A 114,040-nucleotide genomic window follows, 5' to 3' on the forward strand; every position below is an offset into this window, starting at 1 on the left:
TTCGCACTCAATCTGTATCGTAGCTATGGTTTCCAAAACATGGCTCAAGCACAACGTCTCGCTGGCTTTAGTCTTAACATACTTAAAGACCTATTTAGAATGAAATAACCCTGTAGACAATCACATCGTTAAAGTGAACTACGCATCGGGCAAGCTTTATCGCCCAATCTTTACGCTGCCTGGAGGTTTTAAGATGAACTCTACCTAGTCGTTCTCGTGCTTTATGGTAGTTGTTTGATTGCGGTTTTGCACCTTTTACAAATTTTTTACTTAACCGTCTTTGAGCTTTTTTTAGTCGGCGCTCAGACTTTCTCAAAAACTGGGGATAGATAACAGCATTATCGTTCTGGTCTTTGGTGAAGTATTTTAACCCCAGATCCAAGCCGACAACATTGCCTGTGTATTCCCCTGATTCTTTCCGGTCAGCATCAAAGCAGAATTGAGCATAATATCCATCTGCCCTACGCACAACTCGCACGCGGTTAATTTTAAGGGTGTGAAGGTCAATCCTTGTTGCTTTATTGCAGTATAGAGATAAAGTCCCAATGTCGAAGCCATCCGTGAAGTTAATACTTTCACAATCTTGGGCTAGCTTCCATCCGGAGACTTTGTATTCTACAGAACGACCATGTTTTTTAAATTGGGGATAACCTTTCTTTTTATCGCCCTTTTTACATCGGGAGTAGAAGTTAGAAATAGAAGCCCAAGCACGTTCCGCACTGGCTTGTCTGGCGGCTGAGTTTAACTTTTTGGCGAAAGGAAACTTGGCGGCTAAATTTTTGCACAGTGAGTACAAATCGGCTTTACTTACACCTCGGTTATCCATCCAGTACCGGATTGCCTTGTTTCTAATGAATTGGGCGGTACGAACAGCATCATCAAGAGCTAAGTATTGCTCTTTTGTTCCGTTTTTAAACTTGGCTTCTCTAACTAACATGATGTGATTTTACGGCACAATATTGCAGATAAAACATTAAGATAAATAAAAGCCGCCTTGAAAGTGCGGGGCTTTAAACCCATTATTTTGGTAAAACAAAAAGAGTATTTGAAGGTTGAGAAATATTACAGCCTGCTGTAATCCAATGGATCTAAACCAGAGGTCGCGTGGTATGTTGGCTTTTGACCAAAATCGGTCAGACTGTTTTTATGGCTCTTAACGCCAAATATTTTTAGCTGAAACTTCTATGACATCTGAGGAAAAAGATTTTGCTACATCGAGTGCGGCGGAAGTGGAGCTTCCGGTTGCAGCTAAGGGGGATGCTGCTGAGGATGGAGTCAATCAGAAGCTAAGCGAATCGAACCTCGTTAAAGCAGTGGACTCGAAGGGTGTAATGCCCGGTGGAAATACGGGTAAGACTTCGCTAAAGTTGCGGATATGGCAGCAAGTGGCGGAAAATTTGCAAATTTTGCTGATTGCCCTTTGTTTGGCGCTGTTGATTCGGACGTTTGTCGCAGAACCTCGCTATATTCCTTCTGATTCTATGCTGCCGACGTTGCAAGTGGGCGATCGCTTGGTGGTAGAAAAAATCTCTTACCGTTTTCACGCACCTAACCAAGGTGATATTGTCGTCTTTGACCCTCCCCAAAAATTACAAATTCAAGGCTACGCCAAAGACCAAGCCTTCATTAAACGAGTGATTGGCACGCCCGGTCACGTTGTTAAAGTTAAAAATGGCAAGGTCTACCTGGATAACTCTCCGCTACAGGAAGACTACATCGCAGAACCTCCAGAATATAACTGGGGGCCAGGGGTGGTGCCTGAAGGCCATCTGTTTGTCATGGGAGATAATCGTAATAACAGCAATGACTCCCATGTTTGGGGATTTTTGCCTCAGAAAAATGTCATTGGTCGCGCCTTTTTCCGCTTTTGGCCTCCCAGTCGCATTAGTCGTGCTTAATGGTCAGCCAAAATACCTGACGACTGTTGGCGGAGCCTGCGCGTTAGCGCTTAGTGGCGGCTATACAAACAAAGCCTAACGAGAGCAGACTTTGTTTGTATAGCGCCATTTAGTCCGAGCCCACTTTTGCTATTGACTAAAACCTCATATAGTGCATTAACTGCGCTGTCATCTGTCCAGGGAGTGATAGCCTAGTTTGAAAATCAGCCAGGTTGCGGTACGCTCCGGCGGCGCGACGATTTGAAAAGATTGCTCTGGCAAGAATCAAGTCAACACCTGGAAGAAGCATTAGCTGCTCGATAGATGCTGTGTTAGGGTTCACCAGTTGCGGTGTGGAGGGAGAATCGTCGTAGTAACAAAACCTCAAGAGTGGCTCCAGAGGTTTTAATCGCAATATCGGCATACTTAGTGCCGCAGCAATATCTTCTATACAGAGAAATTGTACTCCAGACTGGGCTAGGGAAACGAGCGATCGCGCTTGATGAATTGATAGCCCAGGTAGTCTCAGCCAGTCATCCACACTTGCCTGATTCACATCAATTTTGATACCAAGACTAACTGCGATCGCAATTTCTTCAGTGGATTGCAGCCGATAGTAAGGATCTCCCAAAATCCGCGCCCGGATTGACTGTCGATTTGAGTTTATCTCTGGGCGCAGTCGAGTCGCCAATGGTAGCCAATCAAAAAGTGCCATTTTTTGGTAAATTTAGCGATCGCACCCAATATTTTAAAATTTTTCTCGCCTACTGACTCCTTTCTACCGCATTCGATCCAGACATTGGCGGCGCTTTTGCTCAAATTCATACTCTGAGATTAGCCCTTCTTGGCGTAGACTATCCAGTTGACGCAAAGCATCAGCGATCGCACTCACTGAGTTAGTCGCCACGCCAACTGACTCAGTGAGTGATTCTACACCTAAATTAAAATTCCGGTCAAATTCATCCCCATCTTGGAATAAATACCAGATTCCTTCAATAGCGCTGGCAATTCGAGCGATAGGTGTTCCCCACGACAACAGCAAATAAACTGCTCCCCAAAGCGGCTGTCCCAGATAAAACTTGTGAAAGCCAGCAAACGGGATTATCGCTCCGGTAAATGCCAGAAGTGCGGCAACTTTTCGATTTTTTTGTGTCAACATTTTGAGGTTAACTCCTCTTTCCTCAAAAGACATAGCGATACGCCTATAGCGCTACCGCAACGCTTCTCCATCCAATTCCATGATAGGGATTTTCTTACTTGGAGCATGAGCGATCGCGATCGCTACTGAGTATGCTTTACTAAAAAATTATTCATCGTAACCAGGTGATGGCGATGCCACATTGGGCAATCGGTGTTATCGTCTTTCTTATCTTCATTTTGCTGGTGACAATACTTTTGGGAAGGTTTCGCCACTCACCATCGTCCCAAAAGCAAGCCAGCCGAAGTCAAAGCAGACAATCCAACATACAGCTAGAGAACAAGTTACTAAGGCTGTTGAGCGGAGATAGAGCGGCAGCAGAACGGTTATTAGCTTACGCAAAGCGGAGACATCCCGGTAAATCCGACAAATGGTATTGGGAAAAAGTGATTTCCGATTTGGAGAGCGATCGCCGATAATACGGAAAACCGAATATATCGTAAAGTTTGCACTGCATTAAAATGATACTCAAAGCAGTAAAACTTCCCCTGACTGGGGAAGCCCATTGACGGGAAGATAAAAAGGCTATGGGATTTTTTGACTCCGAAATTGTTCAACAAGAAGCCAAGCAGCTGTTTGAAGATTATCAATCCCTAATACAATTGGGAAGCCACTACGGTAAATTTGACCGCGAAGGTAAAAAGATTTTTATTGAGAAAATGGAAGCCATGATGGATCGCTATCGCATCTTTATGAAGCGATTCGAGCTATCTGATGACTTCATGGCTCAAATGACAGTCGAACAGCTTAACACTCAGCTTGGTCAATTTGGCATTACCCCAACTCAAATGTTCGACCAAATGAACCTCACCTTAGAGCGGATGAAATCCGAATTAGAAAAGCAAACATAACGATTTTGGATGCAAGAATTTTACTTTTTTCTGCCTCCTAAATTTCTCATTTTGTAGGTTGGGTTGTAGCTTGCTTCCGCCTAGCGGTAAGAAAGTGGAACCCAACACTAACAATCTTAGATGCAACAATACAAGAATTTTAAGACTTTGGATTAAATCCAAAATTATCGGAGGCTGGGAAACTCCTTCGCCCCCGCAAAATCTAAAATTCTTATCTAGGGCGCGGAAACTTGTTAGGCGAGGGGAAATACTTCACCGGAACACCACTCATAGCACTTGACATAAAATCGCGCCAGATGGGAGCCGCATATTCGCCACCCGTTACACCACCGCCTAAACTCCGGTTATTATCCTTCCCAATCCAAACAGCCGTAGACAGTTGCGGGACATAGCCTACAAACCAAACATCTTTCTCAGAGGAAGTCGTACCAGTCTTACCAGCTGCGGGTCGTCCTATTTGTGCGTTTTTCCCAGTACCTCCAGTAACTACCCCTTGCAGCACGCTTGTCAGCGAAGCACTAGCCCACGGGTCTAAAACCAATCGGCGTTTAGGAGTATTATCGAGCAACACATTGCCACTACTATCCGTGACCCGGACAATAACGGTTGGGGGAGAGTACCAACCATTACTAGCAAAAGTGGCATAACCACCCGCCATTTCCAAAGGCGTAACACCAATCGCTCCCAAAGGCAAAGAAATTACAGGTTCAATCGGACTCTTAAAGCCTATAGTCCGGCAAATTTCAATCACCTTATCCAGCCCCACAGCCCGCCCAAGCTTCACAGCCGGAACGTTAGCGGAAACCATGAGCGCTTGGCGAATGCTCATCGCCCCAGAGTAACCACCACCGTAGTTTCGGGGAGAGTAGTAGCCGCCACCATCCCGATAACTAACTGGCGTATCGTAGACGGTGGAGTAGGGCGAATACTTACCCGTAGCAAAAGCCGCGTAGTAAACAAATGGCTTAAAGGCAGATCCCGGCTGTCGGCGGGATTGGATAGCACGGTTGAACTGGCTTTTATCGTAACTAACCCCGCCCACCATCGCTTTTACAAAGTGCGTCCGAGGATCGACTGATACCAGAGCAATTTGGTTGTTATAAAGCCCGTAACCCTGAAGTCTTCTATGCCAACGACTCACCTTTTGTTCCGCCATACGTTGGAACTTGTAGTCGATGGTCGTCTGGATTCGCATACCGCCTTTTAGCACCGCATCCCGACCGAAGCGCTCATTTAACTCCGCAACAACCGCTTCTGTGATATAAGGCAGTTCGCTGGTTTGCCACGAGGTCAGCTGACCCCGTTTAATTTCTTGCTTAACAGCGGCTGCTCTCTCTTGCTCAGTAATCCATCCCAACTCGCGCATCCGACCCAAAACCTGTGTTTGGCGCTGCTTTGCCTGCTTGTAGTTCCCGAAAATACTGTAGTCTTCCGGAGCCTGAATCATTCCTGCCAACATTGCCGCCTCAGCTAAGTCTAGATCGGCGGCTTTCTTGTTAAAGTAGCTTTCAGATGCTGTTTGAACACCATAGTTGTTGTGACCCCAATACACCTGATTGAGGTACATTTCTAAAATTTGGTCTTTCTTAAAGATTTGTTCTAACCGAATTGCTAGCACCGCTTCGGCAATTTTGCGGCTCATTGTCCGCTTGCGAGACAAGAAAAGGTTTTTCACCAACTGCATGGTGATTGTCGAGCCACCCTCGACAACGTTGCCTTTTTCCCAGTTAGCTTTTAAGGCGCGACCAACGCTATTGGGGTTAATGCCTTGGTGCAAATAGAAGTGGCTATCTTCAATCGCTAGAACCGCCCGCTTGAGTTCAGGGGAAATTTTATCAAGGGGTACGACTTCGCGATTGGCTTCTCCGTGGAGCGAAGCTAGGTGCTTGCCTTGAATGTCGTAAATGTAAGAAGTTTCTGTGGGGATGTAGCTGCGAAGAACCCGCACATCGGGTAGGTTACGGAAGCTGATAGCTAAACCAACCAGTCCCCCAGCGACAACCGAACTGGTCAGCATGGTGATGCCCAGGAGGGTTCCGCCTGTTGCTTTACCGACTCCCTGCATGAACTGAACTATCGGGGCTGATGGCTCTCTTCTCGGTTGTTTGTCTTGAATAGTGCTAGACGACACGGTGATTTCACTTCCTCACTAAAAAAATGTGGGATCTTGGATGATTGGGCGACTGGGATGGCTTTGCTTATCTAGATTACAGAACTTTCCACTCGCGGCAGGATGGTGGGGACAATTTTAGCAGTGACTGGGAAGGTGGTAAGCATTTGCGGTGGTCGCAAAACAACATCGCTTTTGTAAGTGTGACAAAAAAATCCTACGTTTACGTTTTAGCATCATAAGTGCAGCCCATTACTAAATTTTGTCCAATTGGCATGGAGACTTTATACAATTTTTGCAAATTATAATAAACTTGTTTACCCTTGGATTTGCATAAAATACAAATATAGGGGTCGATTTCCACATCCGATTTAGTTTGGCGCATCATGACCGCTAGTGTATCCTCAAAAATGCCCCAAAACCTCACTTGGTTATATCGTGGGGTTAGTGAAATTTTCCCCGACCAGCCTGATTCTGATGACGCTGCTCTTTCTTTGGCTCAAAGATTAGCGCAAACTGACCGACCTTTGCGGGTGAAGTTGGGAATCGATCCGACTGGATCGGATATCCACTTGGGTCATAGTATCCCAGTACGGAAGCTGCGTGCTTTTCAGGATGCCGGACATACAGCTGTTTTAATTATTGGGGATTTTACGGCCCGGATTGGCGACCCTACCGGAAAATCTGAGGTACGCCGTCAGTTAACATCTGAGGAAGTGGCGCAAAATGCTCAAACTTATCTGGAGCAGGTGCGTCCAATTCTGGATTTTGACACGCCGGGACGGTTGGAAGTTCGCTACAACGCCGAATGGCTTTCAAAGCTTGATTTGTCAAAAATTTCAGAGTTGCTCTCGACGATGACGGTAGGGCAAATGCTGGCGAAGGAGGGGTTTGCCGAACGTTATGAGAAGGAAAATCCGATTTTTCTGCACGAGTTCCTTTACCCGTTGATGCAAGGCTACGATTCTGTGGCAGTGCAAGCTGATGTGGAGTTGGGTGGGACGGATCAGAAGTTTAATATTGCTGTTGGGCGCGATTTACAACGCCATTTCGGTCAGATGCCTCAGTTTGGTTTGCTGATGCCGATTTTAATCGGGACGGATGGTGAAAAGAAAATGTCGAAGTCCCTGGGCAATTATGTGGGATTATCGGAAGATCCGCTCTGGATGTATCAGAAATTGGAAAAAACGCCGGATCATCTGTTAGAGCAGTATTTTGAGTTGTTGACAAATTTACCTTTACCGCTGGATGGTTTGCTGGAACAACCACGCTTATACCAACAAGTTTTGGCTGTCAATATTGTCTCTCAATACCACGGGCAAGATGCAGCAAGACTTGCTGTGCGCGACGCAAAGGCAATTACAGCAGGAAACACAAATTCCGCTAAAGCTGTACCAGAATTTTCGCTAAAAGAGGTGAATTTTCCGGCTAAATTGTTCTTTATTCTGGGAAAAAGCGGTTTGTGCAGCAGTGGGACGGAAGCGCGGCGACAAATTCAGGGAGGAGGGGTAAAGTTAGATGGCGAGCGCGTGTCTGACGTGAATCTCACTTTTGATTCTCCCTCTGAGTTGGACGGACGGGTTTTGCAGGTGGGGAAAAATAAGTCTGTGCGGTTAATTGGGTAATGGGAATTGGGGATTGGGAATTGGGGATTGGGGATTGGGAAAAAGTCTTACCTAGTCCCTACGCCTCAGCCCCTAGTTTCTAGTCCCCAGTTTCTAGTCCCCAGTTCCTAGTCCCCAATTCCCAGCCCCCAGCCCCCACAAAATCATGTCAAACAGCGAGAAAATTATTGTTGCTTTGGATGTTCCGAGTCTAGCGGAAGCGATCGCTTTAATTGACAAGTTGCCGGAAGTAACTTTCTTTAAAGTTGGTCTAGAACTATTTGTCAGCACTGGTGCTGAAGTTCTCACCCTGCTCAAAAACAGACAAAAGCGAATTTTTCTGGATCTGAAATTTCACGATATCCCTAACACCGTTGCCGGGGCTTGTCGCGCTGCGGGGAGTTATGGCGTAGATTTGCTCACTATCCATGCTACGTGTGGTAAAAGTGCGCTACAGGCAGCAGCAGCAGCCCTACAGGAAGGCGCAGAAGCCGCAGGGTGTCCGCCACCCAAGTTAATTGCCATAACGCTGCTGACAAGTATCACATCGCGGCAATTAGCATTTGAGCTTAAAATTCCCCTGGAATTGCCAGAATATGCTTTACATATGGCTTTGTTAGCAAAAGAGGCGGGACTGGATGGGGCAGTTTGTTCGCCGCAGGAGGTGGAACAACTGCGGCAGACTTGCGGCGATAATTTTCTGTTTGTTTGTCCGGGAGTGCGCCCTAGTTGGGCAGAAGCGGGAGATCAGAAGCGAAGTCTTACCCCAGCCCAAGCTTTCTCTTCTGGAGCTGATTATCTCGTGATTGGGCGACCGATTACTGCCGCCGCCGATCCTGCTGCTGCTTGGGCGAGAATTTGCGATGAGTTATAGAAGTCACAATAAGTTATGTAGAGACGCGAAATTTCGCATCGCTACATTTTGCCTTTGCATGATTGCCTTTTGCTCTGAAAAAGCGATCGCGCAAACGCCGCCTCCACAGAAATCGAGTTGTCCAACCGATGTAGAAAACTTAACAAGTTTACTAATTCGGGATTTACCCAGTTATGCCAATCGCGTCAGTCAACGCTCTCGACGACTAAACAGAAAACCAAATCTCTCCAGTTCTGTAATCATCGCCGGACGACCAGAATTTGCGCCCCTTACCCTAGGCCCTGGCCCCTATACCTCAGACCCTGGCGCAGACATAACCACAACAGCTCCTAAACAGGTATTCATCACAACTTTAGAACGAGGATATACAGCCCGAAAGCCAATTCAATTACAGCAATATCACTGGCTGTTTCTAACTCAAACTGAGGACGGATGGAGGTTGGTAACGATGTTTTCCCGTATTGGCTCCTATCCCGAAGGAGATCCGCCCTCGCCGCCGCGAGATAGCAGTAATGGCATCATTGGCCAAGCTGTTCGCAATTGGCTGCAAGACTGCCGCGTTGGGAAAATTAATTAATTGTTGTTGCGGATTTCATCTAATTTGGCACGAACAGCTTGAATATCCTGCCACATTAACCATTTAGGACTGCCTTGTTCTCGCGAAGCATTGCGAAGTAAGTATGCTGGGTGGAAAATCGGCATACATAAACGTCCCTCCCACTCGATCCAAGTGCCGCGAATTTTGGTAATGCCTCGTTTATCGCCAGTTAAACCTTTTAAAGCTGTAGCACCCGTCAAAAGAATGATTTTCGGGTCTACCATACGAATTTGTTCTAACAAATAAGGTCTACAAGCTGCCATTTCTTCAGTTGTTGGCGGGCGATTGTTTGGTGGACGGCACTTGTTCACATTACAGATGTATACATCCTGTTCGGTGTTCAGCTTCACAGCAGCTAAAATTTTCTCCAGCAGTTGCCCAGATTTCCCGACAAATGGCAACCCGGTTTCATCTTCATTTTGTCCTGGTGCTTCGCCGACAATCATGATTGGTGCTTGAAGATTGCCGCGTTCAACCACAGCGTGAGTGCGGTTTTCTCCCAGTCCGCAGCGGTGGCATTGGTTACAATGCTCTGCCATTTGCGCCATTGTTTGATAGGTGCCGGGAGGAATGGGGATTTTGGCACTTGTGGGAATTAATGCTTGATTTTGCGGTGTGGCAGATGCACCGACGTCTGAGGAGTCAAAAAGGCTAAGTTGCTCGTCGCTGGACATGAATCTGTGGCTATATCGTGCTTTCACGAAATTATCGTAGCAATACTCGCTCAAGGCTGAAACTTGTTTCACGCTTAAGGATTGATAGTTCTTACTTTTGATGGAGTAGGGAGTAGCTGCGCCAAAAGCCAAAATCAGCCATTATAGGAGGCGAGCGCAGTACCGAATTCTGGAGGGTGCCATGTCATCTGCCCCCATGTTTCGCGATCGCATCCACGCCGGAGAGCAGCTAGCTCAGTCCGTTATAGCTGAGTTTACCCAGTTCAAGGCGCAGGGAGTTAATAGCCAACCTATCATTTACGCGCTGCCTCGCGGCGGTATCCCTGTGGCTGTACCAGTGGCACGCAGTCTGGGTTGTCCTGTGGATATTCTTGTCGCCAAAAAAATTACTTTTCCGGAAAACCCGGAACTTGCCATCGGTGCTGTCACGTCAGATGGACACGTGCTATGGTGTCAGCCAAAGCGTCGCAAAAACCAGCAGACTGTGCTGGAAGCGGCGTTGCGGCAAGCCCAAGATAAAGCTATTGCCCTACAGAGTAAGCTTTCTTCCAGTCGCTTACCTGTTAGCGCTCAGGGTGCGATCGCTATTTTGGTTGATGATGGTATTGCCACTGGCATGACAATAGCAGCTGCCGCCTCTGCCGTGAAAGCCCAAAATCCTGCCGAAATTTGGGTTTGTTCGCCAGTAGCACCACAGGGTTTGAGCGAGTGGCTGCTGCAATGGTGCGATCGCGCTATTATCCTAGAAACGCCCGAACCTTTCCTCAGTGTCAGTCGCTTCTATGAAGAGTTTCCCCAAGTGGAGACTCAAGAAGCCTTATTCTACTTGCAGCAGCACAACCAGCAAATATTACCTAATAACCAACCGCCAGATGCACCTATGAGTAGATAACAAACGTTAAAACTTTAGACTATGGTAATGACTAATTGCTAATTAGGATTAACCCTGGCCAATAACTAATAAGTAATAATTAGAATATGAGAATTTGGCAATCTTGGTGGCGAGCTTTAGTTTTTTCTAGCCAGTACAGTCCTCCGCGATTTATTGAGCTAATCATGTTAACAGTTGCCACTGTTTTAATAATGGCTTGGGAGATAAATCAGCAGTGGCCTTACTTGGTGCTGGGTTTGAGCTATATGGTGGGAGCGGCAGGATCAATTTTAGTAAGAGAAGCACTCACGCCATCTCATCATCCGCGAGTTTCTCAGGTAATGGCAGTGCTAATGTTAATTGTGAGTTTTTACTGCTTTGCTGACTTAACTCAGCACCTATAATTTATTAGTGGGATTGGTGCAAAATCAAGCGATTGCCATCTGGATCGTAAGCGTAGATTTCTCTACCGTGTGATGCAGATAAAATATCGCCTGGTGGCGGGAAACCCAGAGCAGTAATGTGAGCGATCGCGCCTTCCAAGTCAGTTACTTCTAAACACAAACTCATTCCACTTTTTACCGCTCCAAATTCCTCAGAGTGGGTGAGTTTCGGTTTAAAAATTCCCAAACGTAAGCCAGGAAACTGAAACTCTGCATAAACATTTGGGATATATGGATGCGGCTGTTTATCCAGTAAATTTGTATAAAAACTTACTAATTTCTCAAGATTAACAGTTGCCACAGTGACAAAGGCGGCGGTGCATAGGAAAACCATATTTGCGTGTAGGGGCGATTTCGCCCTTAGAAAAATAAAATAACCTGTCTAAAGATAGGTGAAATTAAAGTAACAAAAAAACTAACACTGAAGCAAAACTGGGTGAACTTAAGCAGGATAACTCAATGGCAGATCGACGTGACGATCAATCAGGGGAAAATCGCCACCGAGAGGCACAAAGCTGGAAACGCAGACAGTTTCTGCAACGCCTCGGAGTTCTCGGCGCAGGAGTAGCGATCGCAGATCGGATCTTGCTACACCCAGATGCACAAGTCAATGCTGCCGAACCCGATCAGACAATTTCACTCCAAGCTGGGGAAATTCCGCGCCGCAAACTCGGACGCACAGGTGTCGAAGTTTCGGCGCTGACACTAGGCGGCTTTCACATCGGCGTTCCCAAAGACGAACAAGAAGCCATCCGCATTATTCAAGAAGCACTCGATGCTGGCGTGACCTTTCTAGACAACGCCTGGGAGTATAACGAAGGCGTGAGTGAAGAACGGATGGGTAAGGCGCTGCAAGGTAGGCGAGACAAAGCATTTCTGATGACAAAAGTTTGCACGCACGGACGCGATCGCAAAGTCGCTATGCAACAACTTGAGCAATCTTTGCGGCGACTCAAGACAGATTATATCGACTTGTGGCAAGTTCACGAAGTTGTTTATGACAACGACCCGGAAAGACATTTCGCCAAAGGTGGTGTCATGGAGGCTTTAGACGAAGCCAAGCGTCAGGGGAAAGTTCGTTTTGTCGGTTTCACAGGTCACAAAGATCCGGCAATTCATCTGAAAATGCTTTCTTATAATTATCCGTTCGATGCCGTTCAACTACCACTGAATTGTTTTGACTCCTCTTTTCGCAGCTTTGAGAAGCAAGTGCTACCCGAACTCAATAAACGCGGTATTGCTGCAATTGGGATGAAAAGTTTGGGTGGTAGTGGCGAACCAGTTAAAGCAGGCGTTGTCACCGTGCAAGAAGCGCTACGCTATGCAATGAGCCTTCCGGTTGCTACTACCGTCAGCGGTATTGACTCTCTACAAGTGCTGCGCCAGAACTTGAATATTGCGCGGAGTTTCACGCCAATGAAAGAAGCGGAAATGCAAGCTATGCGATCGCGTTATGCTAGTTATGCTGCTGATGGACGCTTTGAACTCTACAAAACGTCAAAAAAATACGACGGACCTCCGGGCAGAGAACAGCACGGATTTCCCTCGCAAGAGGAGTTAGAAGCTTGAAGTGTTACCCTAATTTGTAAGCTATTCGACGTTTAACTTGCAGATGGTTATTAGTCAAAATTCCTACCAAAACAGAGTTTCATTCTTTTAACTTTTGACTTGCTTAATAGGTAGGTAGGTATGCACCGCCCAGCAAAACAAATTTTTGAGGAAAACTGCTATGACCGCTACACTATCTGTACCTAATTCCCTAGAGTCTGTACTAGGCAAAGAAGCAGAAGACCTTCTCAGTTTTAAGGCAAAAGTTTCCAAAGATATGCTGCACCTGCCGGGGCCGGACTTTGTAGACCGGATTTTTGCAGCCAGCGATCGCAACCCCCAAGTGCTGCGTAGTCTTCAGCAACTGTATTCTGCCGGACGTTTAGCTAATACTGGATATCTCTCCATTCTCCCAGTAGACCAAGGAATTGAACACTCCGCAGGGGCATCATTTGCACCCAACCCGATCTATTTCGATCCCGAAAATATCATTAAACTGGCGATTGAATCTGGTTGTAATGCTGTTGCCACCACCCTTGGCGTTTTGGGCATTGTTTCTCGCAAATATGCCCACAAAATACCCTTCATTTTGAAATTCAATCATAATGAATTGCTGACTTTCCCCAATCAATTCGACCAGATAATGTTCGCCTCTGTCGAACAAGCCTGGAATTTAGGGGCGGTCGCTGTCGGGGCAACTATTTACTTTGGTTCAGAACAATCAACTCGCCAAATTCAAGAAGTCAGCGCAGCCTTTGAACGCGCCCACGAATTGGGTATGGCAACTATCCTGTGGTGCTATCTCCGCAACAATGCTTTCAAACAAGACAAAGACTATCACTTAGCAGGCGACCTCACAGCTCAAGCAAACCATCTGGGCGTGACAATTAAAGCCGACATCATCAAACAAAAGCTTCCCGAATACAATCACGGATATGCTGCTGTTGCTAAAGCTACTGGTGAAAGTTACGGCAAAACTAACGACCGAGTATACACCGACCTGTTGACCGATCACCCAATTGACCTTACCCGCTACCAGGTACTAAATTGCTACTGCGGTCGCGCTGGGTTAATTAACTCTGGTGGTGCATCGGGTAAAAATGACTTTGCCGAAGCCGTCCGCACCGCCGTAATTAACAAACGCGCTGGTGGCTGTGGTTTAATCTCCGGTCGCAAAACTTTCCAGCGTCCTTTTGAGGAAGGGGTGAAGTTATTTAACGCCATTCAGGATGTCTATCTCTCACCTGATGTAACTATTGCTTGATAAAGCCATAGGCGCTTCTGCTCGGCTTCTTGGGTAGCAGGGGCGTAGTCCCCTACTACTCCAGAAAAAGATTACCAAATGCGGCTATAAGGCAAAAAGCCAGAGTATCACCCCTTACCCGTAGAGGCAAAAGAAAAGTAAAATTTATGATTCGGCACGTATTGGATTTTTATATAGCTATAAAAAATGTCATATATCTCATTTTTAAAATTAAAAAGTAAAAAAAATGCCAATCTGAAGCCTGATTGAGAGATACTCTGAAAGACTATAGAGTTGCTGGGGTAGCGATCGCTTTCTGGCGTATTGCCCAACAGCAACGTATCGCTAAGTTAGTCTGGAAAGTGGGGTAAGCATGAAGCTGGCAGCACGAGTTGGTCAGGTAACGCCTTCTATAACGTTGGCGATCGCAGCCAAAGCCAAGGCGATGAAGGCAGAGGGGATAGATGTTTGTAGTTTCAGCGCTGGGGAACCAGATTTTGACACCCCAGAACATATCAAAGCTGCTGCCAAAAAAGCTTTGGACGAGGGTAAAACCAAATACGGGCCAGCTGCTGGAGAACCAAAATTAAGGGAAGCGATCGCCCGCAAGCTACAAAAGGACAATAACCTGGGTTTCGCACCTGAAAACGTTATTGTCACCAACGGCGGCAAGCATTCCTTGTATAACCTGATGATGGCGCTGCTGAATGGTGGGGATGAGGTGATTATCCCATCTCCCTACTGGCTCTCGTATCCGGAAATGGTGATTTTGGCAGGCGGTACCCCGATAATTGTGCCGACAGACGCTTCCACTGGTTATAAAATTACGCCAGAGCAACTTCGCTCATCAATCACACCAAGAACCAAGCTTTTTGTCCTCAATTCGCCTTGTAATCCCACTGGTGTTGTTTATACGCCAGCTGAGATTAAAGCTTTAGGAGAAGTGGTGGTGGAAAAAGATATTCTCGTTGTCTCCGATGAGATTTACGAAAAGATTATCTACGACGACGCGCAGCACTTGAGTATCGGTGCAGTCAGTCCCGAAGTCTTTGACAGGACAATTATCAGCAGTGGTTTTGCTAAAGGTTACTCAATGACGGGTTGGCGCATTGGTTATTTAGCCGCACCAGTTGAGTTGGTTAAAGCTGTGTCCACCATTCAAGGTCACAGTACCTCGAATGTGTGTACTTTTGCACAGTTCGGCGCGATCGCAGCTTTAGAAGGTTCTCAAGATTGTGTGGAACAAATGCGCCTCGCCTTTGCCGAACGTCGGCAGGTGATGTTGCAAAGACTTAACGCTATTCCCGGTTTATCCTGTGCCAAACCAGACGGCGCTTTTTATCTGTTCGTCAACATCAGCAAATCTGGTTTAAATTCTCTAGAATTCTGCGACAAACTGTTAGAAAATCAGAAAGTTGCGGCGATTCCTGCGATTGCTTTTGGTGCAGATGATCACGTCCGGCTATCTTATGCAACAGATATGACTTCGATTGAAAAGGGGATGGATAGGTTAGATAAATTTGTGCGATCGCTTGTTTAGTTTAAGACAGTCGCTCTAATAATTCACCAACTGACAAAATTGGGAAAATAGCACCCGCGAAACCTTCCGTATCGCGGGTGATAATTGCATCAAGATTGTTAGCGATCGCGCAAGCTAACTGTACCGCATCTTCAAAATCTGTTAATGGAGATGCGATCGCGCTCTCCAATATGTCACCATCAACACTACAAACTTCCATCAGTGCTAACGTGTCAATAACAGCTTGTCTAGCGCGTTCTATGCTCCGCGCCTGTCTTCTAACAATGTAAAAGATATCAGTAATGGTAGTTGCGGTAACATACCCAGCGATGCGCCGAGAGCGGGTAATCTCGAATAAAGTTCTAGCGTCGTCTGCAAATGGTTCTCGTTCTAGAAAGCCATCCAGAAGAATGTTAGTGTCTACCAATACCCTCATTTCAAGTATTTCTCCACCAATCGTTCTTCTAACATTGCCTCAACTTCGGCATCCGTTGGGGGTGGCTGATCTGTTTTCGCTACTCCCATCATCCGCTCGACTACTCCTTCTAAATTTGGGCGAGGTCTGAGTTCGCGCCTAAGCGACTCGACGATCGCGTTCACCAAATCTAAGCGATCGCTTACCGATAACTTGTATGCCTGATTTTTTAATTCTTGCAAAGACATATTTTATACTTCCTCAAAAACTATTGCCTGAGTTTATTTTAGGCGATCGCTTTCTTAGGGATAGTGGGAGCGATCGCTAATTTTTAACCTTCTGCAAGATAATTTTATTGTGACTGCTGTCACTCACTGAGTTGTTAAATATCACATTTACTAGCTGATTGTCAGCACTCAATATGCTGATACTTGTCACATTTTTTTTAATTAGTCATCACTTATCCCGATAGGATTCCTGAGTGATAGTAGTAGGAAACATACAGAATCTAATAAAGCGGGAGTCATAATGTTAACTACTTCTAATTTTTTATATCCTCAACCTCGCTACTACGGTGATGTAAACCCAGAAAATTTAGTATTTAATGCTAATTTACAGGAATTTGCTCAGCGGGTGACTTTGATTAGTGGTTTGGCAACCAATGGAAAAATTTCTATTGAACAGGCTTTTCAAAACATCGAGACGCTTTGGCAACAGTTGGAAGCGACGAAAAAGCAGCTAGGTGTGGGTGAAAATCCTTTCCAATCGGATGAAAATCGATAATTTGAGGTTAAGCGATCGCGTTCGTACCAGCAGCAGAGACGCGATCGCGCTGAATAAAATATTCTAAACTAGGGTAAGGTCGGCAAGATTCAATCGGTGTTACTTAAAAAATGTCTCAAATTTTCACTATTTAGAAAAATTCGCCCTTGCTGTGATGAATCTTTAGCGGTTCAGGCAATGGGAGCACCTGTTGAACCACCCCGCATATCTAAAGAAAAACATGGCATTTAAGAAAATACGTCACTCCAGCATATCCGCCGAGACCCCTGAAGCACTTTTCCGAGATTTGAGAAATCGAGAAGTAGAAGGGCTACTTTCCCACCAAGCTGACATACTTAGAGAATATTGCAAGCAGCAAGTTCTCGATGCCTCAGACGTTGCCCTACAGCTTCCAACTGGTAGTGGCAAAACTCTTGTGGCGCTTCTGATTGGAGAATGGCGTCGTCGCCGCTTTAACGAGAGAGTAGTATATTTATGCCCTACTCGTCAGCTTGTCAATCAAGTAGTTGAGCAATCACTAAGCAAATATGGAATCAAGGCAAATGCCTTTGTTGGTAAACAATCTGAGTACTCTCCTGCTATCAAGGCTGAGTATACAAATGCAGAAACACTTGCCGTTACAACATATAGCGGTTTATTTAACACAAATCCATTTTTAAATAACGCAGACCTAATAATTCTTGATGATGCCCATGCTGCTGAAAACTATATAGCAAAATATTGGTCTCTTTTGATAGAACGAGATAAGCAAGAGCATAGCGCTCTTTTTCAAGCTCTAGTTTCGGCTATACATGGAATTGTATCGGATGAACACTATCGTCGATTATCTGGCCAATGTGATGATATTGGAGATACCCAATGGGTTGAAAAGATTCCAACCCCTCATCTATACGATAGGCTTGGAGAAATTACTGCAATACTTGATGTGCATATTAAGGATCAAACTGGCTTACAGTATTCTTGGTCAGTTTTGAAAAATCATTTATTTTCATGTCATATATACAGTAGCTTTAGCTCTATATTGATACGTCCTATTTTGCCACCTACTCGTAGTCATAAGCCATTTTCTAATGCTAAACAACGCCTTTATATGTCCGCAACATTAGGAGAAGGGGGAGAGCTTGAACGGGTTTCAGGTGTAGAAAAAATAGTCCGTCTGTCAGTTCCAGAGGGATGGGATAAGCAGGCTATTGGTCGTCGATTGTTCTTGTTCCCAGAAAGATGCCTGGATGAAAAACCTGCGCTCAACCTTGCCATCGAGATGATGAGAAAAACACCAAGGTCTCTTGTGCTAGTTCCAAATGAACATACCGCTACTGAATTCAAAGATAAAATACCTAAAGAAACTGGTTACGAAATATTTGACGCGGTTCAGATTGAACAATCGAAGCAGCCTTTTGTATTAGCAGCAAAAGCTGTTGCAGTAGTTGCAAACCGTTATGATGGTATTGATTTGGCTGGCGATGAATGCCGCCTTCTAATTGTGAAGGGATTGCAACGGGCAACGAATCTTCAAGAAAAATTTCTTGTAACCCGAATGCCTGCCTCCATTCTCTTCAATGACCGAATTTTAACTCGAATTGTCCAAGCAGTCGGACGTTGTACGAGAGCGGCTAACGACTATGCCGCAGTAATAGTCCTTGGAGACGAATTGAATAAATTCTTACTTGATAAGGACAAAAGACCATTTTTGCATCCAGAAGTTCAAGCTGAAGTTGAGTTTGGAAATGAACAATCTAAAGATGTTGAAGCAAAAAACTTTCTTGAGAATCTGCGTATCTTTCTAGAACATAAGGAAGAATGGAATGAGGCAGAAGAAGAAATAATCTCTCTTAGAGACACACTTCAACAATCTCAACTCCCAGGCATAGACAAATTAAAAAGTGCTGTTCTTCACGAATTGAGATATCAATATGCACTTTGGAATGGTGATTATGAGAAAGCAGTTGAAGAGTGTCGTTCTGTCTTAAATTCGCTTAGTGGAGATGAGGTTAAAGGCTATAGAGCCTTTTGGTACTATTTAGCTGGAAGTGCAGCTTGGATCGCTACAAAAAATGGAATTACTTCTATGGAGAGCGTTGCACGTGATTTCTTCCAGCGAGCTGCTAAGACAACTGAAATCCGATGGCTCTATGAACTCTCTCGTATAAATATTGGAGTTACTCAAGAGAATCATACTGATGCTTCGAGACTAACTGCTGTAATTGAAAGATTAGAAGCACAACTGTCAGAACTCGGTACTGCCAATAATACTAAATTTGAAGCTGAGGTTAAAACAATTCTTGAGAATTTGGATAGAATTAAAGACTCTCAGGAAGATTCTAAAGCTTTTGAAGACGGCCATGAAAGATTAGGTCGTCTGTTGGGGTATCAAGCAGCGAATTCTGAATCAAACGCGGCTCCCGATCCCTACTGGATGGCTGATGATGGCTTTTGTATTGTATTTGAAGACCATTCAGTTAATAGCCAAAAATCACCACTAGGAGCAACCAAAGTTAGACAAGTAGCTTCACATCCTAACTGGATTAAAGCTAATGTTCAGCTTCGTAGTGATGCAGAAATTATCCCGGTAATTATCACACCTTGCGAAAGCATAGAGGATGGTGCTAAGCCTCATACTTCAGATGTTTGTTACTGGAATCAAAAAGAATTTAGAGCGTGGGCAGAAAGTGCAATCTCTGTTATCCGTGACCTAAGACGTAGTTTTCCAGGTGAGGCTAATTTGGAATGGCGAGAGCGTGCAATACAGGCTTATCGGGATTCTGGTCTTGACCCAGCATCCCTAGCAGAAAGTTTACGTAAGCGAAGATTATCCAGTCTTCCGAACAAGTAATTAAGGTTTTTGCCTAAAATCTAGCAGCATTGTCGTCTGAGGGATAGGCTTTCCAAGTTTAATTTACTTGATGTAGAGTGCTAGATATATCTACCACCTAGCTTCTATTCACTCTGGCTCTTGGTATTCAACATCTATGTCTAAAAAAACTCACGGTGTGATTGCTGCTGGACATGAGCAAACTGCCGAAGCAGGGATTGAAATGCTTCGCTTAGGTGGGAACGCCTTTGATGCGGCGGCGGCGGCAATGTTAGCTTCTTTTGTTACTGAGGCTGCGCTTACCTCGGCAGCTGGTAGTGGGTTTCTTTTAGCCCATACTAAAGATAATCAAAATACTTTATTTGACTTTTTCTCGCAAACGCCACGCCAGAAAAAGAATAAGGATAATCTTGATTTTTATCCGGTTAAAATTAACTTTGGCGGTGCCTTACAAGAGTTTCACATTGGTCTTGGATCAATGGCTGTACCAGGAAATATCGCTGGAGTTTTCCACGTTCACCAGAAACTAGGTAGATTGCCTTTTAAGGTCGTTGCTGAACCAGCAATTCGCTATGCAAATACTGGAGTAAAAATCAATGATTATTCATATTACTGCTTGACAATTCTCAAGCCCATAATGCTTTTCTCTACAGAAATGCAACAAGTTTTTACTCCTGGCGGGGAACTTGTTCAGTCTGGAGAAACAGTATATATGAGAAACTTGGCTAATACTTTAACTTATCTAGCTGAAAATGGGATTAGAGAATTTTATGAGGGTGAAATTGCACAAAGATTAGTTAAAGATTGTCAAGATTATGGCGGTTATTTAACCTTAGAAGACCTTAAAAATTATCGGGTTATCGAGAGACAACCTTTGGTTATCAATTACCGCGATAATACATTTTTGACTAATCCTCCTCCTAGTTCTGGCGGAATACTCATTGCTTTTGCTTTAGAACTACTTTCAAAAGTTAATTTAGCTGGCATTGATTTTGGCAGTTGTGGCCATTTAGAAATACTGGCTAATGTGATGCGTTTAACTAATGATGCGAGAAAAGATAGATACAATGCTAATACTCATCAAGAAGATGTTGTCCAAAGTTTTTTATCTGATGAGCATATTGCTATCTACGAACCTCAATTAACCGAAATTGTCAATAAATGGGGAAGCACTACTCATATCAGCGTTGTTGACAGCGAAGGAAATGCGGCTAGTGTTACTACTACCCACGGTGAAGGATCTTCTTATGTAATTCCGGGAACTGGCATCATGGTTAATAATATGCTGGGAGAAGCAGATTTAAATCCGCATGGTTTCCATGAATGGGCAGAAAATACCCGGATTTCATCCATGATGGCACCAACTATGGTACTTAAGAATAATCAGCCAGAAATTGTTCTAGGTTCTGGTGGTTCTAATAGGATTAGAACGGCAATATTACAAGTTATTTCCAATATTATTGATTTTCAAATGGATGTTAATGCGGCGGTGAATAGTCCCCGCGTTCATTGGGAAAACAATATTTTCAATATTGAACCAGGACTCAGCCAGCCGGAAATAAAAAAACTGGCGCTTCCCTCTAGCAATGAATTAGTTTTATGGGAAAAGAAAAATATGTTTTTTGGTGGCGTTCATACAGTTATGGAAAATTCAGAAGGATTGATTGAAGGCGCAGGCGATCGCCGTCGCAGTGGAGCGATCGCTACCTGTTAGAATCTTACCTATCCTCTCATTTCAAACCCGCGCAATCTTTCCGGTGTCTGATATTCAACCGCCACATCTTTAACTACAGCAGCGGCTGGCCCTTGGTGACACCAGCGAATCATTTCCTCGACAATATCCTGCGTTCCTTCAAAAACGGCTTCTACCCGCCCGTCGGGAAGATTTCGCACCCAACCGCTGACCCCCAAATACTTAGCCTGTTGTGCTGTTGAGTATCGATAACCAACTCCCTGAACGATTCCAGAAACGAAAACATGGGCGCGGATCTGTTCCGGTGGCGCTGATGGGTTCTGCATCAATTTGTCCCTGTCTATGACAGCTTTCCAAATTAAAAGTTTTGTCTTGGTTCATTTTAAGCAGAAATGGCGTCAGCTATTGAGCTAACGCCATTCAATTCATTTCCACAGTTATTAATCCAAGCCAAAAGATTTAATCGTCGTCGTCATCGTCATCGTGTTTGCGATGATGTCCATGCTTACGATCGTCATCATCGTCATCATCATCGCGATCGCGATATTCACCGCGATGTCTGGACTCGCGATCGCCATCGTCATCATCATCATTATCGCGATCGCGATATCTGTACTTGTGATCGCCATTGTCATCATCATCATCGCGATCCCGATATTCCCTGTCATCATTACGATAGCGATCGCGTTCTCTATCTTCCCTGTCGCGATCGCCTTCCCGATATTCCCTGTCATCATTACGATAGCGATCGCGTTCTCTATCTTCCCTGTCGCGATCGCCTCCTTCTCGGTTCACACCAGGTATATTTTTAAATAGATCGCCTATTCCCATAATCTCCCTCCTAAAATCGCTTTCTTGAATTTTTCCTACTCAAACGATTTCAAATCTACTTAGTAGTTTGTCATAGCATTTTTACCGATATCTCTTCCAACAGATATAGATTCCCATCCAGAGGAATCTTTGCAACTTTGCTTAATAATATAAATAATTAAAGTTTGTATACTAATTCTCAATTGGTGAGATACATCTTTACGATCATGGCATTGTCATTCCTCTACCAAACGTTAGAAACGCAATATATTCCACCTAACGGAGAAACGCTATACTCTCTCAATTTTATAATTGTCTATTTTCAATTCAATAATTGCTTTATGGGAATACTAATTCCCACTTTAACCTAAAAATTGTTAATTTATTTACATCCACCTTAAAGCATATTCTTGATGTCATTTGAACTCTTCGATCGTCTCATTGCTGCTTTCTCTAAGTTACCCAACGCCTCAGATTGGCTATATTCAGCTGCACTGGTAGTAATATATGCCTTAATTTCTTTACCCATTGGATTGAAGTTGGGATTTCTAAAAATTGAGGTACAAACCTCGTGGGAGATTGTTATCGGTGTCATAGCAAAATGTCTGCTGTTTCCTGCGATAACAGAAGAGGTATTTTTTCGCGTTTTACTCCTCCCTCATCCCACAGAAAATGCTTTAAGAGTTACTCTGTGGTTTTGGGGATGTATCAGCTTGGTAGCTTTTATTGTTTATCATCCCCTTAATGCTTTAACCTTTTATCCAGAGGGACTCAAAACGTTTTTTGATCCGGTTTTTCTACTCTTAGCTGCACTTCTGGGAATTATCTGTACTCTTGCCTATTTCCAGAGTGGTTCTCTGTGGACTCCGGTAATAATTCACTGGCTGGTTGTAGTTGTATGGATACTTCTATTAGGCGGGTTTAGTAGGTTGCAGTCATTAGTCAGTTAGAAGGTTTGGTGACTAAGGGCTAATAACTAATAATTAACAAATTTTTTGTTTTAACCCCTAGACTTCAAGCATTTTTTTCTGATATACTGATTTCGATGAGGAAGAACTAGTCCGTAATATTTTTTTGAAGCAGATTTCCATTATCTAAATATACATCAAAGAGCGCCACGGAAGAGTAATTTAGAATACATAAATTTAAAAAAATCATAAATTACTCTTACCTAGATTCTTGGCGAATTTGTAGTATTGCTTGGCGGAAACCCAGGACAATCAAAATATTAGAAAGCGTCAAGAAAACTTCTGCACCACCGTGCAACCAATCGACATTTGCTAAGGACTCTGCATAGGCAACTTTGGCGTAAATTCCAGCCGGAATGGTGACACCAACAAAAACCAATGTCATGTAGAAGCCAATTAAGGCTAATCGTGGCATTTGTCTGCTGCGGGTGAGAAACCAGAGAAAGCCTAGGTAGGGAAATAAAGAAAGTGCAAAAAGGGTTTCTTTAGAAATCATTATCTTGACTTTTTAGGGGCGATGGTGAATTGTTTTGATTAACGGGTAGGGCGGAATTAGCAACTCGTGATGTGCGCCAAATCCACCAGCCAGCTGCTAAGAGGGTGAAGTTACCAACTAGCGTCATCGCCGCTTGGAGGGTGACTATCCAATCCAGGGATTCGGGGTTGTCGAAAAAGTGCCAGGTGCAGGCACACATGGCGCTGACTAAAGCTGGTAGCATGGCAAAGGACAACGCCCACCACGCCCGGTTGCGAGTAATTTCGCCGTAAGTCCAGATTAGCCAAATGGCGGCGATCCACTCAATGACGCTGGAGACGTGAATAATCCAAGTGGGAATTGAGAGTGCGTGCATGGAAGATGTGGGATTGGGGATTGGGGATTGGGGATTGGGGAAGAACAATTAATCTTAGATTGGGGATTGGGGATTGGGGATTGGGGAAGAAAAATTAATCCTTGTAAAATTTTTCGCTTCTAGCTACTAGCTTTTACTATCCTACAGCTCAGGTTTGCTGGTAAAGTTTCAGCATGAAAAAGATTCGAGCAGTATGTTGCGGATATTATGGGCAGGGGAATGCAGGCGATGAGGCGTTGCTGGCTTCGCTGTTGCAAATGTTACCAGATAATGTGTTGCCTTTGGTATTGTCAGGCGACCCAAAAAAGACACGCGATCGCTACAATGTTGAAACCTTCTCGCGCAAGGCTTTCTTTCCAGTTCTAAAAGCTTTGCGCCAGTCAGATGTGTTTATCTGGGGTGGAGGTAGTTTAATCCAAGATGCTACCAGCGCCGTCAGCCCCCTATATTATGCGGGATTGATGGGATTGGCGCAGCAACAAGGTTTGAAAACTATTGCTTGGGCGCAGGGAATTGGCCCTTTAAATCGCCAGCTGACTCGCTGGGTGGCGCGAAACGCTTTTGCTGGTTGTAGTGCTGTAAGTGTACGCGATCGCGCTTCTGCTACCCTACTGAGAAATTGGAAAATATCCTCGATTATCGCCCCCGATCCAGTTTGGGCGTTAGATTCGCTACCAGTAAAAGGACTTTGGGACTTACCCGCGCCCAGAGTCGCCGTAACATTGCGATCGCATCCCCAACTTACTCCAACTCGGCTTAATAATCTCACCCGCGCCCTGATAGACTTTCAGAAAGCAACCGAAACCTGCATTTTACTGGTGCCATTTCAACTCAATCGAGATTATGCGATCGCGCAGTCAATTGCATCGCAACTACCCGGCCCCAATCATATTTTCTCTCTAGAAGACCCCAGAGAATTAAAAGGATTATTTCAAGGCGTAGAAATGGCAATTGGGATGAGATTCCACAGCCTAATTATGGCCGCATCCCAAGAATGTCGCTGCTTTGCCCTTAGCTATGACCCCAAAGTTAACCTGTTGATGGAAGAATTAGCAATGCCGGGGTGGGACTTAGACCGATTGCCAGATGACCCTAACACAATTAGTAAAGCTTGGCTAGAACACTACGTAAATGGCGATGCCCTCACACCCCATCAAATACAATCTTTGGTAGATAGATCCTTGATGCACCGGGATTTGTTGGCTGAAGCTTTAGCCGTGGGATAGCAAAAACCTTGCTTATATTCCACCAGTGTTAAATCGAGGCAGTTGCTATGAACGAAGTACACCATCACCAATGAAAAATACGCGCCCCCAGCCCCCTCCCTACAAAGAAAGGGAAGCCAGAAGCAATACGGTTTAACTAAACATTATTGCCTAGACTTCAACCTGCGGTTGTATTATTTAATACTTAAATTTGCCAATCTCTAGCAAGCATCCCATAAACAACCAGATCGACAAAATGATCGTACAGCCATTGGCTTTCGCGGAGAGTCCCTTCGTTGGTAAATCCTAGTCTTTCCGGAACTGCGCGACTCTTGAAGTTCCCTACACCACAGCGAATTTCTACGCGGTTAAGGTTCAATTCATCCAGCGCATAATGTACCATAGCGCCACAGGCTTTAGTCATCAGCCCCCGTTTTTGGAAATTTTCACCCAGCCAATAACCGATGCTTGTTGAACGGTTATCCCAATCAATCGTGTGATAGGCAATACATCCGGCTATGCGACCCTTATACCAAATTCCCACAGGAAATCCGTCATTGGCTGAGAATTTTAAGGAACTTTCGATGAAAGATTTTGTATCTTCCACAGTTTTTGTCCCATCAACCCACGGTAGCCATTCCCGAAGATAGTTGCGGCAAGAGTCGGTGAGGGCAAATAATTCCTCTGCGTGTTCAACCTCAAGTAATTTGAGTTCAGTTTCCTCGTCGATGCAAAATTTGAATATGGTATCATTCCCCCGCAAGAACTCTGTTGTGAAATAATCTAATAGAATTGGCTCAACACTGATTTTAAAAAAGCCGTTATTGATAACGCTATATCAAATCCCTTCTAAACACCCCCTGACCCTCTCTTAAAATTAGAGCAATGAGTGAAGCTGACACCCCGCAAGAAGAAGCTAACAAGTACCAGCCCCCGTCGGAATTATTCAAGGATGAAGCCGTAAGGATGGAGGATGAACAAAGAAATGATGAAGGTTCAGGGATGAACGCCGAAACAGATTCTCCGATTCCGCCTTCATCCGTAGACCTCGAACCTTCCGAATTTCCTGCACAGGAGGAACCTCGCGTGCAAAAAGTTGTTAGCTTGGTGCATACTCCCCCAACCTCGGAGGAGGATACCACAGCACCGAGTATGAAGTCCCAGCCGCCGATAGATACGCCTAATTTATTTTTGCTGGCGGCGGAACTGCGTCAGCGAAATCGGGATTTGCTCGTGCGAGTGAATCATCTAGAAAAAGCTTATGCTGAGTGTCAGGAGGCATTGCAGGCGCAAAAAGTGCGATCGCAATCTCAAGAAACCTTACTCGCCCAAGCTTCCGAACAACTCAAGGCTTCCCAAGAGCAAGTAACTCGCCTGTTTCGGGAACTAGAATCATCTCATCAAGCCGCCCAACGTCAGCAAATATTGATAGAAACGCTGACACAGCAGCTAGAAAACTCTCAGGAACGAATAGCCCAGCTAGAGAGAGAATGCGCCTTTACTCAACAACGCTACAACGAGCAATCTCACCAACTGTTTCAAAGTGAAAATCATGCCCGCGAGTTAAGCGCCCGCCTGCACCGCCAGCAGCGCCAAACCTTGCAATTCAAAGCGGCGTTAGAAAAGTGTCTGGAAATGCCCGCCTCGAAAGCCGCTGACCCCGAACCAAATCTACCAGGTGCCAACTGGGCACAGCGCCAACCCAAAAACGCTCCCGATCCCTCATCACTGGTTCCCAAAGCCCAGCCGATCCAACCTTGGTCAGTGCGATCGCATTTCCTCGACCACCAAGTTGATGAGGAACAGAGTAACCCCACATTATCTTCTTACTCGCCAATTACAGACACAACATCGTTTGTCTCCGCAGACTGGGAACCTATAGAAGAGGAGATGTCTAACTCCGAAGAAGAATTAAGAGTTGTAGAACAAGATTTTGCCTCTGTACTGGATGATTATCCACTACCAACTGAAGTTGACTATATCTATTCCATCTCTGACCCAGAAACAGCTTCTCCTCAAGAAATTTCAGCGATTGAGGAGGAAATCGAAGACTTGCTGCTGGCTGTGACTTCAGTACCAGATGAGAATGATGAACCGGAAACCATCGACACCCCAGCGTCAGATTACAGATTTCCTTTTTCATCATTTCTCGAAGATACTTCAGAAGATGATGCTGATGTGAACGCCACACAGGAGGAAGCCACCCCAAGGGAAGAAGAATTTGCCGCCTCTTCGCCAGCCCAGCGTTCTGATGCTATTCTCTCCCAACCCAACTGGCCTTCACCAATTGTTTATCCCCAGCGCCCCCCTAAAGGTAGAAAAACGTTGGCAGCAATAGAATTGCCAACGTTTCCGAAAAGAAAGTAGAAATTAACTTGATGTGCTTTCTTTACAGATTCAGTTCCTCCCTTGGAAAGGGGCGCGGAGGTATCTAACGCCTGTTGTCTTAACGTTTTGATCCCCCCAACCCCCCTTCAAAAAGGGGGGCTTAAGAAAAAGTTGTCTTAACGTTTTCATTCCCCCAACCCCCCTTTCCAAGAGCAGCTTAAGAAAAAGTTGCATATTGGGTTAATTCTTAATTAACAGCCTCTCGCCTCTCCAGGGCGATCGCTCTTGGCTTTTGAGACGACGGCCCTGTTCAGCACTCAAAGCATAACTCTGGGTCAGCAACCACAGCCACAGAGCCGGATATCGGTCTTCCAGCCAAGGTTGTAGGCGCTGGATGAAGCCGGGGAACCAACCCCCCAGCAACCAGAGATATACAGCATTCAGAGTAAAGCTGAAGTAACTGCCCAGCCAACGCAGGATATCCTTTGGCCCCCCAAGTTCCCAAATCCAGGGCAGCAAAGAGGGGTTTTGCCAAGCAGCTATTAGCGCTAGGCGATTAAAGGTCAGCCAATCCACTCGGTCTTTAATAAAAGTATCTGCCACCTCTGGTGGTTCCGTTGCCAAAAGTCCAAAAAAGGTATTCAGCATCGAGTTAATCCGTTGGGGTGGCAAGTAACGCCCCGTGGGAACCATCATCCCTTTGGAAAAGAGCCAGGTGACTGAGACGTTGCTTTGATAAGCGCGAATCTGGTTTAATTGACGCGCCTTCAACAAATCATGCTTTAGCGCAGTATCCAAAAGCGCCGTCAAACGTCCCAAATTGCGGACTAAAGAGCCAAAACCAGTAAATACGAGAGGAGATTGCAGAGAAGCCGCATCGCCAATGCCAATCAGTCGGTCATAGGCGACAGTGCGATCGCTACCTCCCACACTAAAATGGCCCGGAATATACCCAAACGTCGGCTTTTTCCAAACCAACTTCTCCATATCGCACCGACGATACTCCGGCAAAATTGTAAAGAAGTCTTCATACATCTCTAACAAAGAGCCGGGATTATCGGGATGCACCTGATGGTAATGGAACAGATAAATAGTAATTTCCTCACCTTCCGCCGGGAATAGCTCCCAAATCAGCTGTCTTCCCCGCGAGATATCCCCGTGACTGTTCAACACATCGCCATACTGGGAATCCCAAACCCCAGGCTCAAAACCGCTGGCAATGACAGCCCCCACCGTAGGACAGACACTATCAAAAGCGCGATCGCCATTCAGCTGCCACGCAATCGGTGACGCAGTACCCATCGCATCCACCAGCAACCGTCCAGCCGCTTGTCGCGGCGATTGGCTAGGTAGATGTTTCGCCGAAACTACAACTTCCTTTTTCCCAACATCAGCCCGGATAAACTCCGTCTCATCCCAGATTTCGCCCCCAGAAGCCAACAGCTTTTCCCCGCACAGTCGCAGCAGTTTCTCCGAATCCAAACCCACATTCAGCACCGTTGGCGTATGCAAAATCTGTGCTTTCAGCTTAGGCGGATTGTTACCATCGAAAAATTTGTTAAACCCGTCTACATACTCTGCTGCGATAATGCTTTCAAACTCCGCAGGGGTAAACAAACCCAAATTAATTAAACTTTGGAACTCATCGCGAGAAATATTCCATTCCCGGTTCATCCGTCCGAAAGGCAGCCTTTCCAGCAGCAGCACCCGATGACCGAGTTTAGCCATAACAGCCGCGTGGATGACACCCAAAGCACCACCGACATAAATTAAGTCGTAGCTGGGGATTGGGGATTGGGGATTGGGGATTGGGGATTGGGGATTGGGGATTGGGGATTGGGGATTGGGGATTGGGGATTGGGGATTGGGGATTCTCCCAGTCTCCCCTGAATCTGAAAACACTACCTGACGGGGTTGCTGCGGATTGCGGACACTTTCTCGCCAACGCTGCTCCCACCAGTAGACGCGGTTAAGGTCAGACTCGCCATTGGGCATTTTCTGAAAGAATCTGACTGTTTCTGGGTAATAGGGAGCCAAAGCCTCGAAGATAGATTGTTGCGACAAATCAATCTTTGGTGGTTCTGGGTACTGGTGGGGAAACTTGCGTCTCAGACCTGAGTTGAGTTGTTGCAGTATTTGTTTTTCACTGGGGACGCGATCGCCCCAACGAAAGACCTTCAGGTAAGTCGTGCGCTGTACTGACCAAACAAATATCGAGAGTTCCGTTTGCGGAATCTTCGCCGTTTCGCTTGTATCGGTGTTGTTAGTGTTGCCACCACCCCTAAATTGCAGCTTAATACCGTCGGATGTGATAATTCTCTTACCCAAAGACAGATGCTCAAATTCCTGCTGTAACCAGACACGGACGGCGGCTGTATCCGGGGTAGGAACTTCTAAGTAACAAATTTCTCTCATATTGGTGATCTCCATTAGGGAACCTCTTACTGAGGAAGACAGAGTAAACAGGTGTCAAAGTGCGCTAAACTTCCGGATACGAATTGCTTAGAATTGATTAAAAAAGTTTACACAAAGCTCATTTTCTTAATGTAAAGGGTGCAACTGTTGTACGGGCGGGAAACCGCTCTTGACGAAAGCCCTGAGCGCATGGTAAAGGAGCCAGTTTCTAGGAAGGCAAAAGACAAAAAAAAGAATTTTTTTGTTTTTTGCCACCTCCTCCCCAGTCCCTAATCCATAATTTCCCGTCCCTACGCCATGAATTATCCCATCCCAGCTAGTCCCCAAGAAATTGTCGATTTACGTCAAAAGCCTGTTGATGAAGAGTTAGTCGCAGCCGCGATCGCAGGCGTGATTAATATTGCCCGCCAAGAAGGGCAGTCTTTAGACGAGTTAACTGCCCAAGTGCTAGCAGAAGATGGTCTGCTAGATCCGGCGCAAAGAAGCTGGCTTAGTGACATTGTTGCCCAAGCCTGGGCTAGTCTATAAAAGACTGGAACGTTAAAAAATCGTGAAGGACATCATCAAGCATATCTTCTCAGCTTTGCCGCAGTGGATGAGTTCTCGGCTGTTTGGTTTGATATTTACAATTCGAGCAGCAGGGCTATTGCTTGCAGCCCTAGCGCTGTGGGGATTTGCCCAGATCGCTGACGAAGTTTTAGACAAAGAAAGCCAATTTATTGACACGGCAATTTTACTGGCTCTCCAGCGTCTGCATACGCCGCTACTAGATCGAGTAATGACAGGTATCACCTTTTTCGGCGAACCGGAGTTGCTGCTAATCATCTGTCTCGGCTTCGCGGCTTGGTTGTTAGTGCGAGGTAATCGGTCACAAGCGACAACCCTCGGAATCGCCTCTTTGGGTGCCGTTGGCTTAAATTATTTACTCAAAGACCTATTTGCCCGCGATCGCCCGGCGCTGTGGGATCGGATCGTTGATGTCCGCTACTACAGCTTTCCCAGTGGTCATGCAATGATTTCAATGGTCGTCTACGGCGCGATCGCTTACTTGCTGATTAAAAACTTCGGCAAGTGGAGCAATTTAATTATCATCACCACAGTTGCATTAATTTTCAGCATTGGTCTGAGTCGGCTTTATCTGGGTGTCCACTGGCCCACTGATGTCTTAGCTGGGTATGCAGCAGGCATAGTGTGGTTAATGACCTGTATCTTCAGCCTGGAATTCTGGCAATATCGCCAGGTAAGCAACTCAAAGACAGTAGCGCCGAGTGAATAGGGATTGGGAATTGGGGATTGGGAACTGGGAATTGGGAATTGGGAATTGGGAATTGGGAATTGGGAAAAAGTCTTACCTAGTCCCTAGTCCCCAGCCCCTAGCCCCTAGCCCGTTCAGTTAGAGAGGTGATCGCATTCACCAACATATCAGGATCAATTGGTTTGGGCAGGTACATCTGGAAGCCTGCGGATAGCGCCTGTATTTTGTCTTCTTGCCTGCCATAAGCCGTCAGCGCGATCGCTTTTAAACTCTCACCTTGTCCCTTCTCTTTGAGCCTAATTTGGCGAATCAAATCGTAACCATTGGCCTTTGGCATTCCAATGTCACTCACAAGTACATCAGGCTGGAATTCTTCCAAAGCTTGCAAAGCTTCATCCACACAGGAAACTGCTGTCACTTTCGCACCTTCCCCTTCCAGAATCATTACCAGCAAATCCAATGTGTCAGGGTCATCATCAACACTCAGCACTTGCAGCCCATCAAGTAATTTTGAATTTTGGATTTTGGGTTTTGGATTGTCTGTTCCCGATTCGCTGGTTTTCCTGGCCTCTATGATGGGGAGATTGACGATAAAGGTTGCTCCCTGTCCTTCTCCTTTACTTTCTGCAAAGATAGTCCCGCCGTGCAGTTCCACCAGTTGTCGAGCGATCGCTAATCCCAAACCTAATCCATTGCGCGAACGTGTAGTGCTACTATCTGCTTGGCGAAAACGGTCAAAAACATACGGGAGAAAGTCGGCGCTAATGCCTTCACCTGTATCGCTAACCGTGATCCTGGCGTAGGAGATTGGGGATTGGGGATTGGAGATTGGGGAAGATAATAATTCTTGTTTTTGGCTTTTACCTTCCTCTTTTTGAACCTCTGTTGAGGGAATCGCCTTTTGCCTTTCTATCTCCCCATGTTCTAAAGAGAGGTGGACTTCTACTTGTCCGCCTGGAGGTGTAAACTTGATGGCATTAGAAAATAGATTCCAGACAACTTGCTGTAAGCGATTCAGATCGCCCATAACCACGAATTGTGGATTTTCGACAAGGGGCGGATCGGATTTTGGATTGATGGCAATTGGGGATTGACTCTTGACTGGGAAATCTCCCACTCTCCCATCCCCTGAACCCAAGGGAGAATCCAAAATCAAAAATCGAAAATTGATTGATTTGGCTTCGGCTGATAACCGGATAGTATTGAGAGTATTTTCAATTACTCTCACCAGATTCACAGGTGATATCTGTAGTTGCATTTGTCCCCGCATCAAGCGAGAAGTATCCAGAATATCTTCAATTAACTGATTCTGTTGGAGGGCGTTGCGTTCAATAACTTCCAGACTGCGCTTTCTGGTTGCTTCATCGAAGTTGCGACTGCGTAGCAATTGCGTCCAACCTAAAATTGCGTTCAAAGGGGTGCGGAGTTCGTGAGAAACGATCGCTAGGAACTCATCTTTTAAGCGATTTGCCACCTCTAATTCTTCTGCGTATTGCCGCAGTTCTACCTCCCGCTGCTTGCGATCGCTTATGTCCACATCAACCCCGATCATCCGCCTAGCTTTACCCTTTTCGTCGGATAAAACTTGACCTCTGCCTACCAGCCAGCGAACGCTACCGTCACGCCTGACAACGCGAAATTCTTGGTTAAAGTTCGTTCTAGTTTCCAAAGCATTGCTTATGCCTTTATCAACTACTTCTCGGTCTTCTGGGTGAACGCAGGCGAGAAATGCCTCATAAGTTCCCTGGAAGCTGCCTGGAGCCAAACCAAATAACCGTTCGCAATCCTCAGACCAAATCACCTCACCTGTTAAAATATTCCAGTCCCAGCTACCCATTTGGGCAGCAAAGAGCGCCAATCTCAGCCGCTCCTCACTCAGTTGCAATTCCTCAACAGCGGCAGCATATTCCCGACGCATCTTTCGCTTTTCCAAGGTGTCCCGCACAGCGATCGCTAAACGATGCAGAGGTTTTCGTTTTAGGACATAATCGCTCAACCCAGACTTCATCCCCTCCACCGCAACTTCCTCGCTGCCGCTATCAGTACACATAATTACTGGGCAGTCTGGATACAAAGCTTTAATAGCATTTAGAAGTGTCAAGCCATCACTCCAGCCCAGCTCGTAGTCTACGATTGCTAAATCGAAATTGCCCACTTGTAGCACTTTGTCAAGACTTTTGGCATCAATAGGCGAAGTCAATTCAAGCTGGGGAAACTCTTGCTGAAGCTGCCGCGTAACCAGGATGCGATCGTCTGGATTGTCGTCAATTAGTAGTATGCGTAGCATGGGGACTGGGGGCTAGGGACTGGGGGCTGGGAATAACGAATCTTGAATGCGGAAATTTTTTTATTCATCCTTTATAATTGATCATTTTACTGAGTCGTTAATTGCCCCTGTAAATCCCTAGTAGTCATTTCCTCTTCGTTCCCGGTATTAGTGAACATGATTACAGGGCAGTCGGGATAGCGGGATTTAATGTTATTGAGAATTGTTAAACCATTGTTTCAGCGTAACTGATAGTCTGTAACCACCAGGTCAATGCGATCGCCAACCATTGCTTGTGCCAAATCCTCTGCTGTGGCAACTTCTGTGATGCGGAGGTCTGAAAATTCTCGGTTTAGCTCGCGAGCAGTTAAAACTCGATCGTTCTGGTCATCATCGATTAAAAGGAAATGTAGCATTAGAAACTGGAAACTGGGGACAAAAAAGGCAAAAGGCAATCATGTCAAAAAAAGAATCTTCGCTTTTTCCTTTTTCCTTACTCGACTCCACTCAGTCGAATTTCTGGCTGTTCGTTCAACAGCAGCCAATACAACTTGAGGGTTTGCATCACTTCTATTAAGGCGGTAAGACCAATAGGTTTAACCAAATAAGAATTAGCCCCTAAGTCGTAAGCATGATTAATATCAATATTTTCTTGAGAGGAAGTTAAGATAATCGCGGGCAGACGCTTGAGTTCGGGTTGCTGCCGTAGCCATGCCAGAACTTCATGACCTGAGCGACGGGGCAATTTCAGGTCTAATAAAACTAGCGAGGGTATGGGATAACGCTCTCGGTCGGCGTATTCACCGCTACCGCTGAGATAGAAAACGGCAGCATCTCCGTCGCTGACGACTTGCATTGAGGCATTGGCTAAATTCGCCTTGCGGAAGGCACGCTGGGTGAGAAGAATGTCGTTAGGGTCATCTTCTACTAGCAAAATGGTGTGTGCTGTGGTCATTGGGGGCTGGGGACTAGGGATTAGGGATTGGGGACTAGGGATTAGGGATTGGGGACTAGGGTCTGGAGACTAGGGTCTGGGGACTAGGGGCTAGGTACTGGGGGCTGGGGGCTAGGTACTAGGTACTGGGTACTGGGTACTGGGTACTCGGTGAGATTCTTTCTCTTCCTCTTCCCCAATCCCCAATCGCCAATCCCCAATCCCTAATCCCCAGTCCCTCTTTGTAATTCAATCCAAAAGCGGCTTCCCTGTCCAAGTTTGGATTCTACTCCTACTTGTCCGCCCATGCGATCAATGCCTTTACGGACAATCGCTAAACCAATTCCCGTACCGGGATAAGTTTCGATTCCATGCAGGCGCTCGAAAACGCGAAAGATGCGTTGCTGGTGTTCAGGAGCAATACCAATACCATTATCTACCACCCAGAGGCGCACCCAGTCACCGCGCATTTCAGCCCAGACTTGCACTTCTGGTTGTACGCCCACATCGACAAATTTAATTCCATTCGTCAGGAGATTGGCGATCGCTTGAACTAAAGTGGGGCGATGAGCAATTACTTCTGGTAGCGGCGAAGTAATTGTAACTTGAGCTTGCTGTTGCTTTAAGTCACCTTCTAGTTGAGCGATCGCTTCTTTCATTACATCTGTTAAATTTATCGCCTTCAGTTGCAAGTCAGCGCGGCTGAGTCGGCTGTAAGTAAGTAAGTCTTGAATCAGATTTTCCAACCGCTGGGCAGAAGAAACAATGCGCTGGGCATACTCTTCACCGAGGTTGTCTAGAACATCGCCATAGTCTTCCAGCAAAGCTTCTGCAAAGCCTTGCATCGCCCGTAAAGGGGCGCGGAGGTCATGGGAAACTGAATAAGCAAAGGCTTGTAGTTCGTCGTTTGCCTCTTGCAGTTGCAGAGTGCGCTGAATTACCCGCTCTTCCAAAGTTTCGTTAAGCTGTCTAATTTCGGCTTCTGCTTGTTTGCGAGCCGTAATATCATTGAGCATCCCGACCATCCGGTTAGGATGGTACTCGGCATCATACTGGAACCGCCCGAAAGAATTTACCCAGCGTATGCTGCCATCTGGCAAAAGGACACGATACTCAGTTTGAAAGTCCTGCTGATCTTTTCGTGATGTTTGTATGCCCGCCTCAACTCGTGGCAGGTCTTCAGGATGAACGCGGTCTGCCCATTCTTTGTAGCTTCGGTTCGGCTTGCCTGGTTCATAGCCAAAGATGATTTCGTGATAGGTTGTCCAAAATATCTCATTAGTGGTTATATTCCAATCCCACGATCCCATTTTGGCTGCGTCTAGTGCTAAGGCTAGGCGTTCACTCTTCTGGCGCAGCTTTTGGGCTTCCTGTTGGCGTAGGGCGCGATCGCGTCGCATCAGATAGTACACTAAACCCAGCAGTACCAAGCTGACAAAGGTGGCAAGGGTAAATGTAAGTATGGTTCGTTGGAGACTCGCTTTTGATTCTTTAATCCGAGAAACCAAAAGTTGATTTTCTATATCTTTCATGTCAGCGATTTGCTGACGAATGCCATCCATAATTTGCTTACCCCGGTTGTTTCGGACAACCTGCTGGGAAGCTTCAAAGCCTTGTTCTCGCCGTAATTTGATTTTTTGTTCGAGATCGCTGAGTTTAAGAGCGATCGCACCCTCCAAGGGCAGGATGCGCTGCTGCTGTTGTGGATTATCTGCGGTTAATTGCTTGAGAGATTTGATATGAGTATTAATTTCGGCGATCCCACTCTGATATGGTTGCAGATACTGTTCTTCTCCCGTAATTAAATAGCCGCGTTGTCCGGTTTCGGCATCTTTTAAGGTGGAAAGTGTCGCCTCTAGTTCATTTAAAACCTGATAGGTATGACTCACCCACCGCTCATTTTCAAACACCTTTAGAATGTTGCGATAGGATACTACAGCATTGGCGAGGATAAGCACCAGTGTTACCCCAAGCCCGACTGTAATTTGTTGTGCAGATCGTTTCATGGCGGTAGACGGTGTTGCTTGACGCTCATACCATAAGGTTATCAATTTGCACGAAGGCGATGTCGGCAGCATTCAATTTTTTTAATGTTGCCGACATATAGCGGTAATCCGAAATTGATCTCATTTATAGGTTCAGATAATACTCGAACCGCTCCCGAAGTTGTTCAACAGTTAGATTCTGGCTCCAATATTCCGTTAAGGCGTGACCAAATGCCCAAGCGTTGCGGTCGGGTGAGGCAGAGTTTTCCAGCAGCAAGGGCCAAAGTGATAATAGGTCAAAGTTGAGAAGGTTTTCCCCCGGCTTCAACAACGAAAACAGATCATACGCCATCTGGAGTTTGCCAAGAACGACGGGCAACTGTTCCACGGGAATTTGCTCAGCCAACAGATATGCTAGGGTTGGTCGTCCGGTTGTCAGCGTAGCGATGAACTGGAGAACGGGACTTTTGAGCAGTGCAGCCAGTCCCTGAGTTGTCGTCATCTGAAAGGTGTAGCGGTCGATGATTTTGGCAGCTGCGACGGTGCGGGCTTCTAGGTTACGCAAAAAGCGGGCAAGGCGGAGTTGCTTCGTAGGTGCGATCGCATCCACCAGTGCCAAGGATAGCGCCTCTATGCCCCAAGCGACTCGACCTGTTTTGATGTCACCCGTCACAACAGGCACAACTAAATTGCAGAAATCATTTAGACGTTCAGCGCGATACTTGGTGGCTTCCCGGATAGAAATTTCCTTCGGGCGATCGCCTGATTCCCAGTTGTAGGGAGGATTCCATTCGCGGATGGGACGCAGCCGATCTACCTGGGTGACAATTGCGATCGCGCTCAAGTCTGCAATGTCTGCTTTCATATCTTTGAGAAAGTCCACATCCATTTGCAGTGCCGGATCGAGGGCTGGAGTTACCAACAACAGCAGATCCGCGTTTGTGGCATAATCAAGCACCAGTTCCCGCAGATCCGCATGGTTCACTTGTTCGTAACCGGGCGTATCCCAAAGGGTTAGCGTTTCTCCGTTTTCGAGCTGCCACTGGTAATTCTGAATTTTATCAGTGCTGGGCAACACATCCACGGCGGCTCGATCTGCCTGAAACAGTGTATTAATCAAGCTACTTTTTCCAGACCCAGTTCGCCCCGCCAGTAGAATATTGACAGGTTTTTGCTCAACCGCCTCCGCAGGTTCTGCTTGAGCTAAGATTTCTCTCAGGGTTTGGGTCTTTGCCTTGGGTAGCGTCGGTGCAGCAGTAGAGGATTCTGACGCTGGTAGGGTAGTGCCGCCGTAGAGAGCGATCGCTTGCCGACATAAGTTCCTGAGAGCCGCTTCCCGCAACATCTGGCTCAAATTCCCCAGCAATTCCTGAGTTGCCTGGTTGCTGGAACGTTGGCTGGCTACTTTTGCCACCGCCACCGCTGGGTTCAAAAGCCACTGCGCCCAATTCCAGACTTGCCACAGTTTCCGGGCAGATGGCTCCAGCTTGCGGTAAACTCCGTATGCTTCGTATGCTTGCCCAATCGTGACTTGAGCGAGGGCAGGGGATAACTGCTGTATCCACCGATCCAAATCATCCACCGTTCCCCTAATCAGTCCAAAAGCTTGCGGAACGTGAATGTTGAGCAGGGGATACTTTACTTCAGGATTGTAGACATGAGCGATCGCACTGACAAGATCCTGGCATCGCTGCCAAAAAGTTTGCCAATCTTCCCAAATTGGGCGATCGCTTTGTGCGGCTTTCAATATCTCTTGGAACCCGGCTTCTACTCGACTAGCGGTGTCATTTCCCTCTACTAGCCGTACTGTGTCTTCTCTACCAGATTCCAGTTCTGCACTAACTTCCGCCATTACAGATTCTATCTGCGCGATCGCGGGTCGAGTCCACTTCACCAACAGCCAACGCCAACCCACGAATACCAGAGTAAATACAGCCCAAATCCAATTAATACCCCACTGGTGAATCTGCAACCCTGCCGATACCAGCAAGAAACCGACGATAGTTGCAATCGGCGTTGCCAACACTACCCACTGCCACACCTTTAATCGCATCATTACCCCACCCCTCGATTAGACTTCTTATACCGTTATTGTCCCTAACATTCCTCTGATGCTAGACCCCATAATGGGGGATAACATGACGAATCAGCGTGTGCGATCGCTGTTGGTGGTTTAACAAGCGATTTATCACAGTTGGTATAGATGCCTTCGGTCGAATCCTAGTTGTTGTTTATACATGGCGTGACAATGAGATTCGATTGATTTCTGCCCGCAAAGCTACACGCCATCAGCGAAAGCAATATTATGAGGAGGAATAACTGATGGAAGCTGAGTATAATTTTAGTCAGGGGAAGCGGAGAGCAATCGAGCCAACACCGCCTGGGAAAACCCGTATTACCATCCGATTAGATGATGATGTTTTGGCATGGTTTCGCGAGCAAGTTCATCTAGCAGGTGGAGGAAACTATCAGACATTAATCAACGATGTACTTCGCCAGCACATCCAACAGCATTGCGAACCATTAGAGGAAACGCTACGGCGAGTTTTACGAGAGGAACTTGAACGAATTGGGAAATGAGGTGCGAGACTGAAGTGTGATTGGGGAACGCTATCTGCGCCAGTTCATCATCTATGCACAACTTTGCGGATAAAGAAGATAATGATAAACGCGATCGCTCCTTTTGTAGGGCTATGCTACTGTCGAGGATTTGGTAATTTCTAGTTAGCCCTTGGGTCAGTGAAGATAGAGTTCCAGCATTTTGTTAGAGAGATCAACTGTATTATGGACGCTAATTCCATTGATTCATAAGAACGTAAGCAGGAGCCTATAAGGAGCTGAAACTCTGATCAAGGAGCGTTTGCGCGAAGATGCTGCTCAAATTCGAGCAACATATATTAACAAACCATTCCCTAAAGGTAATATTGCAGTTGCTGAGGTACATATCCAGGGTGATGTAATTTTTTGTGTAGGAGGAACATCTAGAAGTAAGAGTCCAACGCCTAAACCCAAGCCAAAGTGCGAAGGAGGGCAATTTGAGCCTACAATCGACCCTTATAGCGGACACCTTATGGATACTGATGCTGAATACAAAGTCTTATCCGCAATTGCAGATATTCTTGAGATGTTCTACGATATCCAGGTAAGAGGGGATCTCTATCTTTACACTGAACGAAACCCTTGTACAAGTTGTAACGATGTTCTGAGGCAGTTTAAGGAGAAGTTTCCAAATATAAGATTAGAAGTATTCTGGGATCACCCCTATCCCCCTATTTAAAGATAAAGGTAAAAGTATTCTGGGGCTCCCCATCCCTATCTAAAGAATTGTCAGGGAAGAACTTATAATGGTATTAACATCAAGCCAATCGATAAACCTAAAATTATCTTCGCAACATAATATACCTAACCATCTCAAACTTCTCTTTAACAAAATAAGGCTAGAACATTACGAAGAACTCTATGAGCCAGAGGCAGATGGAACAACTCCACTTCAAAATACTTTAAATGAAGTTCTAAATTCACTTCGCAGCAGTAACCAAAGACTCAATCACCTGCGCTATCTTTGGATGACGCTTATTTTAACTCTAGTAGTAGAACCTACATTAGAATACTATCAGCCAAGTAATTCCCTGCCAAAATATATCATTGATTTGATAACTTTATGGCTTCGGATTACTACTAGGAATACATTAAATAACTCCAAAATTAATATTACTGAATTTAGGATTTATGAATTAATTAGAGAAATATCAGAAGAACGTGATTTATCTTCTGATAGAAAGTTGACAAGCTTTCAAACAATTGATGAAGCGCTAGATGTTTTTAAGAATGCGGTTCGGGTTATTGATTATGATCAAGCAGTAGAAGCAATTCTAGAAATTTTGGATGATTGCTTAGAAGGGTATGCTATTTTCCCTGGTTCTTATGGCAGACGCGAGTTATTTGATTGGTGGCTATTAGATGTTGTGCCAGCAAGTTTTTACTTACTACCTCCTAAATGTTTTTATGTAGTAGAAGGCCTGGAAAATCAAGAAGACATTAAATTACGACAGACTAAGGCTTTGGACAAAGTTAGCTTTGAAATATATAGCCTGCTAGGTGAATCAAATAGCAAAGAAGAAGCAAATTCACATATCTTATACTGCGATGAAAGATATACATCAACTAAGATAAATAAGGTGAGATTGGATAGAAAAGTTAGACTTGATAATTTGAACTTAAAATTGAGCATAAGTAACAGTTCAAAAAACACTCAATCAGAAGCAGTTTGTTTTGTGTAGGGAATTACATAATAACGTAGATGAGCGAAAAACAAGATATTAGAAAAGAACTACTAGAAACTTTACGACAGTCTCTTCAAGGTGAAGACTCACTTGGTGAAGAAAAAGAAAGTAGTAGAGAACAGGAAAGCTATGGAGAGGAATACATTGCTCAACTTAAAGATGCTTGCAATAACTTTCTCAAGAAAGAATCTTTTCAAGTTGGACAACTTGTGAAATGGAAAGAAAATCTCAAGAATAGAAAATTACCTTCCAAAAATCAACCAGCTATTGTTGTTGCTGTTCTAGATGAGCCTATTACTAGCAGTGAAGAAGAATCTGGTAGTCCTTATTTCCTAGAGACACTAGACATTGTATTAGGAGTATTGGTTGATAACAATACGTTTCTAACTTTTTACTACGATAGTAGAAGATTCGAGGCTTATTAAAGGGTACACGGTAAATACCCTGCTATCAAACAGCCTATCACCGTAGGTTGAGTTGACTTCGATTAACATCCCGTCCTCGCCTGTGTCAGGAAGCAAAGAGCAATCGCCAGCAAGACCGACGAACAGAGCGATGGCTGGCTTGATTTGGGGTTTACCTGTAGCCGTTGAACTTTGCCGTTAGACTGCTGCACGCGATCGCTTATTCCAGTAGCCAACCAAACAAATTTCCCAAAGTAAGACGGAAATTATTGGCAAATTCTGGTACTGGCAAACACGCTTCTGGTTCATCGAAAACTTCTGTTGGTCGATCCGGCAAATAGACGAACACTGATTGTTCTTCTGGATCGATTAGCCACCCCATCTGGGTCTGATACTTCAGACAGCGCAGAATATTTTTCGTTACTTTCGTCTGGCTTTGGTCAGGGGACAGAATTTCAATTGTCCAGTCTGGCGCAGTCGAGAAAACATTCGCAACCCCACCATTTTCCTTGCGTGGAATCCGTTCCCATCTAAATACAGAAATGTCAGGTACAGTTGAGCGTCCGCCAAAAGTACAGCGAAGCTCTGAAAAAGCTCGTGCAATCCGCTGTGGCTTGAGTATTGCGTTAATTGCGGCTGCCAACTCAGTCTGAATCGCGCTGTGTTCTCCTTGAGGCATTGGCTTTTGGATAATCCGTCCATCAATGTATTCGTTAGCAGGTTTGGTTTCTGGAAGTTTCAGAAACTCTTCCAGAGTCAGAACTTTGGTGGGTGTTTGTACCATTTTTTACGTTTGAGGCAGCTAGTCACACCGCTTTTACCTGTTATTCTACAAAGCGATCGCTCGTTCAGTCTCACCCTAGTTGAATGAGGCGACAATTTAAGGAATTTAGCGCGATCGCTTTACCCAAAGAGAAGGTGCCAGCCAACCAGAGCGATCGCCAAATCTGCCAGTAGATGACTGATATAACACGACCACAGGGAACGGTAAGTCAGATAGCACCATGACCACACAGCACCAGCAATGAAAACTCCCAGGGAACCTAACACCACAACAAGCCCGTTCCCGATGTACCCTGCCAGGGCAATAATATGATGCAGAGTGAAAAATAATGCAGCGAGATATACTGCACCAATTCCTGGGAGTAGGACTTCGCATTTGCGATACACAAACCATCGCCAGATGTATTCTTCGATCAGCGAGTTTATTACAGTAAAGTAGAAGGCACCGATCAGATAAACGGTGGGGGTGGCAATGCCGACCTGTTGTGCTTTTGCTCGAACATCGACCGAATCGATCCAGCGCTGCCCAACAATCCAGTAAGCACCGAGAATAATACCAAACATGAGCATTCCTAAAATCGTTCCAGCTAGGAATTCTCGTCGCGAAGGCACAGACAGGACGACTCTCCCCCGATCGATCCACAAAAACCATATCAGGGGTAGTGCCAGTATCCAAACTCTCGTCAGGACGAAGAGGAATTGTCCTACTGCTCCTGGTATGTACAACCTGCCAGCGATACCAATGCTGGCAGCAGAGACGAGCAGGAATAAAGCTAGCACTGCATTTTGAGCAGAATTAGTTTTGAGCATTCTGGATTTTGTTGGATTGTTATTAACCCTTTGTCCAATATAGTTAGATTTGAAAGTAGCTGGTCAGAACATAGTTCTTAAGGTTTAATTCCCTTAAATTGTTCTTGTGATGAATTCCCGTCCAAGTATTTGTACTAAGAAGCAATGCGCGATCGCTTTTCCTGAACAAACAGAGCGATCGCTGGTGTAAATTGGTTTTGGTTGCACGTAGGCGAAGCGTGCGATCGCCTGCGATCACGTCCTAAAGAGCTAAGCTGGGAGCAGGCTTCCATTACCTGTGCAACAGTGACGTTATGCTAACGGTAACGATTGAGGAAATTCAGCGAGATATTGCAACTTACCTTCACCAAGTCGAAGCAGGTGAGACTCTTATTGTCATGCAAGCAGGAAAGCCTGTTGCTGAAATTAGACCAATTTCACCAACCGTTAAGCAACTTCGACCTTTTGCTCTTTGTGCTGGAGAGTTCACTGTACCAGATGATTTTGACACTCCATTACCAGAAGACATTCTGACCGCATTTGAGGGTACATGAAGCTACTGCTTGATACTCATGTGTTTCTTTGGTTCATCAGTGGAGATCGCCGATTATCAAATGACCTGCGTGACAGTATCCGCGATTCAGACAATGAGGTATATCTGAGTGTTGTCTCAGTATGGGAAGCAATTATCAAGTATCAATTAGGCAAGCTACCACTGCCAGATTCTCCCGAAACTTATCTACCCAAACAGCGCGATATCCATCTCATCGCCAGTCTTCATCTAGATGAAAATAGTGTTGCTCAACTTGCCAATCTACCACCGTTACACCGAGATCCATTTGATAGAATACTCATCTGTCAAGCTGTAGAGCATGGTTTGACAATTGCCACACTGGATGCGGCAATTCGCGCCTATTCAGTTAGCGTCATTTAGAGTATCTAAACAGCACCGTAGAGGGCGATCGCTCGTTCAGTCTCACCCTAGTCGAGTGAGGCGACAATTTAAGGAATTTAGCGCGATCGCTCGTGTCAAAAAGTCAGCAGCGATCGCTTTTGGTGAACGAAAGGAATTTAGCGGGATCGCTTGTGTCAAAAAGTCAGCAGCGATCGCTTTTAGCGAACGAACAGAGCCGCGCTCTTTCTAAGTTGGTTTTGGCTGCACTCCTACGCCTGTGTGCCTATTACACTGCAAACTGGTCAATAGGCTTCGCTCTCGCTGACGGCTCCCCATTAAACTTATGCTTAGCCAACAAGGCAAATAAGGAGGACTATCTCAATACTGGATAGTGAACAACTGTTGACAATTGAGTTGCAAGTTCGCCTATCGTGCGCTTTAGAATATTTGAAGTTAGCAGGCACTTTCTCGCCGAAGCTTGAAAATCTTCTACTACTTGGCGAGTGGCGCGATTTAGCGCGGGTTTTCTATCTGGCGAATGAGCGCAATTATAACTGTGGAGTGACTTATCCTATCTTAGAGACTGTTATTCTAAAAATAGTGGCTATAAAGCCTGAGTGAAAAATGTAACATAATTTACAACAAAATAAGTTTTTTCTTCAGCAAAATTTCTGCTTTTATATGTCTAGGCAAGCTATCTAGTTTAGGTTATGTAACTATTAAACTAACTTATCTAGATTTTAAATTTTTTACTTTTTTGTTTGGTCTTTTCTTACTCTTCGTTACATTTTGGAGAAACTATGCAAGTTGAAAACAGCATCTATGAAGTAGCTATCATTGGAGGGGGAGTCTCTGGAACCGCCTTACTATATAGCTTAAGCAACTATACCAACATAAAGCGCATTGTTTTAATAGAAAAGAATTCAGAAGTTGCATTAGGAAACTCTCATAAAACAAGTAATAGTCAAACACTTCATTTTGGTGACATAGAAACTAACTATACTTTGGAGAAAGCTCAAAAAGTAAACAAAGCTTCAAGTTTAGTTAAAAATTATATTTTGAGAAACGATCCGCAGCAAGAAATTTACAGCAAATACCACAAAATGGTTTTGGGTATAGGAAAAGAACAAATTCAAGAACTTAGAGAAAGATATAAAGAATTTAAGTCGCTGTTTCCTAAGTTGAAATTGATTGGAAAAGAAGAAATTAAATTTATAGAGCCTAATTTAGTAAACGATAGAGCACCTGAAGAAGAAATTTTGGCTTTGTTTACTGAAGAAGGTTACACAATAGATTTTCAGAAGCTATCCCAATCATTTCTAGAAAGAGCAATTAATAAGGCTCAAGAAAGAATTGATTTGATGATGGAAACAAAGGTTAAAAATATCAAAAAAGAAGGAGGATTTTATCAGATTCAAACAGATAAAGAAGTAGTGGTTGCTAAGGTGGTTATTTTTACAGCAGCAGCCTATAGTTTACTGTTTGCAAAATCTTTAGGATATGGGAAAGATTATGCGCTCCTGAATGTAGCAGGGAATTTTTACCTGGCACCAGGGGTTTTAAACGGTAAAGTCTATACTGTACAGATGAAAGAAATACCTTTTGCAGCTATTCATGGAGATTCAGAAGTTCACGATCAAAGTAAGACTAGATTTGGCCCAACTGCCAAAGTTACTTTTCAGTTAGAGGGGCGTAACTATGCTAGTATTTTTGACTATTTTAGAACAGCCGGACTCAGTATCAATGCTTTTTTAAGCTTTTTCAATATCCTTTCAGATAAGGTGATATTGAAATATATATTGAGAAATTATATTTACGATATTCCCTTAATTGGCAGAAGGTTATTTTTAAAAGAAGTTAAAAAAATTGTTCCTTCATTACAATTGAGCGATTTGAAGCTGGCTAAAGGGTATGGAGGAATTAGACCTCAAATTGTGAATCTTAAGACTAAGCGCCTTGAGTTGGGAGAAGCTAAAATTTTAGGAGAAAATATAGTATTTAACATCACGCCTTCTCCAGGGGCTTCAACTTGCTTACAAAATGCCGAATATGATACAGAAAAAATTCTAGATTTTCTGGGTCAAGAGTATACATTTGACAAGAACCGATTCTTGCAAGATTTAGGGGATGAGCAAGCTTTGGCTCAAATTACATAACTATTGCATGGCAGTTGTCTCAATTTTTGATTCCCTTAAACCGTTCTTGCGCTGTCTTAAATGCTTCTTGCATAACAGACTGAATTTTCTTAGGATCTGGTTTCTTGCCCCCCATTAAGTCACCGAAATAGACGCAGGCTCCTTCGCCTAACGCCCAAGTGTACGCAGCAGCCCAGGAAGCGGCTATTACACTCCCGATGCCAGGTATGAATTTGATTAACTCTCGCCCGACTGCCCGCGCCAGAAACCCACTAGCGATCGCGCTGACAATACCCCCCGCCTGCGAAGGAGTCACGGTTTGCCCGTACAAATTCCCTAAAATACCCACCATCGAGACTTGCAAAGCAGTCAGCACTGGCATGGTGGCGAATGGTAGTGGCACAGCTTCAACCGTGGCTGCCATGATGGAAAATGCCAACATATAGCGTCTTCCGACATCTCGGTAAAGGTTGCCAATTTTCTCGCTAGCTCCCTTATCTAACAACTGATAAATCGCACGGGCTTCAGCTTCCGGGAGTAGGTCTGCTAGAGCATCTCTGAGCGCCTCTAAGCCATAAAATACGGGATCGTAGCCGTCTTCTTCTAGAGTGAAGTCAATCAATACTGCGCGATCGCACACTCCTGAAAAGGCTTGCTGGAGCGCGGCGAAGGCTCGATTTACCTGCTCAATGTCAGGTGGATAAGTAGGATGATCGGCGGTATCGTTTGGATAAACTTCATGCAAGCAGGTGACAGCCAACAGACAGGGAACATCTGGATGCTGCTGACGCAAGTTCTGTGCAATTTGTCGCAGGGTGTCGGTAGCAAAATCATTGATTTTGACGGTCAGAATCAAGATTTTGGCGCGGTGAGTTTCCTGTTGCAAATCTCCCACCAACTCCCGCACAATCGCCTGTGTGTCCTGATTGACATCTCCTAGCCCGACTGTATCTGTAAAGATGAGCAACGGCAGATCCTCAGAAGGATAGGCATAGCGTTCGGTGTGCTGGGTGTGGGGACGAAATCCTTGACCCACAATCTCAGATGAAACGCCCGTCAGTCCTCGCACAATCGAACTTTTCCCGGCTTGGGGCTTACCAATCAACAAGGCTTCTGTGGTTGGTAGTTCGGCTCGAACACTCTCTAAAATCTCTGCAATTCGATCTTCGCTGACGCTAAACAACCCAGCAGCCTTCTGAGCCGCTTGTATGGGTAGGAGTTGCCTCAAGCGTGTTGTTGCGTTGTTCCAGACACCTGCAATGCGGTTTATCGGGGAATCATCGACTGACCCAGTTGTTACATCAGTCGGTTCACTCAATTGCTGAGAATTAGCTGAAGGCGAGTCAGCATCACGTTGCTCAGTCATGGGCATCAAAAAAGCGGATAGGTTCAGACTACATCCTGTCTATTATCCAGACTACAAGCAACGGCACAAGAAGATCCGCTTTTATAGGGTTTCTCAGTTGTATTAAATACAGAAACTAACCCACAGCCCCTTCTCACCTCTCCCTAACCCTCTCCTAGTGTCGTGTCTAGCCTAAAATGTTGGGTTCATTGAACGCCAAAATGCTTGTATTAAAGAATTTTTGACATCTGCTCTACCCAATATTTTAAGCTTGCCGCGCTACTAGGAGGAGAGGGAAGCCCAATAAATGTTTTATACGGGGAAAGGGGTATTAGCCCCTCCCCTTGAAGGGGAGGGGTTGGGGAGAGGTAAATTTGTATTGCACCGAAGTGGGAATCGCTATATTAACAAAGCCCGCGCAACGCGAGCTTTGTTAGTGTCGGGTTTTTTACACTTTTTAACGATTTGCTATCCAATACCCTAACGCCTGTCCCATCTTTTTGAGATAAAAAGGTCGTTGGTAACTGTAGTCTGCCAGATGTGCGGCGGGTGCGATAATGCCTCTGTACTTCTCACCATCGCACCAGTAACCATTGGGTTCGGATAGTGGCGTATCAACTTGGGTAAAGTGCATCAAACCAAACAATCCAGCATTAAGCAATTCTTGCTGGCGCGATCGCAACTCCTGATAAACTAAAGCTCCACCATTATCCCAATCAGTGTTTGGATCTGCCATCAGGAAAAGGTAGTCTATCATAGACGATTTTCCCAGTTTGGTCTTGATGAAGTTAGCAATCTCGATTATCCGGTCAGGCATATAATAAAGCTTAGCTTGATCCGGGGTTAAGCGTTGGCATCCGTTGCCATCATTACGCCACGGCCCCTGCGTCACTTGGAAGCCAAAAAACTCTACTCCTGGTGCTGCTGCACTCAGAGTGGTTAGAAATTTGTCTAAACCACCTGTTCCGGGGTTGAAGTCACCAAAAGCTAAACCAACTTTCACCCGCAGTCCCGTGACAGACCGACTTGCATTGCGTAGTCTTTGGGCAGCTTCAGCCATCAATTTACCAAAATTTTGCGGTATACTCGCATCCCAACCAGATGATACTAAGGCGGGGTCGCGGAGAGTTCCCACTAAGTTATGCTCTGGTTCTAGCACTAGGTATACTTGTCCTGTGGTTTTAGCTAGCACTTCCTTGGCGAAGCGGTCTAACTCGGAAAAATACCAACTTTTCCTAGCTTCAATTTCCGCCCAAGTTTTTTTAGTTTGGACGTCGGCTGTGATGAAGTCAAGGATAAAAACCGGGATGACACCTTCTTGTTTCATCCTAGCTGTACTTGTGCAAGTAGTCTGACCTGAGACGCAACCATACCAGATTGGCTCCCATCCCTTACCTACCCAAATCTGCTGCATATCTGGTTTGGGTAAGCCTGCTTCTTTAGAAATGTCCAGGCTATCTGTCCAGGTACCTTGGACTAAGCTAGCGCCGCCACCATAACCCAGGAGGATGCGAGTGGTTTGGGATGTGGCGACGGTGTTGAATTCAAATGATAGAACGAACGCGATCGCAAACGCCAGCAAAAATTTCCACGTTTTGTTCTTGAAAAAACTTATATTCACTAAAGTTGCCTCAATTAAAGATAGGTGTATCTGTCGAGTCTTTTCCCACGCCGATAAGTTTTTCGACAGCTTATCTCCGTGTCCGGCAAGTATTAAAAAGTTCAGTAATTTCTCTAATAAGTACGTAGATTAGCGTAAGAAGAATTGTATATTGGGTTATGCGATCGCAACCTAATACCCACAAGGATTTGTTGGGTTTCGATGGCAAAATCCAACAACTGGTTACTTGCTAAATTAACGGATAATACCTAAGCAAGTTGGGTGCGTAAGTGCAAGTTAATGCACCAAAACCCTTACAATCTTGGAGGTAGGTAAGGTTTTTGAAACTCAACATCCAGTAAACAAGCGTGAGTTATTGGGTGAGGTGCCTCAAACGCCACATCGCTCAACGAGGGGAACCCCCGCTTTTCGTCTGGCTCCCCAACCTACAAAATATGCACTATTTTAAGTGTGCTACCACAATACAAAATGGAAGAAAATTCAAAATGAGCAACACAGTTTCCGACATCGCCGTAAAAACCATCAATGGGGAAGATAAACAACTCTCCGAGTACGCCGGAAAGGTACTCTTAATAGTAAATGTGGCTTCCTACTGCGGCTACACGCTTCAATACAAAGGACTGGAACAGTTAAACCAAAAATATCGAGATACTGGGTTGCGCGTCTTAGCTTTCCCCTGCAACGACTTTGGAGCGCAAGAACCTGGAAGCAACGCAGAAATTATGCAATTCTGCACGAAAAACTACGGCGTTAACTTTGAGATGTTTGACAAAGTTCACGCCAAAGGTGCCCAACAGCACCCACTTTATAATCGACTCACCAATGCAGTTGAACCTACAGGAAATGTTTCTTGGAATTTTGAGAAATTCTTAATCAGCAAGCAGGGTGAAGTGGTCGCCAGATTTAATAGTAGCGTCAAGCCAGATTCTCCAGAATTGATTGCTGCAATTGAGCGTGAGTTAGCAAAATAACTGTAAAATTTATGTCCCTACAAAACCCGGCTAATCTCACTGTTGAAGAAGCGCATAAAATCCTTAAGGCTTTCGACTGCGTAAATTCCAGTGAATCAGCACCAACTAAAGACTCAATTCGTCAAGCTTTACTTTTGGTGACAGAGCTTTGCGATAATCAAATATTAGGAATTTGCGCCGACACCGCAGAACAGGGTATTCTGGCTTTGAAAACTTATACAGAAGCGTTGGGTTATGAAGTCCCCCAATTATCGGCAATAGATGGCTCTGTTTACATCAAATTTAACCCAAAAACAGGCTTATGTTATCTTGATTCTTACACAGGAGAACATCGCGGAGTCCTAATTTCCTGCCAGTCTGCATATGACGGAGGAATTAACGAAATGTACGGGCATTTGCCACTATATTTATTCACATCGGAATCGTCATGAACGTAGCAATTATTGGCTGTGGTTACGTTGGTAAAGCAGTTGCTGAATATTGGCAAAAATTAGGTTTTGTTATCACCGCAACCACAACCACCCCGGAAAAAGTTTCAGAATTGGAAGCAGTTGCCCAACGAGTTGTCGTAGTTAAAGGCAACGATCCAGAAGGTCTAAAGTCAGTCTTGGAAAACCAGGGTACTGTGCTTTTGAGTGTTGGTGCGAAAAGTGCCAATGAGTACGAAGAAACTTATCTAGAAACAGCTCAAACTTTAGTATCAATTTTACCCCAAATAGGTTCGCTGCAACAACTAATTTACACGGGAAGCTACTCTATTTATGGCAATAGAAATGGCTCATTAGTAGATGAAGAATTACCCGTTGCGCCTGAAAATTCTACTGGTAAAATTCTCTCTCAAACTGAGGAAGTATTACTGTCAGCCTCAACTGAAAATCTAGGCGTTTGTATTCTTCGCTTGGGTGGAATTTATGGTTCTGGTCGCGAACTGGTGAAGATTTTTCGCAATGCACCCGGAACAACCAGACCTGGAAGCGGAGAAGATATTACAAACTGGATTCGCCTTGATGATATCGTTGCTGGTATAGAATTCGTCCGTCAGCACCGACTACAAGGCATTTATAACTTAGTAGATGATGCCCATCTGACAAGTAGAGAACTGCTGGATAGAATGTGCGAAAAGCACAATTTACCTAAAGTTTTATGGGATTCGTCTCTTAAGAGTCTTCGACCATGCAATGCCCTGGTTTCTAATCAAAAGATAAAAGACGCAGGATATCAGTTGATTCATCCACAAATGATAGTGTAATTGATATATTATAAGGCATGAGCAATAAAGAATTACTTTCAAATACATCTTTAATTGTCGGTTGCTGGCAACTCGATGACCGCAGCTGGAAACAAATTTCAGAAAATGACATTGCCCGTGCGCTGGACATTTACTTAGCTTTAGGTATCAATACTTTTGATACAGCAGACATTTATGGACGCAGTGAAAGTGTTGTTGGTCGCTTGCTGAAAGGACGCGATCGCACAATTTTTACTAAAGCTGTCTTTTTCGGAAATGTCCCCACTCCCGCACAAATTAAAAGCAAAATTGAAGCTTCTCTCCGCAATTTGCAGCAGGATACCTTGGATTGCGTGCAAATCCACTGGCACAACCCGCAGCTAGATTTTGACTCTACTTTTGCAGCTTTCAATGAATTATTAGAACAGGGAAAAATTCGCCAGCTTGGTGTCACCAACTTCAATACTCCTATGTTGGAAAAAGCTGTAGAATACGCCCCCATCAGCAGTCATCAAGTTCAGTATAGTTTAATTGACAGACGTGTTGAAAACTCAATGCAGACGCTTTGCCTGAAGCAGAATATTGCTTTGTTGCCATATGGCCCTTTAGCAGGCGGTTTCTTGTCAGAAAAGTTTCGAGGTGTCACCTCACCTCCAAGCGAATTATCTCACGCTCGTAGCTTCTATTACAATAGTATGATTAGAGCGCACGGTGGTTGGAAACCTGTACTGGAAATGCTGGAGACATTGGCACAGGTAGCGCAGAAATACAATAAGACTATTTCCCAAGTTACGCTAAATTGGGTTAAGCAACAGCCTGGTGTTGCTGCTGTAATCTCTGGCTTTACTACAGATCGTCAGCAGATCCAAAAAAATGTGGAAGCTTTAAGTTGGAGTCTAGATAAAGAAGATTTACAATTACTTTCTCAGAGTTCAGATGCTTTGTTTAAGCAACCTGGAGATATTTACTCTTACGAACGATAGTTGTGAGTTTTTCAACCAAAAGGACGCAAAAAATTATGCAATCAGTATCTGAAAATTCAATGATTACTGAGAATGTGGCAGTTTCTCCAACACAGTTTTATACTTGGAAAAATTATCGCTGTGCTTACGAAGTTTATAATCCAATTAATCAAACAACAGATAACGGAATTCCCTTGCTGTTAATTCATCCTATTGGGGTCGGGTTATCTCGCAAGTTTTGGGATAGATTCTGCCGCGAATGGTATGAAAAAGATTGCCAAAATTCAATTTACAATCCTGATTTATTAGGATGCGGTGAAAGCGATATGCCGCCTGTTGCTTATAATCCCGCAGATTGGGCTGAACAGTTGCAACATTTTTTGCAAACAGTGGTACAAAAACCTGTGATTGTGTTGGTGCAAGGTGCCTTGTTACCTGTAGCAATTGAGTTAGTTCGCTTACAATCTAACTTGGTTAGAGGTTTGGTGTTGGCTGGGCCTCCGGCGTGGGCGGTGATTACTAAACCTTCAAAAGGTTTGAAGCAAAAAATAGTTTGGAATCTGTTAGAATCTCCTTTTGGTAGTGCTTTTTACCGTTATGCGCGACGACCGCAGTTTTTAGATTCGTTCTCGATTCGCCAATTATTTGCTGATGAGGATTCAGTAGATGAGGAGTGGTTGGATACACTGGTGAAAGGTGCGGTTAATCCAGATAGTCGCTATGCTGTTTTTTCGTTTTTGGCGGGATTTTGGCGACAGGATTATCAGAATGCGATCGCATCCATTACCCAACCTACTCTAGTAGTCGTAGGAGACACCGCATCAAGTATCAGTCAGTCTGGAAAAGGGGAAACACCTGATGAACGAATAGCTGACTATCTGAAGTCTTTACCGAACGGTCACGGTGTCAAAATGTCAGGACGTAATGTTTTACCCTATGAATCTACGGCTAAATTTGTCACCGTAGTTGCAGATTTTGTCAAGGAGATCCCCCCAACAGGGCTTAATCAGGGGAGCTAGGATATTCTTATACAAGAGGAATTTAACTAATGTCTGAACAAATAACTGCTGAAATAAGCGATCGCATCTGCAAACACATGAACGATGACCATGCAGATGCAATAGTTCTCTACGCTAAAACTTTTGGCGATACTCCCAATGCGATCGCAGCAGAAATGCTATCAATTGATTCTTTGGGAATGAATCTAATTGCCCAAATGAATGATGATGCTACGCCAATTCGCATTCAGTTCGACCATGCGCTAAAAGATGCCGAAGATGCTCACCATACACTCATTGAAATGATAAAACAGGCGCGTTCCAATTCCAAACAAAATGTAGATATTTAGGCAGGTCACACCACAGCATAACCCATTAATTAACCATAATTGTAAGCTAGTCTCGTGCGACGCGAAACCCAACAAACGCTTATATTGTGTTGGGTTTCTTTGCTATGCGGTTTGGAGTTTTTAGCTTATACTTCTTGATTAATCTGCGAACTATCGAGTCCCCGTTTTATCCAGTTTATACACTCGCGATCGCTTGTAAATATTTTGGGTGCAGCAACATTATTTAAACTTTCAGGTTTATAATGGTCATAAAAATATTTTTCTGATAATTGATAGACAATTATCAAATTCTCACGATAGACGTATCTACTCTTAAAATAATCACCCATACTGACAATATCTGAATGTTCATCTAGATGTTCCTTGGCAACATCAATGATGCCAGCAATGCGACTAGAATAGATGCCAGCAGGATTTTCTACCTTATGGAATTTACCTTTATGTCCCAATTCAGAGAGTAATGTATAAGAGTAGATATCACCATTAGCCATCCCAAAAACAAACGGGATGATTAGATGTCCTTTATAGGAAACCGAGTTTTCGTAAAGTAAGCGACGCATACTATTTTGGATTTTAAATTAAAGGGATAGATAAAAAGAATTAGTCTAAAAATAATTGTATCACTAGGACTTTTGTTAATTGTCCTAGTAATAACAAAAATCATTCCGGCTTAAAGTAAAGAGCCGATTTATATAAAACTTGCTCTTGGTGGGTTTCCAAAGTGCAATCCGACAGGGGATAAGCCACACAGGTAACGATATACCCAGCCTCTAGTTCTTTTGGACGCAGAAACTTTTGTTCGCTTTGGTCTACTTCACCACTCACCAACTTGGCGACACAAGCCGAACATTCCCCTTGTTTGCACCCAGAAGGTAATCGAATCCTCGCATCTTCAGCCATATCCAAGATGTACTGATCGTCTGGTACTTCGATGATGCGGTCAAGATTGAGTGCCGAATTCACCAACCGGACTTGATAAACTGCCATTAAAACGACTCCTTTAAAACTCGTATCCTCTGCCAACCCAATAGTGCCAATCGGCTATTGCTTCCAAGGTTTCGCTATCAGCATCAATCGGTTCTATATCAGATAAACGAGCCGAGAACGTATCTTCACCTGTAGCATCTTTGTAAAGCACTTCTACAAACATATCGTGCGAGCATTCATCCTCCGATGACATTTCCACCACCTCAACTTCTTTACCTTCAGGTGAGGATGATTTGCGTCCCTTTCTCACCCACTTAGCTTTAAAGGGGAAGTTAAGATTATCGTTAAGGTAGTAGTACCATCCCATCGCCTGTTCTTCCTCGTCATAGGCATCAACGATGATCTCCATTGCAATGCGATTCTCTCGGATTTCGTCTTCCTCAACGTTAGGCATAAGACATCGGATCTAGATAATTAAACTTTGAATATAATAAATCTTTCGAGCGATCGCGTTCTCGATTCTTCTCAACGATTGTCGTCACGATGCTCTATTTGCTGTCTCACCCAAGCGCGAAAAGACCGAATCATGGGGATTTCCCCAATTCTTAGACTTTCTTCCAGAAACCCTGGAATTTCTGTTGTTAAGGGTAGATTTGCAAAAGTAGCAGAGACAGTGCAAGGAACATACACTTCGTCTCGCAATTGATAAATTTGCATTACAGGTTCGTCGTAACGCCAAACTTCCGGAACACCCAAAGCCAGATAAATTGAAAGTCGGTCAACAGAAGCGCTGGTATAGTCCACCTCCACTGCTAAGTCAGGAGGTGGGTCAATCGTTAAATCGATATCCCTTTTCTGTCTGATTAGCGGTTCATTTTGAATATAAAAGCAAGAATCCGGTTCAACACCCCGCTGAAGGTCTGGACGCTTACAAGTGAGAGATCCAGCGCTTCTGAGGTTAAGGTTAAGTTCCTCAGCTAAAGCGAAAACCAAGTGTTCCAGCAGTCTATTGTTGCTCTCATGAGGCATCAGAGGGGTCATAACTTCCAGCATTCCGCGATCGTAAGCCAGTCGGGTGTTACGATCTTCTCCCATCTCTGCAAGTATTGTTTCAAAAGTTTGCCAACTAATGTTTTTCAGTACAACTCTCCCTTGAGTGGTTTTCGCTGTCGTCACCATAGGACTTAACCCCGCGTTTTCTACCACGATATCAAGTTGAGTAGGTAACGAGGATGCGTGAAGCGAAGCAGCTGTGTTCAACGTCGCATTCTGTATCCAAAAAAAGTTGTTGCTAGTAATATTATTTGATGATCTCTCATCCTGCATACGTATTTGATAAAGGAGTAAGTTCTGTGGCTACCCTAAGAGTGTTGTCAATAGCTTCTGCTGGTGCAGTGTTTATTGTTGGTGGTATCGGGGAAACTGCCGCTGCAAGGTTCAGCAATGCTCCTTTGTTTAACGATGTGGGTAGCTACAGCACAACAATCTCCGCTAATAATGACTTAGCAGATATCTACTTTCCAAACCCAGCGAACCTGAAAACTGGCAACTACTCATTTCCTATTGCTCTGCTGTTGCAAGGTGCGAATGTCGATAAATCAAATTACACAAATTTCGCCAGTACAGTAGCAAGCTACGGATTTGTAGTGGTTGTACCCAATCACCAGAAGTCACTGCCACAGTTCGGATTTACGGGACTTCTACCCGAAACGTCACAATTAAACGCGGTTCTGGTACAAATGGTGCAAGAGAACTCCAACTCTACTTCACCTGTTGCGGGCGTTATCAATACACAGAAACTAGCCTTGCTCGGTCACTCCCAAGGGGGTGCTGTCGGACTATCCGCTATTGCCAACCTCTGCCTTCCTATTTTATGTGAAGGCTCCTTCAGCCGACCTAATGAACTCGTAGCAGGAGCGTTTTTTGGTGCAAATTTACGGAACTTCAATACTCAAGAGTTTATCCCCATCAACAATTCAGAAATTCCGACTGCTCTCTTGCAGGGAAATCTTGATAACGTTGCTCTTCCTGTCAATGCTCAAAAAACATACGAGCAGATCCAAAACCCTCCTAAAGCATTGATTACTGTTTTGGGTGCTAACCACTATGGCATCACAAATACTAACAATCCTGTGGGTGCAAGACCGGATATAAATCCGACAATTGCACAAGATGTAGCAGTAGAAACTGTAGCGCGTTGGAGCGCACTTTTCTTGCGTGCCAGCGTTCTCGATGACAAAGATGCTTTTAATTATGTGTATTCTACAGGGGATGCTCTGGATGTAAATGTGAACGTAACTAGCCAATCAAAGCCAGTTCCCGAATCCTCTTTGACATCTGCTTTGGTATTGCTAAGTGGTTTTGGTGCAGTGTTTGGACTGAAGAAAAGAAGACAGCTAAATAATTCTAAGGTAGCCAAAAATTAGGTAATAAAGTTTTGCTATGTCTATGGGTTGAGTATGCGATCGCATACCTACCAAAACGCGATCGCGCCCTAAACAACTTATACTACTTATAGTATGACTCTAGGTAGGATATGGCTAAAATATCTATCTCATTGCCAGAGGAATTGCTGACTTACCTCGACCAAAAAGTTGAAAATCGCAGTGCTTTAATTGAATCTCTCTTGCAACAATGGCGACAGCAGCAAGAAGATGCAGCACTGGCAGCAGCTTGTTCTTTGGTAGATGAACTGGAATTAGGTTGGGAGAGCGAATGGCAAACGGCGGTGATTACGGACTGGGAAGCATCTGGATTGTGACCTTCGATCCATCTGTAGGTACAGAGATTAGAAAAACCCGTCCGGCGCTGATAATTTCTGGTAGCGTATTTAATGCACAGCGTAGTAAGGTAACGGTTTTGCCCTTTACCTCAGCACGGATTGATGACCCTCGAATTTCGCCTGCGGTGGTGAGAATATCCTCATCATCACAAAATGGGCTATCTGTAGATAGCCTGCTGGTGTGCGTCGAACCTATGACCTTTGACAAAGTGCGCTTAATTCAACGGGTAGGCGAACTAGAAGCAGAACTATTACAGCAAGCTCAAAACATTCTGCGCCAATACCTACAGCTTTAGGTACAGCACAATAGAATTTAGCTAAGGTAGCCAAATATCGGATAAGAAAGTTTTGCCGAAGCTGCGTATAGTTTGGTTAATTGACCGACCAAATTGAATATGCGGTTCATCCGCCTCGACTGGTAAAATCAAAGCCTTACTTCCACTACTAAAGCGTGAAATTACCAAATTTGCTGCTTCCAAACCTGTTACATAAGCCTTTTCCTGCGACCAGGAACCGTGACGAGTAATAATCCAATCACCACTCATAAAGACATTATTGATACTCGTCTCTCCTGGCAACATATACTGATAGCTACCGGGGAGAAAGTGAGTAACTGCATTTGGCAGACGAATAACGCTGCTATCAATTACCTTGGCTTCGCGAAAAGCTGGCACGCAAGTTGCTAAATCGCGCTGAACTAGCGGCACAATTTCCTCGTCGCTTAACGGTATAAACTGATTAGCGTGATAAAAATCTGCCTCAATAACTGTTCCCGGTTCATCGCGGTATTCATCATGCAGCACGTTCAAATCAAAAAATGTCCAGCCAGTTGTTGCATTGAAACCAAAACAGGCATTAGAAGGACGAGGAATATTAATTTTGCGGTCAAACCAGAGGCGAGTTGCTAACACATCAACTGCCCCCAAATTGTGAATATCCCGAAATTCTTGACGACTTTGTAAGCTAGGGCTACTTGATACAATCTTCTTCATACCGCTGATACCAACAGCAAAGATAACAGCATCAGCTTCAAAAACTTCATCACCGCAGACAACCGCTGTCGTTTGATTATTGCTATCAACAATCACGTCACTTACTCGACGGTTTGCGAGTAATTTTGCACCCGCTTGTTCAATACGTTCCACCCAAGGACGAAATATCTTTTCTCCGACAGTTCCGCGACACCAGACGACATCAAAATCGGGTTGGTGAGCCAAAATGAAGTAATAAAGCATACCCAGTGCAGCGGCGGCGGAACATTGCTCTCCGGGGGCAAATAAACCTACCAGCAGCATCGGCTCGAAGGAATCATGGTAAAGTCGTGCCGAAACACCAAAATCTTTGAAGAGTTCTCTTGCTGTCACCTTGTCGTAGCGTCGCCACGCTTCATCAGAGTTGTCAAAATCGAGGACGGCGTAGAGTAGAGGTAAAGCTGAAATGCGATCGCTTAACGGCAACCGCTTAAACTGAGTGTAGAGAAAAGTCCCAAGCGGCGTAGGTAGTCGCGGCAAATCTTGAAAAATCGGCGATTCAACTTCTAATCCTGCGGGGGAATACTGGGAGGAACGAGTCCAAGGTGTGAAGGGATTTAGCCCTAATTCGTTTACCAGAGAGAATATATTTCGGTACGGATACCAGAAGCCGTGAATACCAGCTTCGACAGAACGCCCCGCCGCTGTTTTCCAGCCTGCGACTAAGCCACCGGGATAAGAACCAGCTTCTAGAAGGGTTACGTCGTAGCCTTGTTTTGCTAGGTGGTAGGTAGCTCCTAAACCTGCCCAACCTGCACCAACGACGACTACTTTTGGGGTTTTTGTTTCTGTTGACATCGCGCACTCTCCATTTTTTTTCAGGATGACAATTAAGAACCCGCCCTGCTTGAAGAAAAGGGGGAGTTAGCCCCAACCCTTCAAGGGCTAGGGGTCAGAGTGTATTGCATCCTAAGAACCGCTATAAGAAAAAATTCTCAAGGTTCAAAACTGCGGAGCAACGGAACTTTCCGGCTCCGCAAAACTCAAAACTCTAGTCCGCATCTCCCCCGACAATGACATTTTTGATTCGCAGACTTGGGCCGCCACAGCCTACAGGTAAACCGTTTTGTCCGCCTTTGCCGCAACCGCCGGATTCATCCCAGTAGAAATCATCACCAATGGCTTCAATATCAGCTAACGTGCTGAAGACGTTACCGGAAAGCGTTACATCTCGAACTGGTTCAGCAATTTTCCCATCGCGGATCATCCAGGCTTCAGCGGCGGAGAAGGTGAACATTTCCCCGTTTGTCATGCCGCCTAACCAGTTGCGGGCATAAACGCCTTCTTTGATGCCTGTGAATAAATCTGGCACAGGTGTCTTACCCCGCTCAATCCATGTATTCGTCATACGGACGAGGGGCGGATAGTGGTAGTTAAGACAACGAGCATTGCCTGTGGGCGCTTCTTCTAATTTCCCGGCGGTTTCGCGGGAGTGAAGCCGTCCGACTAAAACGCCATCTTCAATTAGCTGAGTTGTGGTGGCTGGTGTCCCTTCATCGTCGTATAAGTAGCTACCGCGATGACCAGCAGGTGCGGCACCATCAAAGATTTGCAACTCTTTTGGCCCAAATCGCCGTCCCAAGGTCATGACTTCCAGTAAGTCGGGGTTTTCGTAAGCCATGTCTGCTTCTGAGAGATGACCAAAGGCTTCGTGGACAAATAGCCCGCTGAGTATGGGGTCAATCACTACAGTGTAGGTGTTGCCTTTTACTGGGGGTAGTGAAAGGGCATCCACCCCTCGGAGTGCGGCACTTTTTACCTGCTCGTCAAGATTGGTTAAATCTTCGTAGGCTTTGCGGGAACCTGTGGTTTCGCGTCCTGTTTGCACAGTTTCGCCATTACGGGCGGTTGCAGCAAAGCGCATTTCCATGTCCACCCAGGATTGTTCGATCATCGTTCCCTCTGAGGTGGCGAGGATAATTCGCTGGGATGTGTCGCTGTACCGGATGGAGGTGGTGGTAATTGAAGAACTGGCGCTCTTGAGAATGGAGGTGTAGCGATCGCACAATTCTTTTTTGCTTTTCAGGGAAATTTGTCGCGGATCTGTGCCTGTCAACGCCAGCTTACATATAGCTTGCACTGGGTCTATGGGAGCCAGCAGGGTTTCTTCATCGCCAATCATCCGAGCCGCGCTTGTCGCTTCTTCCACCCGTTCTGCTAGGGTAGAAAGCTGATTGAATGAAGCAAAGCCCCAGCCTCCTTTGTAACAAGCCCGGACTTGTCCACCAATGGAGATGCCTTCTGTGAGGGTTTCTATTTTGTCGCCTCGCAAAAATATATCGGTTCCTTCGGCTTCTTCTAGTCGAATCGCTAAATAATCCACGCGGGAGGAGTAACGAGCAACCAGATCGGCGAGCAAGTTTTTGGCATCAGCGAGTAAGCTCGGCATTTGTCTTGCAGCAACTATAAACTGCCTCTATTGTGCAATTTTTTTGGCTTAGTGTACCACTGCATCAGGAATTAAAAATTAAAAATTGAAATTCAGTTATTTGTAAGTTTAGGTTGAGCCGGAGCCACGCCTAACAGATGGATATGGAAGGTTGGGTTAGGTCGCCTTAGCCCAACCTTAAGTTTAGTTTTTTCTTTTTTGCCTTTTACCTTTTACAGGATTGCCTTGTTTAAAGTGGTCTTTCTATTCTGTTAGTTATAGCTGGCGGTAGTGGTGTTGCGGCGTCGTAAATTCTCAATTCTTGAACATTCCAACGGCTGAGGATAGCTTCCGCTTGACGCACCTCGGCTTCTGTGCCTTCTACCATCACAAAGTATTCACCGCTATGGATGCGATGCTCGTAAATTGCAGCTTGTTCTTCCGGAATACCGTAGCCAATTAATCCACCCAATAAGCTACCTGCTGTAGCACCGATTACACCACTGGTTAACGTGGTTGCCAAGGCTGTTGCTGCTGCTCCGATTAATGCGATCGCGCCGACACCTGGAATAGCTGCCAGGGTGCCTAACCCAATAGCTAAACCGACGGTACCGCCAACTGCACCACCTGCGATCGCGCCAATGTTTGTTCCCTCTTGCGCCTTATTTTCCGGTGGCGGCGACACTTGCTGTGGCTCTTTGCTGATGGTAGAAACTTGATTCATCGGAAAGCCAGCGGCTTTCATTTCCTCAATAGCGCCTTCTGCATTCTGAATGTCTAAGAAAACACCAAATGCACGTTTTTGCTGAGTAAGCACGATTCTTATTTCCTCCCGCTAATTGGAGACTGGGAAAAGTTAGGAGTGATGATTGAATTAATAACTCCTCGCCTCCTAACTTCTAACTTTTCTCGTCTCCTCAGTCTCTAGTTTGACTCGCACCCGCAACCCATTCGTTTATAGGGTCTGTTCGCGACGGTCAATAATTTGAACTGGAGCATCTGTGCTAGGTGTCGGATCAACGACTGGAGTCGAATACGTGCGGCTGGGATCGGCAGCAGTTGTATTATGGGTGGTACCAGTAGTGCCAGGAGCATCATAAATACCCCACTCTTCAATTCCCCCATGGCTCAAAATCGCTTCAGCACGATGAATATCATTATCATCGCCGTCCACCAACACTAAATAATCTCCTCTGGAGACGCGATCGTTGTAAACTTTGGCTCGCTCTTCAGGAATTCCTAATCCAATCAAAGCACCTAATAGACCACCCGCTGCTGCACCAATGGCTGTTCCCGACAGAGTTGTGGCTATGGTGGTGGCTGTAGCTCCTGCTAACATCACCGGCCCGATGCCAGGAATTGCTAAGGCACCTAAGCCTACTAATAAGCCAGTCAAACCGCCCAAAGCACCGCCTGTAACAGCGCCTGTTGTTGCGCCTTCGTCGGCTTTATTGCCTACTTTATTGCTTACATCCGCTCCAGCAATGTCGCCTCCTTTCTTTGCGTCCTGTGCTACCACAGAAACTCTATCCATAGGAAAGCCAGAGTTCTTCAGCTCAGTCAGCGCTACTTCTGCATCGCGGTAGTTTGAAAATACACCTACAGCACGCTTATGTTGTCCTACCATGATTCCTCCTATTTCCTATTAAAACAGCTTGCTTTATGTCACTAAAGAACAAGAACAAACTTTTTTTTGCTTACACCTTGAATTTTGGAATTTATCTAAATTTATGCCATCAATCTTCAGATATAAAGTTAACCTTTATCTGCCTTAGGTAGGAAAATATTATCTTCCTTAAGGCTTAGAAATTTCTTGTTTTAGGTAGTTGCCTTTAAACCTTTAATAGTGTCATGTTTCTTTAAATAAATTAAGCTTTAGAAAATAACGTCTTAATACAAAAAATGCTTGCTTTAGCAAGGGCATTTCTAGGTAAATTGTCTACTGCTTACATAAGGATCTAGTCACGAAATTCTTGAAAGGCAAGTAATAAAGAGATTATAATTATTGAATAATAAATTTATTGATAACGCAGAAGTTGAGTTGGAAAACAACGAGCGTGTGCAAACATACGCCCTACGCCTATCTAGGATGTAGGTATACAGAGAAATGCCTATAGCAGTCCTAAATGGCTCGTGAAGGCGAGATCCCCGACTTCTTTAAGAAGTCGGGGATATGTAACAGTTGGCACCTCACAACTCAAATAGGATTGCTATATATAACCGCGATTTTAGCCGTCAGGTGTTTTTCAAGCATGGGGATACACTCTTTTAATTTCGGTAGCGAAAGTGGGAATTATAAATTAGGTCTACTTGAGTGTCGTTTTGATTTCGTTGGAATGGAAAATTGCAGATGCGCTACCTTTTATTAATTTTTGTTTCTTCTTTCCTGAGTTTAATGTCGGGGCGGGTGGTTACAGCCTCGGAGATTCAAACGCCGAATTTAGTTAAGCAAAATTCGTTTAGATCAACTTCGGCTCAAACTTTCTGGCCTGAAGCGCAACGACTTCTACAGGATCAGATAAATTTAATTAATCGCATTGAAAGAGCGATCGCATCGGACGATCCCTACGGTGTTTTTGTAGCCGAGGGAAAAATAACTCTCCACCAAGGAGAAGTAGAACGCTTTCTCAAAAGTCAATATCGAAATCCTGCTTTGTTGTGTACCCGCACGAACGGCGGCATAACACCCGCAGGCTCCGATTTAAGTGTAGAACAGGCGCAGGTATACTGCTCTCTCTATGCTTCAACTGCCCAGTTGATGCCGCTACGCCCAGTGCTGGAAAGACGGCAGGCGACACTGACACCAAACAATCCCTTAACATTATCTAGAAGCCAACAGTCGATTTTGGCAGTGCCTCCTCAGAAGTTGCCTTCCCCCCCTACAAGTTACGTGGCTCCAGAACCGCCGTTAGTGGGGATAAGAGCAAAAACGCCGATTTCTGGATATCAGCCCCCGATTGCACCGGCGATCGCGCCCCCACAACAAGCAACTACGGCGCTAGCATCTGCCAAACAGCTACTCTCCCAAGCAGTAGCTTCCTTTCCCTCAGCAACTCCTTTCATTGATGCAGGCGAAACAGCGCAACTCAAGGAACGCAACGCCTACGGGCTTGATCAGCAAGAACCTCAAGAGTACGAAAATTTTCTCTCTCAACCCAACACTGGCATCGCCCGCGTCTTGCCAAGTGGGATTGTCAACTCCCAACCGATGCAAAATCGGCTGATTCCCACAGTAGCAGAGCGTTTCGCCTATCCTCCCTTGCTGCGGGGAATTGGCGGTGATATTGCCCCAACCACTCGCTCATCTGGGCGCATCTCTCAGGAAGATGAATTTACCCCCAGATTTGCAGTTAAGCTGGAAAATGGCAACTTCCAGATTGCCCAACGCGGGCTGGATTACGGTTTTATCATGGATTTGGGGGAAGTGCCTTTAGAAAATCTCGACCCCACACTAAAGAAAGTTCGCGCCCTCTCGCCCCAAACGCGCCAGTTTTTCCTAAATTATCGTCCCCCTAATGAGCTTGCAGCTTTGCAGGTAGATCGGCAACGCTTCATCACTGGCAAACTAGGTGAAGTTAGTGTTAGCGAACCAGTCCAACAAACGACAGCGCTGGAATCGGCAATAAATCGTCTTTCTCCTGACGCGCCAGTGGTTCTGAACCACACTTATTTAATGCGATTAGTTCAGTTTCAGGTGCCAGAAGTTGTTCTCAATCGCGGGACAGTTAACAGAGAGCAACGTCGCTATCTCGACCAAATTTTAGAAACACCCAGCAGCGATGCCTTGGTTGCCTTCCGCCCCGTCAACCGCCGTCCTGATGGCAGTTATACGGTTTTGTGGAGAGTGCTGAATCAGTTCCCAGATCCCCAAATTGAAGACTTGGAGAAGTACGTCAATTTGCAGTGAAGAGTAAAAGTACCTGACCCGCCCAGAACTCAAGTTCCGGGCTAATAGCCAAAGTCCGTTAAAACGGACTAGAGATATTGCAATTAGTCGGTTTTAACCGACTTACGCTATTAGCCAGGGACTTGAGTCCCTGGCTAATGTTTCTGGGTAAGAGCCAAAGTCCGTTAAAACGGACTAGAGATATGGCAATTAGTCGGTTTTAACCGACTTACGCTATTAGCCAGGGACTTGAGTCCCTAGCTAAAGTTTCTGGTCACAGTCTAGAAACGAGATATTACTTTTGATTCTGAATAAAATCGTTAACTACTTCTTGTGCCTCTGGTGGAATTTCCGTAACCAGACGAATAGGGAAAGCATCTGTGGAAGCTAACTGTGCATATTCTGGCGTGAGAAAAATCGCGTATTTGGCAGCTTCGTCTGTGAGTTGTGCTGCCATTGCTAACGCGATCGCTTTTGTGTAGTTGCGGATATCAACAGCTTTCTCCCCAACTACTTCACCGCCTGTATAAAATGTATTCGGTTGCCCAGCTTGATCTTGGGTGGTGCTAGGATCTTTTACGCTCAGATGGGTTCCCCCAACAAAACCCACGAGCCATTTAGGGGATGGTATTTTCCCAAAACCGATAATCTGCTCAGTTAAAGCTGGAGTTGTTTTATCGGCGGAACCAGCTTCAACGAGTGTGGGAACAGCGACTGATGCCAAACCAGTTTCGCCAAATAAAAGCGAGGTAGTGGGGTTGAGTGCGATCGCTGCTTTAACCCGTGGATCTCGCAGTTGGTAGCGGTCTTCCGGAAGTTCTCTGGCAAAACACTGAGAACCTTCCCCCAAACTGAAGGAAATCAAGTTACCTTGACAGCGCTGTTTTAACTCAGTTAGTTGCAACTCACCACCAGCGATAGATAAAGCGGTGGAACCCCCCAGAGAATACCCAATTACCATGACGCGATCGGGTGCCAGTTTACCTTTAAGTTGACTGTGGTTCAACTTCTCTAGTTCGTCGATGACAAAACTGATATCCTTGGGGCGATCTAAAAATTCCTGTGCAGATAAGAGGGGATTTCTGCCCTTAAGTGCATTCCTCACATGAGTTTCGTTACTCCCAGGATGTTCTAAAGCCGCTACCACATAGCCGTATGATGCCAAATGTTCTGCCAAGTAGCGCAAATCTGTGCGAACTGAACCCAGACCGTGAGACAAAACTACGATCGGTTTGGCAGAAGACGCAGCTTCAGACCAGTAAACATCAACTGGAATTTCCCGGCGGCGCTGTGTATCATTTAGTTTCAAGTTCAGCACCTGCACGGATGCGCTTCCCGGTTTGGTGGGGTCAAAAGGTAAATTTAGCTGGGGACGCTGAGGAACCAGTTGGGGCGCGATCGCTGCCATAAACGCCTGAGTTTGCCAAAAAGAGGTGTTAAAGTTTCCTACTACCCTGAACGCCCGATCTAAATCAATATATATAGTTTGCCGGGGATAAGCTTCGACAAAACTCAGCAGAGATAGTCCCTCCGGTTTTCTAGCTCCCAGCACCAGTCCCGATCGCACATCTAGAACTCCCACATTATCCCGTCGCTGTGTCGCACTAGCTAAAGCTGAAGCCAGCGTTCTGCCAATCTCAGTATCAAGTAATCTACTAACACCCACAACATTCAGGTCAAATTTTGCCCGTAGCGCTGATAAAATTTGGCTGCGTTGTTGAGGAGACAGTTGACGAGCAAAACGTTGAAGATCGGGTGGAACTTTTCCGGTTTCCGCAACCTTTCGCAGATCGGCTATATCTATTGATTCCGTAGAGGAGCCTTTAGTTACAACAACAGTTTGAGCAGCTTGTACAGAATTTGGCTCTCCGCTTATGCTATAGGCGCAAGTACCGATAAAACTTATAACTGATAATAGCCATCTCAACCGGAGTTGCATGAAAGTGTTTCCTAATTTCTGCTCTTAAATAAGTATAATATGACACCAGTTTGTAGCCAATTACGTGATGGCACTCCCCACACCACCTTAGCCTGATGCTACACAACCAAAAAGGGGCTGCGCGATCTTAAAATATCGATAGTCTGCGGAGGCAGGTTTTGTTTGGGCGGTTGCGCCTACAGTGGTCAGGCTATCTAATTTCGCGCTACCCGATTTAATTCTTGATTCAGGTTATCCAATAAAGCATTTAACAATTGCAACTGATGATGCTGATTTGTCAGCTTTAATGGTTCTTCCTTTACTTGACAATTAATAACTTTTTCTGCGCCTTCTTCGTATTGGCGAAGCGTTGCTATAGCTTGAATGTTGAAGCGGAGTAAATAATCTTCCGCCGCCTCAGCATAAGCTTCTTGTACTTGATTTACATAAGAAGCTGATGATTCTGAGTTTTCGCCGTCTTGTGCCATTTGATTAATAAGATAAGTAGCACCTCCAACTACTGCGGCTCCTACAGGGCCTCCTAAAAGCCAACCTAATCCGGTTGTAAGCGCTATCGGAGCAACACCACTCGACTGAGTTGAAGTGCTTGGTTGATTGGGTAAAACTACTTCTGGAGGTTCAGGAAATGAAAACCATAAATTAGCAGGTTGAGGTTGCTCGAAAAATTCACAAGCTTGATGTACCCATTTGATAATTGCTTGTTTATGTTCTGAGAGTGCATTCTTAAATGCTCCTTGTTCCCAGGTTTGAAATTCACCTTTTTCAAGGGCTGAAATAATTTCAGATTTATAGCGGGTTATGAGTTTTGGTAAGTGCAGCCAACTATCTAATTTAGCAATATCCGCTTTAAAGCCTTCTTTAAGCAGTTGTTTCGCCTTTTGTTTGATTTTAAGCTTAGCACTGCGCTTCTCTTCAACTGCTTGCAATTCGTTAGTTATTGCTTGAGATTTTGATTGTAGTGCAAGTTTTACTTGAGATGCGATCGCTACCACACGAGGCAACCGATTGGTAACTTTCCCCTGCTGAACTTCCACAATACTTTGTAGAGCTGATTCAAACATAGGAAGCCCAGTAGTCTGTCCCGCTGCACCATCTCCTTTTAATCTAGCTCTTAAAGCAGGTAGCGCATCAACGCGGTACAAATTACTAATATTATTTGGTAGCTCTGAACGGAAACTTTCTGCTACAAAAACCAAACGATTATATACCTGTTTTTGGTCGTCCGGTTCTAATAAATTCAAGAAATTCACGACAAAAACCACTGTTTTTATACCGCGATCTAGCAGCCAATCTCTCATATTTTCCCGTTCGCCCAAAGTCATTAACTTTCGAGCATCTAGCACCTGAACAACCAAATCTGCCGTTAAAAGTTGGTCGCGCACTAATGTATCCTGCGCTTCCATGTCGTTTGTTCCCGGCAAATCCAATAGTTCTACACCACTTTTCAAGAAATAATGTGGGCAGAAAACCTCTATCGAAGCCACATCGCTCCGCATTCGCCTATCATCATCAAGGATGGCAAATTGTTTCAGAACATCCGTTCCGTTTTCACTAATTTCTCTGCCATCCGACATCATAATTCGGGTGTGTAACTCCGAACCATATTTAACTGTGATGGCTGCACCTGTGGTAGGAATTAAATCGATGGGTAAAGTCCGCTTTCCTAATAAAGCATTCAGCAAAGTTGACTTACCATAATTAAATGGGGCAAAGACCGCAATTCTAAAGCTGGAATTTCCCAGATTATCGCAGATAGAAGTCACATCTTTTTGCAATTGGGAATTTTGCTCAAAATCAAGCAGACCAACCGCAGATCGAAGATGTGTTAAGAGGTTCTGATAACTTTCCTGCTCTTGCATACAGTTCAACTCAATAAAACTCTGATGCTTGTTGCTCGTTCCCAGGCCGTAGCCCAGGAACAAGTGGTTAAGCTGCGGATGCTAGGAAATTACGATATACAGCCTCAATATTTTGCCATTGAGAGTTTATCTCAGTTTCCAAACCTTTGAGACGATTTAACTCCGTGTCCCGATTAATTTCAAAACCTCCTTTTTGTTTCAACAAATTATCCAACTCAGCTTTCCGAGCATCAATGTCATCATTTATTCGCTTAATGACTTCCCGTTCATAAGCATCAAAACACTCTTTGACACCTTCATGTACAGGCAACCATTGCTCGTTCGCCACTTGAGGCAGATATTTTACCAATTCTTTTTTGGCAGTTTTAACTAATTGTTGACGAGCTTGATCGGCTTGCACAAAACCTACACCCATTCCGATCAACACCAAACCAAGCGGCCCCAGAAAAACACCAGTAACCCCACTAACAACGTAACCAATGCCAATCGCAGCGGCATAGTTAAATAGGATGTTTTTCCAGTCGAAGCCTGCGCCAGCCATTGCTACGCCCGCTATGTTACCCCGTGCAAGTGAAAACAAACCCATCGCCCACTTAGTCCATATTGGCGAGTTATCATCTTCAGGCGCGGTATTTGCGTTAATCTTTACTTTTTGTCCTGTCAGCTTCTCAGTAATTTGATCTGTTACTTTACTGTAGGAAGCGCCATAGCTGGCAGCACTTATAGAAAGTTGAGCAAAGGCTGCATTTAACTCTTTTTCTGCACTTAAAGTCCAAGCAGCGAACTTGTCAGTAATGTATTGCTCAAATGCTTTTTGTAGAGCGGCGTTGAATGCTTCACGTTTACCTTGATTAAGGAAATCAAATAGGTTTAGTTCCGGCTGATAGCGCAAAAAGTCGGTTTCAAATGTATCTCCTAAGCTAAGAACGTAGGAACTGAAAGAGTCAGCGATCGCTTTCGCCTGGATATCTCTGGTAAAACGAATTTCTTGCTGAAACTGATCGCGAATTTGGCTTAGTTTGGTGAATTCCGGTTCAACTGAACTAATCCTCTGCTTGAGTTGATTGACATCCTGATCGAGTAAAGGGATGCGGCGTTCAATCGCTTCTCGCGTATGATTGCAGGTTTGACGTGCGAGAGTTCTGGCTTGTCGCAGTTGAGCGATCGCTCTCTCCTTCGTTAAAAATGTGTTGAGTGCGCCCATGAACTCAGGAAACCCCGTAGATTCTAGAGAAGCTGAAGAGTTTTTTAAGCGTCTCCTCAGCGCCTTTATTGCCGAAATTTCAAACACTCGTTCATCATAAATATCATGTCCATCTACCTGACAATAGCCAGACAAATTGGCTTTAAAAACTCGTCGCCGTTTCCCTTCAGCTTCTTGCAATTCTTCCACATCATCAGGATCGATTAATCCCTCGCGCACCTGATCCCAAGCATTGATCAGAAAGAAAACACTCAAGCCTCGACCTTTAATATAATTTTCTAGATAGCGACGTTCTCCAAGGGTACAAGGCTGCGATGCTCTCAGCACAAACAAAATAGCATGGCAATTATTAATATATCCTAAAGACAGTTCGTTCCGTGCTTCTGTATCATTTAGTCCCGGACTATCAACAATTTCAATTCCCTGTTCCAATAAAGGTAAGGGATACTCTACAACTGCATAGTCAATATTAGGAAATGCTGGCTTTTTATTTTGTTCTAATTGCTTAGCTTCTGCTGGATCAATTGTGTATTTATGCTTAAAATGTTGGAAATCAAGTTCTTCAGGAGATTTTCCATCATTAAAGTAAACAGTTACTTTCTTCTGCGCCCCATAGCGTAAAACAGTAAGTATAGCGGTACAAGGATTCACGTCACTTGGTAGCAAATTTTCCCCAATCAGGGCATTGAGAAATGTACTTTTGCCCCGCTTCATATCCCCTAAAACCAGCAGTCGGAATACACCAGTTCGTAAATTCATACTAACCCCATTGATATCTTCTAGTTGTGCCTCTAAGCCAAGTTTGCCAGATTTTTCTTTCCCTTCTGTTTCTGCTTTTTCTAGAGTTTGAGCTATTTTTTCTAGACAATCAGCAACATCAGAACGCACTTGAGCGACTTTACTTAAGTCGTTGATAAAGCTATCAGCTTCAACTGTATAATTCATGTTTATCCCCTGCTATCTAACGGTTAGGTCTTTCAAATTGCAAGAATAGTTTGGGTAAAAACCAAACCAGTTTTCCCACTATCACGAATCCAGCAATCCACGAAGCTACTTTAACGCAGACAATTGCCGCAACACCAAGAACTAAAAACTTTCCAGCAATTACAAGTTTTATCTGCCACCTTTTTAACGAATTTTTAGGCTGATGTCGAAGAGTTTTATGCAGTGGCGGCGCTTTGGAATTGGTTTCAGCTTCTATCTCCTGAAGCCGAATTGCATGTTATTGTTCCTGCACTTCTCGTTCTCGTCGTCGAAGTTCGTTGTTGTTATCGTCTGGAGAATTCATCAGTATTTGTGCTGTCTAAGATGATGTAATTGTTGGCATAAAAGCAGTATTGTAGCTTGGGTTTCGCATCCTCCATCCCAGCCTACGCAAGATAGCAAAATTCCCTATACCTTAACCTCAGAGTCTCAACTCTGGCTAGCTCAATGTAGAAAAATTTTATCCAAACAAGTAGTCCTAGTACATTTGCGTAGGGAGTAAATAGGATTTACAGGCGCGTGATGTATTCTGGCACACACACCAACTAAAAAATAAAGAAGTGATCGCCTTCTCCGGCTTACATATAGAATATTACAACGCCCCGCTTCAAATCCCCAGCGTTGTACGCTCAAAGCATAATTTTGTAGGATTAGCAACAAAAAGGCAAAAGAAAACAACAATTTCTTTTGCCTTTTGCGTTTTTATTACTCACCCTATGCAGCGACTAAATCCAGCGAACGCTCCGCAGCCAAGGCCAAATGCCTGTCTGTCTTCTCAATGTGACACCTTCGCTATGTTCTTTAACAACTTCCTTGAGTTCATCTGTGGTTAAGGGATAACCCAATTCACTAGCAACTTTTACGAACTCATCTGGATTGGCTACGGCTTGGAACTGTTTGCGTAAATCTGCATTGCGGGTAGCAGCTTCCAATAATTGGCTGGCACTTTCTTTGGACATCTTTAGAATCTCCTTCTGGTACTGAGTTTTTTTGACCTCATCTAGCGTCGCAATTTCATACGCTATAGTAGTGCTGAAATTATATTTTTAGCTCAATTTTACATATGACAGCATCTACTATCGTGAATATTTTTATAGAAAATGGCCTTTTTGTGATCATCTCCACGTCTTTTCTGGTGTTTGTGGGCTGGGTGTGGAGACGGGGAAAGCCGTTCAGTATTCCGCAACCATTACCGGCTTGGTTTAAAGCGTGGTTATCGGTTGTGCTGGTGGTGGGGGTGGTGTTTCCGGTACTGGCGATAGTTCTCTGGGGTGTGTGGTGGAATCACAAGAGTGTGTTGTTAGCGCTCATTCCCTACCTTGTCATGCTAGCGTTACAAATCTTATTTGAAATCGTGATCTCAAAACGGTTTCAATCCTGCGTGTGGGTGATGATTCCTTGTTTATATCTGCCTTACCGCGCTTGGCAATTGTATAGTGGATTGATGCTTTTGAGCCTTGAGAGCGGGACAATATGGGTGCAGAGATTGTTACTGGTAGAAATTGTCCTTTGGATTTTTAATTATGGGGTACATTTATCACAAATTCCCCGACTGCTGCGTTGGGAATTACAGCCTGAGAAGGAATAAATTGTAGCGGTTGTGGGAGGGGTAAATAATATTAAGGAAATTATGGCTAAACTATCGAGGGATATAAATTTTGTTTTTTTTAAATAACTCTGCTGCAAGGCAATAGAAGCAATTATAAGCAAGTAGTATTATCGCTTAACCAGCAGCAGTGTTTATGACATAGCAGAAATTTCATCCACAAGCTTGACGCGGTTCTTGCGTACAGCGTAAAGCAGTCGGTCGATGGATCTTATATCTTCTTCGTTGGGGGAATCTTGCAATAGTGCAGCCATCATTCCATATCGGTCAGCGAGGGTAATGCTACCAGAGTGGCTAACTTGGGCGAATAATTCAGCGATCGCAAACTCTAAAGGACAGACTTGAACTTGCATGGTTTGGTCAGAGAACTCGATACTTCTAATATGAAGCTTTTATATATTTTTTTAGGTGATTAAAAACTTCGCTTAAATGTGACAATACTCTGGGCCAGAAAGCGATCGCAAGCTTCGAGTAAAGGTGATGCAATGCTTGCTCGTCAGTGATATAAGTCACCTTTTGGGACAGAAGCCTGATGTACCAATCGTCATTGACTAATCGATTGCTTAAATCCGCCAGAATTAAGGTGAAGCTATCTTGGGACGAATCACTCGCTTAATAATAACTCTTTAGGTAGTTTAAAAAATGCGGCAAAATTGAAATATCAACCTTGGGAGACAGGTGATGAATAGCAACCAAAATGAAGGGCAAGCTTCAACTATGCCTTTGCCGGAAGACACTTCTACGACACGGATACGACCTTGGGGGAAAGTTACAGTTTTAGAAGAAGGGCCGCGCTACCGAATTAATCGTATTGAACTCAACCCAGGTCATCACATTAGTACCCAAATGCACTATCACCGCAGCGAACACTGGATCGTTGTGTCTGGCACTGCCAAAGTGATATGTGATGGTAAGGAGACTACCTTAGTTCAAAAACAGTCAACTTACGTGCCTATGTCTACACCTCACAGGGTAGAAAATCCTGGGGTAATTCCTCTACTGATGATTGAAGTCCAAAATGGGGAATATCTGGGAGAGGATGACATCACTCGATTCCCAGAAGATACGGAAAGCTAGGAATTAGGGACTAGGGACTAGGGATTGGGGACTAGCAGGAGACCGCTTTTTCTCCCAATCCCCCTGTACCGAATGGCACTAACTCAAGCTCTGAACTAAAGTTCGAGGCTCAAAGCTCAAGTCCGTTAAAACGGACTCAGATGCTCACTATATATGAATTTCAACCTGTTTTAACAGGTTTTAGCTTTGAGCTGTGAACTAAAGTTCACGGCTCTTAAGTCAGTGCCATTCGCCCCAGTCCCCAATCCCCAATCCCTTATTATGGTGCAGCTTGCGGTTGTTCCGATGGAGGTTCGCTTTGGGCGATGGTTTCTTGTATCCGGGGGATTTGCAGGAACTTTTGAGTTTCTGAGATTAAGCGATCGCCCCAAAGATTTTCTTTGAGAAAATCTACATCGGCGTAGCGATTGTCTAAGCGGATAGCAGTCTCTCCCAAAAGCACACCTTGTTCCCTGTCGCCTTTGGCATACAGCGCTACTGCCATAGCTAACTGGGGTTCTGCTGCATCTTTGTCAATGGCAACTGCCGAACGCCACTGACGTAGCGCCCCCTCCACATTGCCCATTTCGTACATTACCAGCCCAATATTATTAATCGCGGGCCAGAATTTCTTTTCTTTAGCGACTGCTTTTTGGTATTGCGCGATCGCTTCTTGGTACCGTTGCATTCTGTAGTAGGCATTGCCCAAATCAAACAAAGCCTCTGGTACATCGGGTTTTATCTTCAACCCAGATTGCAAAGCTGTAACAGCTTCCTGATACTTTGCCTGCTGAAAATGCCCGCTTCCTAGAGCAAATAAAATTCCGGCATCATCGGGTTTCAGGGTTCTAGCTTGTTGCAAGGCATTAATTGCCTTATCTACTTCCTTCGCTTGCAAATACAAACTGCCCAGTAGAAACCAGGTTTGATAACTTTGGGGAGCCAGCCGAGTTGCCAACTGCGCCCTCGGCAGCGCCAGATCGTATTGCTGGAATCGCGCCAACTGAGCCGCATCTTGTGCCAGGTTCAACCCCTGCTGCTCTAGTTCTTTTGCATCCAGTTGCAGCGTATAAGGTATGAGTGCCTGCCCGAAGGCGGGTTGTACACTCCATAAACCCAGGACAACGAGAAGAGAAAATAAAGGAATACGCTTAGGCACGGTGCCGCCTCAAAAATTGCGAAAAATCTTTAGCCACATTACACATAATCTAAATGATTCTGGCAAAAATCGAGAGCCACAGCCACCTATCAATTTTTGCTCGTCCCTGTTACGGTAAACCGTAAGGACACAAAAACCCTGAAAAATCCGTCAACGCTAACATAAAGAAAGGATAACAACTCCGCTTAGTAGAAGCTTTTACTGTAATTCACCCGGTTAGGTGTTTCCAAACATAAAAATATTTAGCTATTTTTGGGGAGGTGGGACGTATCGACCGCCTCAAAGCTGATGGTAGGCAAGATGCCTGTTCTACGAGATGAAAAAATTTATTACTTAGAAATAATTCATTGGATTAGTAATAAAAATTACCATACAAAACCCAAAACAATCCGTATTGCCTGAAGTGAATACCACACAAATGCAACTTCCCCTAATTGGAAAAGTCAAGAATCCTTCTCGCTGGATAATCGGGCTGCTAGCATCAGGCATCCTGGTAGCTAGTACGACTTATTTCGTTATGGGTCGGAGTTCGCCCCAACTAGATATCCAGACACTAACCGTACCTGTAAAATCGCAAAGCCTGAAAGTACGGATCGCCGCCAATGGAACCGTTGTGCCGCTGCAAAGCGTCAACCTCAGCCCGAAAACATCTGGGACTCTGGCGAAGTTGTACGTCGAGCAAGGGGACAAAGTGCAGCCGGGGCAAAAGATTGCCCAGATGGAGAATAGAGAGCTTCAGGCGCAACTATCACAAGCGATCGCTAATCTTAAGCAAGCCGAAGCCCGTCTAGCAGAGGCTCAAGCTGGCAGTCGTCCTGAAGAAATTGTTCAGGCAAAAGCAAGACTGTCTCAGGCGAAAGCTCGTTTGCAGCAAGCTGAAAATGGCTCTCGTCCAGAGGAAATCGCCCAAGCGCAAGCCAGATTGCAGCAAGCGCGATCGCGTCTAGCAGATGCCCAGGATGGTCGTTCTACAGAAATTGATCAAGCCAAGGCTCAAGTCGAAGCCGCCAAAGCGCGAGAAAATTTGGCGCAAAAACGGGTGAAACGCTATCAATTCTTAGCCGATCAGGGAGCAGTGGCTACAGACCAGTTGGATGAAGCTTTGACAGAATACCGCAACGCTACAGCCAACGTTAATGAAGCCCAAAGACGACTTGAGCAACGCACAAGCAGCACCAGCCAAGGAATTGAGCAGCAACAAGCTGCCCTAACAGAGGCGCAGCAAGCCTTAAAACAGCTGCAAAGCGGCACCCGTTCCGAAGAAGTTTCCCAGCGTCAAGCTGATGTGGCAGAAGCACAATCAGCCTTGCGTCAGTTAGAAAATGGAACGCGACCAGAGGAAATTGCCCAGCTTAAAGCCGCTGCTGATGCCGCTAGAGCTTCGATGCAGGCGGTGCAAGTCCAGCTATCTGATACGGTGATAGTTGCTCCGTTCGCTGGCATTGTGACGCAGAAATATGCCCAAGAAGGAGCTTTCGTTACCCCCACAACTTCTGCTTCCAGCACTGCTTCTGCTACTTCGAGTTCAATTGTTGCCCTTGCTAGAGATTCAGAAATTCTCGCTAAAGTCCCAGAGGTGGATGTTGGACAAATTAAACAGGGACAAGCTGTAGAAATTGTAGCGGATGCCTATCCTGACCAAGTATTTAAAGGTAAGGTGCGCCTGATTGCTCCAGAAGCGGTGGTTGACCAAAATGTCACCTCTTTTCAGGTGCGGGTAGCGCTAGAAACTGGTAAGGAGCAACTGCGTTCGGGAATGAACGTGGATCTGACCTTTGTCGGCGAAGCGGTGAATAATGCTTTGGTGGTGCCTACGGTGGCGATTGTGACGGAAAAAGGTAAGACGGGCGTACTGATACCCAGTGAGAATAATGAACCGAAGTTTCAAGAAGTAACAATAGGCTCAACTATTGAAAACCAAACGCAGATTTTGGAAGGGATAAAACAAGGCGATCGCGTGTTTATTGATTTACCTAAAGATAGAAAACCGAAGGAGGAATAAACACTAATAGCTCTTGAACAATTAGCAATTAGCAATTAGCACGCTCACTATGGACATTCTCGAAAGCGTCAAAATGGCAGCCACAACGCTAGTGGCAAACAAACTGCGTAGTAGTCTCACCATGTTGGGCATTATGATTGGTAATGCCTCAGTTATTGCGATGGTGGGGATTGGGCAGGGAGCGCAAAAGCTGGCATCAGAACAATTTGAGGCACTTGGGCCAAATGTGCTGTTTGTGGTTCCCGGTTCTCAGGCAACTCGAAATACTACGTTAGAGGTGCCGAAAACCCTGGTACTGGAAGATGCGAGAGCGATCGCTACCCAAGTGCCTTCTGTTAAAGAAGTCGCTCCCCAAATTAATACCAGACAATTAGTTACCTACCGCAACAAAAATACTAACGCCACAATTCTTGGCACAACTTCCGATTATCTCTCAGTGAGAAGCTTTGATGTTGAAACCGGACGATTTATCACCGAGCAAGATATCAAGCGAAGTAACCAAGTTGTGATGCTGGGGCCTGAGTTGGCAAAAAAACTGTTTGACAACCAAAATCCCATTGGCGAACAACTGCGGATAAAAAATCTCAGCTTTCAGGTTGTTGGCATTATGAAACCTAAAGGCTCAGCGTTGGGAGATAATCCCGATGAAACCGTTTATGTGCCAATTACCACCGTAGCTAACCGCATCGTCGGACGGACATCACCTTATGGTTTGGAAATAACCGCCATTTCTCTTTCCGCCAAAGATGAAGATAGCACAGGAGCAGCTAAATTTCAGGTGGAAAATTTGCTGCGGTTACGGCACAAAATCAACGGAGAGGATGATTTTACCGTTAGAAGTCAAAAAGACTTGTTAACAATCGTCAATACGATTACCAGCGGATTGACACTGATGTTAGCAGCGATCGCAGCCATCTCCCTCTTTGTCGGCGGCATTGGCGTAATGAACATTATGCTTGTCTCCGTAACCGAACGCACCCAGGAAATCGGACTCCGCAAGGCTATCGGCGCACAAGAGCAAGATATCCTGATTCAATTTATCATCGAGGCAGTGATTCTCTCAGCAGCTGGTGGCTTATTCGGTACTATGCTGGGTGTCGGCGGAATTTCGCTTGTCAGCGCCTTTTCTCCTTTGAAAGCCAGCATTTCACCTGTAGCTGTTATCGTTGCTGTCAGTGTTTCCGGTGGTATCGGTTTATTTTTTGGTGTCGTCCCCGCACGACGAGCAGCTAAACTCGATCCAATTGTAGCTTTGCGAAGCGCTTAAAAAGTTTTGTAGGGGCGATTCTAGCATAAACTTGGCATCTCACCAAGATATTGACTAAACGCGCCCACTTTGAGTTTTGAGTCCTGAGTTTTACAGCTAAATAAATGCAAGATATATACGGTTCTGATTCCTCACTCAGTCCTCAGTCTTCAGTCCTCAGTCCTTCAAAAAAAACAATTATTCAACTTGAGGATATTACCAAAGTCTACGGCATCGGTGACACAGAAGTTCGCGCCCTGGCTGGTGTTAGCTTGACCGTGGAAGAGGGCGAGTATTGCTCAATTATGGGCGCATCTGGTTCGGGCAAGTCCACCGCTATGAATATTATCGGCTGTCTCGACCAACCAACTGACGGATATTATTATTTAGATAACGTGAATGTGTCTCAACTGGGAGACTCGGAATTAGCTAAAATTCGCAATCGTAAAATTGGATTTGTGTTCCAACAATTCCATCTTTTACCTCAACTTTCGGCCTTAGAAAATGTCATGTTGCCGATGGTTTATGCTGGTATACCTAATGGCGAAAGAAGACAAAGAGCAACAGAAGCTTTAACTCGCGTGGGTTTGCAGCATCGCCTGAATAATAGACCAAATCAACTTTCTGGGGGTCAACAGCAGCGGGTAGCGATCGCGCGTGCCATTGTCAACAATCCCGTCTTACTGCTTGCCGACGAACCCACGGGCGCTCTTGACTCGAAAACCACCGAAGAAGTGATGAACATCTTCACCGAACTGAATTCCAGCGGTATCACTGTTGTGATGGTGACTCACGAACCAGAAGTAGCACGTCTCACTAAACGCATTGTCTGGTTCCGCGATGGAGAAGTTTTACACTCTCATCTGAAGCCAGAAGATATTGGTCAGGTGGCTGTTTCTTGATTGGTTAAGTTGTAGGTTGGGTTTCCTTCCTACGTAAGGTTGGGATTTTTAACTTTAAATAAAGAAACCCGGTTTCTTCACTTCCTTGATTTATAGCGTTTCTCAGTTACGCGCGTGTACATCAGAATAACCTAACCCCAGCCCTTCCCTACAAGGGAAGGGGAGTAAGAATCAAAGCCTCTCTCCTACAAGGAGAGAGGTTTGGAGAGAGGTCAGAGAGTTACTTGCTAAATTCTTATACTTTACTGCGTAGGAAACTCACCAAGTTTTGCAGAAACGACTGACTGATGCTTCCCTTGCTGACAGACTCCTGTATTAGTTCTGGTACAGCTACTACGGAATTATCCTTAACCTGTGCGCAAGATGGGGCAATCAGTGGCACTTCTTCTGCTAGGCTGAGGACGCTTAAGCGGAAGGCAGCTTGCTGCACTTTCTCCACAGGTAGCCGGAGTTGCTGCGCGATCGCTTCTAGGGAAACAGTCCCTTTGGCAAACTCCCACACTTGCCACTCTAGGGCATCTAGCCGGAAGCGCGGTTGCCCTGTAATTACGCTTGTCAAGCCAGAAGTAGGGGCAGGTAGTTTATCTTTTAGTGCCGTCCAGTCTCGTAGCGCCCGCAAACTCATCAGGGTTGCTTCTGTTGCTGGTACGCTCAAACCTGTCATTTCTGCTAAGGGCAAAGGAACTTTGGTTTGAAATTCAAACTGTCCATCCTGTAGCTGGAACAATGCACACACTCGCCGCAATACCTGGCTTTTGAACAGCACTTTCAGTTGTTCGGCTTCCAGAAGTCCGTGAGATTTCAGGCATAGCCCCATCGGTGTTTTATTCGAGAAAACTTGAGCGAGTCGGGAGACAACGCGATCGCTCAACCAACCCCGCTGGGAAATCATTGAGAGTAAACCTTTTTGATCCAGGCTTGCAGCAGCCGCTACAATGCGCCCTTCATGCACCCAGATATAGTGGGATTGCGAGTTTCTGTTCCGATCTACACTTAAGGCATTAATCGTCAATAATCCCGTCTTGTGTCCTTGATCGAGGAACTGAAAAAGTTCAGGCAAGGAAAATTCTGCTAAATAACCAGTAACCGCCATAGTTTTCCTATTTCAGCAGACCGTTTAAATACCAGCTTGAGCGCCTTCTACTGCGGGTATTAGCTTAAATAATAGTTAAATCTCTGAACCATATTCATCAAACTATACGTTTCGTTACATTTTCCCTTATGAGTAGTATAAAAAAGTTAAGAAAATAATTTTTTATTTGACTTATTGAAATACTAAGTAGATAGACATAATTAAACTAAACATCTGATGTAGGTTGGGTTGAGGCATGAAACCCAACATGGACATGGGTTTGATGGGTTTCGCTTACGCTCTACCCATCCTACAAATAATTAGATCCATCTACTTACTAATTAAATTCTTACTTTTAATACAGTTTATCGAACAGCCGAGTCGTAAATTAAATGCTGGAGCAGAACCAACAAAGCCTGAATTACCGAACTTTTTTGGGTTGCGTTCACAGACACCATAGGCGGTCGATCTTTGTGATTAATGTATCCCAGAGCGATCGCTACATCCTCCTGTTGCCAAGCTCCCGGACAGTCCATATGAGTTAAACCAATCAGCATAGGGATTTGCACTCGCGCTTTCATGAAAGCTAGAAGCTGACGAGCCGCCCGAAAATCGCTAGGACGATGAGCGTCTACCAGCAGGATGTAAGCATGGGATCTGCGAATTAACAAATCCCACATAAAATCAAATCTCGCCTGACCAGGCGTACCATAAAGGTGCAAAACCATATCTGAACCAAAGTTCAGCCGACCAAAATCTAAAGCAACCGTAGTTTTTTCCTTAATATCGCCTGTTTCATCGGTGACTTGACGATCGGTGTCTACGACTTCAATTTCACTCACACTACGAACGAAGGTAGACTTTCCCGCTCCGAACGTTCCTGTCACAACCAAGCGCATGATTTCCATCAATTTTAATCCTGTAAAAAACCAAGTTTTAGATATAAGAATTATTGCCGTTATGGTTACTCAAAGATTCACCTGGTTGCTGTGGTAGATAGCAATCTAAAGAAATCGTTGAGAAAAAGGTTATTACGGGGATTACTTATACAATCAACTACCATTAGCCCCAAAGTAATTTGTTGAACTTTCGACAGAGAAAGTCCAAGTTGCTCTTGCGATCGCTACGCTGGAAACCCCACCCCTTCTACGATTTTAGATTTACCACTCAAAGTTATCTAACCGTAGATTGGACTTTTCTACAACTATTTTAGACAGTACCAACGTGAGCTGAGTAGCTTATCTACCAATGATGCCCAGTCTCGCCAGCTCCATAATCTCCATTGATATGTATTGCATCAGTATTAAATGGTGATTTGTTAAATAACTCTATCTAAAGAGGTATGACTTTTGCTTGAGGATGCTATCTAGCTTTTATGTCTTCAGACTGTTTTAGGAGGTGATAACAATTAACTATCTATATAGTGTTAGATTAATAAATAGTTACGAAATGTTAAGCAAGGCAGGTGGCAAGAACAAGGAAGACCTCCGAAAGCAGAAAATCACATCACTAATTTTAGAAAAATCTATCAAATAGTCTTGCCTGTACGGGTCTAGCAATCAGCTGTGCCAGTGGTAATAACATTTAGTTTTTTTGGGAGAGAGTCGAATGGAATTAATGCGCTTGATTGTGACAGGGACTGTGGGTGCAGGGAAATCCACCTTAGTACGTTCGGTCAGTGAAATAGAAGTGGTAGACACCGATCGCCAAACCACAGATAAAACATCATCAGTTAAAGAAAAAACTACAATTGCCCTCGACTTTGGAAGGCTAAACTTTGGCCCTGACATGGCGGTACATTTGTATGGCACCCCTGGTCATGCGAGATTTGATTTTATGTGGGATCTCTTGATTCAGAGAGCGCACGCTTATATTTTGCTAGTAGCTGCTGATAGACCAGGCGATTTCCGCCAAGCTCGTCAGCTTTTGGCTTTCATGGAGCAGCGGGTGCAAATCCCGGTAGTAATTGGTCTAACGCATACAGACTGCCCCGGAGCTTGGTCTAAGAAGGATGTAGCGATCGCTCTGGGGTACGCCAATAAGATAAAACGGCCTCCCATCGTCATTGTAAATCCAGCCGAAAAAGCTTCTGTAGTTCAGGCTTTGATTACTTTGGTAAATCAGTTCAATTCCAAAAAATCAGCAGCTTTCTCCAAGAAAAGAAGCAAAGCGGCTTGAGGATGAGTTGCGCCGCGATCGCCAACAAATTGCTAAAGTTTAAAAAGCTTATCAGTCAAAGTGGCAAGGAATCCAAAAATTAAAACTGAACAAATAGCTATGCTTAAAGCAAAGCCATTTTTAGTTCAGCCGTCAAACGCTTAATTTCAAGCATTAATATCCCCTGTTTAGCAGACCTACTCGCCAAGACCAGTAAGACCGCCTCAGAGCCACAGCTGGTGAGAATACCAAAGCCATTGCTGCCTTCTACATAAATGCGGTCGAGGATACCTCTGGATAACTCAGTGCCAATGCGTTCGCCTAAAGACAGCATAGTAGCGGACATGGCAGAAACTCGTTCTTCGTCCATCTCACCCGGTAAGCTAGAAGCTAGGGGTAGACCGTCGGGAGAGACAAGTGCGGCACCTTGAACGTCACTGGTAGCAGTGACAAAATTTTGGAGAATACTTTCGAGCTTAGCGGTATTAATTGCCATTGTCGTACCTCGTTAATTGCGATCGAGAAAAGATTTTTGTTGCGATCAGTTGAGGAATTTTCAAATAGAGCGATCGCATCCTTTAATAAGGAGTCAAAACTCCAGCGCGATCGCCTGGAGCATCTCCAAAGATTGCCCCTCGCCTGATCAAATCGACTTTCATCTCCCTCGAAATTCCCATATTCGTTGCGAACTGAGCATTTTCTACCTTCGCACCCCTCAACTCAGTCCCCCTCAAATCAGCACCACTCAAATTAGCACCGCTCAAATTAGCACCGCTCAAATTAGCACCGCTCAAATTAGCACCGCTCAAATTAGCATCGCTCAGGTTGGCAAGACTTAAGTCAGCACGGATCAAGTCAGCAAGACTCAGATTGACACCGCTCAAGTTAGCACTACTCAGGTTGGCAAGACTCAAGTCAGCACGCATCAAATCAGCAAGAGCCAGATTTGCACGAATCATACTGGCACCCCCCAGGTCAGCACCGCTTAAATCGATACCTTTGAGATTGCTACCGCTTAAGTAAGCACTTCTCAGGTCAGCACCACTCAAATCAGCACCACTAAGATAAGCACGAATTAAGTCAGCACGGATCAGGTTAGCACCGCCCAAGTAGGCCCGGATCAGGTTAGCACCCCTGAGTCTGGCATTGCTCAGATCCGCACTCCCCAAATTAGCGCCCCTGAGTTTAGCATCGCTGAGATCCGCACTCCCCAAATTAGCATCGCTCAGGTCACTTCCTCTCAGGTCAGCGCTACTCAAATTAGCGTCGCCCAGATCCGCACCCCCCACGTTGGCATCACTCAGGTTTGCATCGCCCAGATTGGCACCCCTGAGATTGGCACCCCTGAGATTGGCACCCCTAAGACTTGCATACTTCAGGTCAGTTCCTCTCAGGTCGGCTCCCCGCAAATCGGTTCCCCGCAAATCGGTTCCCCGCAAGTCGGCACCCCAAAGAGCAGCACCCTTTAGGTCAGTTCCCCGCAAGTCGGCACCCCTGAGATTACCACCCCGCAAATCGGCACCTCTCAGGTCTGCCTCAGCAAAATCTTCAGAAAGATTTAAACCAGCAATTGTCGCCAGTTGATCGAGATTGTCTGTTTGTGCTTCTACAATGCGCTGGATCAGGACTTGAAGTTCCTGAACAGATGTTTCATCAGCCATAATGCAATTCTTGCCGACTCAGGTAGGGCTTTAATTTTGGTTCCAACACCCGCAGGACAATCAGCCTTTCCAAAACTGCCCTCTTATTGCGGCTAATGTCTGGGGGCCATAACCCTTGTGCGTCAGTCAAATGTACATCTCGCTTGGAAACTTCAAAAGTTGCTTCTACACGAGTAGGCACTTTCACATTCAATGTTGCCAGCTTTATATTCTCGATTTTGCCTTTCAAAACTGGCTCACCCATATCTTCTTCAAAGATCCAGGTGGGATTCTCCTCGAAAGCTGTTGTCGTTATCTGACAGGTGGTTGCTCCTAACTTCTCTGTTCTGCGCGTTGGTGTACCGAACCCCCTAACTCCAGCTTTACTCCCATTCAAAGAAGGTAGTAGATTGCTCCAAGAAACTTCTTGACGCTGTTGCTCGTTACTTTTTTCCGGCTTTGACTTTTCTTCTGGAAGGATAAGCTCAATTGAACCAATTAACTGCCGGGATTCATAGGGAAGTTCACCATTTTCCAGTTTTAGCTTTAGTTCTCCACTTTTGATGCCAAACTTGATGCGACCGCCCATCAGCGGTAGCCACTGCTCGTTAAACTTGATGGTTAAGTGCAAATCAATCTGCTCGATTTCATTTTGTTGTGCCTGAGAATCAAAAGTTATAACTAGAGGCTGGATTGGTTCCTCTAGTAGAACTGGAGTTCCTAGCAATTTCATATACAAGCAGCCTGGACATCGATTTTCAGGCTCTGGTTGAAGCAGTGTGGGGAATTGAGACATTACCACGGTAGAACTCTTCGTTCAAGCGGGTTGCCTATAACGCTATCATGACCCGGCGATTCGTAATCTCCGGAAAGTGGAACTTTTCCTTAAGTAATTACGCATAATTAGAAGAATCCATAGTTCAACTCCTGCGCTTTTTGTCAAGTAACTACCCCAACCAAACTCGATTTCGATTACTCCTTATCTCCAGTCACCAATCCCCAGCCTCGCGATCGCGCAAAAATTAAGGAGTGTTTCGCACAACGGAAACACTCCTACTCTTCTCAAACCTTCTCCCAGCCTCAGCCTGGAAGAGTATCAATCTTCTACATCGATTACAAACTCGCAGTCTTGCCAGTTTCCGCCTGAGAAGCAATGGGTTTCACATCGGTATAGCCCATATCACTTGCGATGGTACGGAACATCGAAATTTGCCCCTCGAAGTCCAGCCCTTCTATTTGTCCCATCAAATCGTTAATAGGTTGGCTTGCTTGGTAGTCAGCAGGCATATCTACCACGGTATTCCCCATTTCCTGCGACCAAGTGTACCAAACCATTAACTGATTATTTTCTTTCAATGCTCCATAGGCGCGAGAATATTCTGTATCTTTGCGCTCAACAATTTCTCGCATGATCGCCAGTTGCTTATCATCATCCAATTGCAAATAGTCTCCTAACAGCTTGGGAGCTAGTTCAGGATCTGTTCCTTGGGGAGCGGCTGGGGTGATCGAGTCTCCCATCTTTTTATAAACATAATAAAACCAAGCTAATTTATCGTCGGTGTTCAACGCTTCAAAAGCCTGAACCACTTTTTGTGTTTCATCTGAAAGAGCTTGAGTTTTTATGGTGTTTTCGTCTGGGATCATAAAAGCTATCCAAAAGTAAAGTTAGTATTTCCAGACTAGGAATATCAGACTTTGCAGCTCTTAGTCCCCCTCCAATAGAGAGAATTTTTGCTTCTTCGGTGACGCAGATTGGGTAACGGCTGACAGGGAAGATTGAGGATCTATCCCAAGAGAGTCAAAGTAACAGGGATCAATCCCTTAAAATCGATATCGCAGATAAAAAAGTCTAAATAAATAGGAGTTCCTTATGACTGAAGAAGTGAAACCAAATCCTAGCGAAGCTACAACCCATGACGCTCAGCTAGCTGCTGAGAATATGGCTTCTGGTGAAGAGGAAGTACAAAAAGTTGATCTAGATGCTGACTATGAAGCATCAAAAGCGTTTAGCGTTAGTGAAGTAGACCGCAAAGGTGGTGGCGCGGAAGCCGCTGAAGCTGCTACAGCTCCTAAGTTCAAAGTACCTGAAGCGACAGAGATGAAATCCTCACCAGATACAACAGGCAACCCAGCTGATTATATACAGATGGCGCAGGATGTCAGCCCCAGAAAGGACGGTTAGGACAATTTAGCAGCAGAGTCAAGGGGCAAGAGTGGCGATCCTGCTGACACGGAAATAGCGAAGGAAGTCCTCTAAGCTGTGAAATAGACAAGGCAGAGCTTCTCGCAGCTGTGGAGTTTTTGAAAAAAGAATTATGAGAACATTCGCTCAACCTCTATCGGGTTGGGCTTTAGTTGTGGCAGTCAAATGCTGCATAATGGGAAGGCTTTTATCGTTTATCGTGGGGAGATAGCACACTTGCAGTTGCCAATTTTCCCAGATTGTCAGAGCGATAATTCCATTCCTCAAGCCTTCTTTTCAGTTTAACTATGCGAACCCATTATTGCGGCGAACTTAGAGCAGAACATATTGGAGAAACCGTTACCCTGTGTGGATGGGTAGACCGTCGCCGCGACCACGGGGGTGTGATATTTTTGGATTTGCGCGATCGCACTGGTATCGTTCAAATTGTCAGCGATCCTGTACGCACACCAGATTCTTACGCACAAGCAGAAAAGCTGCGTAACGAATATGTTGTCCAATTTACCGGGCGAGTCACCCAGCGTCCAAAAGAGTCGCTAAATTCTCGCCTACCCACAGGTGAAGTGGAAATTTATGCAGACAAGATAGAACTGCTCAATCAAGTTTACAAGCAGTTACCTTTTCAGGTGGCGACAGCGGAAAGCGAACCCGTGCGCGAAGACTTGCGGCTAAAGTATCGGTATCTGGATTTAAGACGCGATCGCATGGCGAATAATCTCCAGTTGCGTCACCAAGTCGTTAAAACCATTCGCCGCTACCTCGAAGATACCGAAAACTTCATCGAAGTAGAAACCCCAATTCTCACCAAGTCTACCCCCGAAGGCGCAAGAGACTATCTCGTACCCAGTCGCGTTAACCCCAGCGAGTGGTTCGCCTTACCCCAGTCACCGCAACTTTTCAAGCAACTGCTGATGGTATCCGGCTTTGACCGATACTACCAGATTGCCCGTTGCTTCCGCGACGAAGACCTCCGCGCCGACCGTCAGCCAGAATTTACTCAACTGGACATGGAAATGAGCTTCATGTCCCAAGAAGAAATTATCCAACTAAACGAAGGTTTAGTTTGTCATATCTTCAAGACAATTAAAGGTATCGATTTACCCCGTCCTTTTCCTCGTCTCACCTACGCCGAAGCGATGGAACGCTACGGAAGCGATAAACCAGACACCCGCTTTGGTTTAGAACTCGTCAACGTCTCCGACTTAGTTAAAGACTCTGGTTTCAAAGTCTTTAGTAGTACAGTTGCATCTGGCGGCGTTGTGAAAGTATTACCCATTCCTGGGGGAAATGATGCTATTTCTAACGTGCGAATTAAACCAGGTGGCGACTTATTTAAAGAAGCCAGCGAAGCGGGTGCGAAAGGGCTTGCTTACATTCGCGTCCGAGATAACTGCGAAATCGACACTATCGGCGCAATTAAAGACAACCTGACAGAAGAACAAAAGCAGGAACTATTACGGCGCACTGGTGCAAAAGCGGGTCATTTACTGCTATTTGGCGCTGGTGACTCTAATATGGTGAATAAAACTCTCGACCGCTTGCGCTTAGTAGTTGGTCGAGAATTGGGGTTAATTGATCCAGAGAAGATAAACATTCTTTGGGTGACAGATTTCCCAATGTTTGAATGGAACGCCGACGAGAAGCGTTTAGAGGCGTTACATCATCCGTTTACTGCTCCTCATCCCGAAGATGTGCATGACCTGAAAACTGCAAGAGCGCAAGCCTACGATTTGATTTTCAACGGTTATGAAATCGGCGGTGGAAGTCGGCGAATTTACCAGCGAGAAGTTCAAGAACAGGTGTTTGAAGCGATTGGTTTATCCCAAGAGCAAGCATATAACAAGTTTGGATTTTTGCTGGAGGCGTTTGAATACGGAACGCCGCCGCATGGAGGTATTGCTTACGGTTTAGATCGTTTGGTGATGCTATTAGCTGGTGAGGAGTCAATTCGGGATGTAATTGCTTTTCCGAAGACGCAGCAAGCTCGTTGTCTGCTAACAAATGCGCCTTCTGGTGTGGATGAGAAGCAGTTGAAGGAGTTGCAGGTGGCTTCGACTTATAAGCCGAAATCTACTGAGAAAGGCAAGTAAAGAACCCTCTCTCTAATCCTCCCCGTTAAAGGGGAGGAAACAAATTCTTTAGTTGGGGAAGGTTAGCGATCGCATTCTTTGATTGGAATCTCCACCGACAAAGCTAAAATATATTTTTAAATCGCTTTGTATATTTAAGTGTCTTTATCCTAATTAAGCGTTTCATAATAGTTCAGTTCTTTCTCCTGGGAAAGTCATTTTTCATCTTTACATTTCTTCCATTAGTTTTAATAAAGCGTCATTTTAAAATATTTCTTCCATCTTTTCAAATTGGGTAATGGTAATTTGTACAACGATTGATTACTTATTTTTATATAAAGCATAATATTTAGTGATTTTAAACATTTACTTATACGAGCAAAAACTCATAATTCTTCTATAATAATTGCAGGACTGTAAATATCAGATCCTGTCTCATAGGCTTCTCGGAAATAGGCGATCGCTTCTTTAAGTCGCTTCCTGACTGCTTTTTGGGTTCCTAACCTACCCACCCATTTTCTATACATAAAGCAACTCAGTAAGCCGCAGTATTCCTCGTCACCATTATGCAAAAGTCCAAGTCTCTCCAGTTCATACTTGGCTGAACGTTCCAATTAATTTGGAGCTAAAACTTAATATTAATTATTGACAATTGACAAACGCTATGATAATGGAGTTTAATGATAAATGTAGGGCATTAGTAGATCCCCGCCAAGAGATTTGCTAATGCCCTTGACTAAACTCCTTACGGATACAAATTGCTCGTGTCACAAAATACTGATTCAATCGATTCCACATCAGAAACTCGTGCGATCGCCTACACAAAGCGTCTCAATCCTTGGGCGATTGTTCGTCTCCTTCCCAATAGACAGAAGGCGACCGTGGCTCGATTCCGCAGTCGGTGTGATGCAGACTGTAATATGCAGCGTATGCGTCAGCTGACACCCAACGCTTCCTTTATGGTGGTTTTTGACTGTCAACCAGACAAAGCTGCGATCTAAAGTTTTGGTATGCGATGGTCCTGTTTAGGGAAAGGATACGATCGCGCTGTTTGAAGTGATAATGCGATCGCGCGGTTTGAGATGAGGATGCGATCGCTAAATTCCTCTCACTTCCTAAAAGCCTATCAATTTCTTGATTAATAAAGCCAAATTGTCTAAAAATCCGCAACATATAAGCGGGTGATAGTAATCCTGCTCCGATACTGACTGAAGAATAAGCGATCACGCTGTTTGAGATGAGGATGCGATCGCGCGGTTTGACCTCTCCCCCAATCCCTCTCCGCTTCGGAGAGGGGAGCCGGAAGCCCCCTTCCCTCGTATAGTTGGGGGTTGGCAGTTAGGCTTCTTCACAATCGCAACAAGCGGTGTAAATATCCAGCAAAACATCATCGATATTTTTCCTTACTTCTGCATTTTTAATTCGCAACAAACGCAATCCTCGTGCTGACAAAACTTTGTCACGTTCTGCATCGTATTCAGATATATTAAGCAAGGTGGGCATTCCCCGCCTTGCTACTATTATCGGCTAGCGCAAAGCACTAGATGGAATACCCGAAACATCTTCAATCCGAGGCATTCCTTGCAGCGGAATCACGCCACCTTCATCCTCAAAATTAGCGATTTGATAGAAGTTAAACCCGAAATTTTACGATATTGTAATTTGTTCTTGTACCCAAGTTCTAAAAGCTTTCATTGTCTTATTCCTACCAGCAGTCTTTACCTGACTCAAATACTGAGGAATCACCTTAATAAGCGGTAAATTAGGAAAAATCAGGCTAAAAGCTGACTCAATATACTTTCTATCTTGTAATATATTAATTTGTAACTTCCCTTTTTCAAATCGCCAAAGCTCAGGCACTCCTAAAGCTTCATAAATACTTGGATGAGTGCGAGAAGTTATATCTATCTCTAAGGCTAAATCTGGAGGTGGAGCGATGGATAAGTCTAATTTTTCTTTTCCTCTTACTGCTGCTTCATTTTGAATATAAAAACAATTATCTGGTTCTATCCCTTTCAGCATATCCTGGTTTTTAAAAGTAGTAGAACCAAGAGGATAAAAATCGATATCTAGTTCTTCTAGAAGAATTTCAATAAAATTGCTGATAAACAGTTTACTGGTTTCATGCTCTGGCAAGGGTGTCATGATTTCTAATATTCCATTGTCATAGGCTACTCTTGACGCACGATGTTCTCCTAACTCTTCTAAGATGGTTTCAAATTCTTGCCAGGTTATATCTTCTAGAAAAACTTTATGACCAGGCGGTATATTAAATCGCTTTAATTCCAACAACATCTTTAAGCCTCATCTTCAACATTGGGAAAGTAAGGTGGGCATTACCCACCCTACTTTAATTATCGACTAGCGCAACGCACCAGATGGAATACCCAAAATATCTTCAATCTTGGGCATATCTTCTAAGGAAATCACGCGACCTTCATCCTCAAAATTAGCGATTTGATCGAAGTTGAGATAGCGATACAAATCACCCGCAAAAGGATGAATTTTCTTCGCCACAATGTCCAGATATTCCTGCACCGTGGGGATGCGACCAAGCATTGCACAAACAGCTGCTAATTCAGCGGAACCGAGATAAACTCGCGCATCTTTGCCCATGCGATTATTGAAGTTGCGAGTGGAAGTTGAAAACACCGTTGTACCGTCATCCACACGGGCTTGATTTCCCATGCAGAGACTACATCCCGGCATTTCTGTACGCGCCCCTGCGGCATCAAATACGCCATAAACACCTTCTTCTTTTAGTTGGTGTTCATCCATTCGAGTTGGAGGACAAATCCACAAGCGGGTTTTGACTGCTGTTTCGCCTTCCAATACTTTCGCGGTAGCGCGATAGTGTCCGATATTCGTCATACAAGAACCGACGAATACTTCTTGCACTGGATCGTTAGCAACTTCAGAAAGTAACTTGACGTTATCAGGATCGTTCGGCGCGGCGACGATTGGTTCCTTGATTTCGTTCAAGTCAATCTCGATAATTTCTGCATACTCCGCATCCGGATCTGCTTCCATTAACACGGGATTTGCTAGCCATTCTTCCATCTTGGCGACGCGGCGCATGATGGTACGCGCATCGGCGTAGCCTCGCGCTACCATGTTTTTCAACAACGCTACGTTGGAACGCAGATATTCGGAAATTGTCTCGATACTGAGTTTAATTGTGCTACCTGCACAAGAACGTTCAGCGCTGGCATCGGTAAATTCAAAAGCTTGCTCAACTTTCAAGTCTGGCAAACCTTCAATTTCCATAATTCGCCCAGAAAAGATGTTTTTCTTATTCTGTTTCTCGACAGTCAAAAGACCTTTTTGGATGGCAATATATGGGATGGCATTGACGATATCCCGCAGCGTGATACCTGGTTGCAATTCGCCTTTGAAGCGGACTAAAACAGATTCCGGCATATCCAACGGCATTACGCCCAAAGCTGCGGCAAACGCAACTAACCCGGAACCGGCTGGGAAGGAAATACCCAAGGGAAAGCGGGTGTGGGAGTCGCCGCCAGTTCCCACTGTGTCTGGTAGCAGCATCCGGTTTAGCCAAGAATGGATGATACCATCGCCGGGACGCAAGGCGACACCGCCACGCTGGGCGATGAAGTCAGGCAGTTCCTTGTGGGTTTTCACATCCACTGGCTTTGGATAGGCAGCGGTGTGGCAGAAACTCTGCATTACCAAGTCTGCGCTGAAACCCAGACAGGCGAGTTCTTTGAGTTCGTCGCGGGTCATGGGGCCTGTGGTATCTTGAGAACCAACAGTGGTCATGATTGGTTCGCAGGAAGTTCCAGGGCGCACCCCAGCGAGTCCGCAGGCTTTGCCGACCATTTTTTGTGCCAAGGTGTATCCTTTGCCCGTGTCGATGGGTGGGCGAGGACGGATGAAGATGGGGCTTGGTTCTAAATCCAGAGCAACTCGGATTTTATCGGTGAGGGTGCGTCCGATAAGTAGGGGAATGCGTCCTCCGGCGCGTACTTCGTCGGTGATGGTGTCGGGTTTGAGGCTGAAGGTGGATATTACTTCGCCAGCTTCGTTGGTAATTTCACCTTTGTAGGGATGAATGGTAATTACCATCCCGGTTTCCATCTTGCTGACATCGCACTGGATGGGTAATGCACCTGCATCTTCAGCGGTGTTGAAGAAAATCGGCGCGATCGCACTCCCTAATATATATCCCCCTGCCCGTTTGTTCGGCACGAAAGGTATATCATTGCCAATGTGCCACAGCACTGAGTTGATCGCAGATTTCCGGGAAGAACCAGTCCCCACTACATCCCCCACATAAGCGACGGGATGGCCTTTTTTCTTTAACTCGACAATGGTTTCCAAACTTCCCGGTTGCTTGGATTCAAGCATTGCCAAGGCGTGTAAGGGAATATCCGGGCGAGTTGTGGCGTGGGTTGCGGGGGATAAATCGTCGGTATTCGTTTCTCCCGGCACTTTAAAGACGGTGACGGTAATGGCTTCCGGCAAAGGGGGGCGAGAGGTGAACCACTCAGCCGCCGCCCAAGACTCGATTACTTGTTTGGCGTAGGCATTAGTTTCGGATAATTCCTCTACGTCGTGGAAGGCATCATACACCAGCATAATTTTGCTTAAAGCAGTTGCGGCTGCTGATGCCAATTCATCGTCTGATTTTAGTAAATCTATTAACGATTGCACGTTGTAGCCGCCTACCATTGTCCCCAGCAACTCGATGGCGTAGATGGGGGAAATTAGGGGGCTTTTAGTTTCGCCTTTGGCAACGGCGGTGAGAAATCCTGCTTTTACGTAAGCTGCGGGATCGACTCCAGGGGGAACGCGATCGCGCAACAATTCCAACAACGTCTCTTCTTCACCAGCTGGCGGATTTTTCAACATTTCGCACAGTTGCGATGTTTGTTCGGCATCCAGGGGTAAAGGGGGAATTCCCAAAGCCGCACGTTCAGCAACGTGTTGACGATAAAATTCAAGCATTTTCTAGTCTCCACAAACAATTAAGAGCAAAATTTAGGGGCGAATCGCTTTTGGGTTCTCCGCCTGGAGAATACAATTTCGATACCTGCGCTTCACAGCCACCAGTGAACAGAAAGTGTCGCTGCTACTGCTTGAGACGCAGATCAACATTATTAATTATTGTGAAAAATTGAAATAGAATTTGTACGGATTGCTGCAACTTGGTTGTTCGGCGGCAACATTGCACAAAAAAAAAGGCGATCGCTCTCTATCGCCCGCTTACTTCTATAAACCAGGAATCCGTCGTCTTCAGATTTGAAGATTTCGTGCTTAGATTAAATTCTACACCTTTAGGGGGATGAGTGCGATATTTTTATGTCAGAACGCGATCGCACTTTAATTGCAGACTACTAAATAAAATATCTCTGACAGGCATCTTGCCTGTCAGAGATATTTTAATCAGTTTCACCTAATTAGCACGCGCTCAATTGCTTCGACTCTGCCTCCAGAAGGCGGATCAGGTTTTCATCCCCGTTAGCTTTGGCTACCTGGATGCGGTGTTCCAGACTGCGCCGGATACTCTCCAAGTGCATTCTAGCGGCTTCATCCATCATTTTTTGACGGTTTTTATCCACTGACAATTTGCACTCCGGTAAATTTACCAATTGTTCAAGATGTTGCCGCTGTAGAGTATCGGTTGTTCCGGTTTTGCCGACAATGTAGGGAACGCCACGATACTTTAAATTAACCATCACATCAGGAACCTGAACGTGTCTGGGATATTGAACTTTATAATTTTGACCCCGATACTTAGCCAAAATTTCGCCTTCAGTCACTTCCAGCGTGGGTGAGGTGTTTTCATAACTGCTACCGCGATAAGAAAATTTCATAAAATTTGCCTCCAATGAAGTTTCCTAAGTATTTCTTACTAAATGAGGTGGTTGCGAGTACGACATCGCTCTCTACTTCTATTCTCCAGCACTGTTGATGGCTGCGAATCCCCATCTGGGAAGAACTAAATATTTTTATTTCTGTATCTATTTTTACAGTTCGCCAGCAAATCGTCAACGATTAAGATACTTTAAGCAACATTTATATCTTTTGGCAGATAGCACACTGAAGCCCACTATGACAGGGGGAGGATAAACTTGGTGAGATTCATCTGGTGATTTGTGGCGTTTCAGATGTCAAGAGAAGCGGCTAACTTTCTAAGAAAGGCTAATTATTTTGATGCACTAAATTTGGTTTTTCACACCACAAGCAGCACAAAAATTTTTACCGTTACAACTTGCATCTGATTGGCAATGCAAGAAAGATATCGCTAGTTGATGATTATATTTAAAAGAATGCGATCGCGTTCTCCAAAGCCGAAGTATTCCTAAGCTAACAAGTCGCGCCGGAAATACAAGCGATCGCTTTCTATATCTCAGGTATCCATTGACAAGTCGCGCAGAAAGTAGAAGCGATCGCTTCTCCAATCAGTTCCCTTTTTTCGCCCCAAGTATCCCGTTAAAGGCGAGGAAAGCTCAATCAGCAAATCATGAACTGAGTCATCGCTCAGTTTAGAGCTTTGATTCTCGGCAAACCTTGCGTTGTAGTGAGTGCGAATTTCTATAGCTGTCGGATAATCGCTACCTGGCTCAGAAAGCTCTTTAACAGTTTTAACAATCTGCGATCGCAGATTAATATCTTTTAGAACTTTCTGAATGTATTCATCAATCTTGTAGTCAATCTGACCTGCTTCAAGATATGGCTTCAACTCGAGCAAATTAACTGAACCTGGATATTTCGCTTGAATTTCAACCAACTTTTGTAAAGTCATAGGATTGATAATGCTTACTTTCCATTCATCGGCTGCTTTTAATAAGGGAACTGTAGGCTCTCCGGGACCAATGATTAATTTTGCAGTTCCTATAAACTCATCTGTTCCTAAATGTGTCCCCCCTAGCTGAACTAATTCTTTAACAGCAATATTTCCAATGCTCCTACCTGCTTTGCATTCACCAACTAAAGGATAAGGCTTTGAGCAGAATAAATCTAAGCCACCCGCACCTCCTTTGTAAGCTTCATCAACTGTAAAACCAAGAAACTCAAGACTACGACGCACAATGTTTTCAAAGTCTGTTCCAGCTTGATAGTTACTTTTTCCTTCGTCTAGTTCTTTACTACGATTACCCAAAGCTGCAATTGACGTTATCCAATCTAATTTTTTATTAAGTTGCTTTATGAGATTATCACTACTCCAACCCAGAAAAACTTTGATATGTTGCTCTAGTTCTTCTGCTGCTTGGTTAGTGATAGTTAAAGAGGCGATCGCACTCTGTAATTCTTCCAATTCTGGATGCAGTGGCGGTAGCCGATTTTCTAACTGATTGCTACGTTGGGCGAAAATGTGATCGCTCAATACAGGTGTTGCATCTGTAACGCTTAAGGAATGAGGTAAACCCACAAATTGATCCTGAGTATTGTGAGGCATTTCAAATGGCTGAGGTAGCAAATAAACGCGCAAATGTGCCAGAAAATTACAATGTCGTTGCGAGAGAATTTGCTGTAACGCTTCGGTTGTCCAGATGGTTAATCGTGACAAAGCTTCTAAGGACTCAGGCTTTTTCAGAGGTAGACACAGTTCGCACCTAGCCCAAGCTTTAATAGTGACCGTTTCATGATGCAATTGAGCAATCGCACTTTTGGCAATGGGCAAAAAGCCTGAGCGGTAGTGTTGTTCAATAGGCAGAGGGTCAGTGGAAATATCAGCAGGATAAAGGGCAACTACAAACCCAGGAGAGAGAAATGTTCGCGGCATGAAAGCAATCATTCGCCCTTGAATTAACGCTTCAATGTCTGGCGCTGGTAGTCTTAAGGCAGTATCAAGGTTGACAGAACTTACTGGCGACATACTTCATCTTATGGTTGAAATTGAGTTAATAACCAAGCCACAACTTGAGAGTGCGCCATTTGACGACTGCGCCGCAAAGTCTCTTCTAATACTGCCATCTCTAAACCTGGTAATATTTGAGATTGAGTAATTCTTCTACTACCACCACTAGAAATTATTTCAAAGGCAATTATTTCGGCTTGCTGCACATCCACTATCCAATATTCAGATACTTTTATATCTTCATAAAGTAAGCGTTTTTCGCCTTTGTCATCAGCTAGGGTACTGTCAGAAATTTCAATAGCTATATCTGGCGGTGGAGTAATGTCAAGATTAGCGATCGCTGTTCCTATTGGTACCATTGGCGCTTTTTCTCCGATGTAATAAGATACATCAGGTTGGCACTCTCGAACACCTGTTTTCCGGTAGCTACAGTTATCCAAGCAATTGAGTGGGATGTTTTTGAGAGCGGCGAATAAGGTGACAGCAATAGCAATAATCCCATTATCTTTTGCATGATCAGGGCCTACTGACATAGTTTCAATCCTCATTCGTCCATTGTAGTAGTAGCCTTTAGCTTTTTGATAAGCTGGGTCTTCAACGGTTTGGATAAATTCATCCCATGTAGCTACAACCCAAGTATCAGTCGGTAGTTTTGTCCGCATGGTACTCATAGATTTCTCCGCAGCGATATTGTGTGGGTTTATGCAGCACTATCTTCATCAACTAAACCTACAGGAATCTGACCAGAAGGATCGCTCATAATCTCCTGTATGAGATAATTTTCACCTGCTAAGTTATTCTGAGCAATAAAATCAAATATTTGCTCCTCACTCACTTCGTAATCTTCACGAGCCTCGTATACAAACAAAATAGCTAGAAGAGGCTTGATTGCTTCTACTTTCAATAGCACCCATTCTCCACCTAGATTGGGAGACAGTAGTTTACTTAAACACTGTTGAGCTTGAGTTTTGTCGCTAATTTCTTTAGAACGAACTAAGCAACCACGAGTCAGGTCAAACTTGTTATATTCAATTAGCCGATTTAATCCAGCTAGCACGCTCCTAGCGTTAGATTGCTGAAGAACCGCCACCCCAATTTTGACAGTTTTATTGTTTTCCTTCCCTATGATTTTGAAGTCAATGTAACCCTTGTCTGAAGCCTTGGCTTTAACTTCTTCGATGGCAGCGATTTTAACTTTCTCTATGGTTTGTCCAACCAAAGTAGAAAAGCCCAGGCGAAGGGCGTTAGCAAGTTTCGCCTTATTCTCTAGCAAGGTTTGTATAGAGCCTTCAATATATGCAAGCTCCTTATTAAAAGCAGCTTCAACAGGATGAGGTTGCTGGTTTTTCGAGTCATCACTATTTATAATTGTAGATGTGCCAGTAACCTCAAAATGCCCAGCACACCATTGCAAAACTTTCCGCACAGTCGGCTTTTCTCTAGCCAGTTCTCTTAGTTTGTTTTCCTTAAACGGATAAACAGGGTTATGTGGAACTAAATTTCTTGATTCGTAAAACTCTCTCAGCCATAGGGTGACTAGCTCAACAATAGAGTCACCATCCATGTGTTTCAACTCAATCGGCTCTCTTGTTGCTGCTGAAACCCGATAAGGCATACCACCAGGAAGTATTTTAATTTTAAGTTGCCATGTGTCAGGGATCATAACTGTTAAAAGCACAACCCCTCGGCTGTCACTGTCTAGATTTAGGCTGTCAAATAGATTTTTAACTAATTCAGCAACAACCTGTGCTTTTGTATAACCACCCTCGTTGAAGTTAACTCCCTCTAGTTCGTCAAAACAAACGATCAGCGCCTTATAATCGCTGATCAAGCTTAAGATTTGCAGGACGGTATCAAAAGCATTGGCTTCTCGATCTTCTTTATCAACATTTGGCAACTCCAGTTCAGCAGCTTTGGCTTCAGATATATCATTGCCAGACAACCATTTAATTGCGTAAGGAGCATAAACTTTTGATAGTGTCCATAGGATAGCTCGGACAACATCAGGATCGCTAATATGAGGTTTATTTTGGCAAACCTCTTGGGTCAGATGATCCATGCCATACTCTTCTAATACGGAGGGAAAGTTTTCAATAACTTCTTTGAGTGGCAGAGGCTGTTCCGCAATTTGGTTTAACATAGCAGCAGCTAGTTCTTGCCACTGCTTTACCCCTTCGCTACCCACCTCGCTGAGACTAGCTCCCAAAGTCTGTAGGAATTGGTATTGAATCCGGTTTAACTCCCCAAACTTGCTGGCGCTGGCATAAACAAAGAAAGCACCCCCCTTATCTTTCAAACGGTGGCGGATGCGACTAATGAGGTGAGTTTTGCCAACTCCCAGATCAGCTGTTATGGCAATAGAGGTCACTTTAGATGGACTAGAACTAACCTGCTTTATCGCCTGAAAAACAGCGTCAGAAGCGTGGGCATTCAGAGTTTCAATATCAGGGAATCCTTTACCCCAAACATCTTGTTGTTTGACAGCAGCAGGTCTATTAAACGGATTGTAACTTTCGATAGCAGCGTTGAGGTATTCAATTGGAGAAACAGAAGAGGAAGTCATGGCGATTTGTGTGAGGTAGAAAACTAAAAAATGGTGGATTTCAAATTTAGGAATTCAAGCGCTTGGCATAGTAGCGCAATCCGCTTAGTTCAGTAGTGATTGAGTCCTCGGCTTTGTCAGGGGTAATGTCTGGCATCTCTCCGCCCATCAATTGAAAAATGTCGTTAGCCTGCATTTCCAGCAACCACTCATTGAAATGAGATCGCGTTACCCGTTCCCCAATCTGACGGCGAATCCGGTAAATCGGCACCAAATTGTCCAGGTTATAATCCCGGTTAAGCTGGTCGTAAACATCCAACGCTACCGGCTTAAACTCGTCGTAAGATGCGATCGCTTTCCCTTGTGCCTTACTTTGCACACCAGGAGCAGTCGCACCATTTGATCGTGTTCCCATCTCTCGGAGCCACTTCAACAAAGCATTGGCAGTTTTTGCCCCTATTTGAGAGTCAAACTCGAAATTAACACTGTTGAGTTTCTCGCCTAGCAACTGGACACCTTCAGAAGACAGGGATATCTTATTCTTGGAGATAGCGATCGCTCCGGCTTTTTCTAATTCTTGAAAAATGCCCTGATAGTCCGCAGCTTTCTCATTTGTTCTTTGAATTCGTTGGGTTAATTCACCTTTCTTAACTTCCGCCTTCGCTCCGCCCATATCCCACAGCGCCAAAAGCAGGCGAGTTTTTCCTTGGTCTTCCGTACCCCGTAAGCCTTTAGTTTCTGCCATCTTAATAATTCTTAGTTGCTGAAAAAAATACCGTCTCAGGTCAAACCACCTAACGTATAATAACCGCACATATCTAGCAAATCGCCTGTAAATGCGCTAGAGAATGCTTGTGCTGATTTACACAAGAAATTACACAAGAAATAAAATTAAAAAAAAAATTAGTATTAATTGCTCATGGATATCGACTCAATTCTTCAACCGTTTCAACGTTTTGGTGTTCATCTCGGACTAGAACGCATTGAAAAACTATTAACCGATTTGGGCAACCCGCACCACTCTGTCCCAGTTATTCATGTGGCTGGAACAAATGGTAAAGGCTCAGTTTGTGCCTATCTCTCCGCAGTTATAACAGAGGCGGGTTATCGTGTCGGACGCTACACTTCCCCGCATTTAATTGATTGGAATGAGCGTATTTGTCTCAACGAACAGCCAATTTCCCTAGAAACGCTGCGAGAATTGCTGCTACAAGTCCAAGCAGCTATCCAACCAGGTGAAGAGTCACCAACTCAGTTTGAAGTCATCACCGCTGCTGCGTGGTTGTATTTTTACCAGCAGGAAGTAGATGTCGCGGTGGTGGAAGTCGGATTGGGAGGACGTTTGGATGCAACGAATGTATGCTCCAATCCTCTCGTTACCATCATAACTTCCATCAGTCGGGAACACTGGCAGGTACTAGGCCCTACCCTAGCCGACATCGCTAGAGAAAAAGCTGGTATCCTCAAACCAGGATGTCCGGCGGTAATTGGGCAATTGCCAGAGGAAGCGATCGCAGTCGTAAAACAGCGGATTGTGGAATTAGGTTGTCCTGCTGTTTTCCCCCAAGCGGCGGTGGAGTTAGGAACCGCTGAGGCGCAGAGAACGCAGAGTAAAGAAAGATGGGTGGAATATAGGGGTATTGAAAATTTGGAATTCAAGCCAAAATCCGATCCCCACCTTGATAAGGAAGGTGTCGAAAATCCAAAATCTATCGAGTATCCTTTGCCGTTGTTGGGAGATTTTCAACTGTTGAATTCCGCGTTAGCGATCGCATCTTTTCAAATTCTCTCTTCACAAGGTTGGAAAATTACCGAACAAGCGATCGCAACGGGGATGGGAAAAACTAAATGGTTGGGAAGACTCCAGTGGACAACTTGGAAAAATCGTCAATTACTAATAGATGGCGCACATAATCCAGCAGCTGCGATCGCTCTGCGTCAGTATGTCGATACACTGGAAAAGTCCCACATACATTGGGTGATGGGGATGCTTTCAACTAAAGACCATGCAGATATTTTTAAAGCTTTACTTAGAGAAGGCGAAAAGCTTTACTTAGTCCCCGTACCAGATCATAGTTCAGCCGAAACTGAATCTTTAGCCACCCTTGGACAAAACATCTGCCCGCAATTAGCCCATTGTCGCATCTATCCCGAACTCACCGCTGGCTTGGAAGCAGCCATAGCGATCGCCACCCCAGATGATTTAATAGTCTTGTGCGGTTCTTTATATCTAATAGGTCATTTCTTGAAACATGCAAAGTAACGTAAAGGTTCTCTGCGTTACTTTGCATTAAAAAACTACCTCTGATTCCACGCTAAAGCCGCATCACTCACGGCTTGATCTACCGTCTTTTGCCCCAACATCGCCGCCTGCAAATTTTCATAAATTGCCTTCTGCAACTTGTTAAGATCCTTCATCGCCGGAACCAGCACCTCTGCGTCTTGCAAATCTTTAGCACTGATAGCGCGAGCTTGTGCCAATGGCGATGTTTTGGCATCACCCGCTAATTGGCGTTCATACTCTTTTAGTGCTTCAACTGTAGAAGGTAGCACATTCGCAGCTTTGGCAAAAGCCAGCTGATTTTCTGTATTTGTCACAAACAAAGCAAACTTCAAAGCATCATCCGGCTGATTAGTATCGCGGGGAACTACCAAATTCATCACCGCCACATTTTTCTTACCCGTCTCGCCAGTAATCTGCGGTGCAGCAGCCGACACTTGCGCGACTACGGGTGCATTCTTCTCAATCGTATTCATAAACTCCGCCCCCGTCCCCAGCAGCGCCGTCTCCCCAGCCTGGTATAGTTCTACCGCACGTCTATGACCTTGTGTCAATACCTCTTGCGGCAAGTATCCCTTCTTATAAAGGTCTACCCAATACTGAAACGCCGCCTTACCTGCGGGCGTGTTAAAAGCCGCCTTACCTTCAGCATCCACCAGTTGAACGCCCATCTGCACCAACGACTCCAGCACCTCCCCCGAATCTTCCGGAACCAGCGTCACAAAAAACGCATACTTACCAGTTTTTTCCTTAATTGCTTCAGCAACCTGTGCCAATTCGGTATAAGTTACTGGTGGCTTACTGATACCAGCTTTTTTAAACAAATCGGTATTGTAAATTGTTACCCGCGTCGTCAGATACCAAGGAATGCCAAAACTTTTGTCATTGAGAGTGCTTGCCTTCCATATATTAGGTAAGTATGCCGAGCGTACCTGTTGAGAAACTTTAGCATCCAAATCTAACCAAGCATTGCGCGATGCCAGCTGGGAGGCGAAGTCAGGATTCAGATTCACCACATCCGGTGCCGTTTTTGCCGAAACCGCTGTCAAGATTTTGCTCTCCATCGCACTCCAGGGAACATCTACCCATAGCACCTTGACATTTTTATTTTCAGTTTCAAAGCTAGCAATCAGCTTTTGAAAATACTCAGTAAACTGTGGTTGTAGCTGCATCGTCCAAAATTCAATTTCTGGGTTTCCTGAGGAGGATGGACTAGGGCTACAACTAATCACCCAGCTGAGCATCAATCCCAACAGGGCGCATATGCTCAAACGTCTCCAGGTATTTATCCGGCTCATGTAAATCGCAATCCCATTTTGGCAATAGAAGTAATCTATACTACCCGATGAGGTATATCTAATGTATGGAATCTTTCGGGGTGTAGTTTTGTCTCTACCGATGTGTTTATGAGCTAGATTGGGTACCATAAATCTGTCTGTATTTCCCTAAACCCAATCCCCTCACCTACTACGCGATCGCAGGGCTGCGAAGAAAAGCCAACAAAAAAATATGTTTACCCGCTTTAAAGGATTAATAGCCAAACGTACCAAAGGAATTGGTATAGAAATCGCCCCGGAACGGATTAATATTGCTCAGCTACGCAAGCAGGGTCAAGGATTCAAATTGGCAGCGCTCTCCTCTACAGAGGTTCCCGAAGGAATCTTCCAAGAAGGCAAGATTGCAGATGCCCCGGCTCTAGCTGAACTAATTAAGATGGCACTGGCAGAAAGTAAAATAAAAGTCCAGAACGTTGCCACAGCCGTTTCTGGGCGAGAAGCAGTAGTGCGCGTTATCCCAGTACCAGCCGAACTCGATGATAGAGAGTTGCGGGAAATGGTGCTGGATCACGAAGCAGGTCTATATCTGCCATTCCCACGGGAAGAAGCCGATGTGGACTATCAGAAGCTGGGCTTTTTCACCGATGAAGATGGAATTGAAAAGGTACAGGTTCTGCTAGTTGCCACTCCCAAGGAAATTACAAACAGCTATATTGAGACTTTCCAGGAAGCTGGGTTAACAATCGATGTGTTGGAGATTAGTAGCTTTGCCTTAATTCGGACGATTCGAGAGCAATTGCGACAATTTGGGCCTCAAGAAGCAGCTGTATTGGTGGATATAGAGTTCGATAGCACCGAAATTGCGATTATCGTGGATGGAGTGCCGCAATTCTCGCGCACAGTTCCTATTGGAACGTTCCAACTTCAGAGTGCTCTTAACCGGGCGATGAATTTACCGACATCGAGAAGCACCGAAACGCTGCAAGCGATGACAATTCCCAACACACCAGTCGATAACGTCAGATCGGGTGCAACAGGCATCAATCCCGGTATGGCTGCTTTGGTGAGAGTTTTAGGAGAGCTAGCCGACGAACTACGTCGCTCTATCGATTTTTATCTAAATCAGAGCGAAAATTTGGAAGTGGCGCAGCTGCTACTAGCAGGGCCTGGAGGAGGAATTGGACAACTGGATGAATTTTTCACGCAACGGTTAAGCTTGCCAACTACGCAAGTAGACCCAGTTGCTGCTCTCTCTTTGGAGGTGACAGAAGAAATTTCGCCAGTGCAAAGACCGGGATTAGGAGTTGTCTTGGGATTAGGACTAAGAGAGGTTTAAAGGGATGTATAGCTTAGATATCAATTTTCTTAAGGATCGTGGCATAGGACCAGGCCCCGCTCGTGGCGGTGCTAAATCAGCCCCTGATAGTAAGAAGATGCTGCCCCTGTATGCGGGATTGGCAGTTGGTCTGCTGCTACCAGCCGCGGTGGGAGGACTGTGGTTGTTGCTGCAAAACCAAACAGAACGGTTGACTGCGGTCAGCGGTACATTGGACGAGCAGCTCAATAAAGGCAAAGCCTTAGAGCAGCAGATTCAACAAGTAAATCAAGAAACCCAGGCGGTTCAAGGAGAGACAAAGGCACTCGCCAGTATTTTCAACGAAATTTATCCTTGGTCAGCAATTTTACAGGATATACGCGATCGCGTCCCCCTGGGATTGCAAATCACCACCATTGAACAAATTGCCCCCGATGCAGCTGCTGCCGCCGCCACCCCGCCCAGCCCCGGTGCTACAGTTGAACCACCAAGCTCCAACATTGTAATTACCGGAAAAGCTCCCAGCTTCGACCACGTAAACGACTTTTTACTGACCTTGCAGAGGTCTAAGTTATTCAACAGCGACAACACCCAAATAGTGATTGCTGAGTTGAAAGACAACACAACCCAGGTGGAATTTCCTAAAAACCTGACTGAGGGGAATGGCCCTAAATTAGAAATCAAATTGCCAAAAGTGGTGGAATACAAAATTCAAACCAGCCTCAGCAATGCCCCTGCTGCCGACTTACTCCGAGAGTGGGAACGCAAGGGTGCAGTAGGATTGGTGACTCGGCTTAGAAACCTTCAGAACAAAGGAGCGCTTCAACAATGACCGCTAATCCAGATTTTTTACCATCTCAAGATGGGGATAACGCAGTTGAATATCCCACTGCCTTTGGAATTACCTTCACACCCACAGTAAGCGGTGCTTTACTGGGTGTACTGGGGTTACTCGGAGCAGCCTACCTGGGTGTTAATATGGTGCTGCCTGCATGGGATCAGTATCAAACCCTGCAAAACGATGTGAAAAATAAGCAGGAACAAATTAAACAACAAGAACAGCTCCAGAACCAGCTTGCACAGGCAAAGGTAAACTTAAATCAGGCAAAACAGCAAAAAACCGCTGTCATGTCCATGTTTGGAAATGAGAAAAACTTGGATACGATAATGCTGGATATCAACCGCTTCGTTAGAGCTAGAAGTGCCAAGTTGACAAGATTTGAGCCTGCTCAAAACGATGCCGGCACTCCCAATAGTAGTAATGTGATTACTGATAGCTCGTTGGGAGCAGAGGTCAATGGAAAACTAAAACATAAGGTGTATAACGTAGTTTTTGAAGGCGACTACGGGCAAACCCAATCTGTTATGAGAAGTCTGGAACGATTACAGCAATTGCTGTTAGTAAAAGACTATAAAGCAAGGATGCTTGAAAGTGAGACTCAACAAAAAGTTGTGGTAAACCGCCAAGGAAAAATTATCCCAAGCGGTAAACCAAACAACAGAACTTTGATTGAAAACTCTTTTAAGCTAGAGGTACTGCTGCCATTGACACCGGAAGAAGCGAAACAGGCAGCGGCAGCGGCGGCTCCACCACCGGCGCAGTAAACAGCGCTTATGGTGCCGAAAAGTCGGCATGAAAGCTGTTATTTAAGATGCAGAAATTGGTTTTTTGTGTGAGGAGAAAATAGTGAAACAGCTATCAAAATTGGGTGGGATTTTGCTGGGTTCGGCATTAGTTTTGCCAGCAACGCAACGAGTAATGGCAGCTGTTACGCAAGTAACAGACGTGCAGCTCAATCCCACGGCTAACGGTGTGGATGTGGTGCTAAAAACATCTGAGGGCGAAGACTCTAAGGAGTCTGTTATCAGCCCTCAGATTTTTACAGTTAGTCGTGGAAATGAATTGACGGCAGATTTGCCAAATACCCAGTTGAGCTTACCTCAAGGTGAGAGTTTTCGTCAGGAAAACCCGGCTCCAGGCATCGCATCGATAGTGGTGAATCAGCAGGATGCCAACAGCATCCGGGTGATAGTGAGCGGGGAAGACAAAGCACCATCTGGAGAAATTAGCTCGAATAAAGAACGAGGTATTACCTTAAGCGTTAACCCAGTTGCAGGTACAACAAAAGCCGCACTTCCCACTCCAAAAGACTCGGCACCAGTCAAAGATCCTCTCCCAGAGAAAGCAGCGCCAATTGCTCAGGCTGCACCGCCGCTAGCGCCACTAACTCCAGCACCACTGACTCCAGCACCGCTTGCCCCGGCAGCACCACTGGCTCCAGCGCCACTACCGGGGCAAGCGGCTCCAGCGCTACCAGTAGTTCCTCCGGCTCAACCAGTAATAACCACCCCCAACCCAGACGTTCTGGTGCCAAACCCGAAAATTACAATTGATGGGGTTCCAGCACCAGCGGCGGGGGCTGTGCAACCAGTTACTGCGGCACCGCCTTTCTTACCGAGAGCGATCGCGCCCCCAGTCGGCGATATTACCATCTCCAACACCAATGCCGCCCCCACTGTCATCGATCTCGGTACAGCTGAGCGCGTACCCCGCTTAGTCTTACGCGATGCCCCCGTCCGAGAAGTTTTAGGATTACTCGCCCGTTCTGCGGGTCTTAACCTTGCCTTTACAGGAGCTGCGGCACAAGGTCAACCTGGACAACCCGCACCAGCTCCAGCTCCCGGTGGTGCAACCGCAGAAAGCGGACCCACAATTTCCCTGGATATTGAAAACGAGCCAGTTCAAGATGTCTTCAACACCGTCCTCCAGTTGAGCGGCTTAGAAGCAAACCGAGTTGGAAACACAATTTTCGTAGGTGCTAGACTGCCCGACGACGCTCGGAACGTCATCGCACGCAGCCTGCGACTCAATCAAGTTCCCGTCACAGCTGCGGCAAACTTCCTGACGACCCAAGGAGCAGAAACCCAAATCCCTACAGAGCAAATTCAAATTCAGACGATTGGAGAGGGAGCTGCCGCTCGAACCGTTGAAATTAGAACGCCGAGCATATTAGCGCTCAGAGCGCAAGAGGGAAATGCTCCCTTATTGCTCAGAGGAGTAGCAGTGTCAGCCGACGAGCGACTGAATTCTATTACCCTAGTGGGTCCGCCTCGCAAAGTGGAAATCGCTACCAGTCTCCTGACCCAGTTGGATGCCCGCCGCCGTCAAGTTGCCGTGAATGTCAAGGTGGTTGATGTCAACTTATTAAATACCAGTGATTTTGGCACCAGCTTCTCCTTCGGGATAGGAGACGCTTTCTTTAACGTAGACCGAGGCGCAGCAGTATTCAATTATGGCGGTGTCACTCCACCTACGGCATCCCAAACGCAGGCGAGTCAGGTTACTCCAACTGTTATCCCAAACCCCTATGCAGGTGGAAATATTTTCCTTGATCCCACTAGGAGCACAGGTCCGATTCCCAATACGGGAGTAGACACCACCATAATTTCTCCTTTTGTTAATAACAACATCCCTACGACGATACCTGGACAGAATCTAACCTTTCTTCAAGGTAGAGCAGGGGTTTCAGGAAGCCCATTCCAAACAGGTATCACAGATGTGACACCGGGAACACCCAACTTAGTTACCACCACCGTAACTCCTGGGACTCCTCAAGTTGGTACTCCTGGTCAGCCTAATTTTGTTCCTGCGACTCCTCCAACAACAACTACTACTGCCACAGCGGGAACTAGAGGGACAATTACCTCTGCTCTTCCCAGCTTCTTCCAATTCCCCAGTCGATTTCTCTCGGCGTTGCGATCGCAAATTCAAAGTGGTAATGCTAAAATTTTGACCGACCCGACGCTGGTTGTTCAGGAAGGACAGTCTGCTACTGTCAATCTCACTCAAGAGGTAGTTGGCAACGTCAGGAGCGAATCGGAAACAAGCGAAGGTGTTAGAACTACAACAGTAACCGCAGAAATTAAGCAGGCAGGTTTAGTTCTTAATATCAGAGTCGAGCGGATTGACGATAATGGTTTCATCACTTTAGCTGTAAATCCCACAGTAACTGCGATTGGAGGTCAGCAAAATATAGTCGTTGATAATGACACCAACCAAATCGCTTTGCTGACAGTACGCAACCTTAACTCTGGACAGATTCGCCTGCGAGATGGTCAGACTTTGATTCTTTCAGGTATTATTCAGGACTCTGACCGGACTACTGTATCTAAGGTGCCAATTTTGGGCGATATTCCGATTCTGGGTGCTTTGTTTAGAAGCACTAACCGCGTGAATCAGCGACAAGAGGTGATTGTGTTGCTGACACCTCAGATTCTAGATGACTCAGCTGGCTCCTCGTTTGGCTACAGCTACACCCCAGGACAAAATGCGCGTCAGCTATTGGAACGCAGGGGTTTCCCCGCTCCGAATCAGTAAAAGGTAGTGCCAGACTGACGGTCTGGCACTAGGCAAACAAAGCCTGCCCACCGAGGCTAGATTTCGTTACTAGAGAAAGCCCGCGCAGGTTGGCTTGGTTTGAGTAGCAGCGACTTTACTCGTTAGGCCGCCCCCTGCCCCTTGTCGGAAGACAGGGGGCTTATTTGTGGAATAGGGAGAGTTTTTGAACCCGAAACTGGCGTTTACGACTCTAAGAAATACTCCATTAGATAGACTTAATCAAAAAAAATCCCCAAGTCTACATAACTTAAAGGTTTCAACGATCCATATCTAACGTCCACACTTTAGAATAATGCAGTGAAACTTCGAGGGCGTGGGAGTTTCAGCTTTTTCAAGGCTAAAATTCCTCTCGAAGAACCGTGCCTATAGCCCTTTTTTGAGACTGTAGAGGTGCAAAAAGCACGTTTTGTATAAACCGTTTGGAGTGATGAAACATGAATAAAGGTGAATTGGTTGATGCCGTGGCAGATAAGGCTAATGTCACGAAGAAGCAAGCTGACGCGGTTTTGAGTGCTGCTTTGGAAGCCATCATGGAAGCTGTTTCTTCTGGCGATAAGGTGACTTTGGTGGGCTTCGGCTCTTTTGAGTCACGGGAACGCAAAGCTCGTGAGGGACGTAACCCTAAAACTGGCGATAAGATGGAAATTCCCGCGACTAAGGTTCCAGCATTTTCTGCTGGTAAATTGTTTAAAGAAAAAGTCGCGCCTGAAGAATAACAGCTTATCTAAAGCGGCAAAAATCCTTGAGGCCACCTGTTCACGGGGGTAACTTAGCCTGGGCAGCTTCACTGGCAGGCTGTTCCCCCCACCTAATTCTTGATTTTTCGGCTAGTATCAATCCGTTGGGGCCTCCCCCAGCGGCACTTGCGGCTATTGAGGCGCATATTCAGTACCTGGGAGCCTATCCTGACCCGGAATACCACGATCTGCGGCTATCTCTGGGTCAGCTACATCAACTTGCACCTGATTGGATTCTGCCCGGTAATGGCTCGGCAGAGTTGCTAACTTGGGCTGGCTGGGATTTGTCATCCCTTGCAGTAACTTGTCTGGTAACGCCTGCCTTTAGCGATTACTGGCGATCGCTGTTGGCGTTTAAGGCGGTAGTGCTGAATTGGGAATTGGGAATTGGAAATTGGGAATTGGGGCAAGAGATGCTTTTGCGTCTTGCCTCTTTCAACCCAGCTTCGGCTGGTTTATTAATTAATAACCCGCACAATCCCACTGGTCGGATGTTTTCGAGGGATGAAATTATACCATATTTGGAACAATTTGCTTTGGTGGTGGTGGACGAAGCCTTTATGGATTTTCTGCCACCAGACCGAGAGCAAAGTTTGATTTCAATGGTACAGGATTACCCAAATTTGGTGATATTGCGATCGCTAACTAAGTTCTACAGTCTGCCAGGGCTACGCTTAGGTTATGCGATCGCGCACCCCGACCGACTCCGCCGTTGGCAAACTCGGCGCGACCCTTGGCCTGTCAACACTTTAGCTGCTGCTGCTGGTATAGCTGCGGTACAGGATACAGAATTTCAACAGCAAACTTGGAATTGGTTGGAACCCGCAAAGTTACAACTGTTTCAAGGGCTGGCGCAAATACCGGGGTTGCATCCTTACATGGGTGCAGCTAATTTTTTACTCGTTGAGTCAGAACAACCCAGCCCACAGGTACAGTCCAAACTTCTCCAGCAGAGTAAGATTCTGATTCGTGATTGTGTGAGTTTTCCAGAATTGGGCGATCGCTACTTTCGGGTGGCGGTGCGTTCCGAGGCGGAAAATCAGCGCCTAATCGCAGGTTTGGCAGCAATCGGAGTAAATAACCATTAGCGATCGCTAATAACTAAGGTCAGACTGGCAATTGGCAATTGACAATTAGCTATTATCAATTAGCTACTGACAAATGACTAATTATGGCAGTTGAGTACGACTTAGTTGTAATAGGAGGTACACAGGCAGGGCGCTATGCGGCAATTGCTGCTGCCCATCTGCAAGCCCGCGTTGCCTTAATTGAAAATACGCCGCCAGGGTTGTCCTTACATTCTGGTATCTATAACCAATCTTTAACTCAGGTTGGGCGAGTTCTTCAGCAGACGAGTAACGCCGATCAATTTGGTGTTTATTGGGATAAGGCTGATGCAACTTCCCCGCAGCAAATCCCTGAAATTCGATTTAGCGAGGCAATTCAGTGGGCATCCGGCGTTGTCTCCACCTTAGAAGAACAGAATTCGCCAGCAGTTTTGGCTTCTTTGGGCGTTGATGTAATTATTGGTGAGGGGGAATTTTGCCGCAAACCTTACCTCGGCTTTGTCGTCAACGGACGGAAATTGCGATCGCGTGCCTACCTAATTGCGACAGGTTCAAATAAAGCAACAACCGAAATCGACGGACTACAATCTACTGGCTATCTGACACCAGCAGATTGGCAGCAGAAATTCCCTGAAAAACTACCCAAAGAGTGGGTAGTGATTGGCGGCGGCGCAACTGGCACTGAAATGGCGCAGATTTTAGCGCGGTTGGGTGCAGATGTTACTTTGGTGGCACGTAGTTCCCACATCTTAGCCAAAGAAGACCCAGAGGCAGCTAGGCTAATTCAAGCGCAACTGGAAGCCGAGGGTGTCCGCATCCTGACGCAAACAGACGTGACACAAGTAAAACAGATTGATGGCAAAAAGTGGGTTCTAGCTGGCAACAAAGCTATCGAAACTGATGAAATTTTGCTGTGTACGCCATCATCGCAGCCGATCAAATCCTTAAATTTGGAAGGCGTTGGGGTGAAGATGAATCGGCATGGCATTCAGGTGAACGAGAAGCTACAAACCAGGAATCCCCGGATCTACGCCTGTGGAGACGTTGCTGGTGGTCATCAGCTTCCTCACATCACCCAGTACGAAGCCAGCATCGCCCTGAAAAATGCCTTATTTTTGCCCATCTTCAAAGCAAACTATCGCGGCATCCCCACAGCGGTTTTTTCTGACCCCATGTTGGCACGAGTTGGTTTAACAGAGGAGCAAGCCAGAGGCATCTATGTTAAGGATGTCGTAGTGTTGCGGCAATATTTCAAATCTGCAAGTAAAGCCCAGATGTTGGGGGAAACAACTGGGTTTTGTAAACTTATTTTGCGTCGCAATGGACAAATTCTCGGCAGCTGCATCGTTGGAACTCAAGCTGATGAGTTGATTTACATCATTGCTTTGGCGATACAGCAGAAAATCAACGTGAATGCTTTGTTGCAGTTGCCTCCCATTTCTTCCACCCTGTCAGAAATTATTTACCAAACCGCGCAAGAGTGGCATCAACAGCGACTCAGCAAGAATACTGGGTTGCAAGATTTCCTCGAAGGCTTTTTCAATTTCAGGCGATCGCGGTCTTCATAAATCTTTAAAAACTTACTCAAATGGTGTGCTGTTATGGCAAGATAAAGAGTTTGTAACTCAATAGACATGACAGCAACGGGTCGGGCAATCGAATTCCAATACAAACCACTACACAAGCCAAACCAGCTGATTTGCGGGAAAGGGCAGACGGCAGTCATCACGGGGTGGACTGTTAAGCAAGCGATCGCCAAACATCTGCAACCCCACGAATATGCTGTTATTGGGCAGCTTTACTCTCCAACTAGGGGCATTAGTTTCCTGATTAGGAACCTGCTAGCTAATCCCCATGTGAGATTTTTGGTTATTCTAAACGCTACAAAGGAAGATCGTAACGCTGGCGGTGGGACGTGTCTGTTGGACTTCTTTCGGCATGGATTTGCAGAAGGCAAAACTGATACTGGGCGCAGATGTTGGACGATTAACTCTCGCATCCCTGGGTACATTGATATTGAGATTTCAGATAGTGCTTTAAAACAATTACGGAAATATGTAAGAGCCGACGAAGCCGAATCAATAGAGCTTGCAGTAGATTTAGTAAAGTCTCACGCAACACAGGGCGTGAGCGCTCCGTGGGGTTCCAAATTGGAATTTCCTAATACCGAAGTAGTGCCAACTGTACTACCTGGGCAACTTTATGGACATCGCATTGAAGGAAAAACCATTGCCCAAACCTGGGTAAAAATAATTCATCGAATTAAGACAACCGGAATAATCCGACCCACTGGCTACGATGGATATATTCAGGAATTGATCAACTTAATGGCTGTTGTTACTGACGAGCCGGATAATTTCTACTTTCCTGAACCGAATTATTTACCTGTTGATCCTGAAACCATCAAAAACTATATTCCTCAAATCTTAGAAGATGCTCCTTATGTAGAAGGTATTAAATACACTTACTCACAACGGCTTCGCTCTTGGTTTGGGCGCGATCAGATAGAAGATGTAATTCAAAAACTTATTGGAGAAATAGACGCGGCTAGCGCTGTTATGAATCTTTGGGATTCGGGGGGGAATATCAACCGCAGAGAAGATGGTACATCAGATCATCAACATAGTGGTTCACCATGCCTAAATCATATTTGGGTAAGAGTTGTCAATGGAAATCTTAGCCTGACAGCTACACTCAGGAGTAACGATATGTTTGGCGCATGGGTGGCAAATGCTATGGGTCTAAGGGCATTGCAAAAGCATATTACAGATGAAATCACGAGACGTTCCGATTATAAATTAAAGATGGGGCCGCTAATTACAATAAGTCAGTCTGCTCATATTTATGATGATACTTGGGAAAATGCTGATAATTTAATCCAGCAACAGTATGCGTCAATTTGCAAACAACAGGACTACTACGATCCGTCTGGAAATTTTTTAATCGAGATTACAGATAGTCAGATAGCTGTCACGCAAACAACACCAGGTAGCGGTGAAGCTGTTGCTTGCTACTTCGGGAAGAATCCATTGAAGTTAGTAAGAGAAATTTGTGCGGCTTCTCCCGCAATACGTCCAGACCATGCAGCTTATTTGGGAATGGAGTTACAGAAAGCCGCTGAATGTCTCAAAACAGGTAAGCAATACATTCAGGATAGAGAATAGTGTACGAATCTTCTCAACGACCGACCTGGGATGAATACTTTCTCATGTTGGCTAAACTTGCAGCAACTCGCTCAACTTGCCTTGCATTTCCAGTGGGTGCGGTAATCGTTAAAAATAAGCAAGTTGTAGCTACAGGTTACAACGGCTCGCCGTCAGGCTCTGCTCATTGTACAACTCAGGGATACTGTTATCCTGGTCTTAGTAGTTGCGATGCTAGTAAAGCGATGCCATCCCGTGCTGTTCATGCTGAGGCGAATGCGATAGCCCAAGCTGCTAAGCACGGAATTTCTACTGATGGTGCCAGTATTTACGTCACCCTTGAACCTTGTCTATCTTGCTTAAAGCTAATTATTTCAGCAGGGATTTATGAAGTTTTTTATGAAACTCCTTTCAACAGTGGAGAAAATATCCTGGTGAGGGATTCCTTTATCCAAGATGGTTTAGTTACCCTCAAACAAATTCCGCTGTCTGAAGAAACAGCAAAAAGAGCAGCTTTGTTTCTGTTGAATCCTACATCTGTTGCCAGAACTTTCGCCTAAAATAGCTAAGGTATAAATCCGATAACCCCTGGAGAGCAATATTTATGGAGCTTAATCATGTTTAGCGATGAAGACATCAAAAAAGCCATGAATGATTTCAAAAATACTCGTGAAGATGGGCTAGATATAGAAGATTTTGAGCAAAAGTATTTAACCCCTGTTGGTTATGACCTAAGAGTAGGAAAACAAGGATTTTCTTGGAGTAAGAAATCAGTGATTGATATTGAAAAAGATGGAAAAATATATATAGATGCTAATGATACGGTAGTGATAAGAACTTTGGAGTCTTTAATTCTTTCAAAAAAAGTTTCAGCCACTATACATTCAATGGTCTCAAAGATTATTCCTAAAGGCTTATCTAATATTTCTACTACGATAGATCCTGGATGGTCAGGCAAATTACTAATTTGAGTTCGTAATTACCGTGATAGTCCTACAGAACTCAGATTTAAAGAGCCTTTCTGTACGGTTTGTTTCTACGGAGTTAACCTTGCATCCAAAACAAATCTCGGCAGACCTATTGACAGAGATGATCTTTGGGATCAACTTTTAGAGAAAGCTGAACTAGAAAAAGAAAGAATAAATACAGAAAAAAACACCAGACAACAAAAAATAGAAAACGAAAATAAAAATCGCCTTAGTTTGAGTATTTTCTTGGCTATTGTGGCTTTAATTTGCGGGATTACAGCCTCTTTAATTAATCCTGCTGTCGGTTCTTCTATAGCTGGATTCCTAGCTGTGATAGCCCCTATTGTTTATGATAGGTTGAAACCTATATCTAAGTCATGAGTATAATACATACACAAAAAATTTACATATCTGGCGCTTTGACTGGGATTGAGAATTCAGCAGCAATCAAAGCTTTTTATGAGACTATTGGCTCACTTTGCGAGGAAATAGGGTTTGAGGCTTATGTCCCGCATATAAATACTGACCCTATCAATAATCCTGATATCAGCCCTCGTCAGGTTTTCGAGACAGATAAACACCAAGCAAGCACATCAGATTTGGTTATTGCTTACCTTGGTTCCCCATCTTTTGGCGTAGGTATGGAGTTAGCTTACGCCGAGACAAACTCTATCCCCATTATTCTTCTATATGAAAAAGGTAAGGAAATATCAAGATTCCCGCGCGGCATCCCCACAGTAATAGTTGAGATTCAATTCAAAGATTATGAGGATGCCTTAACTCAACTCAAGAGTGTTCTAGAGCAGTGGAAACTACAGAACCTAACGAAACCATTATCAGTTTCCTCATCTTAGGGTCTGTGACTCCGGCGTATCTCGGTAATTTGATCGGCAACCTCCAGAAGCACGTGGGGCATTTCTGGCCCTGTCAAAATGATATCCACATGGGCGGGGCGTTTTTCTAAAAAAGCCAGTACCTCAGATTCGGGAATTAAGCCAAAGTTAATCGCCAAACTCAATTCATCCAGAACCACGAGAGAATATTTGCCCTCGTACACTACATTTTGTGTATGCTGCCACAACTGGAGTAACGATTGAGTTTCTGCCTCTTCGAGGTGTGGCGTGTCAATACAACGGGGAAGATCGCAGCGAATCCAATCTAGATTTTGCCCTAGCTGCATCGGATGCTCGTGTCCCTGACCAATTCCGCCTTTGAGGAACTGTACCACTAAAACTGGGGTTCCTTGTCCCGCGATTCGTAAGGCTTGCGCCATCACGGTTGTAAAAAAATTGCGGTGAGAACTGGTGAATACTTGTACCAGCCCTTGAACGGTATAAGGTAAGCGTGGCGTGGAATTGAGAGTAGGGCTTTCTAACTGAGCAACCATAGGGCAATGTTTAATGGTACATGGCTTGCCAAAGAAAAATTATCAAAGGCAAACGATATGTAGTGTGCTTTTATATTTTGCATCATAATCAAACACTAGATATATTTATCCGT

Annotated in this window: 112 protein-coding genes and 3 pseudogenes; 60 read left to right on the forward strand and 55 right to left on the reverse strand. The window is 45.0% G+C overall.

Going from position 1 to position 114,040, the window contains the following annotated elements:
* Positions 1–112: 112 nt before the first annotated feature.
* Positions 113–937, reverse strand: a pseudogene (locus H6F63_RS23100) (transposase); the annotation flags it as partial.
* 394 nt (positions 938–1,331) lie between these two features.
* On the opposite strand from H6F63_RS23100, the gene lepB reads away from it, so the two are divergent.
* Positions 1,332–1,898: a signal peptidase I gene (lepB, locus tag H6F63_RS23105; protein WP_199298244.1), complete on the forward strand. Its 567-nt coding sequence runs from the start codon at positions 1,332–1,334 to the stop codon at positions 1,896–1,898.
* Between the two features lie 136 nt (positions 1,899–2,034).
* Here the strand turns inward: lepB and H6F63_RS23110 are convergent, their stop codons facing one another.
* Positions 2,035–2,592, reverse strand: a complete 558-nt coding sequence (locus H6F63_RS23110) for a ComEA family DNA-binding protein (RefSeq protein ID WP_190639742.1) — start codon at positions 2,590–2,592, stop codon at positions 2,035–2,037.
* 63 nt (positions 2,593–2,655) lie between these two features.
* A complete protein-coding gene (locus H6F63_RS23115; RefSeq protein WP_190639743.1) occupies positions 2,656–3,036 on the reverse strand; it encodes an NINE protein in 381 nt (126 codons plus the stop codon).
* A 173-nt stretch (positions 3,037–3,209) separates the two neighbouring features.
* On the opposite strand from H6F63_RS23115, the gene H6F63_RS23120 reads away from it, so the two are divergent.
* On the forward strand, positions 3,210–3,494 hold the full coding sequence (locus H6F63_RS23120; protein ID WP_190639744.1) for a hypothetical protein: 285 nt from the start codon (positions 3,210–3,212) through the stop codon (positions 3,492–3,494).
* 108 nt (positions 3,495–3,602) lie between these two features.
* Positions 3,603–3,926 (forward strand): DUF1825 family protein, encoded by a 324-nt coding sequence (locus tag H6F63_RS23125; protein ID WP_190425108.1) that lies wholly within the window; start codon positions 3,603–3,605, stop codon positions 3,924–3,926.
* A 211-nt stretch (positions 3,927–4,137) separates the two neighbouring features.
* Here H6F63_RS23125 and H6F63_RS23130 read toward each other — a convergent pair whose 3' ends face one another.
* On the reverse strand, positions 4,138–6,057 hold the full coding sequence (locus H6F63_RS23130; RefSeq protein WP_190639745.1) for a PBP1A family penicillin-binding protein: 1,920 nt from the start codon (positions 6,055–6,057) through the stop codon (positions 4,138–4,140).
* Positions 6,058–6,422: 365 nt separating this feature from the next.
* Between H6F63_RS23130 and tyrS the strand changes: the two genes are divergently transcribed.
* The 3 genes from tyrS to H6F63_RS23145 all read left to right on the forward strand — a co-directional run bounded on the left by tyrS (position 6,423) and on the right by H6F63_RS23145 (position 9,091).
* A complete protein-coding gene (gene tyrS / locus H6F63_RS23135; RefSeq protein WP_190639746.1) occupies positions 6,423–7,661 on the forward strand; it encodes a tyrosine--tRNA ligase in 1,239 nt (412 codons plus the stop codon).
* 145 nt (positions 7,662–7,806) lie between these two features.
* The gene (pyrF, locus tag H6F63_RS23140; protein ID WP_190639747.1) at positions 7,807–8,514 is read left to right on the forward strand and encodes an orotidine-5'-phosphate decarboxylase; all 708 of its coding nucleotides are present in this window, start codon (positions 7,807–7,809) and stop codon (positions 8,512–8,514) included.
* Positions 8,504–9,091 carry a hypothetical protein gene (locus H6F63_RS23145; RefSeq protein ID WP_199298229.1) on the forward strand — a complete coding sequence of 196 codons (588 nt, stop codon included), beginning with the start codon at positions 8,504–8,506 and terminating at the stop codon, positions 9,089–9,091. The genes pyrF and H6F63_RS23145 overlap by 11 nt, the downstream gene beginning before the upstream one ends.
* Here H6F63_RS23145 and H6F63_RS23150 read toward each other — a convergent pair.
* Complete coding sequence (locus H6F63_RS23150; protein WP_190639916.1) at positions 9,088–9,786, reverse strand: uracil-DNA glycosylase; 699 nt, start codon at positions 9,784–9,786, stop codon at positions 9,088–9,090. The genes H6F63_RS23145 and H6F63_RS23150 overlap by 4 nt on opposite strands.
* A 181-nt stretch (positions 9,787–9,967) precedes the next feature.
* On the opposite strand from H6F63_RS23150, the gene H6F63_RS23155 reads away from it, so the two are divergent.
* Together H6F63_RS23155 and H6F63_RS23160 are read left to right on the forward strand one after the other, a co-directional pair.
* Positions 9,968–10,678: a phosphoribosyltransferase family protein gene (locus H6F63_RS23155; RefSeq protein ID WP_190639748.1), complete on the forward strand. Its 711-nt coding sequence runs from the start codon at positions 9,968–9,970 to the stop codon at positions 10,676–10,678.
* 86 nt (positions 10,679–10,764) lie between these two features.
* On the forward strand, positions 10,765–11,061 hold the full coding sequence (locus H6F63_RS23160) for a hypothetical protein (protein ID WP_190451165.1): 297 nt from the start codon (positions 10,765–10,767) through the stop codon (positions 11,059–11,061).
* A gap of 4 nt (positions 11,062–11,065) precedes the next feature.
* Here H6F63_RS23160 and H6F63_RS23165 read toward each other — a convergent pair whose 3' ends face one another.
* Entirely contained in the window at positions 11,066–11,434 is a 369-nt protein-coding gene (locus H6F63_RS23165; RefSeq protein WP_190639749.1) for a VOC family protein, read from the reverse strand.
* A 125-nt stretch (positions 11,435–11,559) separates the two neighbouring features.
* Between H6F63_RS23165 and H6F63_RS23170 the strand changes: the two genes are divergently transcribed.
* The 3 genes from H6F63_RS23170 to H6F63_RS23180 all read left to right on the forward strand — a co-directional run bounded on the left by H6F63_RS23170 (position 11,560) and on the right by H6F63_RS23180 (position 15,431).
* A complete protein-coding gene (locus H6F63_RS23170; RefSeq protein ID WP_190639750.1) occupies positions 11,560–12,669 on the forward strand; it encodes an aldo/keto reductase in 1,110 nt (369 codons plus the stop codon).
* Positions 12,670–12,829: 160 nt separating this feature from the next.
* Positions 12,830–13,912 carry a class I fructose-bisphosphate aldolase gene (locus H6F63_RS23175; protein WP_190639751.1) on the forward strand — a complete coding sequence of 361 codons (1,083 nt, stop codon included), beginning with the start codon at positions 12,830–12,832 and terminating at the stop codon, positions 13,910–13,912.
* Positions 13,913–14,264: 352 nt separating this feature from the next.
* Positions 14,265–15,431: a pyridoxal phosphate-dependent aminotransferase gene (locus tag H6F63_RS23180; protein ID WP_190639752.1), complete on the forward strand. Its 1,167-nt coding sequence runs from the start codon at positions 14,265–14,267 to the stop codon at positions 15,429–15,431.
* Between the two features lies 1 nt (position 15,432).
* On the opposite strand, the gene H6F63_RS23185 is transcribed toward H6F63_RS23180, so the two are convergent.
* Complete coding sequence (locus tag H6F63_RS23185) at positions 15,433–15,846, reverse strand: PIN domain-containing protein (RefSeq protein ID WP_190639753.1); 414 nt, start codon at positions 15,844–15,846, stop codon at positions 15,433–15,435.
* Positions 15,843–16,073, reverse strand: a complete 231-nt coding sequence (locus tag H6F63_RS23190; protein ID WP_190639754.1) for a hypothetical protein — start codon at positions 16,071–16,073, stop codon at positions 15,843–15,845. Before H6F63_RS23190 ends, H6F63_RS23185 begins: the two co-directional genes overlap by 4 nt.
* A gap of 280 nt (positions 16,074–16,353) precedes the next feature.
* Between H6F63_RS23190 and H6F63_RS23195 the strand changes: the two genes are divergently transcribed.
* From H6F63_RS23195 to ggt, 3 genes are all read left to right on the forward strand, one after another.
* Complete coding sequence (locus H6F63_RS23195; RefSeq protein ID WP_190436370.1) at positions 16,354–16,608, forward strand: hypothetical protein; 255 nt, start codon at positions 16,354–16,356, stop codon at positions 16,606–16,608.
* Positions 16,609–16,828: 220 nt separating this feature from the next.
* The gene (locus H6F63_RS23200) at positions 16,829–19,441 is read left to right on the forward strand and encodes a DEAD/DEAH box helicase (protein ID WP_190639755.1); all 2,613 of its coding nucleotides are present in this window, start codon (positions 16,829–16,831) and stop codon (positions 19,439–19,441) included.
* Between the two features lie 136 nt (positions 19,442–19,577).
* Positions 19,578–21,134, forward strand: a complete 1,557-nt coding sequence (ggt, locus tag H6F63_RS23205; RefSeq protein WP_190639756.1) for a gamma-glutamyltransferase — start codon at positions 19,578–19,580, stop codon at positions 21,132–21,134.
* An 8-nt stretch (positions 21,135–21,142) separates the two neighbouring features.
* Here ggt and H6F63_RS23210 read toward each other — a convergent pair whose 3' ends face one another.
* Together H6F63_RS23210 and H6F63_RS23215 are read right to left on the reverse strand one after the other, a co-directional pair.
* Entirely contained in the window at positions 21,143–21,439 is a 297-nt protein-coding gene (locus tag H6F63_RS23210) for an acylphosphatase (RefSeq protein ID WP_190639757.1), read from the reverse strand.
* Positions 21,440–21,572: 133 nt separating this feature from the next.
* The gene (locus tag H6F63_RS23215) at positions 21,573–21,944 is read right to left on the reverse strand and encodes a polyribonucleotide nucleotidyltransferase (protein ID WP_190639758.1); all 372 of its coding nucleotides are present in this window, start codon (positions 21,942–21,944) and stop codon (positions 21,573–21,575) included.
* 392 nt (positions 21,945–22,336) lie between these two features.
* On the opposite strand from H6F63_RS23215, the gene H6F63_RS23220 reads away from it, so the two are divergent.
* Positions 22,337–22,873: a CPBP family glutamic-type intramembrane protease gene (locus H6F63_RS23220; RefSeq protein WP_190639759.1), complete on the forward strand. Its 537-nt coding sequence runs from the start codon at positions 22,337–22,339 to the stop codon at positions 22,871–22,873.
* A gap of 217 nt (positions 22,874–23,090) precedes the next feature.
* On the opposite strand, the gene H6F63_RS23225 is transcribed toward H6F63_RS23220, so the two are convergent.
* Both H6F63_RS23225 and H6F63_RS23230 read right to left on the reverse strand, forming a co-directional pair.
* Positions 23,091–23,387, reverse strand: a complete 297-nt coding sequence (locus H6F63_RS23225; protein WP_190639760.1) for a DUF3593 domain-containing protein — start codon at positions 23,385–23,387, stop codon at positions 23,091–23,093.
* A complete protein-coding gene (locus H6F63_RS23230; protein ID WP_190639917.1) occupies positions 23,377–23,742 on the reverse strand; it encodes a DUF2499 domain-containing protein in 366 nt (121 codons plus the stop codon). The genes H6F63_RS23225 and H6F63_RS23230 overlap by 11 nt, the downstream gene beginning before the upstream one ends.
* Positions 23,743–23,915: 173 nt before the next feature.
* On the opposite strand from H6F63_RS23230, the gene csaB reads away from it, so the two are divergent.
* Positions 23,916–24,968: a polysaccharide pyruvyl transferase CsaB gene (gene csaB / locus H6F63_RS23235; RefSeq protein ID WP_190639761.1), complete on the forward strand. Its 1,053-nt coding sequence runs from the start codon at positions 23,916–23,918 to the stop codon at positions 24,966–24,968.
* Between the two features lie 184 nt (positions 24,969–25,152).
* Here csaB and H6F63_RS23240 read toward each other — a convergent pair whose 3' ends face one another.
* Entirely contained in the window at positions 25,153–25,692 is a 540-nt protein-coding gene (locus H6F63_RS23240; RefSeq protein ID WP_190639918.1) for a GNAT family N-acetyltransferase, read from the reverse strand.
* A gap of 140 nt (positions 25,693–25,832) precedes the next feature.
* On the opposite strand from H6F63_RS23240, the gene H6F63_RS23245 reads away from it, so the two are divergent.
* Positions 25,833–27,314, forward strand: a complete 1,482-nt coding sequence (locus tag H6F63_RS23245; RefSeq protein WP_190639762.1) for a hypothetical protein — start codon at positions 25,833–25,835, stop codon at positions 27,312–27,314.
* 201 nt (positions 27,315–27,515) lie between these two features.
* Here the strand turns inward: H6F63_RS23245 and H6F63_RS23250 are convergent, their stop codons facing one another.
* Complete coding sequence (locus H6F63_RS23250) at positions 27,516–29,690, reverse strand: flavin-dependent dehydrogenase (RefSeq protein WP_190639919.1); 2,175 nt, start codon at positions 29,688–29,690, stop codon at positions 27,516–27,518.
* A 297-nt stretch (positions 29,691–29,987) separates the two neighbouring features.
* Between H6F63_RS23250 and H6F63_RS23255 the strand changes: the two genes are divergently transcribed.
* Complete coding sequence (locus H6F63_RS23255) at positions 29,988–30,218, forward strand: hypothetical protein (RefSeq protein WP_190419923.1); 231 nt, start codon at positions 29,988–29,990, stop codon at positions 30,216–30,218.
* A gap of 67 nt (positions 30,219–30,285) precedes the next feature.
* On the forward strand, positions 30,286–30,966 hold the full coding sequence (locus H6F63_RS23260; protein ID WP_190639920.1) for a phosphatase PAP2 family protein: 681 nt from the start codon (positions 30,286–30,288) through the stop codon (positions 30,964–30,966).
* 97 nt (positions 30,967–31,063) lie between these two features.
* Here the strand turns inward: H6F63_RS23260 and H6F63_RS23265 are convergent, their stop codons facing one another.
* The 5 genes from H6F63_RS23265 to H6F63_RS23285 form a co-directional block, all read right to left on the reverse strand.
* Positions 31,064–33,232 (reverse strand): response regulator, encoded by a 2,169-nt coding sequence (locus H6F63_RS23265; protein ID WP_190639763.1) that lies wholly within the window; start codon positions 33,230–33,232, stop codon positions 31,064–31,066.
* 218 nt (positions 33,233–33,450) lie between these two features.
* Positions 33,451–33,627, reverse strand: a complete 177-nt coding sequence (locus tag H6F63_RS23270; protein ID WP_190639764.1) for a hypothetical protein — start codon at positions 33,625–33,627, stop codon at positions 33,451–33,453.
* Positions 33,628–33,704: 77 nt separating this feature from the next.
* A complete protein-coding gene (locus H6F63_RS23275) occupies positions 33,705–34,166 on the reverse strand; it encodes a response regulator (RefSeq protein WP_190639765.1) in 462 nt (153 codons plus the stop codon).
* Positions 34,167–34,369: 203 nt separating this feature from the next.
* Positions 34,370–36,151 carry a sensor histidine kinase gene (locus H6F63_RS23280; RefSeq protein WP_190639766.1) on the reverse strand — a complete coding sequence of 594 codons (1,782 nt, stop codon included), beginning with the start codon at positions 36,149–36,151 and terminating at the stop codon, positions 34,370–34,372.
* A 124-nt stretch (positions 36,152–36,275) separates the two neighbouring features.
* Positions 36,276–38,186 (reverse strand): GTPase family protein, encoded by a 1,911-nt coding sequence (locus tag H6F63_RS23285; RefSeq protein ID WP_190639767.1) that lies wholly within the window; start codon positions 38,184–38,186, stop codon positions 36,276–36,278.
* 122 nt (positions 38,187–38,308) lie between these two features.
* Here H6F63_RS23285 and H6F63_RS23290 point away from each other — a divergent pair.
* From H6F63_RS23290 to H6F63_RS30680, 6 genes and pseudogenes are all read left to right on the forward strand, one after another.
* A pseudogene (locus H6F63_RS23290) lies at positions 38,309–38,449 on the forward strand (BrnT family toxin); the annotation flags it as partial.
* A gap of 3 nt (positions 38,450–38,452) precedes the next feature.
* The gene (locus H6F63_RS23295) at positions 38,453–38,710 is read left to right on the forward strand and encodes a BrnA antitoxin family protein (RefSeq protein ID WP_190639768.1); all 258 of its coding nucleotides are present in this window, start codon (positions 38,453–38,455) and stop codon (positions 38,708–38,710) included.
* Positions 38,711–38,990: 280 nt separating this feature from the next.
* On the forward strand, positions 38,991–39,407 hold the full coding sequence (locus tag H6F63_RS23300) for a deaminase domain-containing protein (protein WP_199298231.1): 417 nt from the start codon (positions 38,991–38,993) through the stop codon (positions 39,405–39,407).
* 67 nt (positions 39,408–39,474) lie between these two features.
* Complete coding sequence (locus H6F63_RS23305) at positions 39,475–40,410, forward strand: hypothetical protein (protein WP_190639769.1); 936 nt, start codon at positions 39,475–39,477, stop codon at positions 40,408–40,410.
* 20 nt (positions 40,411–40,430) lie between these two features.
* Positions 40,431–40,838 (forward strand): hypothetical protein, encoded by a 408-nt coding sequence (locus H6F63_RS23310; RefSeq protein WP_190639770.1) that lies wholly within the window; start codon positions 40,431–40,433, stop codon positions 40,836–40,838.
* Between the two features lie 52 nt (positions 40,839–40,890).
* Positions 40,891–41,019 (forward strand): hypothetical protein, encoded by a 129-nt coding sequence (locus H6F63_RS30680; RefSeq protein WP_277876480.1) that lies wholly within the window; start codon positions 40,891–40,893, stop codon positions 41,017–41,019.
* An 18-nt stretch (positions 41,020–41,037) separates the two neighbouring features.
* Here H6F63_RS30680 and H6F63_RS23315 read toward each other — a convergent pair whose 3' ends face one another.
* The 3 genes from H6F63_RS23315 to H6F63_RS23325 form a co-directional block, all read right to left on the reverse strand.
* Entirely contained in the window at positions 41,038–41,601 is a 564-nt protein-coding gene (locus H6F63_RS23315; RefSeq protein WP_190639771.1) for a Uma2 family endonuclease, read from the reverse strand.
* 119 nt (positions 41,602–41,720) lie between these two features.
* On the reverse strand, positions 41,721–42,410 hold the full coding sequence (locus H6F63_RS23320; RefSeq protein ID WP_190639772.1) for a type II CAAX endopeptidase family protein: 690 nt from the start codon (positions 42,408–42,410) through the stop codon (positions 41,721–41,723).
* Positions 42,411–42,544: 134 nt separating this feature from the next.
* The gene (locus H6F63_RS23325; RefSeq protein ID WP_190639773.1) at positions 42,545–42,682 is read right to left on the reverse strand and encodes a hypothetical protein; all 138 of its coding nucleotides are present in this window, start codon (positions 42,680–42,682) and stop codon (positions 42,545–42,547) included.
* Between the two features lie 21 nt (positions 42,683–42,703).
* On the opposite strand from H6F63_RS23325, the gene H6F63_RS23330 reads away from it, so the two are divergent.
* The 4 genes from H6F63_RS23330 to H6F63_RS23345 all read left to right on the forward strand — a co-directional run bounded on the left by H6F63_RS23330 (position 42,704) and on the right by H6F63_RS23345 (position 45,440).
* Positions 42,704–42,943 (forward strand): type II toxin-antitoxin system prevent-host-death family antitoxin, encoded by a 240-nt coding sequence (locus H6F63_RS23330; protein WP_190639774.1) that lies wholly within the window; start codon positions 42,704–42,706, stop codon positions 42,941–42,943.
* Complete coding sequence (locus H6F63_RS23335) at positions 42,940–43,323, forward strand: type II toxin-antitoxin system VapC family toxin (protein ID WP_190639775.1); 384 nt, start codon at positions 42,940–42,942, stop codon at positions 43,321–43,323. The genes H6F63_RS23330 and H6F63_RS23335 overlap by 4 nt, the downstream gene beginning before the upstream one ends.
* A gap of 55 nt (positions 43,324–43,378) precedes the next feature.
* On the forward strand, positions 43,379–43,534 hold the full coding sequence (locus H6F63_RS23340) for a hypothetical protein (RefSeq protein WP_190639776.1): 156 nt from the start codon (positions 43,379–43,381) through the stop codon (positions 43,532–43,534).
* 550 nt (positions 43,535–44,084) lie between these two features.
* Positions 44,085–45,440: an FAD-dependent oxidoreductase gene (locus H6F63_RS23345; protein WP_190639777.1), complete on the forward strand. Its 1,356-nt coding sequence runs from the start codon at positions 44,085–44,087 to the stop codon at positions 45,438–45,440.
* A gap of 19 nt (positions 45,441–45,459) precedes the next feature.
* On the opposite strand, the gene H6F63_RS23350 is transcribed toward H6F63_RS23345, so the two are convergent.
* Complete coding sequence (locus H6F63_RS23350) at positions 45,460–46,785, reverse strand: GTPase (RefSeq protein ID WP_190639778.1); 1,326 nt, start codon at positions 46,783–46,785, stop codon at positions 45,460–45,462.
* 436 nt (positions 46,786–47,221) lie between these two features.
* Positions 47,222–48,385, reverse strand: coding sequence for a hypothetical protein (locus H6F63_RS23355; protein WP_190639779.1), 1,164 nt, complete (start codon positions 48,383–48,385; stop codon positions 47,222–47,224).
* Positions 48,386–48,870: 485 nt separating this feature from the next.
* On the opposite strand from H6F63_RS23355, the gene H6F63_RS23360 reads away from it, so the two are divergent.
* Genes H6F63_RS23360 through H6F63_RS23385 form a run of 6 tightly spaced genes read left to right on the forward strand, consistent with a single transcriptional unit; the run spans position 48,871 to position 52,894 of the window.
* Positions 48,871–49,356 (forward strand): glutathione peroxidase, encoded by a 486-nt coding sequence (locus H6F63_RS23360; RefSeq protein ID WP_190639780.1) that lies wholly within the window; start codon positions 48,871–48,873, stop codon positions 49,354–49,356.
* A gap of 11 nt (positions 49,357–49,367) precedes the next feature.
* Complete coding sequence (locus H6F63_RS23365; RefSeq protein ID WP_190639781.1) at positions 49,368–49,787, forward strand: DUF1824 family protein; 420 nt, start codon at positions 49,368–49,370, stop codon at positions 49,785–49,787.
* Positions 49,784–50,605 (forward strand): SDR family oxidoreductase, encoded by an 822-nt coding sequence (locus tag H6F63_RS23370; RefSeq protein WP_190639782.1) that lies wholly within the window; start codon positions 49,784–49,786, stop codon positions 50,603–50,605. The genes H6F63_RS23365 and H6F63_RS23370 overlap by 4 nt, the downstream gene beginning before the upstream one ends.
* A gap of 17 nt (positions 50,606–50,622) precedes the next feature.
* Entirely contained in the window at positions 50,623–51,567 is a 945-nt protein-coding gene (locus tag H6F63_RS23375; RefSeq protein ID WP_190639783.1) for an aldo/keto reductase, read from the forward strand.
* Between the two features lie 35 nt (positions 51,568–51,602).
* Entirely contained in the window at positions 51,603–52,565 is a 963-nt protein-coding gene (locus H6F63_RS23380) for an alpha/beta fold hydrolase (RefSeq protein WP_242020070.1), read from the forward strand.
* A gap of 29 nt (positions 52,566–52,594) precedes the next feature.
* Positions 52,595–52,894, forward strand: coding sequence for a DUF2470 domain-containing protein (locus H6F63_RS23385; protein WP_190639784.1), 300 nt, complete (start codon positions 52,595–52,597; stop codon positions 52,892–52,894).
* 125 nt (positions 52,895–53,019) lie between these two features.
* Here H6F63_RS23385 and H6F63_RS23390 read toward each other — a convergent pair whose 3' ends face one another.
* The 4 genes from H6F63_RS23390 to H6F63_RS23405 form a co-directional block, all read right to left on the reverse strand.
* On the reverse strand, positions 53,020–53,454 hold the full coding sequence (locus H6F63_RS23390) for a hypothetical protein (protein ID WP_190639785.1): 435 nt from the start codon (positions 53,452–53,454) through the stop codon (positions 53,020–53,022).
* A gap of 100 nt (positions 53,455–53,554) precedes the next feature.
* The gene (locus H6F63_RS23395; RefSeq protein WP_190437078.1) at positions 53,555–53,881 is read right to left on the reverse strand and encodes a 2Fe-2S iron-sulfur cluster-binding protein; all 327 of its coding nucleotides are present in this window, start codon (positions 53,879–53,881) and stop codon (positions 53,555–53,557) included.
* A gap of 13 nt (positions 53,882–53,894) precedes the next feature.
* Complete coding sequence (locus tag H6F63_RS23400) at positions 53,895–54,275, reverse strand: calcium-binding protein (RefSeq protein ID WP_190437077.1); 381 nt, start codon at positions 54,273–54,275, stop codon at positions 53,895–53,897.
* A gap of 71 nt (positions 54,276–54,346) precedes the next feature.
* Positions 54,347–55,000 carry a Uma2 family endonuclease gene (locus tag H6F63_RS23405; protein ID WP_190639924.1) on the reverse strand — a complete coding sequence of 218 codons (654 nt, stop codon included), beginning with the start codon at positions 54,998–55,000 and terminating at the stop codon, positions 54,347–54,349.
* Positions 55,001–55,173: 173 nt separating this feature from the next.
* On the opposite strand from H6F63_RS23405, the gene H6F63_RS23410 reads away from it, so the two are divergent.
* The 3 genes from H6F63_RS23410 to H6F63_RS23420 all read left to right on the forward strand — a co-directional run bounded on the left by H6F63_RS23410 (position 55,174) and on the right by H6F63_RS23420 (position 56,899).
* Positions 55,174–56,247, forward strand: coding sequence for a chlorophyllase (locus tag H6F63_RS23410; RefSeq protein ID WP_199298232.1), 1,074 nt, complete (start codon positions 55,174–55,176; stop codon positions 56,245–56,247).
* A gap of 110 nt (positions 56,248–56,357) precedes the next feature.
* Positions 56,358–56,582, forward strand: a complete 225-nt coding sequence (locus H6F63_RS23415) for a ribbon-helix-helix domain-containing protein (protein ID WP_190437068.1) — start codon at positions 56,358–56,360, stop codon at positions 56,580–56,582.
* Positions 56,537–56,899, forward strand: coding sequence for a type II toxin-antitoxin system PemK/MazF family toxin (locus tag H6F63_RS23420; protein ID WP_190639787.1), 363 nt, complete (start codon positions 56,537–56,539; stop codon positions 56,897–56,899). Before H6F63_RS23415 ends, H6F63_RS23420 begins: the two co-directional genes overlap by 46 nt.
* Positions 56,900–56,920: 21 nt before the next feature.
* Here the strand turns inward: H6F63_RS23420 and H6F63_RS23425 are convergent, their stop codons facing one another.
* From H6F63_RS23425 to H6F63_RS23440, 4 genes and pseudogenes are all read right to left on the reverse strand, one after another.
* On the reverse strand, positions 56,921–58,432 hold the full coding sequence (locus tag H6F63_RS23425; protein WP_190639788.1) for an FAD-dependent oxidoreductase: 1,512 nt from the start codon (positions 58,430–58,432) through the stop codon (positions 56,921–56,923).
* Between the two features lie 193 nt (positions 58,433–58,625).
* A complete protein-coding gene (locus H6F63_RS23430; protein WP_190639789.1) occupies positions 58,626–60,023 on the reverse strand; it encodes a TldD/PmbA family protein in 1,398 nt (465 codons plus the stop codon).
* Positions 60,024–60,252: 229 nt separating this feature from the next.
* On the reverse strand, positions 60,253–60,819 hold the full coding sequence (locus H6F63_RS23435; RefSeq protein WP_190639790.1) for a DUF1269 domain-containing protein: 567 nt from the start codon (positions 60,817–60,819) through the stop codon (positions 60,253–60,255).
* 270 nt (positions 60,820–61,089) lie between these two features.
* A pseudogene (locus H6F63_RS23440) lies at positions 61,090–61,632 on the reverse strand (general stress protein); the annotation flags it as partial.
* Between the two features lie 720 nt (positions 61,633–62,352).
* Between H6F63_RS23440 and H6F63_RS23445 the strand changes: the two are divergent.
* The gene (locus H6F63_RS23445; RefSeq protein ID WP_190639791.1) at positions 62,353–63,909 is read left to right on the forward strand and encodes a hypothetical protein; all 1,557 of its coding nucleotides are present in this window, start codon (positions 62,353–62,355) and stop codon (positions 63,907–63,909) included.
* Positions 63,910–64,183: 274 nt separating this feature from the next.
* Here the strand turns inward: H6F63_RS23445 and H6F63_RS23450 are convergent, their stop codons facing one another.
* The 4 genes from H6F63_RS23450 to H6F63_RS23465 form a co-directional block, all read right to left on the reverse strand.
* Positions 64,184–65,827, reverse strand: coding sequence for an alpha/beta hydrolase (locus H6F63_RS23450; protein ID WP_190639792.1), 1,644 nt, complete (start codon positions 65,825–65,827; stop codon positions 64,184–64,186).
* A gap of 194 nt (positions 65,828–66,021) precedes the next feature.
* Positions 66,022–67,686, reverse strand: a complete 1,665-nt coding sequence (locus H6F63_RS23455; RefSeq protein WP_190639793.1) for a dynamin family protein — start codon at positions 67,684–67,686, stop codon at positions 66,022–66,024.
* A 67-nt stretch (positions 67,687–67,753) separates the two neighbouring features.
* Positions 67,754–69,835: a dynamin family protein gene (locus H6F63_RS23460; RefSeq protein WP_190639794.1), complete on the reverse strand. Its 2,082-nt coding sequence runs from the start codon at positions 69,833–69,835 to the stop codon at positions 67,754–67,756.
* A 764-nt stretch (positions 69,836–70,599) separates the two neighbouring features.
* Positions 70,600–70,833 carry a Nif11-like leader peptide family natural product precursor gene (locus H6F63_RS23465; RefSeq protein WP_190418028.1) on the reverse strand — a complete coding sequence of 78 codons (234 nt, stop codon included), beginning with the start codon at positions 70,831–70,833 and terminating at the stop codon, positions 70,600–70,602.
* 104 nt (positions 70,834–70,937) lie between these two features.
* Between H6F63_RS23465 and H6F63_RS23470 the strand changes: the two genes are divergently transcribed.
* The gene (locus H6F63_RS23470) at positions 70,938–71,462 is read left to right on the forward strand and encodes a hypothetical protein (protein WP_190639795.1); all 525 of its coding nucleotides are present in this window, start codon (positions 70,938–70,940) and stop codon (positions 71,460–71,462) included.
* A gap of 152 nt (positions 71,463–71,614) precedes the next feature.
* Here H6F63_RS23470 and H6F63_RS23475 read toward each other — a convergent pair whose 3' ends face one another.
* A complete protein-coding gene (locus H6F63_RS23475; protein ID WP_190458291.1) occupies positions 71,615–71,833 on the reverse strand; it encodes a hypothetical protein in 219 nt (72 codons plus the stop codon).
* A 364-nt stretch (positions 71,834–72,197) separates the two neighbouring features.
* On the opposite strand from H6F63_RS23475, the gene H6F63_RS23480 reads away from it, so the two are divergent.
* The gene (locus tag H6F63_RS23480) at positions 72,198–72,557 is read left to right on the forward strand and encodes a phosphomannose isomerase type II C-terminal cupin domain (protein WP_242020078.1); all 360 of its coding nucleotides are present in this window, start codon (positions 72,198–72,200) and stop codon (positions 72,555–72,557) included.
* Positions 72,558–72,816: 259 nt separating this feature from the next.
* Here H6F63_RS23480 and H6F63_RS23485 read toward each other — a convergent pair whose 3' ends face one another.
* Positions 72,817–73,695 (reverse strand): tetratricopeptide repeat protein, encoded by an 879-nt coding sequence (locus tag H6F63_RS23485; RefSeq protein ID WP_190639797.1) that lies wholly within the window; start codon positions 73,693–73,695, stop codon positions 72,817–72,819.
* Between the two features lie 418 nt (positions 73,696–74,113).
* On the opposite strand from H6F63_RS23485, the gene H6F63_RS23490 reads away from it, so the two are divergent.
* From H6F63_RS23490 to H6F63_RS23500, 3 genes are all read left to right on the forward strand, one after another.
* A complete protein-coding gene (locus H6F63_RS23490) occupies positions 74,114–75,697 on the forward strand; it encodes an efflux RND transporter periplasmic adaptor subunit (RefSeq protein WP_190639926.1) in 1,584 nt (527 codons plus the stop codon).
* Between the two features lie 49 nt (positions 75,698–75,746).
* The gene (locus tag H6F63_RS23495; protein ID WP_190639798.1) at positions 75,747–76,964 is read left to right on the forward strand and encodes an ABC transporter permease; all 1,218 of its coding nucleotides are present in this window, start codon (positions 75,747–75,749) and stop codon (positions 76,962–76,964) included.
* 104 nt (positions 76,965–77,068) lie between these two features.
* Positions 77,069–77,845: an ABC transporter ATP-binding protein gene (locus tag H6F63_RS23500; protein ID WP_199298234.1), complete on the forward strand. Its 777-nt coding sequence runs from the start codon at positions 77,069–77,071 to the stop codon at positions 77,843–77,845.
* 235 nt (positions 77,846–78,080) lie between these two features.
* On the opposite strand, the gene H6F63_RS23505 is transcribed toward H6F63_RS23500, so the two are convergent.
* Positions 78,081–78,938, reverse strand: a complete 858-nt coding sequence (locus H6F63_RS23505) for a DUF4388 domain-containing protein (RefSeq protein ID WP_190639799.1) — start codon at positions 78,936–78,938, stop codon at positions 78,081–78,083.
* Positions 78,939–79,282: 344 nt separating this feature from the next.
* Positions 79,283–79,825 (reverse strand): ATP/GTP-binding protein, encoded by a 543-nt coding sequence (locus H6F63_RS23510; RefSeq protein ID WP_190639800.1) that lies wholly within the window; start codon positions 79,823–79,825, stop codon positions 79,283–79,285.
* Positions 79,826–80,525: 700 nt separating this feature from the next.
* Here H6F63_RS23510 and H6F63_RS23515 point away from each other — a divergent pair.
* On the forward strand, positions 80,526–81,095 hold the full coding sequence (locus tag H6F63_RS23515) for a GTPase (protein ID WP_190418010.1): 570 nt from the start codon (positions 80,526–80,528) through the stop codon (positions 81,093–81,095).
* 103 nt (positions 81,096–81,198) lie between these two features.
* Here H6F63_RS23515 and H6F63_RS23520 read toward each other — a convergent pair whose 3' ends face one another.
* The 4 genes from H6F63_RS23520 to H6F63_RS23535 all read right to left on the reverse strand — a co-directional run bounded on the left by H6F63_RS23520 (position 81,199) and on the right by H6F63_RS23535 (position 84,358).
* Positions 81,199–81,570 carry a roadblock/LC7 domain-containing protein gene (locus tag H6F63_RS23520; protein WP_190418008.1) on the reverse strand — a complete coding sequence of 124 codons (372 nt, stop codon included), beginning with the start codon at positions 81,568–81,570 and terminating at the stop codon, positions 81,199–81,201.
* An 82-nt stretch (positions 81,571–81,652) separates the two neighbouring features.
* Positions 81,653–82,735, reverse strand: coding sequence for a pentapeptide repeat-containing protein (locus H6F63_RS23525; RefSeq protein WP_190639801.1), 1,083 nt, complete (start codon positions 82,733–82,735; stop codon positions 81,653–81,655).
* On the reverse strand, positions 82,728–83,447 hold the full coding sequence (locus H6F63_RS23530) for a hypothetical protein (RefSeq protein ID WP_190639802.1): 720 nt from the start codon (positions 83,445–83,447) through the stop codon (positions 82,728–82,730). Before H6F63_RS23530 ends, H6F63_RS23525 begins: the two co-directional genes overlap by 8 nt.
* A 380-nt stretch (positions 83,448–83,827) precedes the next feature.
* Positions 83,828–84,358, reverse strand: a complete 531-nt coding sequence (locus H6F63_RS23535) for an orange carotenoid protein N-terminal domain-containing protein (RefSeq protein ID WP_190418002.1) — start codon at positions 84,356–84,358, stop codon at positions 83,828–83,830.
* 226 nt (positions 84,359–84,584) lie between these two features.
* Here H6F63_RS23535 and H6F63_RS23540 point away from each other — a divergent pair, with 226 nt between their 5' ends.
* Entirely contained in the window at positions 84,585–84,896 is a 312-nt protein-coding gene (locus tag H6F63_RS23540; RefSeq protein ID WP_190639803.1) for a hypothetical protein, read from the forward strand.
* A gap of 308 nt (positions 84,897–85,204) precedes the next feature.
* Positions 85,205–87,007: an aspartate--tRNA ligase gene (gene aspS / locus H6F63_RS23545; protein WP_190639804.1), complete on the forward strand. Its 1,803-nt coding sequence runs from the start codon at positions 85,205–85,207 to the stop codon at positions 87,005–87,007.
* 365 nt (positions 87,008–87,372) lie between these two features.
* On the opposite strand, the gene H6F63_RS23550 is transcribed toward aspS, so the two are convergent.
* Positions 87,373–87,513, reverse strand: a complete 141-nt coding sequence (locus H6F63_RS23550; protein WP_190639805.1) for a hypothetical protein — start codon at positions 87,511–87,513, stop codon at positions 87,373–87,375.
* 237 nt (positions 87,514–87,750) lie between these two features.
* On the opposite strand from H6F63_RS23550, the gene H6F63_RS23555 reads away from it, so the two are divergent.
* Positions 87,751–87,987 carry a hypothetical protein gene (locus H6F63_RS23555; RefSeq protein ID WP_190417995.1) on the forward strand — a complete coding sequence of 79 codons (237 nt, stop codon included), beginning with the start codon at positions 87,751–87,753 and terminating at the stop codon, positions 87,985–87,987.
* Positions 87,988–88,324: 337 nt separating this feature from the next.
* Here the strand turns inward: H6F63_RS23555 and H6F63_RS23560 are convergent, their stop codons facing one another.
* The 8 genes from H6F63_RS23560 to H6F63_RS23595 form a co-directional block, all read right to left on the reverse strand.
* Positions 88,325–88,489: a DUF559 domain-containing protein gene (locus tag H6F63_RS23560; RefSeq protein ID WP_190417989.1), complete on the reverse strand. Its 165-nt coding sequence runs from the start codon at positions 88,487–88,489 to the stop codon at positions 88,325–88,327.
* Between the two features lie 144 nt (positions 88,490–88,633).
* Complete coding sequence (locus H6F63_RS23565; protein ID WP_190639806.1) at positions 88,634–89,281, reverse strand: Uma2 family endonuclease; 648 nt, start codon at positions 89,279–89,281, stop codon at positions 88,634–88,636.
* 66 nt (positions 89,282–89,347) lie between these two features.
* Entirely contained in the window at positions 89,348–91,954 is a 2,607-nt protein-coding gene (gene acnB, locus H6F63_RS23570) for a bifunctional aconitate hydratase 2/2-methylisocitrate dehydratase (protein WP_190639807.1), read from the reverse strand.
* Positions 91,955–92,406: 452 nt separating this feature from the next.
* Complete coding sequence (locus H6F63_RS23575; RefSeq protein WP_190639808.1) at positions 92,407–92,823, reverse strand: DUF4278 domain-containing protein; 417 nt, start codon at positions 92,821–92,823, stop codon at positions 92,407–92,409.
* 536 nt (positions 92,824–93,359) lie between these two features.
* Positions 93,360–94,829 carry a DUF1802 family protein gene (locus tag H6F63_RS23580; protein WP_190639809.1) on the reverse strand — a complete coding sequence of 490 codons (1,470 nt, stop codon included), beginning with the start codon at positions 94,827–94,829 and terminating at the stop codon, positions 93,360–93,362.
* 8 nt (positions 94,830–94,837) lie between these two features.
* Complete coding sequence (locus H6F63_RS23585) at positions 94,838–95,482, reverse strand: Uma2 family endonuclease (RefSeq protein ID WP_190639810.1); 645 nt, start codon at positions 95,480–95,482, stop codon at positions 94,838–94,840.
* 29 nt (positions 95,483–95,511) lie between these two features.
* Positions 95,512–97,374, reverse strand: a complete 1,863-nt coding sequence (locus H6F63_RS23590) for an ATP-binding protein (RefSeq protein WP_190639811.1) — start codon at positions 97,372–97,374, stop codon at positions 95,512–95,514.
* A 46-nt stretch (positions 97,375–97,420) separates the two neighbouring features.
* Positions 97,421–98,098: a hypothetical protein gene (locus H6F63_RS23595; protein WP_190639812.1), complete on the reverse strand. Its 678-nt coding sequence runs from the start codon at positions 98,096–98,098 to the stop codon at positions 97,421–97,423.
* A 174-nt stretch (positions 98,099–98,272) separates the two neighbouring features.
* Here H6F63_RS23595 and H6F63_RS23600 point away from each other — a divergent pair, with 174 nt between their 5' ends.
* Positions 98,273–99,616 (forward strand): folylpolyglutamate synthase/dihydrofolate synthase family protein, encoded by a 1,344-nt coding sequence (locus H6F63_RS23600; protein WP_190639813.1) that lies wholly within the window; start codon positions 98,273–98,275, stop codon positions 99,614–99,616.
* Between the two features lie 35 nt (positions 99,617–99,651).
* Here H6F63_RS23600 and H6F63_RS23605 read toward each other — a convergent pair whose 3' ends face one another.
* Complete coding sequence (locus tag H6F63_RS23605; protein WP_190639928.1) at positions 99,652–100,932, reverse strand: sugar ABC transporter substrate-binding protein; 1,281 nt, start codon at positions 100,930–100,932, stop codon at positions 99,652–99,654.
* Between the two features lie 211 nt (positions 100,933–101,143).
* Between H6F63_RS23605 and pilM the strand changes: the two genes are divergently transcribed.
* The 11 genes from pilM (at position 101,144) to H6F63_RS23660 (ending at position 113,394) form a co-directional block, all read left to right on the forward strand.
* On the forward strand, positions 101,144–102,247 hold the full coding sequence (gene pilM, locus H6F63_RS23610; protein ID WP_190639814.1) for a type IV pilus assembly protein PilM: 1,104 nt from the start codon (positions 101,144–101,146) through the stop codon (positions 102,245–102,247).
* Between the two features lie 4 nt (positions 102,248–102,251).
* Entirely contained in the window at positions 102,252–103,058 is an 807-nt protein-coding gene (locus H6F63_RS23615; protein WP_190639815.1) for a PilN domain-containing protein, read from the forward strand.
* Positions 103,055–103,831 (forward strand): hypothetical protein, encoded by a 777-nt coding sequence (locus H6F63_RS23620; protein ID WP_190639816.1) that lies wholly within the window; start codon positions 103,055–103,057, stop codon positions 103,829–103,831. Before H6F63_RS23615 ends, H6F63_RS23620 begins: the two co-directional genes overlap by 4 nt.
* An 82-nt stretch (positions 103,832–103,913) precedes the next feature.
* Positions 103,914–106,604, forward strand: coding sequence for an AMIN domain-containing protein (locus H6F63_RS30200; RefSeq protein ID WP_347276833.1), 2,691 nt, complete (start codon positions 103,914–103,916; stop codon positions 106,602–106,604).
* A gap of 455 nt (positions 106,605–107,059) precedes the next feature.
* On the forward strand, positions 107,060–107,341 hold the full coding sequence (locus H6F63_RS23630) for an HU family DNA-binding protein (RefSeq protein ID WP_190417972.1): 282 nt from the start codon (positions 107,060–107,062) through the stop codon (positions 107,339–107,341).
* Positions 107,342–107,367: 26 nt separating this feature from the next.
* Positions 107,368–108,450: a threonine-phosphate decarboxylase CobD gene (gene cobD, locus H6F63_RS23635; RefSeq protein ID WP_190639817.1), complete on the forward strand. Its 1,083-nt coding sequence runs from the start codon at positions 107,368–107,370 to the stop codon at positions 108,448–108,450.
* Positions 108,451–108,533: 83 nt separating this feature from the next.
* Positions 108,534–109,997, forward strand: coding sequence for an NAD(P)/FAD-dependent oxidoreductase (locus tag H6F63_RS23640; RefSeq protein WP_190639818.1), 1,464 nt, complete (start codon positions 108,534–108,536; stop codon positions 109,995–109,997).
* A gap of 66 nt (positions 109,998–110,063) precedes the next feature.
* On the forward strand, positions 110,064–111,593 hold the full coding sequence (locus H6F63_RS23645; protein ID WP_190639819.1) for a thymidylate synthase: 1,530 nt from the start codon (positions 110,064–110,066) through the stop codon (positions 111,591–111,593).
* Entirely contained in the window at positions 111,590–112,132 is a 543-nt protein-coding gene (locus tag H6F63_RS23650; RefSeq protein WP_190639930.1) for a deaminase, read from the forward strand. The genes H6F63_RS23645 and H6F63_RS23650 overlap by 4 nt, the downstream gene beginning before the upstream one ends.
* Before the next feature lie 57 nt (positions 112,133–112,189).
* On the forward strand, positions 112,190–112,543 hold the full coding sequence (locus H6F63_RS29545; RefSeq protein ID WP_199298235.1) for a hypothetical protein: 354 nt from the start codon (positions 112,190–112,192) through the stop codon (positions 112,541–112,543).
* Positions 112,544–112,917: 374 nt separating this feature from the next.
* Positions 112,918–113,394, forward strand: a complete 477-nt coding sequence (locus H6F63_RS23660) for a nucleoside 2-deoxyribosyltransferase (protein ID WP_190639820.1) — start codon at positions 112,918–112,920, stop codon at positions 113,392–113,394.
* On the opposite strand, the gene H6F63_RS23665 is transcribed toward H6F63_RS23660, so the two are convergent.
* A complete protein-coding gene (locus tag H6F63_RS23665) occupies positions 113,391–113,927 on the reverse strand; it encodes a P-loop NTPase family protein (RefSeq protein ID WP_190639821.1) in 537 nt (178 codons plus the stop codon). The two genes, H6F63_RS23660 and H6F63_RS23665, sit on opposite strands and share 4 nt — an antisense overlap.
* Positions 113,928–114,040 lie beyond the last annotated feature (113 nt).

It is taken from the genome of Trichocoleus sp. FACHB-40, from assembly GCF_014695915.1.
Lineage (GTDB): Bacteria > Cyanobacteriota > Cyanobacteriia > Cyanobacteriales > FACHB-T130 > Funiculus > Funiculus sociatus.

Excerpts from the sequence above, each read along its gene's own strand:
- lepB (WP_199298244.1), top strand. The coding sequence starts at position 1,332 with ATGCCCGGTGGAAATACGGGTAAGACTTCGCTAAAGTTGCGGATATGG.
- H6F63_RS23110 (WP_190639742.1), bottom strand. The coding sequence starts at position 2,592 with ATGGCACTTTTTGATTGGCTACCATTGGCGACTCGACTGCGCCCAGAG.
- H6F63_RS23115 (WP_190639743.1), bottom strand. The coding sequence starts at position 3,036 with ATGTTGACACAAAAAAATCGAAAAGTTGCCGCACTTCTGGCATTTACC.
- H6F63_RS23120 (WP_190639744.1), top strand. The coding sequence starts at position 3,210 with ATGCCACATTGGGCAATCGGTGTTATCGTCTTTCTTATCTTCATTTTG.
- H6F63_RS23125 (WP_190425108.1), top strand. The coding sequence starts at position 3,603 with ATGGGATTTTTTGACTCCGAAATTGTTCAACAAGAAGCCAAGCAGCTG.
- tyrS (WP_190639746.1), top strand. The coding sequence starts at position 6,423 with ATGACCGCTAGTGTATCCTCAAAAATGCCCCAAAACCTCACTTGGTTA.
- pyrF (WP_190639747.1), top strand. The coding sequence starts at position 7,807 with ATGTCAAACAGCGAGAAAATTATTGTTGCTTTGGATGTTCCGAGTCTA.
- H6F63_RS23145 (WP_199298229.1), top strand. The coding sequence starts at position 8,504 with ATGAGTTATAGAAGTCACAATAAGTTATGTAGAGACGCGAAATTTCGC.
- H6F63_RS23150 (WP_190639916.1), bottom strand. The coding sequence starts at position 9,786 with ATGTCCAGCGACGAGCAACTTAGCCTTTTTGACTCCTCAGACGTCGGT.
- H6F63_RS23155 (WP_190639748.1), top strand. The coding sequence starts at position 9,968 with ATGTCATCTGCCCCCATGTTTCGCGATCGCATCCACGCCGGAGAGCAG.
- H6F63_RS23160 (WP_190451165.1), top strand. The coding sequence starts at position 10,765 with ATGAGAATTTGGCAATCTTGGTGGCGAGCTTTAGTTTTTTCTAGCCAG.
- H6F63_RS23165 (WP_190639749.1), bottom strand. The coding sequence starts at position 11,434 with ATGGTTTTCCTATGCACCGCCGCCTTTGTCACTGTGGCAACTGTTAAT.
- H6F63_RS23170 (WP_190639750.1), top strand. The coding sequence starts at position 11,560 with ATGGCAGATCGACGTGACGATCAATCAGGGGAAAATCGCCACCGAGAG.
- H6F63_RS23175 (WP_190639751.1), top strand. The coding sequence starts at position 12,830 with ATGACCGCTACACTATCTGTACCTAATTCCCTAGAGTCTGTACTAGGC.
- H6F63_RS23180 (WP_190639752.1), top strand. The coding sequence starts at position 14,265 with ATGAAGCTGGCAGCACGAGTTGGTCAGGTAACGCCTTCTATAACGTTG.
- H6F63_RS23185 (WP_190639753.1), bottom strand. The coding sequence starts at position 15,846 with ATGAGGGTATTGGTAGACACTAACATTCTTCTGGATGGCTTTCTAGAA.
- H6F63_RS23190 (WP_190639754.1), bottom strand. The coding sequence starts at position 16,073 with ATGTCTTTGCAAGAATTAAAAAATCAGGCATACAAGTTATCGGTAAGC.
- H6F63_RS23195 (WP_190436370.1), top strand. The coding sequence starts at position 16,354 with ATGTTAACTACTTCTAATTTTTTATATCCTCAACCTCGCTACTACGGT.
- H6F63_RS23200 (WP_190639755.1), top strand. The coding sequence starts at position 16,829 with ATGGCATTTAAGAAAATACGTCACTCCAGCATATCCGCCGAGACCCCT.
- ggt (WP_190639756.1), top strand. The coding sequence starts at position 19,578 with ATGTCTAAAAAAACTCACGGTGTGATTGCTGCTGGACATGAGCAAACT.
- H6F63_RS23210 (WP_190639757.1), bottom strand. The coding sequence starts at position 21,439 with ATGCAGAACCCATCAGCGCCACCGGAACAGATCCGCGCCCATGTTTTC.
- H6F63_RS23215 (WP_190639758.1), bottom strand. The coding sequence starts at position 21,944 with ATGGGAATAGGCGATCTATTTAAAAATATACCTGGTGTGAACCGAGAA.
- H6F63_RS23220 (WP_190639759.1), top strand. The coding sequence starts at position 22,337 with ATGTCATTTGAACTCTTCGATCGTCTCATTGCTGCTTTCTCTAAGTTA.
- H6F63_RS23225 (WP_190639760.1), bottom strand. The coding sequence starts at position 23,387 with ATGATTTCTAAAGAAACCCTTTTTGCACTTTCTTTATTTCCCTACCTA.
- H6F63_RS23230 (WP_190639917.1), bottom strand. The coding sequence starts at position 23,742 with ATGCACGCACTCTCAATTCCCACTTGGATTATTCACGTCTCCAGCGTC.
- csaB (WP_190639761.1), top strand. The coding sequence starts at position 23,916 with ATGAAAAAGATTCGAGCAGTATGTTGCGGATATTATGGGCAGGGGAAT.
- H6F63_RS23245 (WP_190639762.1), top strand. The coding sequence starts at position 25,833 with ATGAGTGAAGCTGACACCCCGCAAGAAGAAGCTAACAAGTACCAGCCC.
- H6F63_RS23250 (WP_190639919.1), bottom strand. The coding sequence starts at position 29,690 with ATGAGAGAAATTTGTTACTTAGAAGTTCCTACCCCGGATACAGCCGCC.
- H6F63_RS23255 (WP_190419923.1), top strand. The coding sequence starts at position 29,988 with ATGAATTATCCCATCCCAGCTAGTCCCCAAGAAATTGTCGATTTACGT.
- H6F63_RS23260 (WP_190639920.1), top strand. The coding sequence starts at position 30,286 with ATGAGTTCTCGGCTGTTTGGTTTGATATTTACAATTCGAGCAGCAGGG.
- H6F63_RS23265 (WP_190639763.1), bottom strand. The coding sequence starts at position 33,232 with ATGCTACGCATACTACTAATTGACGACAATCCAGACGATCGCATCCTG.
- H6F63_RS23270 (WP_190639764.1), bottom strand. The coding sequence starts at position 33,627 with ATGCTACATTTCCTTTTAATCGATGATGACCAGAACGATCGAGTTTTA.
- H6F63_RS23275 (WP_190639765.1), bottom strand. The coding sequence starts at position 34,166 with ATGACCACAGCACACACCATTTTGCTAGTAGAAGATGACCCTAACGAC.
- H6F63_RS23280 (WP_190639766.1), bottom strand. The coding sequence starts at position 36,151 with ATGAAACGATCTGCACAACAAATTACAGTCGGGCTTGGGGTAACACTG.
- H6F63_RS23285 (WP_190639767.1), bottom strand. The coding sequence starts at position 38,186 with ATGATGCGATTAAAGGTGTGGCAGTGGGTAGTGTTGGCAACGCCGATT.
- H6F63_RS23295 (WP_190639768.1), top strand. The coding sequence starts at position 38,453 with ATGGAAGCTGAGTATAATTTTAGTCAGGGGAAGCGGAGAGCAATCGAG.
- H6F63_RS23305 (WP_190639769.1), top strand. The coding sequence starts at position 39,475 with ATGGTATTAACATCAAGCCAATCGATAAACCTAAAATTATCTTCGCAA.
- H6F63_RS23310 (WP_190639770.1), top strand. The coding sequence starts at position 40,431 with ATGAGCGAAAAACAAGATATTAGAAAAGAACTACTAGAAACTTTACGA.
- H6F63_RS23315 (WP_190639771.1), bottom strand. The coding sequence starts at position 41,601 with ATGGTACAAACACCCACCAAAGTTCTGACTCTGGAAGAGTTTCTGAAA.
- H6F63_RS23320 (WP_190639772.1), bottom strand. The coding sequence starts at position 42,410 with ATGCTCAAAACTAATTCTGCTCAAAATGCAGTGCTAGCTTTATTCCTG.
- H6F63_RS23325 (WP_190639773.1), bottom strand. The coding sequence starts at position 42,682 with ATGGAAGCCTGCTCCCAGCTTAGCTCTTTAGGACGTGATCGCAGGCGA.
- H6F63_RS23330 (WP_190639774.1), top strand. The coding sequence starts at position 42,704 with ATGCTAACGGTAACGATTGAGGAAATTCAGCGAGATATTGCAACTTAC.
- H6F63_RS23335 (WP_190639775.1), top strand. The coding sequence starts at position 42,940 with ATGAAGCTACTGCTTGATACTCATGTGTTTCTTTGGTTCATCAGTGGA.
- H6F63_RS23345 (WP_190639777.1), top strand. The coding sequence starts at position 44,085 with ATGCAAGTTGAAAACAGCATCTATGAAGTAGCTATCATTGGAGGGGGA.
- H6F63_RS23350 (WP_190639778.1), bottom strand. The coding sequence starts at position 46,785 with ATGACTGAGCAACGTGATGCTGACTCGCCTTCAGCTAATTCTCAGCAA.
- H6F63_RS23360 (WP_190639780.1), top strand. The coding sequence starts at position 48,871 with ATGAGCAACACAGTTTCCGACATCGCCGTAAAAACCATCAATGGGGAA.
- H6F63_RS23365 (WP_190639781.1), top strand. The coding sequence starts at position 49,368 with ATGTCCCTACAAAACCCGGCTAATCTCACTGTTGAAGAAGCGCATAAA.
- H6F63_RS23370 (WP_190639782.1), top strand. The coding sequence starts at position 49,784 with ATGAACGTAGCAATTATTGGCTGTGGTTACGTTGGTAAAGCAGTTGCT.
- H6F63_RS23375 (WP_190639783.1), top strand. The coding sequence starts at position 50,623 with ATGAGCAATAAAGAATTACTTTCAAATACATCTTTAATTGTCGGTTGC.
- H6F63_RS23380 (WP_242020070.1), top strand. The coding sequence starts at position 51,603 with ATGCAATCAGTATCTGAAAATTCAATGATTACTGAGAATGTGGCAGTT.
- H6F63_RS23385 (WP_190639784.1), top strand. The coding sequence starts at position 52,595 with ATGTCTGAACAAATAACTGCTGAAATAAGCGATCGCATCTGCAAACAC.
- H6F63_RS23390 (WP_190639785.1), bottom strand. The coding sequence starts at position 53,454 with ATGCGTCGCTTACTTTACGAAAACTCGGTTTCCTATAAAGGACATCTA.
- H6F63_RS23395 (WP_190437078.1), bottom strand. The coding sequence starts at position 53,881 with ATGGCAGTTTATCAAGTCCGGTTGGTGAATTCGGCACTCAATCTTGAC.
- H6F63_RS23400 (WP_190437077.1), bottom strand. The coding sequence starts at position 54,275 with ATGCCTAACGTTGAGGAAGACGAAATCCGAGAGAATCGCATTGCAATG.
- H6F63_RS23405 (WP_190639924.1), bottom strand. The coding sequence starts at position 55,000 with ATGGTGACGACAGCGAAAACCACTCAAGGGAGAGTTGTACTGAAAAAC.
- H6F63_RS23415 (WP_190437068.1), top strand. The coding sequence starts at position 56,358 with ATGGCTAAAATATCTATCTCATTGCCAGAGGAATTGCTGACTTACCTC.
- H6F63_RS23420 (WP_190639787.1), top strand. The coding sequence starts at position 56,537 with ATGGCAAACGGCGGTGATTACGGACTGGGAAGCATCTGGATTGTGACC.
- H6F63_RS23425 (WP_190639788.1), bottom strand. The coding sequence starts at position 58,432 with ATGTCAACAGAAACAAAAACCCCAAAAGTAGTCGTCGTTGGTGCAGGT.
- H6F63_RS23430 (WP_190639789.1), bottom strand. The coding sequence starts at position 60,023 with ATGCCGAGCTTACTCGCTGATGCCAAAAACTTGCTCGCCGATCTGGTT.
- H6F63_RS23445 (WP_190639791.1), top strand. The coding sequence starts at position 62,353 with ATGCGCTACCTTTTATTAATTTTTGTTTCTTCTTTCCTGAGTTTAATG.
- H6F63_RS23450 (WP_190639792.1), bottom strand. The coding sequence starts at position 65,827 with ATGCAACTCCGGTTGAGATGGCTATTATCAGTTATAAGTTTTATCGGT.
- H6F63_RS23455 (WP_190639793.1), bottom strand. The coding sequence starts at position 67,686 with ATGCAAGAGCAGGAAAGTTATCAGAACCTCTTAACACATCTTCGATCT.
- H6F63_RS23460 (WP_190639794.1), bottom strand. The coding sequence starts at position 69,835 with ATGAATTATACAGTTGAAGCTGATAGCTTTATCAACGACTTAAGTAAA.
- H6F63_RS23465 (WP_190418028.1), bottom strand. The coding sequence starts at position 70,833 with ATGTCCAAAGAAAGTGCCAGCCAATTATTGGAAGCTGCTACCCGCAAT.
- H6F63_RS23470 (WP_190639795.1), top strand. The coding sequence starts at position 70,938 with ATGACAGCATCTACTATCGTGAATATTTTTATAGAAAATGGCCTTTTT.
- H6F63_RS23475 (WP_190458291.1), bottom strand. The coding sequence starts at position 71,833 with ATGCAAGTTCAAGTCTGTCCTTTAGAGTTTGCGATCGCTGAATTATTC.
- H6F63_RS23480 (WP_242020078.1), top strand. The coding sequence starts at position 72,198 with ATGCCTTTGCCGGAAGACACTTCTACGACACGGATACGACCTTGGGGG.
- H6F63_RS23490 (WP_190639926.1), top strand. The coding sequence starts at position 74,114 with ATGCAACTTCCCCTAATTGGAAAAGTCAAGAATCCTTCTCGCTGGATA.
- H6F63_RS23495 (WP_190639798.1), top strand. The coding sequence starts at position 75,747 with ATGGACATTCTCGAAAGCGTCAAAATGGCAGCCACAACGCTAGTGGCA.
- H6F63_RS23500 (WP_199298234.1), top strand. The coding sequence starts at position 77,069 with ATGCAAGATATATACGGTTCTGATTCCTCACTCAGTCCTCAGTCTTCA.
- H6F63_RS23505 (WP_190639799.1), bottom strand. The coding sequence starts at position 78,938 with ATGGCGGTTACTGGTTATTTAGCAGAATTTTCCTTGCCTGAACTTTTT.
- H6F63_RS23510 (WP_190639800.1), bottom strand. The coding sequence starts at position 79,825 with ATGGAAATCATGCGCTTGGTTGTGACAGGAACGTTCGGAGCGGGAAAG.
- H6F63_RS23515 (WP_190418010.1), top strand. The coding sequence starts at position 80,526 with ATGGAATTAATGCGCTTGATTGTGACAGGGACTGTGGGTGCAGGGAAA.
- H6F63_RS23520 (WP_190418008.1), bottom strand. The coding sequence starts at position 81,570 with ATGGCAATTAATACCGCTAAGCTCGAAAGTATTCTCCAAAATTTTGTC.
- H6F63_RS23525 (WP_190639801.1), bottom strand. The coding sequence starts at position 82,735 with ATGGCTGATGAAACATCTGTTCAGGAACTTCAAGTCCTGATCCAGCGC.
- H6F63_RS23530 (WP_190639802.1), bottom strand. The coding sequence starts at position 83,447 with ATGAAATTGCTAGGAACTCCAGTTCTACTAGAGGAACCAATCCAGCCT.
- H6F63_RS23535 (WP_190418002.1), bottom strand. The coding sequence starts at position 84,358 with ATGATCCCAGACGAAAACACCATAAAAACTCAAGCTCTTTCAGATGAA.
- H6F63_RS23540 (WP_190639803.1), top strand. The coding sequence starts at position 84,585 with ATGACTGAAGAAGTGAAACCAAATCCTAGCGAAGCTACAACCCATGAC.
- aspS (WP_190639804.1), top strand. The coding sequence starts at position 85,205 with ATGCGAACCCATTATTGCGGCGAACTTAGAGCAGAACATATTGGAGAA.
- H6F63_RS23550 (WP_190639805.1), bottom strand. The coding sequence starts at position 87,513 with ATGTATAGAAAATGGGTGGGTAGGTTAGGAACCCAAAAAGCAGTCAGG.
- H6F63_RS23560 (WP_190417989.1), bottom strand. The coding sequence starts at position 88,489 with ATGCCCACCTTGCTTAATATATCTGAATACGATGCAGAACGTGACAAA.
- H6F63_RS23565 (WP_190639806.1), bottom strand. The coding sequence starts at position 89,281 with ATGTTGTTGGAATTAAAGCGATTTAATATACCGCCTGGTCATAAAGTT.
- acnB (WP_190639807.1), bottom strand. The coding sequence starts at position 91,954 with ATGCTTGAATTTTATCGTCAACACGTTGCTGAACGTGCGGCTTTGGGA.
- H6F63_RS23575 (WP_190639808.1), bottom strand. The coding sequence starts at position 92,823 with ATGAAATTTTCTTATCGCGGTAGCAGTTATGAAAACACCTCACCCACG.
- H6F63_RS23580 (WP_190639809.1), bottom strand. The coding sequence starts at position 94,829 with ATGTCGCCAGTAAGTTCTGTCAACCTTGATACTGCCTTAAGACTACCA.
- H6F63_RS23585 (WP_190639810.1), bottom strand. The coding sequence starts at position 95,482 with ATGAGTACCATGCGGACAAAACTACCGACTGATACTTGGGTTGTAGCT.
- H6F63_RS23590 (WP_190639811.1), bottom strand. The coding sequence starts at position 97,374 with ATGACTTCCTCTTCTGTTTCTCCAATTGAATACCTCAACGCTGCTATC.
- H6F63_RS23595 (WP_190639812.1), bottom strand. The coding sequence starts at position 98,098 with ATGGCAGAAACTAAAGGCTTACGGGGTACGGAAGACCAAGGAAAAACT.
- H6F63_RS23600 (WP_190639813.1), top strand. The coding sequence starts at position 98,273 with ATGGATATCGACTCAATTCTTCAACCGTTTCAACGTTTTGGTGTTCAT.
- H6F63_RS23605 (WP_190639928.1), bottom strand. The coding sequence starts at position 100,932 with ATGAGCCGGATAAATACCTGGAGACGTTTGAGCATATGCGCCCTGTTG.
- pilM (WP_190639814.1), top strand. The coding sequence starts at position 101,144 with ATGTTTACCCGCTTTAAAGGATTAATAGCCAAACGTACCAAAGGAATT.
- H6F63_RS23615 (WP_190639815.1), top strand. The coding sequence starts at position 102,252 with ATGTATAGCTTAGATATCAATTTTCTTAAGGATCGTGGCATAGGACCA.
- H6F63_RS23620 (WP_190639816.1), top strand. The coding sequence starts at position 103,055 with ATGACCGCTAATCCAGATTTTTTACCATCTCAAGATGGGGATAACGCA.
- H6F63_RS23630 (WP_190417972.1), top strand. The coding sequence starts at position 107,060 with ATGAATAAAGGTGAATTGGTTGATGCCGTGGCAGATAAGGCTAATGTC.
- H6F63_RS23640 (WP_190639818.1), top strand. The coding sequence starts at position 108,534 with ATGGCAGTTGAGTACGACTTAGTTGTAATAGGAGGTACACAGGCAGGG.
- H6F63_RS23645 (WP_190639819.1), top strand. The coding sequence starts at position 110,064 with ATGACAGCAACGGGTCGGGCAATCGAATTCCAATACAAACCACTACAC.
- H6F63_RS29545 (WP_199298235.1), top strand. The coding sequence starts at position 112,190 with ATGTTTAGCGATGAAGACATCAAAAAAGCCATGAATGATTTCAAAAAT.
- H6F63_RS23660 (WP_190639820.1), top strand. The coding sequence starts at position 112,918 with ATGAGTATAATACATACACAAAAAATTTACATATCTGGCGCTTTGACT.
- H6F63_RS23665 (WP_190639821.1), bottom strand. The coding sequence starts at position 113,927 with ATGGTTGCTCAGTTAGAAAGCCCTACTCTCAATTCCACGCCACGCTTA.